Source organism: Leifsonia sp. GW821-FHT13C05, from assembly GCF_058806515.1.
On sequence record NZ_JBXAPT010000002.1, the window covers coordinates 1 to 112,969 of the forward strand.

General features: G+C 68.4%; 105 protein-coding genes and 1 tRNA gene (1 of these 106 cut by a window edge). 52 read left to right on the forward strand and 54 right to left on the reverse strand.

Annotation, left to right across the window (positions count from 1 at the left end):
• Window positions 1-114: 114 nt before the first annotated feature.
• Genes AC1ROC_RS06555 through AC1ROC_RS06575 form a run of 5 tightly spaced genes read left to right on the forward strand, consistent with a single transcriptional unit; the run spans window position 115 to window position 4,980 of the window.
• Window positions 115-966, forward strand: a complete 852-nt coding sequence (locus AC1ROC_RS06555) for a carbohydrate ABC transporter permease (RefSeq protein WP_492998962.1) — start codon at window positions 115-117, stop codon at window positions 964-966.
• The gene (locus AC1ROC_RS06560) at window positions 963-1,793 is read left to right on the forward strand and encodes a carbohydrate ABC transporter permease (RefSeq protein WP_434949459.1); all 831 of its coding nucleotides are present in this window, start codon (window positions 963-965) and stop codon (window positions 1,791-1,793) included. Before AC1ROC_RS06555 ends, AC1ROC_RS06560 begins: the two co-directional genes overlap by 4 nt.
• On the forward strand, window positions 1,790-2,542 hold the full coding sequence (locus AC1ROC_RS06565) for an SIS domain-containing protein (RefSeq protein WP_492998964.1): 753 nt from the start codon (window positions 1,790-1,792) through the stop codon (window positions 2,540-2,542). The genes AC1ROC_RS06560 and AC1ROC_RS06565 overlap by 4 nt, the downstream gene beginning before the upstream one ends.
• Before the next feature lie 55 nt (window positions 2,543-2,597).
• Window positions 2,598-3,545, forward strand: a complete 948-nt coding sequence (locus AC1ROC_RS06570; RefSeq protein WP_492998965.1) for a sugar phosphate isomerase/epimerase family protein — start codon at window positions 2,598-2,600, stop codon at window positions 3,543-3,545.
• Window positions 3,546-3,549: 4 nt separating this feature from the next.
• Window positions 3,550-4,980 (forward strand): xylulokinase, encoded by a 1,431-nt coding sequence (locus AC1ROC_RS06575; RefSeq protein WP_492998967.1) that lies wholly within the window; start codon window positions 3,550-3,552, stop codon window positions 4,978-4,980.
• Window positions 4,981-5,019: 39 nt separating this feature from the next.
• Here AC1ROC_RS06575 and AC1ROC_RS06580 read toward each other — a convergent pair whose 3' ends face one another.
• Window positions 5,020-6,606: a phospholipase D-like domain-containing protein gene (locus AC1ROC_RS06580; protein ID WP_492998969.1), complete on the reverse strand. Its 1,587-nt coding sequence runs from the start codon at window positions 6,604-6,606 to the stop codon at window positions 5,020-5,022.
• A 148-nt stretch (window positions 6,607-6,754) separates the two neighbouring features.
• Between AC1ROC_RS06580 and AC1ROC_RS06585 the strand changes: the two genes are divergently transcribed.
• The gene (locus AC1ROC_RS06585; protein ID WP_492998972.1) at window positions 6,755-9,130 is read left to right on the forward strand and encodes an ATP-binding cassette domain-containing protein; all 2,376 of its coding nucleotides are present in this window, start codon (window positions 6,755-6,757) and stop codon (window positions 9,128-9,130) included.
• A gap of 54 nt (window positions 9,131-9,184) precedes the next feature.
• On the opposite strand, the gene AC1ROC_RS06590 is transcribed toward AC1ROC_RS06585, so the two are convergent.
• The 6 genes from AC1ROC_RS06590 to AC1ROC_RS06615 form a co-directional block, all read right to left on the reverse strand.
• Window positions 9,185-11,302 carry an RICIN domain-containing protein gene (locus tag AC1ROC_RS06590; protein WP_492998974.1) on the reverse strand — a complete coding sequence of 706 codons (2,118 nt, stop codon included), beginning with the start codon at window positions 11,300-11,302 and terminating at the stop codon, window positions 9,185-9,187.
• A 141-nt stretch (window positions 11,303-11,443) separates the two neighbouring features.
• Window positions 11,444-12,979, reverse strand: coding sequence for an arabinosylfuranosidase ArfA (gene arfA, locus AC1ROC_RS06595; protein WP_492998976.1), 1,536 nt, complete (start codon window positions 12,977-12,979; stop codon window positions 11,444-11,446).
• A 12-nt stretch (window positions 12,980-12,991) separates the two neighbouring features.
• On the reverse strand, window positions 12,992-14,293 hold the full coding sequence (locus AC1ROC_RS06600) for a family 1 glycosylhydrolase (protein WP_085368942.1): 1,302 nt from the start codon (window positions 14,291-14,293) through the stop codon (window positions 12,992-12,994).
• Between the two features lie 5 nt (window positions 14,294-14,298).
• Window positions 14,299-15,177, reverse strand: coding sequence for a carbohydrate ABC transporter permease (locus AC1ROC_RS06605; protein WP_085368901.1), 879 nt, complete (start codon window positions 15,175-15,177; stop codon window positions 14,299-14,301).
• Entirely contained in the window at window positions 15,177-16,127 is a 951-nt protein-coding gene (locus tag AC1ROC_RS06610; RefSeq protein ID WP_085368902.1) for a carbohydrate ABC transporter permease, read from the reverse strand. Before AC1ROC_RS06610 ends, AC1ROC_RS06605 begins: the two co-directional genes overlap by 1 nt.
• A 93-nt stretch (window positions 16,128-16,220) precedes the next feature.
• Window positions 16,221-17,483 (reverse strand): ABC transporter substrate-binding protein, encoded by a 1,263-nt coding sequence (locus AC1ROC_RS06615; protein ID WP_492998979.1) that lies wholly within the window; start codon window positions 17,481-17,483, stop codon window positions 16,221-16,223.
• Between the two features lie 167 nt (window positions 17,484-17,650).
• Between AC1ROC_RS06615 and AC1ROC_RS06620 the strand changes: the two genes are divergently transcribed.
• Window positions 17,651-18,250, forward strand: coding sequence for a gamma carbonic anhydrase family protein (locus AC1ROC_RS06620; RefSeq protein ID WP_085368904.1), 600 nt, complete (start codon window positions 17,651-17,653; stop codon window positions 18,248-18,250).
• A 9-nt stretch (window positions 18,251-18,259) separates the two neighbouring features.
• On the opposite strand, the gene AC1ROC_RS06625 is transcribed toward AC1ROC_RS06620, so the two are convergent.
• On the reverse strand, window positions 18,260-19,303 hold the full coding sequence (locus AC1ROC_RS06625) for a LacI family DNA-binding transcriptional regulator (RefSeq protein ID WP_085368905.1): 1,044 nt from the start codon (window positions 19,301-19,303) through the stop codon (window positions 18,260-18,262).
• Window positions 19,304-19,672: 369 nt separating this feature from the next.
• Between AC1ROC_RS06625 and AC1ROC_RS06630 the strand changes: the two genes are divergently transcribed.
• From AC1ROC_RS06630 to AC1ROC_RS06640, 3 genes are read left to right on the forward strand one after another with little or no spacing between them, the layout of a single operon-like run.
• A complete protein-coding gene (locus AC1ROC_RS06630) occupies window positions 19,673-20,575 on the forward strand; it encodes a UbiA family prenyltransferase (protein WP_492998982.1) in 903 nt (300 codons plus the stop codon).
• Between the two features lie 13 nt (window positions 20,576-20,588).
• Complete coding sequence (locus AC1ROC_RS06635) at window positions 20,589-21,635, forward strand: sensor histidine kinase (RefSeq protein WP_492998984.1); 1,047 nt, start codon at window positions 20,589-20,591, stop codon at window positions 21,633-21,635.
• Window positions 21,632-22,264, forward strand: a complete 633-nt coding sequence (locus AC1ROC_RS06640; RefSeq protein ID WP_085368908.1) for a response regulator transcription factor — start codon at window positions 21,632-21,634, stop codon at window positions 22,262-22,264. Before AC1ROC_RS06635 ends, AC1ROC_RS06640 begins: the two co-directional genes overlap by 4 nt.
• Window positions 22,265-22,318: 54 nt before the next feature.
• On the opposite strand, the gene AC1ROC_RS06645 is transcribed toward AC1ROC_RS06640, so the two are convergent.
• Entirely contained in the window at window positions 22,319-22,666 is a 348-nt protein-coding gene (locus AC1ROC_RS06645) for a substrate-binding domain-containing protein (protein ID WP_492999992.1), read from the reverse strand.
• Between the two features lie 530 nt (window positions 22,667-23,196).
• Here AC1ROC_RS06645 and AC1ROC_RS06650 point away from each other — a divergent pair.
• From AC1ROC_RS06650 to AC1ROC_RS06665, 4 genes are read left to right on the forward strand one after another with little or no spacing between them, the layout of a single operon-like run.
• Window positions 23,197-23,445, forward strand: a complete 249-nt coding sequence (locus tag AC1ROC_RS06650; protein WP_492998986.1) for a hypothetical protein — start codon at window positions 23,197-23,199, stop codon at window positions 23,443-23,445.
• A 29-nt stretch (window positions 23,446-23,474) separates the two neighbouring features.
• The gene (locus AC1ROC_RS06655) at window positions 23,475-24,251 is read left to right on the forward strand and encodes an ABC transporter ATP-binding protein (protein ID WP_492998988.1); all 777 of its coding nucleotides are present in this window, start codon (window positions 23,475-23,477) and stop codon (window positions 24,249-24,251) included.
• Window positions 24,244-24,534: a hypothetical protein gene (locus AC1ROC_RS06660; RefSeq protein WP_492998990.1), complete on the forward strand. Its 291-nt coding sequence runs from the start codon at window positions 24,244-24,246 to the stop codon at window positions 24,532-24,534. Before AC1ROC_RS06655 ends, AC1ROC_RS06660 begins: the two co-directional genes overlap by 8 nt.
• The gene (locus tag AC1ROC_RS06665; protein ID WP_492998992.1) at window positions 24,534-26,024 is read left to right on the forward strand and encodes a hypothetical protein; all 1,491 of its coding nucleotides are present in this window, start codon (window positions 24,534-24,536) and stop codon (window positions 26,022-26,024) included. Before AC1ROC_RS06660 ends, AC1ROC_RS06665 begins: the two co-directional genes overlap by 1 nt.
• 190 nt (window positions 26,025-26,214) lie before the next feature.
• Here AC1ROC_RS06665 and AC1ROC_RS06670 read toward each other — a convergent pair whose 3' ends face one another.
• Window positions 26,215-26,622, reverse strand: a complete 408-nt coding sequence (locus AC1ROC_RS06670) for a hypothetical protein (protein ID WP_492998994.1) — start codon at window positions 26,620-26,622, stop codon at window positions 26,215-26,217.
• Window positions 26,623-26,848: 226 nt separating this feature from the next.
• Between AC1ROC_RS06670 and AC1ROC_RS06675 the strand changes: the two genes are divergently transcribed.
• Window positions 26,849-28,198 (forward strand): MFS transporter, encoded by a 1,350-nt coding sequence (locus AC1ROC_RS06675; RefSeq protein WP_492998996.1) that lies wholly within the window; start codon window positions 26,849-26,851, stop codon window positions 28,196-28,198.
• Between the two features lie 44 nt (window positions 28,199-28,242).
• Here the strand turns inward: AC1ROC_RS06675 and AC1ROC_RS06680 are convergent, their stop codons facing one another.
• Window positions 28,243-29,277: a LacI family DNA-binding transcriptional regulator gene (locus tag AC1ROC_RS06680; protein WP_085368910.1), complete on the reverse strand. Its 1,035-nt coding sequence runs from the start codon at window positions 29,275-29,277 to the stop codon at window positions 28,243-28,245.
• Window positions 29,278-29,483: 206 nt separating this feature from the next.
• On the opposite strand from AC1ROC_RS06680, the gene AC1ROC_RS06685 reads away from it, so the two are divergent.
• The 3 genes from AC1ROC_RS06685 to AC1ROC_RS06695 are packed head-to-tail and all read left to right on the forward strand — an operon-like array spanning window position 29,484 to window position 32,590.
• Complete coding sequence (locus AC1ROC_RS06685) at window positions 29,484-30,794, forward strand: ABC transporter substrate-binding protein (protein WP_492998998.1); 1,311 nt, start codon at window positions 29,484-29,486, stop codon at window positions 30,792-30,794.
• 6 nt (window positions 30,795-30,800) lie between these two features.
• Window positions 30,801-31,763, forward strand: a complete 963-nt coding sequence (locus AC1ROC_RS06690; protein WP_168690120.1) for a carbohydrate ABC transporter permease — start codon at window positions 30,801-30,803, stop codon at window positions 31,761-31,763.
• Window positions 31,760-32,590: a carbohydrate ABC transporter permease gene (locus tag AC1ROC_RS06695; protein WP_085368912.1), complete on the forward strand. Its 831-nt coding sequence runs from the start codon at window positions 31,760-31,762 to the stop codon at window positions 32,588-32,590. The genes AC1ROC_RS06690 and AC1ROC_RS06695 overlap by 4 nt, the downstream gene beginning before the upstream one ends.
• 9 nt (window positions 32,591-32,599) lie before the next feature.
• Here AC1ROC_RS06695 and AC1ROC_RS06700 read toward each other — a convergent pair whose 3' ends face one another.
• The 8 genes from AC1ROC_RS06700 to AC1ROC_RS06735 all read right to left on the reverse strand — a co-directional run bounded on the left by AC1ROC_RS06700 (window position 32,600) and on the right by AC1ROC_RS06735 (window position 40,351).
• The gene (locus tag AC1ROC_RS06700; protein WP_085368913.1) at window positions 32,600-33,565 is read right to left on the reverse strand and encodes a Gfo/Idh/MocA family protein; all 966 of its coding nucleotides are present in this window, start codon (window positions 33,563-33,565) and stop codon (window positions 32,600-32,602) included.
• 14 nt (window positions 33,566-33,579) lie between these two features.
• The gene (locus AC1ROC_RS06705) at window positions 33,580-34,527 is read right to left on the reverse strand and encodes an aldo/keto reductase (protein WP_306293888.1); all 948 of its coding nucleotides are present in this window, start codon (window positions 34,525-34,527) and stop codon (window positions 33,580-33,582) included.
• Window positions 34,524-35,603, reverse strand: coding sequence for an NAD-dependent epimerase/dehydratase family protein (locus AC1ROC_RS06710; RefSeq protein WP_085368914.1), 1,080 nt, complete (start codon window positions 35,601-35,603; stop codon window positions 34,524-34,526). Before AC1ROC_RS06710 ends, AC1ROC_RS06705 begins: the two co-directional genes overlap by 4 nt.
• A complete protein-coding gene (locus tag AC1ROC_RS06715) occupies window positions 35,600-35,956 on the reverse strand; it encodes a tautomerase family protein (RefSeq protein ID WP_085368915.1) in 357 nt (118 codons plus the stop codon). Before AC1ROC_RS06715 ends, AC1ROC_RS06710 begins: the two co-directional genes overlap by 4 nt.
• A gap of 19 nt (window positions 35,957-35,975) precedes the next feature.
• Window positions 35,976-36,764 (reverse strand): carbohydrate ABC transporter permease, encoded by a 789-nt coding sequence (locus AC1ROC_RS06720; RefSeq protein WP_085368916.1) that lies wholly within the window; start codon window positions 36,762-36,764, stop codon window positions 35,976-35,978.
• Window positions 36,764-37,699 (reverse strand): carbohydrate ABC transporter permease, encoded by a 936-nt coding sequence (locus AC1ROC_RS06725; RefSeq protein ID WP_085368917.1) that lies wholly within the window; start codon window positions 37,697-37,699, stop codon window positions 36,764-36,766. Before AC1ROC_RS06725 ends, AC1ROC_RS06720 begins: the two co-directional genes overlap by 1 nt.
• Window positions 37,696-39,072, reverse strand: coding sequence for an ABC transporter substrate-binding protein (locus AC1ROC_RS06730; RefSeq protein ID WP_085368918.1), 1,377 nt, complete (start codon window positions 39,070-39,072; stop codon window positions 37,696-37,698). Before AC1ROC_RS06730 ends, AC1ROC_RS06725 begins: the two co-directional genes overlap by 4 nt.
• Before the next feature lie 247 nt (window positions 39,073-39,319).
• Window positions 39,320-40,351 (reverse strand): LacI family DNA-binding transcriptional regulator, encoded by a 1,032-nt coding sequence (locus tag AC1ROC_RS06735; protein ID WP_143465696.1) that lies wholly within the window; start codon window positions 40,349-40,351, stop codon window positions 39,320-39,322.
• Window positions 40,352-40,489: 138 nt separating this feature from the next.
• On the opposite strand from AC1ROC_RS06735, the gene AC1ROC_RS06740 reads away from it, so the two are divergent.
• Window positions 40,490-41,269 (forward strand): SDR family NAD(P)-dependent oxidoreductase, encoded by a 780-nt coding sequence (locus tag AC1ROC_RS06740; RefSeq protein ID WP_085368920.1) that lies wholly within the window; start codon window positions 40,490-40,492, stop codon window positions 41,267-41,269.
• Window positions 41,266-42,129: an SMP-30/gluconolactonase/LRE family protein gene (locus AC1ROC_RS06745; protein WP_218775146.1), complete on the forward strand. Its 864-nt coding sequence runs from the start codon at window positions 41,266-41,268 to the stop codon at window positions 42,127-42,129. Before AC1ROC_RS06740 ends, AC1ROC_RS06745 begins: the two co-directional genes overlap by 4 nt.
• 1 nt (window position 42,130) lies before the next feature.
• On the opposite strand, the gene AC1ROC_RS06750 is transcribed toward AC1ROC_RS06745, so the two are convergent.
• Genes AC1ROC_RS06750 through AC1ROC_RS06770 form a run of 5 tightly spaced genes read right to left on the reverse strand, consistent with a single transcriptional unit; the run spans window position 42,131 to window position 48,769 of the window.
• Window positions 42,131-43,588, reverse strand: coding sequence for an aldehyde dehydrogenase (NADP(+)) (locus AC1ROC_RS06750; RefSeq protein ID WP_085368921.1), 1,458 nt, complete (start codon window positions 43,586-43,588; stop codon window positions 42,131-42,133).
• Window positions 43,585-44,469, reverse strand: coding sequence for a fumarylacetoacetate hydrolase family protein (locus AC1ROC_RS06755; RefSeq protein WP_085368922.1), 885 nt, complete (start codon window positions 44,467-44,469; stop codon window positions 43,585-43,587). The genes AC1ROC_RS06750 and AC1ROC_RS06755 overlap by 4 nt, the downstream gene beginning before the upstream one ends.
• The gene (locus AC1ROC_RS06760; protein WP_256921909.1) at window positions 44,466-46,235 is read right to left on the reverse strand and encodes an IlvD/Edd family dehydratase; all 1,770 of its coding nucleotides are present in this window, start codon (window positions 46,233-46,235) and stop codon (window positions 44,466-44,468) included. Before AC1ROC_RS06760 ends, AC1ROC_RS06755 begins: the two co-directional genes overlap by 4 nt.
• Window positions 46,204-47,307 (reverse strand): zinc-binding dehydrogenase, encoded by a 1,104-nt coding sequence (locus AC1ROC_RS06765; protein ID WP_218775147.1) that lies wholly within the window; start codon window positions 47,305-47,307, stop codon window positions 46,204-46,206. Before AC1ROC_RS06765 ends, AC1ROC_RS06760 begins: the two co-directional genes overlap by 32 nt.
• Before the next feature lie 4 nt (window positions 47,308-47,311).
• Window positions 47,312-48,769, reverse strand: a complete 1,458-nt coding sequence (locus AC1ROC_RS06770; protein WP_218775148.1) for a glycoside hydrolase family 5 protein — start codon at window positions 48,767-48,769, stop codon at window positions 47,312-47,314.
• A gap of 139 nt (window positions 48,770-48,908) precedes the next feature.
• Here AC1ROC_RS06770 and AC1ROC_RS06775 point away from each other — a divergent pair, with 139 nt between their 5' ends.
• The 6 genes from AC1ROC_RS06775 (at window position 48,909) to AC1ROC_RS06800 (ending at window position 54,832) form a co-directional block, all read left to right on the forward strand.
• Window positions 48,909-49,199: a DUF1330 domain-containing protein gene (locus tag AC1ROC_RS06775; RefSeq protein WP_085368948.1), complete on the forward strand. Its 291-nt coding sequence runs from the start codon at window positions 48,909-48,911 to the stop codon at window positions 49,197-49,199.
• A 71-nt stretch (window positions 49,200-49,270) separates the two neighbouring features.
• Window positions 49,271-49,828 carry a MarR family winged helix-turn-helix transcriptional regulator gene (locus AC1ROC_RS06780; protein WP_085368924.1) on the forward strand — a complete coding sequence of 186 codons (558 nt, stop codon included), beginning with the start codon at window positions 49,271-49,273 and terminating at the stop codon, window positions 49,826-49,828.
• On the forward strand, window positions 49,825-50,604 hold the full coding sequence (locus tag AC1ROC_RS06785) for an SDR family oxidoreductase (protein WP_085368925.1): 780 nt from the start codon (window positions 49,825-49,827) through the stop codon (window positions 50,602-50,604). The genes AC1ROC_RS06780 and AC1ROC_RS06785 overlap by 4 nt, the downstream gene beginning before the upstream one ends.
• A gap of 106 nt (window positions 50,605-50,710) precedes the next feature.
• Window positions 50,711-52,027: an MFS transporter gene (locus AC1ROC_RS06790; RefSeq protein WP_085368926.1), complete on the forward strand. Its 1,317-nt coding sequence runs from the start codon at window positions 50,711-50,713 to the stop codon at window positions 52,025-52,027.
• Window positions 52,024-53,847 carry a glycoside hydrolase family 2 protein gene (locus AC1ROC_RS06795; RefSeq protein WP_085368949.1) on the forward strand — a complete coding sequence of 608 codons (1,824 nt, stop codon included), beginning with the start codon at window positions 52,024-52,026 and terminating at the stop codon, window positions 53,845-53,847. The genes AC1ROC_RS06790 and AC1ROC_RS06795 overlap by 4 nt, the downstream gene beginning before the upstream one ends.
• Window positions 53,822-54,832 carry a DUF2804 domain-containing protein gene (locus AC1ROC_RS06800; protein WP_085368927.1) on the forward strand — a complete coding sequence of 337 codons (1,011 nt, stop codon included), beginning with the start codon at window positions 53,822-53,824 and terminating at the stop codon, window positions 54,830-54,832. Before AC1ROC_RS06795 ends, AC1ROC_RS06800 begins: the two co-directional genes overlap by 26 nt.
• A 3-nt stretch (window positions 54,833-54,835) precedes the next feature.
• Here the strand turns inward: AC1ROC_RS06800 and AC1ROC_RS06805 are convergent, their stop codons facing one another.
• From AC1ROC_RS06805 to AC1ROC_RS06825, 5 genes are all read right to left on the reverse strand, one after another.
• Window positions 54,836-55,162 carry a hypothetical protein gene (locus AC1ROC_RS06805; RefSeq protein WP_143465700.1) on the reverse strand — a complete coding sequence of 109 codons (327 nt, stop codon included), beginning with the start codon at window positions 55,160-55,162 and terminating at the stop codon, window positions 54,836-54,838.
• 175 nt (window positions 55,163-55,337) lie between these two features.
• Window positions 55,338-56,372 carry a DUF2804 domain-containing protein gene (locus AC1ROC_RS06810; protein WP_085368929.1) on the reverse strand — a complete coding sequence of 345 codons (1,035 nt, stop codon included), beginning with the start codon at window positions 56,370-56,372 and terminating at the stop codon, window positions 55,338-55,340.
• A 36-nt stretch (window positions 56,373-56,408) separates the two neighbouring features.
• Window positions 56,409-57,305, reverse strand: a complete 897-nt coding sequence (locus tag AC1ROC_RS06815; protein ID WP_210723965.1) for a carbohydrate ABC transporter permease — start codon at window positions 57,303-57,305, stop codon at window positions 56,409-56,411.
• Window positions 57,302-58,225: a carbohydrate ABC transporter permease gene (locus tag AC1ROC_RS06820; protein WP_210723966.1), complete on the reverse strand. Its 924-nt coding sequence runs from the start codon at window positions 58,223-58,225 to the stop codon at window positions 57,302-57,304. Before AC1ROC_RS06820 ends, AC1ROC_RS06815 begins: the two co-directional genes overlap by 4 nt.
• A gap of 4 nt (window positions 58,226-58,229) precedes the next feature.
• On the reverse strand, window positions 58,230-59,597 hold the full coding sequence (locus AC1ROC_RS06825) for an ABC transporter substrate-binding protein (protein ID WP_085368930.1): 1,368 nt from the start codon (window positions 59,595-59,597) through the stop codon (window positions 58,230-58,232).
• Between the two features lie 255 nt (window positions 59,598-59,852).
• On the opposite strand from AC1ROC_RS06825, the gene AC1ROC_RS06830 reads away from it, so the two are divergent.
• From AC1ROC_RS06830 to AC1ROC_RS06845, 4 genes are read left to right on the forward strand one after another with little or no spacing between them, the layout of a single operon-like run.
• Complete coding sequence (locus AC1ROC_RS06830; protein ID WP_256921913.1) at window positions 59,853-60,968, forward strand: LacI family DNA-binding transcriptional regulator; 1,116 nt, start codon at window positions 59,853-59,855, stop codon at window positions 60,966-60,968.
• Between the two features lie 58 nt (window positions 60,969-61,026).
• Window positions 61,027-62,271: a CaiB/BaiF CoA transferase family protein gene (locus tag AC1ROC_RS06835; RefSeq protein ID WP_492999010.1), complete on the forward strand. Its 1,245-nt coding sequence runs from the start codon at window positions 61,027-61,029 to the stop codon at window positions 62,269-62,271.
• The gene (locus tag AC1ROC_RS06840) at window positions 62,268-63,422 is read left to right on the forward strand and encodes an acyl-CoA dehydrogenase family protein (protein ID WP_085368953.1); all 1,155 of its coding nucleotides are present in this window, start codon (window positions 62,268-62,270) and stop codon (window positions 63,420-63,422) included. The genes AC1ROC_RS06835 and AC1ROC_RS06840 overlap by 4 nt, the downstream gene beginning before the upstream one ends.
• Entirely contained in the window at window positions 63,422-64,861 is a 1,440-nt protein-coding gene (locus AC1ROC_RS06845) for an aldehyde dehydrogenase family protein (protein ID WP_085368954.1), read from the forward strand. Before AC1ROC_RS06840 ends, AC1ROC_RS06845 begins: the two co-directional genes overlap by 1 nt.
• On the opposite strand, the gene AC1ROC_RS06850 is transcribed toward AC1ROC_RS06845, so the two are convergent.
• From AC1ROC_RS06850 to AC1ROC_RS06865, 4 genes are read right to left on the reverse strand one after another with little or no spacing between them, the layout of a single operon-like run.
• Window positions 64,848-65,978, reverse strand: coding sequence for a Gfo/Idh/MocA family protein (locus AC1ROC_RS06850; RefSeq protein WP_492999013.1), 1,131 nt, complete (start codon window positions 65,976-65,978; stop codon window positions 64,848-64,850). The two genes, AC1ROC_RS06845 and AC1ROC_RS06850, sit on opposite strands and share 14 nt — an antisense overlap.
• Window positions 65,975-66,811, reverse strand: coding sequence for a carbohydrate ABC transporter permease (locus AC1ROC_RS06855; protein ID WP_492999015.1), 837 nt, complete (start codon window positions 66,809-66,811; stop codon window positions 65,975-65,977). The genes AC1ROC_RS06850 and AC1ROC_RS06855 overlap by 4 nt, the downstream gene beginning before the upstream one ends.
• Window positions 66,808-67,695 (reverse strand): carbohydrate ABC transporter permease, encoded by an 888-nt coding sequence (locus tag AC1ROC_RS06860; RefSeq protein WP_492999017.1) that lies wholly within the window; start codon window positions 67,693-67,695, stop codon window positions 66,808-66,810. The genes AC1ROC_RS06855 and AC1ROC_RS06860 overlap by 4 nt, the downstream gene beginning before the upstream one ends.
• Before the next feature lie 58 nt (window positions 67,696-67,753).
• Window positions 67,754-69,121 (reverse strand): ABC transporter substrate-binding protein, encoded by a 1,368-nt coding sequence (locus AC1ROC_RS06865; RefSeq protein WP_492999019.1) that lies wholly within the window; start codon window positions 69,119-69,121, stop codon window positions 67,754-67,756.
• Window positions 69,122-69,346: 225 nt separating this feature from the next.
• On the opposite strand from AC1ROC_RS06865, the gene AC1ROC_RS06870 reads away from it, so the two are divergent.
• Window positions 69,347-71,704, forward strand: coding sequence for a sialidase family protein (locus AC1ROC_RS06870; protein WP_492999021.1), 2,358 nt, complete (start codon window positions 69,347-69,349; stop codon window positions 71,702-71,704).
• Complete coding sequence (locus tag AC1ROC_RS06875) at window positions 71,697-72,584, forward strand: helix-turn-helix transcriptional regulator (protein ID WP_492999023.1); 888 nt, start codon at window positions 71,697-71,699, stop codon at window positions 72,582-72,584. The genes AC1ROC_RS06870 and AC1ROC_RS06875 overlap by 8 nt, the downstream gene beginning before the upstream one ends.
• Window positions 72,585-72,595: 11 nt before the next feature.
• On the opposite strand, the gene AC1ROC_RS06880 is transcribed toward AC1ROC_RS06875, so the two are convergent.
• The 8 genes from AC1ROC_RS06880 to AC1ROC_RS06915 all read right to left on the reverse strand — a co-directional run bounded on the left by AC1ROC_RS06880 (window position 72,596) and on the right by AC1ROC_RS06915 (window position 82,606).
• Window positions 72,596-73,369, reverse strand: a complete 774-nt coding sequence (locus AC1ROC_RS06880; protein WP_492999025.1) for an isocitrate lyase/PEP mutase family protein — start codon at window positions 73,367-73,369, stop codon at window positions 72,596-72,598.
• Window positions 73,366-74,691: an alpha/beta hydrolase gene (locus AC1ROC_RS06885; RefSeq protein ID WP_492999027.1), complete on the reverse strand. Its 1,326-nt coding sequence runs from the start codon at window positions 74,689-74,691 to the stop codon at window positions 73,366-73,368. Before AC1ROC_RS06885 ends, AC1ROC_RS06880 begins: the two co-directional genes overlap by 4 nt.
• 76 nt (window positions 74,692-74,767) lie before the next feature.
• Window positions 74,768-77,038, reverse strand: a complete 2,271-nt coding sequence (locus AC1ROC_RS06890) for an exo-beta-d-1,3/1,6-glucosidase (RefSeq protein WP_492999029.1) — start codon at window positions 77,036-77,038, stop codon at window positions 74,768-74,770.
• On the reverse strand, window positions 77,035-78,123 hold the full coding sequence (locus AC1ROC_RS06895) for an ABC transporter permease (RefSeq protein WP_085368958.1): 1,089 nt from the start codon (window positions 78,121-78,123) through the stop codon (window positions 77,035-77,037). Before AC1ROC_RS06895 ends, AC1ROC_RS06890 begins: the two co-directional genes overlap by 4 nt.
• A gap of 2 nt (window positions 78,124-78,125) precedes the next feature.
• Window positions 78,126-79,211 carry an ABC transporter permease gene (locus AC1ROC_RS06900; RefSeq protein WP_085368959.1) on the reverse strand — a complete coding sequence of 362 codons (1,086 nt, stop codon included), beginning with the start codon at window positions 79,209-79,211 and terminating at the stop codon, window positions 78,126-78,128.
• Entirely contained in the window at window positions 79,208-80,020 is an 813-nt protein-coding gene (locus tag AC1ROC_RS06905; RefSeq protein WP_085368960.1) for an ABC transporter ATP-binding protein, read from the reverse strand. Before AC1ROC_RS06905 ends, AC1ROC_RS06900 begins: the two co-directional genes overlap by 4 nt.
• Window positions 80,017-80,841 (reverse strand): ABC transporter ATP-binding protein, encoded by an 825-nt coding sequence (locus AC1ROC_RS06910; protein WP_085368961.1) that lies wholly within the window; start codon window positions 80,839-80,841, stop codon window positions 80,017-80,019. Before AC1ROC_RS06910 ends, AC1ROC_RS06905 begins: the two co-directional genes overlap by 4 nt.
• An 85-nt stretch (window positions 80,842-80,926) precedes the next feature.
• Entirely contained in the window at window positions 80,927-82,606 is a 1,680-nt protein-coding gene (locus AC1ROC_RS06915; protein ID WP_085368962.1) for an ABC transporter substrate-binding protein, read from the reverse strand.
• 151 nt (window positions 82,607-82,757) lie between these two features.
• On the opposite strand from AC1ROC_RS06915, the gene AC1ROC_RS06920 reads away from it, so the two are divergent.
• Complete coding sequence (locus AC1ROC_RS06920; protein WP_168690137.1) at window positions 82,758-83,405, forward strand: TetR/AcrR family transcriptional regulator; 648 nt, start codon at window positions 82,758-82,760, stop codon at window positions 83,403-83,405.
• A gap of 19 nt (window positions 83,406-83,424) precedes the next feature.
• Here the strand turns inward: AC1ROC_RS06920 and AC1ROC_RS06925 are convergent, their stop codons facing one another.
• A complete protein-coding gene (locus AC1ROC_RS06925) occupies window positions 83,425-84,177 on the reverse strand; it encodes a DeoR/GlpR family DNA-binding transcription regulator (RefSeq protein WP_492999034.1) in 753 nt (250 codons plus the stop codon).
• A 206-nt stretch (window positions 84,178-84,383) separates the two neighbouring features.
• Here AC1ROC_RS06925 and AC1ROC_RS06930 point away from each other — a divergent pair, with 206 nt between their 5' ends.
• The 6 genes from AC1ROC_RS06930 to AC1ROC_RS06955 are packed head-to-tail and all read left to right on the forward strand — an operon-like array spanning window position 84,384 to window position 89,880.
• Window positions 84,384-85,535, forward strand: coding sequence for an extracellular solute-binding protein (locus AC1ROC_RS06930; protein WP_492999036.1), 1,152 nt, complete (start codon window positions 84,384-84,386; stop codon window positions 85,533-85,535).
• Entirely contained in the window at window positions 85,535-86,482 is a 948-nt protein-coding gene (locus AC1ROC_RS06935; RefSeq protein WP_492999038.1) for an ABC transporter permease, read from the forward strand. Before AC1ROC_RS06930 ends, AC1ROC_RS06935 begins: the two co-directional genes overlap by 1 nt.
• Window positions 86,482-87,303 carry an ABC transporter permease gene (locus tag AC1ROC_RS06940; protein ID WP_492999040.1) on the forward strand — a complete coding sequence of 274 codons (822 nt, stop codon included), beginning with the start codon at window positions 86,482-86,484 and terminating at the stop codon, window positions 87,301-87,303. The genes AC1ROC_RS06935 and AC1ROC_RS06940 overlap by 1 nt, the downstream gene beginning before the upstream one ends.
• Entirely contained in the window at window positions 87,300-88,385 is a 1,086-nt protein-coding gene (locus AC1ROC_RS06945; RefSeq protein WP_492999042.1) for an ABC transporter ATP-binding protein, read from the forward strand. Before AC1ROC_RS06940 ends, AC1ROC_RS06945 begins: the two co-directional genes overlap by 4 nt.
• Window positions 88,382-89,089, forward strand: a complete 708-nt coding sequence (locus AC1ROC_RS06950) for a glycerophosphodiester phosphodiesterase (protein WP_492999044.1) — start codon at window positions 88,382-88,384, stop codon at window positions 89,087-89,089. The genes AC1ROC_RS06945 and AC1ROC_RS06950 overlap by 4 nt, the downstream gene beginning before the upstream one ends.
• Window positions 89,086-89,880, forward strand: coding sequence for an inositol monophosphatase family protein (locus tag AC1ROC_RS06955; RefSeq protein ID WP_492999046.1), 795 nt, complete (start codon window positions 89,086-89,088; stop codon window positions 89,878-89,880). Before AC1ROC_RS06950 ends, AC1ROC_RS06955 begins: the two co-directional genes overlap by 4 nt.
• On the opposite strand, the gene AC1ROC_RS06960 is transcribed toward AC1ROC_RS06955, so the two are convergent.
• Complete coding sequence (locus AC1ROC_RS06960; RefSeq protein ID WP_085368971.1) at window positions 89,831-90,304, reverse strand: hypothetical protein; 474 nt, start codon at window positions 90,302-90,304, stop codon at window positions 89,831-89,833. The genes AC1ROC_RS06955 and AC1ROC_RS06960 overlap by 50 nt on opposite strands.
• Window positions 90,305-90,347: 43 nt before the next feature.
• On the reverse strand, window positions 90,348-91,670 hold the full coding sequence (locus tag AC1ROC_RS06965) for a replication-associated recombination protein A (protein ID WP_179150756.1): 1,323 nt from the start codon (window positions 91,668-91,670) through the stop codon (window positions 90,348-90,350).
• A 56-nt stretch (window positions 91,671-91,726) separates the two neighbouring features.
• Here AC1ROC_RS06965 and AC1ROC_RS06970 point away from each other — a divergent pair, with 56 nt between their 5' ends.
• Window positions 91,727-92,323: a dihydrofolate reductase family protein gene (locus AC1ROC_RS06970; RefSeq protein ID WP_085368973.1), complete on the forward strand. Its 597-nt coding sequence runs from the start codon at window positions 91,727-91,729 to the stop codon at window positions 92,321-92,323.
• Window positions 92,324-92,358: 35 nt separating this feature from the next.
• Here the strand turns inward: AC1ROC_RS06970 and AC1ROC_RS06975 are convergent, their stop codons facing one another.
• Window positions 92,359-92,823: a MarR family winged helix-turn-helix transcriptional regulator gene (locus AC1ROC_RS06975; RefSeq protein WP_168690146.1), complete on the reverse strand. Its 465-nt coding sequence runs from the start codon at window positions 92,821-92,823 to the stop codon at window positions 92,359-92,361.
• Between the two features lie 56 nt (window positions 92,824-92,879).
• Here AC1ROC_RS06975 and AC1ROC_RS06980 point away from each other — a divergent pair, with 56 nt between their 5' ends.
• The 8 genes from AC1ROC_RS06980 (at window position 92,880) to AC1ROC_RS07015 (ending at window position 99,543) form a co-directional block, all read left to right on the forward strand.
• Entirely contained in the window at window positions 92,880-93,773 is an 894-nt protein-coding gene (locus AC1ROC_RS06980; RefSeq protein ID WP_492999050.1) for an alpha/beta hydrolase, read from the forward strand.
• Window positions 93,774-93,815: 42 nt separating this feature from the next.
• Window positions 93,816-94,637 carry a hydroxypyruvate isomerase family protein gene (locus tag AC1ROC_RS06985; protein ID WP_492999052.1) on the forward strand — a complete coding sequence of 274 codons (822 nt, stop codon included), beginning with the start codon at window positions 93,816-93,818 and terminating at the stop codon, window positions 94,635-94,637.
• A 2-nt stretch (window positions 94,638-94,639) separates the two neighbouring features.
• Window positions 94,640-95,296, forward strand: a complete 657-nt coding sequence (locus AC1ROC_RS06990; protein WP_247597148.1) for an RNA polymerase sigma factor — start codon at window positions 94,640-94,642, stop codon at window positions 95,294-95,296.
• A complete protein-coding gene (locus AC1ROC_RS06995; protein ID WP_085368977.1) occupies window positions 95,293-96,102 on the forward strand; it encodes a hypothetical protein in 810 nt (269 codons plus the stop codon). Before AC1ROC_RS06990 ends, AC1ROC_RS06995 begins: the two co-directional genes overlap by 4 nt.
• A 128-nt stretch (window positions 96,103-96,230) precedes the next feature.
• Window positions 96,231-97,247, forward strand: a complete 1,017-nt coding sequence (locus tag AC1ROC_RS07000) for an NADP-dependent oxidoreductase (RefSeq protein WP_492999055.1) — start codon at window positions 96,231-96,233, stop codon at window positions 97,245-97,247.
• A gap of 28 nt (window positions 97,248-97,275) precedes the next feature.
• The gene (locus AC1ROC_RS07005) at window positions 97,276-98,127 is read left to right on the forward strand and encodes an alpha/beta fold hydrolase (RefSeq protein ID WP_492999057.1); all 852 of its coding nucleotides are present in this window, start codon (window positions 97,276-97,278) and stop codon (window positions 98,125-98,127) included.
• Window positions 98,128-98,179: 52 nt separating this feature from the next.
• Window positions 98,180-98,896, forward strand: a complete 717-nt coding sequence (locus AC1ROC_RS07010) for an SDR family oxidoreductase (protein ID WP_492999059.1) — start codon at window positions 98,180-98,182, stop codon at window positions 98,894-98,896.
• A 41-nt stretch (window positions 98,897-98,937) separates the two neighbouring features.
• Entirely contained in the window at window positions 98,938-99,543 is a 606-nt protein-coding gene (locus AC1ROC_RS07015; RefSeq protein WP_492999061.1) for a TetR/AcrR family transcriptional regulator, read from the forward strand.
• A 162-nt stretch (window positions 99,544-99,705) separates the two neighbouring features.
• Here AC1ROC_RS07015 and AC1ROC_RS07020 read toward each other — a convergent pair.
• Window positions 99,706-99,795 (reverse strand) — tRNA-Ser (locus AC1ROC_RS07020).
• A 101-nt stretch (window positions 99,796-99,896) separates the two neighbouring features.
• On the opposite strand from AC1ROC_RS07020, the gene AC1ROC_RS07025 reads away from it, so the two are divergent.
• A complete protein-coding gene (locus AC1ROC_RS07025; protein WP_085368982.1) occupies window positions 99,897-100,703 on the forward strand; it encodes an SGNH/GDSL hydrolase family protein in 807 nt (268 codons plus the stop codon).
• A 64-nt stretch (window positions 100,704-100,767) separates the two neighbouring features.
• On the opposite strand, the gene AC1ROC_RS07030 is transcribed toward AC1ROC_RS07025, so the two are convergent.
• Window positions 100,768-101,694, reverse strand: a complete 927-nt coding sequence (locus tag AC1ROC_RS07030; RefSeq protein ID WP_085368983.1) for an alpha/beta fold hydrolase — start codon at window positions 101,692-101,694, stop codon at window positions 100,768-100,770.
• Between the two features lie 115 nt (window positions 101,695-101,809).
• On the opposite strand from AC1ROC_RS07030, the gene radA reads away from it, so the two are divergent.
• Complete coding sequence (gene radA / locus AC1ROC_RS07035) at window positions 101,810-103,171, forward strand: DNA repair protein RadA (RefSeq protein WP_085368984.1); 1,362 nt, start codon at window positions 101,810-101,812, stop codon at window positions 103,169-103,171.
• Between the two features lie 148 nt (window positions 103,172-103,319).
• On the opposite strand, the gene AC1ROC_RS07040 is transcribed toward radA, so the two are convergent.
• The 4 genes from AC1ROC_RS07040 to AC1ROC_RS07055 all read right to left on the reverse strand — a co-directional run bounded on the left by AC1ROC_RS07040 (window position 103,320) and on the right by AC1ROC_RS07055 (window position 107,735).
• Entirely contained in the window at window positions 103,320-103,952 is a 633-nt protein-coding gene (locus AC1ROC_RS07040; RefSeq protein WP_492999065.1) for a hypothetical protein, read from the reverse strand.
• A gap of 44 nt (window positions 103,953-103,996) precedes the next feature.
• Window positions 103,997-104,515, reverse strand: coding sequence for an amino-acid N-acetyltransferase (locus AC1ROC_RS07045; protein ID WP_492999067.1), 519 nt, complete (start codon window positions 104,513-104,515; stop codon window positions 103,997-103,999).
• A 133-nt stretch (window positions 104,516-104,648) separates the two neighbouring features.
• Window positions 104,649-107,174 (reverse strand): ATP-dependent Clp protease ATP-binding subunit, encoded by a 2,526-nt coding sequence (locus AC1ROC_RS07050; protein ID WP_085368987.1) that lies wholly within the window; start codon window positions 107,172-107,174, stop codon window positions 104,649-104,651.
• Window positions 107,175-107,303: 129 nt separating this feature from the next.
• The gene (locus tag AC1ROC_RS07055; protein WP_247597154.1) at window positions 107,304-107,735 is read right to left on the reverse strand and encodes a hypothetical protein; all 432 of its coding nucleotides are present in this window, start codon (window positions 107,733-107,735) and stop codon (window positions 107,304-107,306) included.
• A 58-nt stretch (window positions 107,736-107,793) separates the two neighbouring features.
• Between AC1ROC_RS07055 and AC1ROC_RS07060 the strand changes: the two genes are divergently transcribed.
• Window positions 107,794-108,774 carry a pirin family protein gene (locus tag AC1ROC_RS07060; RefSeq protein ID WP_492999070.1) on the forward strand — a complete coding sequence of 327 codons (981 nt, stop codon included), beginning with the start codon at window positions 107,794-107,796 and terminating at the stop codon, window positions 108,772-108,774.
• A gap of 75 nt (window positions 108,775-108,849) precedes the next feature.
• Here AC1ROC_RS07060 and cls read toward each other — a convergent pair whose 3' ends face one another.
• Together cls and AC1ROC_RS07070 are read right to left on the reverse strand one after the other, a co-directional pair.
• Window positions 108,850-110,313, reverse strand: a complete 1,464-nt coding sequence (gene cls, locus AC1ROC_RS07065) for a cardiolipin synthase (RefSeq protein ID WP_085368990.1) — start codon at window positions 110,311-110,313, stop codon at window positions 108,850-108,852.
• A 104-nt stretch (window positions 110,314-110,417) separates the two neighbouring features.
• Entirely contained in the window at window positions 110,418-110,591 is a 174-nt protein-coding gene (locus AC1ROC_RS07070; protein ID WP_168690216.1) for a hypothetical protein, read from the reverse strand.
• Window positions 110,592-110,697: 106 nt separating this feature from the next.
• Between AC1ROC_RS07070 and AC1ROC_RS07075 the strand changes: the two genes are divergently transcribed.
• Window positions 110,698-111,516, forward strand: a complete 819-nt coding sequence (locus tag AC1ROC_RS07075; protein ID WP_492999073.1) for a cytochrome c oxidase assembly protein — start codon at window positions 110,698-110,700, stop codon at window positions 111,514-111,516.
• 18 nt (window positions 111,517-111,534) lie between these two features.
• Here the strand turns inward: AC1ROC_RS07075 and lysS are convergent, their stop codons facing one another.
• Window positions 111,535-112,969, reverse strand: the 3' portion of a protein-coding gene (gene lysS, locus AC1ROC_RS07080) for a lysine--tRNA ligase (RefSeq protein ID WP_492999075.1). The gene runs 80 nt beyond the window's last position; only the last 1,435 of its 1,515 coding nucleotides appear in the window; its start codon lies beyond the right edge, outside the window; it ends in the stop codon at window positions 111,535-111,537.

The window sequence follows — 112,969 nt, forward strand, 5'->3', positions numbered from 1 at the left end:
CCCCCCCCCCCCCCCCCCCCCCCCCCCCCCCCCCCCCCCCCCCCCCCCCCCCCCCCCCCCCCCCCCCCCCCCCCCCGGTCGGCGGGCGTCGGACGCACCACCACCTCGACCAAGGTGCTCGGCTACGTCCTCGTCGCCCCCATCGTCCTCATCATGGCCTTCGTCATCGCGTTCCCGCTGGTGAACGCGGTCGTCACGAGTCTCCAGGATCAGCGCGTCATCGGCAGCCCCGCGGACTTCGTCGGCTTCGACACGTACACGAAAGTGCTCGGCGACGACAAGTTCTGGGCGGCGCTCGGCCGCTCCGGGATCTGGTTGGTCGTCAACATGATCGTCCAGACGATCCTCGCGTTCGCCACGGCGCTGCTCCTGCAGCGCAGCGGCTGGTGGTCGAAGAGCGCCCGCACTTGGATCGTGCTGCCCTGGGTCGTCCCGACCGTCGCCGTCGCGGTGATCTGGCAGTGGCTTCTCAACAGCAACTACGGCATCATCCACAAGATCTTCGCGGCGGTCGGCATCGACATCGGCGCCCCGTTCGCGGACGGCCCGCTCACCCTGATCACGGTCATCCTCGTCAACAGCTGGCACTGGTTCCCGCTGAGCGCCGTGGTCATCTACGGGGCGCTCGCGACCGTGCCACACGAAGTCATCGAAGCGGCGAAGATGGACGGCGCCAATGCCTGGCGCACGTTCTGGTCCGTGACGTTCCCGCTGTTGCAGCCCGTCCTGTTCGCTCTCGGTCTCGTCGGATCGCTGTGGTCGTTCAACGTCCTCGACACGATCTACCTCACCACCAAGGGCGGTCCCGCCGGCGCGACCACGACGATGCCCGTCTACATCTACGACACGGCGTTCAGCGCCTTCCGTTCCAGCGAGGCCGCAGCGGCCTCGGTGCTGACGGTGATCGTGCTCGCGATCGCGGGCCTGCTGTTCGTGCGGTTCGCCAAACCGAAGGACTTCGCATGAGGCCGACACTGAGGCTGGGGCGCATCCCGGCCGCGCTCGCGATGATCGTGCTGACGATCGTCGTCATCGGACCGATCTACTGGGTCGTCAGCTCGGCCTTCAAGAGCCGTCAGGAGATCTTGCAGGCAACACCGACCTGGTGGCCGCAGACCTTCACGCTGTCGAACTTCGAGCAGTTGTTCGTCACCACCGACTACGCCGTGTACCTGCGCAACAGCGTGATCGTCGCGGTCGCGACCACCGTCGTCACGCTCATCGTCTCTCTCGCCGCCGCGTACGGCCTCTACCGTCTGCGCGTGCCGGGCAGCGGGAAGATCGCGGGCATCGTGCTGCTGTCGTACATGATCCCCGGCACTCTGCTCATCGTGCCCCTGTACCGGACGCTCGCCGGAGCCGGCCTGATCGACACCTACGCCGGGCTCGTTCTCGTGAACGTCGCGTTCACCGCACCGTTCTGCACCTGGCTGCTTCGCGGGTTCATCTTCTCGGTGCCGCCCGAACTGGACGAGGCGGCCTCGATCGACGGCGCCGGCCCGGTCCGCACGATGGTGCAGGTGGTGCTCCCGCTGATGGCGCCCGGCGTTGCGACGGTCGCGGTCTACTCGTTCGTGTATTCGTGGACCGAGTTCGTCTTCGCCTCCCAGTTCGTCGTCAGCGACACCCTCAAGACGCTGCCGATCGGGCTGAGCGCCCTGGTGGGGCAGTACACGGTCAACTGGGGTCTCGTGATGGCCGGAACCGTGTCCACGCTTCTGCCCACCGTCATCCTGTTCCTCTTCGTCGGCAAGTACTTCGTCGGCGGACTCATCTCGGGAGCGACGAAATGACCATCGCCGCCGACGAGACCAGGACCTCCGACCTGTACCTCCGCCGCGTGCAGGAAGTGCTGTCCGTCGCGGCTCGCGAGGAGTCCGACGCGATCTGCCGAGCGGCGGAGACGGTCGCGGACGTCTTCCAGCGCGACGGCATCCTGTACGTGTTCGGCAGCGGCCACTCGCACGTCTTCGCGGAGGAGGCGTTCTACCGGGCCGGAGGATCCGCGCGCATCTCGCCGATCCTGCAGGACGACTACATGCTCCATGTCAGCGCGCAGCGCAGCACCGAGCTGGAGCGCCAGGCTGGCCACGCGGACGACATCCTCGCGCACTATCCCATCCGTCCGGGAGTGGATGCGATGCTCGTGGTGTCGAACTCCGGATCGAACGCCCTCCCCATCGAGGTGGCGGGGGCGGCGAAACGGCTCGACCTGCCTGTCATCGCGATCACCTCGGTGGCATACGCGCGTTCGACAACCGGTGCCGGACCGCGCTTGCACGACGTCGCCGACATCGTGCTCGACAACCACTGCCCGCCCGGCGACGCCCTCGTGCCGATCGCCCCTGGCCTGCCGAAAGCGGGTCCGGGGTCGAGCGCGGTCGGAATCGCCCTGCTCAACGCCGTGATCGTCCAGGCGCTGTCGCTGCAGGCCGCGTCCGGCGTCGACCCGGACATCTACCTCAGCGCAGGCATGCCGGGGGCGCTCGACCACAACAGCGCACTGGCCGACCGGTTCCGGTCGCGCATCCCGCACATCTGACGTCGCTCGACGACCGAGACACGACCACGATCAGGAACAAGAGAAAGAGAACGAGATGAAGATCAGTTTCGAAGTCTGGCCGAACATGCCCTGGGGTCGCCTGGAGGCGGCAGGTCCCGCGTGGAACTCCTGGGGCGACCTGCCGTCGGCGGAGACGGTGACCAAGGTCGCCGACTACGGGTACGACGCGGTCGACTTCATGCTCGGCCACCTCATGAACGGCCCGAAGGCGGAGTACGACCAGCGCCTCGCCGACACCAAGGCCGCGGCGGACGCCGCCGGAATCGAGATCGGCTACGTCGCCAACCACACCACGTTCGTCAGTCCGCGCGAATACGACCGCGAGCGCGGCATCGAGAGCTTCAAGAAGGCGCTCGACGCCGCCAAAGTCCTCGGAGCGAAATCCGCTTGCACCCTTCTCGGCGACGGGTACTACGACCCGCCCCTCAACGTGCTCCTCAGCCGCAAGGACGCCTGGCGCCAGGCGAAGGAAGCCATCACCGAGGTGTGCGATTATGCGGCGAAGCTCGACCTCAACGTCAGCATCGAGCTCCTGCAGGGCACCATCCTGAACAAGGTGGAGTCGGTGGAGCGCATGTTCGAGGAGATCGGCGCATCCAATCTCCGGATGACGATGGACACGGGTGCGTTCTACGTCGCGGTCAAACCGTTCATGACCGTGCCGCAGGCGGTCAAGCGGCTCGCGCAATACATCGATATCGTGCAGATCAAGGACGAGGTCGGCCTGCCGACCATCGTGAACTGCAACCACATCTGGTTCGGCGGCGGCCTCGTCGACTTCCGGGAGACGTTCGAGACCCTCGGCGAAATCGGGTTCGACGGCTACGTGAGCGTGGAGTGGGAGGGCTGGCAGGTGGGTGGACAGATCGGCGTCGGCGAACCGGCGGGCATCGGCCTGTCCAACTTCGACCGCGTCGCGGAGGAGTCGCTCGATTTCCTGCGCGAGTACGGTTTCACGACGCAGCGCGAACGGGCAGCCTGACCCCGTGACCGCACACCAGGACGGCCTCGTCGTCGGCATCGACGCCGGCACCACCACGGTCAAGGTGCTGGCGCTGGATGTCGCGACGGGGCGTCCCGTCGCCGAGGCGTCGGCGGAGTACCCGACCGCCTCGCCGGAGCCAGGGGCGCACGAGCAGAACCCGGACGACTGGTGGGATGCGGCCGTCACCGCCCTGCACGCCGTGCTCGCACGCGTCGATGCCTCGTCCATCCTGGCGGTCGGGATGTCCGGCCACATGCACTCCCTGCTCCTGGTCGGCGCGGACGATCGGCCTGTCGCTCCGGCCCTCACCTGGGCGGACAGACGAGTGGCGGAGCAGACCAGGCGGCTGCAGGCGGACCCCGCGTTCGGGCGGCGGGCGGCGAACGGCGTCGTCGACGCGTTCACCGCGCCCAAACTCGCCTGGTTCGCCGAGCGGCACCCCGAGCGGATGCGCGCGGCGACGCGTCTGGTGCTGGCGAAGGACCTGCTCCGGTTCCGGCTCACGGGCGAGTGGGCGACGGACGAGACCGACGCTGCGGGCACGCTCCTCTACGACGTGCACGAACGCGAGTGGGCAGACGACCTGTGGACCGCATCCGGGGCCGACCCGCGACTCGCCCCGCGCGTGCTGGGATCGAGCGAGGTGGCCGGCGTCGTCACAGCGGAGGCCGCGGCAGCGACCGGCCTGCGCGCGGGAACGCCCGTCGTCACCGGAGCAGGCGACGTCCCGGCAGCGGTGCTCGGGTCGGGTGTGGTGTCCCCCGGAGTTCTCAGCGTGAACGTCGGCACGGCGGCCCAGATCATGGGACTGTCCGCGGAGCCGGTCGCGGGAGGTGGGTTCGTCTTCGGGGCGGCGACCGGCGACGGTTTCGTGGTGATGTCGTCGCTGTACGCGGCGGGGGCGAGCATCCGGTGGGCGGAGCGCGCCATCCTCGGCGGCGGTCCGATCGGGGAGGCGGCCAGGCTCGCCCCTCCCGGCAGCGATGGACTGACCTACCTGCCCTTCATGTTCGGAGCGACCGTGCCCGTGAAGAACGACGCCGCGAGGGCGGCGTTCGTCGGCCAGGATGCGCGGCACGGGCGCGAGCACCTCGCGCGCGCGGTGGTCGAGGGCGTCGCGTTCGGGTGCGCGGACGCCGTCGAGGCCGTCTCGGCTGTGGTGGGGCGTCCTCGGGAGATCCGCATCGTCGGCGGTGTCACGGGCTCCGAGGAGTGGTGCGAGACGTTCGCGGCGGCCGTGGGCGCCGACATCCGGGTGGTGCGGGGCGACGGCGGTTCCGCGCGCGGTGCTGCTGCCCTGGCGGCGATCGGTGCCGGTCTGTGGACCGTGGGCACGGCGGCCGCGACGCCGGGCCCCCCTGTCGTTCCCGGCGACGGGGCGGTGGCCGATGCGTACGCCCGGTACCGGGATGCGTGCGCCCGCCTGCTCTGAGCATCCTCGGGCGTCGGTTCGGCAGCTCTCCGCCGCGCGTCAATCCGGCGCGACGGAACGCGACGCCAGCACGGCCCAGTCGTGCTCGAACAGCTGGGTGAAGTATGCGGCGATCTCGGCGTTTTCGAGGATCACGCCCGCATCCCGGTTGGTCAGCGTCCCGGCCGGCGACCAGTTCTGACTGCTGACGAGCGCGGCCCGGCCGTCGACGACGATGCCCTTGTTGTGCACGTTGTTCTGCAGCTTCACGCTGCTCACGACGTCGAGGCCTTCGGCCTGCAGCTTCTCGAGGTAGCCGGCCGTCTCGAACTGGCTCATGATGATGCGCACGTCGACTCCGGCCTGCTGCCGGTCGATCACCGCGTGGATCAGCGCGAGGAACTCGGCGGGGGCGTCCGCGACCGTCTTCGGCAGCTCGATGTACTGGAACTGCATCAGCAGCGATGTCGTGGCGCTCCGGATGAGGTCCAGGATGTGCGGGGCGTAGCTGCCAGCATCCGGGGTGAGCAGCGGCGTCACCGTCAGTTGCCGCTCGGCGGTGTCTGCGGCGAAGAAGCGCTGGTACGGCGGCGTGGTCGCGAGCGGGGCGAGCAGGGCCGGGACAGGCCCGGCGGCCGGAGTGGTGGCCTGGTGCTGCGCGGCGACGGCGAGGTCGTTGAGCAGGAAGGCCTCGAACGTTCGCGCCAGCTGCTCGTTCTCGATGACGACGTGCCAGTCGCGGTCGCCGGAGCGGGCGGCCGAGGCGTCGGCCGGCGTGGTCACCGGGTCGATGTCCGGCTGGTTCGAGTTGTTCCAGTTGCCGCTGGACAGCCAGACGGCGGACGAATCCCGCACGGCGAGCTTGATGTGGTACGCGGACGGGAAGATCCAGGCGGCGGCGAGCGGGTCCATCCTGGAGAGCGCCCACGCCTGCGTGAGGTGGTCGCCGAAGGCGGTGGTGAGTGCCGCGACGGTCTGCTCGTCGGTCTGGTCGGCGGTGGGATTCTTGGCGGGATGATCGAGGACGAGCCGCACGGTTCGGCCCGCGAGGACGGTCTCGACGGTCTGCAGGATGTGCCGCGAGGTGAAGTCGTAGAGGCCGACGGTGAGGGTCTCGCGCACCCCGGAGAGGAACGCGCCGAGCGTCGGCCAGCCGGAGTCCGGACTCGCGCTCAGCGTCACGCGCATGGTGCCGGAGACCGGGGCGAGGGCGCCGCCGGGCGGAGGTGCGTACGGGAGCTGGGGTTTGGCGGCGGCGGCGAAGTCGACGCCGGGGACGATGGATGCGCCGGGCGCGGCGGCCGCGCCCGTCAGCTCGTACTCGTCGGCGAACTCCGGCACCGCGCCGCGATCGGGCGCTGGCCCCGCCGTGCGCGCGAAGGCGGCGGGCTCGGTCAGCATGCGCTCCTTGGCCGCCGACGCAACGCGCGCGTCCACGGGGAGGCCATCCACCTCGGCGGGCAGGGCGTCGCGCACGGTGGGGAGCGACGCATCCCGTGCGATCGTCACCACGATGGCCGGGGTGTCCGTGATCCACCCGTCGGCCAGCAGGTAGCCCGGTCGCACGCTGAGGGCACCGGGGACGGCGAACTCGGGGAGGTGCTCGCGGATGACGGAGCCGATGCGTTCGGCGTTCAGGTTCGGCATACCCCTGGCTTACCCCGCGAAATACCAGTTTCTGTCGCGAATCCCGGGCGTGTTGCGACAGTTTCTGGCATCTCGTAAACCCGCTGAATACGTGCAATTCTGTGGCATCTAAGATGAGGCGCACAGCCAGAAAGATGGAGATCGCACCATGAGCACCGACGCGCCGACCGCCGCACACCGCGCCGACAGTCACGACCTGATCCGCGTGCAAGGGGCGCGCGTCAACAACCTCAAAGACGTGAGCGTCGAGATTCCGAAACGGCGGCTGACGGTCTTCACCGGCGTCTCCGGCTCCGGCAAGAGCTCGTTGGTGTTCGGCACCATCGCGGCCGAGTCGCAGCGGATGATCAACGAGACGTACAGCGCGTTCGTGCAGGGCTTCATGCCGACGCTCGCCCGGCCCGACGTGGATGTGCTCGACGGGCTGACCACGGCGATCATCGTCGACCAGGAGCGGATGGGGGCGAACGCCCGGTCGACGGTCGGCACGGCCACCGACGTGAACGCGATGCTGCGCATCCTGTTCAGCAGGCTCGGCCAGCCGTACATCGGGTCGCCGCAGGCGTTCTCGTTCAACGTCGCGTCGGTGTCCGGGTCCGGCGCCATCACCATCGAGCGTGGAGAGGCCACCACGAAGGAGCGGCGCAGCTTCACCGTCACCGGCGGGATGTGCCCACGCTGCGAGGGCATGGGCAGCGTCAACGACATCGACCTCACCCAGCTGTTCGACGAGACGAAGTCGCTGGCGGAGGGTGCACTGACCATCCCGGGGTACACAGCGGACGGCTGGAGCGTGCGCATCTTCACGGGCTCCGGATTCCTCGACGCCGACAAGCCGATCAAGGACTACACGAAGAAAGAGCTGCACGACTTCCTCTACCGCGACCCGGTCAAGGTGAAGATCGGCGACATCAACCTCACCTACGAGGGTCTGGTGCCCAAGCTGCAGAAGTCGATGCTGTCGAAGGACCGCGAGGCGATGCAGCCGCACATCCGCGCGTTCGTCGACCGCGCCGTCACGTTCACCACCTGCCCGGACTGCGGCGGCACCCGGCTGAGCGAGGCCGCCCGCTCGTCGAAGATCGGCGGCATCAGCATCGCCGACGCGTGCGCCATGCAGATCAGCGACCTCGCCGACTGGGTGAACGGGCTGGACGAGCCGTCCGTCGCTCCCCTGCTGAGCGCGCTGCGGCAGACCCTCGAATCGTTCGTGGAGATCGGCCTCGGCTACCTGTCCCTCGACCGGCCTGCGGGCACGCTGTCCGGCGGAGAGGCGCAGCGCACGAAGATCATCCGGCACCTCGGCTCGTCGCTCACCGATGTGACCTACGTCTTCGACGAGCCGACGATCGGGCTGCACCCGCACGACATCCAGCGCATGAACGAGCTGCTGCTCCGCCTGCGCGACAAGGGAAACACCGTGCTCGTGGTCGAGCACAAGCCGGAGATGATCGCCATTGCCGACCACGTCGTCGACCTCGGGCCGCGCGCGGGCACCGCGGGCGGGACGATCACATACACCGGCAGCCTCGACGGCCTCCGCGCGAGCGACACCCTCACCGGCCACCACCTCGACGACCGCGCCACCCTCAAAGACACGGTGCGCACCCCCACCGGCACACTCGCCATCCGCGGCGCGAGTTCCCACAACCTGCGCGACGTGGATGTGGACATCCCGCTCGGGATGCTCGTGGTCGTCACCGGCGTCGCCGGCTCGGGCAAGAGCTCGCTCGTGCACGGGTCGATCCCGGCCAGCGAAGGCGTGATCTCCATCGACCAGGCGGCGATCCGCGGCTCCCGCCGCAGCAACCCCGCCACGTACACCGGCCTGCTCGACCCCATCCGCAAGGCCTTCGCGAAGGCCAACGGCGTGAAGCCCGCGCTGTTCAGCTCCAATTCCGAGGGCGCCTGCCCCAACTGCAACGGCGCTGGCGTGATCTACACCGATCTCGGCATCATGGCCGGGGTCTCCACGGTCTGCGAGGTCTGCGAAGGCAAGCGGTTCCAGGCCTCCGTGCTCGAATACCAGCTCGGCGGCAAGGACATCAGCGAGGTGCTGGCGATGTCCGTCACCACCGCCGACGAGTTCTTCGGCAACGGCGAGGCGCGCACGCCCGCCGCCCACAGCATCCTGAGCAGGCTCGTGGATGTGGGACTCGGCTACCTGAGCCTGGGCCAGCCACTCACGACCCTCTCCGGCGGGGAACGTCAGCGCCTCAAACTGGCGACCCACCTCTCCGAGCAGGGCGGCGTGTACGTGCTCGACGAACCGACTACTGGCCTCCACCTGGCCGATGTGGAGCAGCTGCTCGGACTCCTCGACCGCCTGGTCGACTCCGGCAAGTCGGTGATCGTGGTGGAGCACCACCAGGCCGTGATGGCGCACGCGGACTGGATCATCGACCTCGGCCCGGGCGCCGGCCACGACGGCGGGCTGGTGGTGTTCGAGGGCACGCCGGCGGAGCTGGTGGCAGCCAAGTCGACGCTCACCGGGCAGCACCTGGCGGCATACGTGGGGGCGTAGCGGAGCGGCCACCCGCGTACGAGCGGCCGCTCCCTACTCCCTACTCCACACTCTCTACTGAATGCCCTCGCGGACGAACTGCCACTGCTGGTTCGCGGCGCCCGTCGCCGCGTTCTGCTGGGCGGCGGCGCCGTTCGCCGTGGACGAGCCGGCGATCTCCAGGGGCTTGCCGCTGTTCGCGTTGGTCAGCGTCCAGTAGCCGCCGCTCGTCGTGAGGTTCCAGTTCTGGGTGGCGTTCCCCGTCGGACCCCACTGACCCGCCTGCACAGCGTTGCCCGTTTGCGCGCCCGGGATCTCCAGCAGCTTGCCGCTGTTGTCGTTGAACAGCTGCGTGCTTCCCGTCACCGGGTGGACGTTCCAGATCTGGGTGGGGTTCGCGGTGTCCGCCCACTGGCCGGCCAGCGCGCCGTCGGTGGTGAGCGCCGAAGCGATCTCCAGCAGCTTGCCGCTGTTGCGGTTCACGATCCGGAACTGCGAGTCGAGCTGCGCGCTCGGCTGATAGACCTGCAGCTGGTCGAGTTCCGCATACGACGTCCCCTTGCTGAACGCGATCGTGTTGGCGCCCGCATTCAGCGTCACCGTCTTCTGCGCCCAGCCGAAGCGGCCCCAGTCGACCGTCGCCGGATAGCTGATGCTCGACGCCGTCCCACCGTTCACCGAGACGTTGTGCGTGCTCGCAGCACCTGTTCCGTTGTCGTAGCGCACGTTGAGCGTGTACGAGCCCGCGCTCGGAACGCGCACCGTGAACGTGACGGCACTCGTGCTGTTGTTGATGTTGCCGACCTTGCTCCCGTTGGCGGCGTTCACATCGGTCACCAGCGAGGTGTCGGACGTGCGTGCCGCCTTCTCCGCCTCGTACTGCTGCGCATCCAGCGGGATCGAACCCACGCGGATGTCGTTGTACGTGGTCGCCGCGTTCTCCACGTTCGTCGCTTGGTAGAGCGTGCGCCCGTCGACGCTGGTGTCGAAGCTCTGCGCGAACCCGGAGAATGTGCCGCCCGCCGTGTCGGTCGAGTCGTAGGTGACCGCCATCGGCAGCCGCTCCCACGGTCCGGCACCCAGGTTGTAGTTGACGTAGAAGTCCTGGCCGCCGCTGATGTTCCCCGAGGCATCGAGACCCCACTTGGATGCGACGACCACCATCCCCTTCGGGCCGCCGGTCGGCACCCACTTCACGTACGGGGACGAGCCGATCCCGCGCCCGTTGGCGAGGGCGATCTGCGTGCCGATGCTCGTGCTGGGCGACCAGGTGACCCCATCCGGAGAGATTTTGAAGTACACCGGCGCCGTGTTGTTGGTCTGGCTCGGCCGGTTGACGACCTCGAACGTGGCGAGGTAGCGGCCGTCCGGCAGCTTCGTCACGGTGATCATGCCCGGCCGGTCGCTCTGGTTGGTCGGAGCGGACACGTTGCCGAGCGCACCCCAGGTGAGGCCGCCGTCGCTGGACTCACGGTACGAGACCGCCTGCAGCACGCCGTTCGCCTTCTGCCGCTCGTCCGAGAAGTACGCGGCGAGCTTTCCGTTGCCGTCGACGATCAGCGACGGCTCCCACACCGTCGTGGTGGTGGAGGTGGGAGACGGGTCGTACGTGGCCGGGCCGCCGGTGTCGATGGTGCTGAGATACGACCAGGTGGCTCCGTGGTCCGCGCTCTTGTAGACGACGAGCCTGCTGCTCGACCGGTCCGTGGGCATGATCATGCCGGAGAGCAGGATCGTGCCAGCGGGGAGGCTGCCGACCTGCTGGGGAAGCTCGTAGAGGAACGGCTGCGACGTGCGCGCGAGCGTCGGGAAGTCGTTGTTCGGGACGACGTCGGTGAGGTGCGTCCACGTCGTCCCGTTATCGGTGCTCCGGTAGATCGGGTACACCTGCTTGCCGCCGACGAGCACCAGCTGGTCGTAGGTGACGAGCTGGGTGCCGTTGGATGTTCCGCTGTTCTTCAGGACGATGTTCTTGGCGTAGGTGGTTCCCGCCGCGCGTCCGCCCTCCGGATTGAAGGACGTCCCGGCCGCGGGCGAGTACACCAGCGCGCCGTTGCCTGTCGTGACGGCCTCGGCGGGAGGGGCGATCGCCGCCTGGGCGAACACGGCGACTGCTGCCGCGGTGAGAGCTGCCGCCAGCATCCGGCGGCGGAAGGTTCGCGGCTGGGCCGCTCCCCCGGTGGATCCGATCATCGTGTGTCTCCGATCTGAGAGTTCGCGTCGCGGGAATCCGTGGCGCAGTGCCGACGCGGTCCGCGCCGTCACGCCTGAGGGGGTAAGCGTGCTGGGGGTGGGAGGTTCTACCGGTGGGGAGGTTCTACGGGTGGGAAGGGTCTAAGCGGTGACCGGGTTCTGTGGGGTGAGCAGGATCTCCGTCCAGGAGACGGCGGGCAGGTCGATCCGCAGGACGCCTCCGTCCGTGCTGACGGTGGTGTTGTCGGCGAGGACGACGCGTTCCGGGTTCTCGCGGTTGTTGGAGGCGGTGATGTCCGCGTCGCTCAGCGTGCGCGCGGTGACCGCGTATGTGCCGGGGTGCGCGCGGGACGGGAGGTCGATCTCGAGGGAGGTCCCGGCATCCACGGCCCGGTTGACGACGTAGACCGCGACGCTGCCCGTGCTCTCGTCGAGGCTCGCGACGGCGTCGACGAGCGGCACGTCTCCGAAACGCTCGGTCGGGTAGCTGTCGCTCACCGGGGTCACGTCGAGGGCGATGCCGGTGGCGTTGGCCGCCGTCGCCGCGAACGGGAAGAAGGTGGTCTGGCGCCAGGATGCGCCCCCCGGCTCCGTCATGATCGGCGCGATCACGTTGACCAGCTGGGCGAGGGAGGCGCTGGTCACCCGGTCGGCGTGCTTCAGCAGGGTGATGAGCAGGCTGCCGAACACCACAGCATCCGCCACCGTGTACTCGTCTTCGAGCAGGCGAGGGGCAACGGGCCAGTTGTCGACGCCGGTGATCTTGTCGACGTTCTCGTAGCGGCTGTTGTACCAGATGTTCCACTCGTCGAACGAGATGTTGATGGTCTTATCGCTGCCGCGCACCGCTTTGACGTGGTCGGCGGTGGCGGTGACGCTGCGGATGAAGTGGTCCATGTCGATCCCGGATGCGAGGAAGCTCGCCAGGTCGCCGGTGTTCTCGTAGTACGCGTGGCAGGAGATGTAGTCGACCGCGTCGTACGCGTGGGTGAGCACGACGCGCTCCCACTCGGCGAACGTCGGCATCGACGAACTCGACGAGCCGCAGATCACCAGCTCCAGGTCGGGGTCGAACGCCTTCATCGCGCGTGCCGTCTGGGCGGCGACCTTGCCGTAGTCGTCGGCAGAGCGATGTCCGAGCTGCCACGGGCCGTCCATCTCGTTGCCGAGGCACCAGATGCGCACGTCGAACGGCTCCGTGCGTCCGTTCGCCGCCCGCCGGTCCGCGCGCGCCGTGCCCTGCGCGAGGTTGGCGTACTCGAGCAGCTCCAGCGCCTCCGGCGTTCCGCGGGTGCCGAGGTTCACGGCGAGCATGAGCTCGCTGCCCACGGCGTCCAGCCAGCGCTGGAACTCGTGCAGGCCCACCTCGTTCGTCTCGGTGGTGTGCCAGGCCAGGTCGAGCCTGGTCGGCCGTTCCTCCCGCGGCCCGACGCTGTCCTCCCAGTTGAAGCCGGAGACGAAGTTGCCTCCCGGATACCGGATCGCGGTGACGCCGAGCTCCTTGACCAGCTCGATGACGTCGGTGCGGAAGCCGTCGCCGTCGGCCAGCGGGTGGCCCGGCTCGTAGATGCCGTCGTAGACCGAGCGGCCGAGGTGCTCGACGAACGAGCCGAACAGCCGAGGGTTGATGGCGCCGATCCTGGCCGACGTGTTGATGGTGAGGTGTGCGATGTGCATGGATGTGTTCCGTTACGGGTTCGGCGTGAGGCGGCTGGCGGACGGGGCGGGAAGGGCGGACAGGTCGGACGTGGCGTGGTGCCGATAGCGGTCGGCGACCGGGTTCCGGGAGCGGAGGAGACCGTCGCCGGTCTCGACGAGGTCGTAGAGGCCCATCGTGAGCAGGTGGTCGGCGCGCGGGTTCTCGCTGTGCCGCCAGGTCCACTCGTACATGTCGAAGAGAGGCCACCAGGTGTAGCCGACGATGTCTGTCCCCTCCGCGCGCATCCGGTGCACGAGCGCGACGGAGTCGTCGAGCCAGGCGATGCGTTCCTCGACGCTTCCGGTGACGCAGGTCTCGGTGACCATGACGGGCGCTCCGTACCGGTCGGCGTACGACTGCAGCGCATCCCGGAGCCCGGCGGCGCCCCTGTCGACCGATGGCCGGGGGTCGGCGAAGCCGCCCGCGTGGTGCACGCCCGCCTCGAACAGCTCGGTGGAGTGGCGCGGGTAGTAGTTGACGCCCATCACATCCGGCCGCACGATGTGCTCGGCGAACCAGGCGAGGTCGTCGTCGCTCAGCCCGTTGGCGCGGAGGCCGACGGCGAGCGGATGGCCGTCGTCCACCCGGCCCGTGACGAGGTCCTCCACCAGGTGCACCTGCTCGGAGAGCCGCTCCGCCTCCTCCGCGTGTTCGGGGGCCGTGTCCGCGCCGACGAACGTCATCGCCGCATCCACGTGGACGAAGGATGCGCCGGGCAGCACCTCTGCGATGCCGAGCTGCGTGTGCACGAAGCCGCGCGCGAGGTTGGCCGCGATGGTGGTGAAGCCGCGCGCACCGGAGAGGTACGGAGGCCAGTACGCGTACTCGCCGGCGAACAGCGCGTGGATCACCGGCTCGTTCACCGGCGTGTAGTCCTGTGCGACGTCGGCGTAGCGCTCGGCGAACCGGACGGCGTACTCGGCGACCTGCTGCGGATAGTCCGGATGCGCGAACTGGTCGTCCAGCCAGGTGGGCGTTCCGTAGTGCAGCAGGTCGACGATCGGCCGCAGCCCGGCGTCCGCCATGCTCGCCAGCGCGCGGTCGGTCCACGACCAGTCCCAGCGTCCTGGCTCCGGTGCGACGCGGTACCAGGGCACGCCCCAGCGCAGCAGCTCAGCACCGACCCCGGCCGCGAGCCGGAAGTCGTCGTCGAACCGTTCGTAGTGCTCTGTCAGCTCGTATTCGTCGATGGCACGCTCGCCCGGCCGCGTCTGCGGCACGAAGGTGTCCTCGATGCCGAGCGCGAAACGCAGGCGGCCGTCCTCGAACCAGCGAGGGGTCTGTCGGGTCATGCCGGTCACTTCAATCCGGTTGTCGCGACCGATTCGATGAACCGGCGCTGGACGATCAGGAACAGGATGGCGAGGGGCAGCACTGCGATCAGCGAGCCGGCCATCATCGTGCCGTACGGGATGATCCCGCTCGGCCCGGTCAGCAGCGTGAGCCCCGACGTGACGGTTCCCATCTCCGGCGTCGTCGTGAAGACCAGCGGCCAGAGCAGGTCGTTCCAGTTGTTCACGAAGGTGAAGATGCCGAGCGTGAGCAGGGCGGGAAGCGCGTTCGGCAGCACGACGCTGCGGAACACCCGGAACTCGCTCGCGCCGTCGATGCGCGCCGCGTTGTCGAGGTCGCGCGGGAGGGCGATGAAGAACTGGCGGAGGAAGAAGATCCCGAACGCGTCCGCGGCGCGCGGCAGGATGAGCCCGGCGAACGTGTTCACCAGCCCGAGGTTGCCGACCAGCTGGTAGATCGGGATGAGCGTCGCCTGGAACGGGATCATCAGGCTCGCGACGATCACGATCAGGAGCACCCTGTTCCCGCGGAAGTCCAGCCGCGCCAGGGCGTACGCCGCCAGCGAGTCGAAGACGAGGGCGAACAGCGTCACCCCTCCCGCGAACACGAAGCTGTTCAGGAATAGCCTCGCGAACGGCAGGTCGGCGAAGATGCGCGTGAAGTTGTCGAGCGTCCAGGCGCCCGGCGCGAGCGTCGGAGGGTACGCGTTGATCTCGGAGGACGGCTTGAACGCCGTGAAGACGATGACGATCACGGGCAGCAGCACGATCAGCGTCAGCGCGAGCACTGCCGCGAACAGCAGCCATTTGGATGCGCGCTTGCCGACGCGCAGGCCTGGCCGCGTGAGCGTTCCCCGTCGGTTCTGGATGGTCGAAGTGGTCATCAGCTGAGGTCCTTTTCACGACGGCCGAAGAAGCGGAACTGCACCAGGCTGAGGATCAGCGTCGCCAGCAGCAGCACGTACGACAGGGCGGACGCGAGGCCGAGGTCGAGCTTCTTGAAGCCCTCCTGGTAGATCTCCATGACGACGGTCTGGGTGCTGCGGTACGGGCCGCCTCCCGTCATCACGTAGATCTGGTCGAACGCCTGCAGCGCGGCGATCATGGCGAAGATCACGACGAAGGCGAGCGTGTTGCTCAGCTGCGGCAGCGTGATGTTGGTGAACCGCTTCCAGGCGCCCGCACCGTCGATGCGGGCCGCCTCGTACAGGCTCACCGGGATCTCCTGCAGTCCGGCGATGAAGATCACCATGTAGAAGCCGAAGCTCTTCCACACGGCCACCAGCACGACCGTCGGCATGGCGAGCACGGGGTCCTGCAGGACGTTGCCGAGCTGGATCCCGACCGACCGCAACCAGAAGTTGAGGAGCCCGACCTGCGGGTCGAGCAGGTACGACCACGCGAAGGCGGCGACCGCGAGCGAGACGATGAACGGCACGAACAACGCCGTGCGGAAGAACCCGCGCCCGGCCAGCCGGGGGTTGTTGAGCAGCAGCGCGAGGGCGAGCGCCCCGATCAGCGCGGTCGGCGTGAACAGCACGGCGTAGAGGGCGGTGGTCGACAGCGTGCCCAGGATGCTCGGGTTCGTGAAGATCTCGACGTAGTTGCCGAAGCCCACCCACTGCTCCGGCCCGAACCCGCTGCTGTCGGTGAACGACGTGCGGAGCGCCGAGAGCATCGGCCAGGCGACGAAGGCGGTGAGGATGATCAGCGCCGGCAGCAGGAAGATCAGCGCGATGCGGGCCGATCCCTTGCGCGTCCTGATCGGTCCGCGACCCCCGAGGGGCGCCGGAGGCCGGTAGGCCCGTTTGGGTGGTCTGACGGTCGTTGTCATGGTGTCTCCACAGCGGTAGCCGCCGCGCCGGACGGGCGGCGGCTACCGGGTTGTCGGAACTGCTCTGTTACGTGCTCAGCGCTTGCTCAGCGCCTATTTGCTCAGCGCTTGGGCGACCTTGGTGGACGCCGCGCTCAGCAGATCGCTGGGGTCTCCCCCCGCGAGCGACTTCTGCGTCGCCTCGTCGACCGCCGAGAGCACATCCACACTGTTGGCCACGCCGGGCAGCAGCGGACGGGCGGTTCCCGAGATGGCCGTCAGCGCCGCGACCACCGGGTTCGACGACACGTCGGAGGCGGGGATGTCGGTGCGCAGGGGCGGCCAGCCGGAGCCGAGGGACCACTTCGTCGCGACCTCTTTGGTGAAGAAGTAGTCGAAGAACTTCTTGGCCGCAGCCTGCTTGGTCGAGTCGGCCTGCGCGGTCACGGCCGCGCTGATGCCGATGGCCGACGCCGCCTGCTCCTTCGGGCCGGCGGGGATGCCCGCGATGCCCCAGTCGATCTTCGCGTCTGCCGCGACCCCTGCCATCCACGGGCCGCCGATCTCCATCGCGGCCTTGCCGGAGCTGAACAGCTTGTCGGACGCGACGCCGTCGAGTCCGGTGGGCGAGATGTGCCCGGTGGTGACCGCGTTCGACCAGAACTTCAGGGTCTCCACGTTGGCGGCGGAGTCGACGACGGACTTGCCGCTCTTCACGATGTCTCCGCCGTTGCCGTAGAACAGGCTGGCCCAGACGCCGTTGCCGACGGTGGCGTGGTCGGGCAGCGCGAGGCCGTACTGCTCCGGCGTGCCGTCGCCGTTCTCGTCGACGGTCAACTTCTTGGCGTCGGCGACCCACTCGTCCCAGGTGACCGGGAAGGTGGTGATGCCGGCTTTCTCGAACAGGCCCTTGTTGTAGATGACGGAGAGCGGGACGAAGCCGGTCGGCACGCCGAAGTACGAGCCGTCGACCTTCACCATCTCGACGGCGCGCGGGTTGAGGTTGGCGCTCTTGATGCTGTCGGACGCGTAGAAGTCGTCGAGCTTCGCGAACGCGCCCTTGCTGGCGTAGACGGGGAGGTTCTCTGCGGGGAGGGCGACGATGTCCGGGCCCTTCTTCGCGCTGAGCGCCGGGAGGAGGGTGTCGCCGATGACGGCCCAGGTCTTGGTGGTGGTCTTGATCGTGATGTTCTTCTGCGACTTGTTGAAGTCGTCGACGATCTGATCGAGGACCTTGCCGTCTGCCTCGGTGTATCCGTGCCAGAAGGTCAGATCGACGTGGGAGGAGGACGATGAGCCGGTGCCGGAGCCTGAGCAGCCCGCCAGCGCGACGGCCGCCCCCGCCGCGAGCGCGACGGCCGCGATGAGTTTCTTCATTGAATGCCTCTCAGAGTGACCGACGACGGCGTCGATCCACGGGTTTTTACAACGTTGAATTTTCAACGTTGTATCGGATTATAGAAAGAACCATTTCCGGATGTCAACGTTCGGTATCGTTAGCGTCTCACGCCCTCGATGGCGCGACCGACGAATGGAGTCGCCGAATGCTCGTCAGACACCGCGATGCCGAACCCTCGATCGACCCCGCCGCCTTCGTGGCGTCGACGGCCGTCATCGTGGGGAACGTCCGGATCGCGGCGGGCGCCCGCATCCTGCACGGCGCTGTGATCAGCGCAGAAGACGGCGAAGTCGTCATCGGCGAGGACACCGTCGTCATGGAGCACGCCGTCATCCGGGGCAGGGCCGAGCATCCCGCGCTGGTCGGCGCCGCCGTGATGATCGGTCCGCACGCGCACATCAACGGGAGCACGGTGGGCGACGAGGCGTTCATCGCGACCGGCGCAGCGCTCTTCCCCGGAAGCACCGTCGCTGCGGGAGCCGAGGTCCGCATCCACGGCGTCGTGCAGGTCAACACGACGCTGCAGCCCGGCGCCGTCGTCCCGATCGGCTGGGTCGCCGTCGGAGACCCGGCGGTCATCCTCCCGCCGGACCGTCACGACGAGATCTGGGCGATCCAGCGCGGACTGGACTTCACCGGCACCGTCTACGGTGTCGGGCCGGATGCGGGGATGCGGACGATCATGCGGAAGCAATCCGATTTCTACGGTGCGCATTCCGCCGACCAGGCCGTCGACCCGCACTGACCCCGTCCGTCAGCTGCTGTGCGCCGACGTGACCGCCGACATCGACAGGGTGGACTCCCTGGCGACCGTGGTGAACGGCACCTCGATCATCCTGGGCGCTCCGATGTGCCCGTCACGGTCGCCGATGCGCTCGATGAGCGCTGCGACGGCGCGCTCGGCGATGTCGGCGCGGCCGGGGTCGATGGTGCTCAAGCTCGGCATCGCGAACTGACCTTCGATGAGGTTGTCGAACCCGATCACCGCGACGTCGTCCGGCACCCGCACGTTGTCCTGGTGCAGCACGCGCAGGGCGCCGAGGGCGAGTTCGTCGTTGAGTGCGAAGATCGCGTCGAACGGTGTGCCGGAATCCAGCAGCTCGCGCGTCGCTGCCGCGCCGTCCGTGCGGTGCCAGCCCTCCCGGAACACGACCAGCTCGTCCCCGGTGTCGATGCCGGCATCCGCGAGCGCCCGACGGTACCCCTCCAGCCGCAGGGACGCGGAGCCGACCCGCTCGGCGACGTGCGCGCCGAGCACGGCGATGCGCCGCCGGCCGGAGTCGATGAGATGCGCGGTGGCCGCATACCCGCCGTTGACGTTCTGCATGACGACGTGGTCGGTCGGGCCGCCGAAGATGCGCTCGCCGAGCAGCACCAGCGGGTAGTCGACGTTCAGGGAGTCCGCGTCGTCGGTCGACATGCCGAGCGGGGAGAACAGCAGGCCGTCGAGCATGGACAGCCGCGACCCGCGCAGCAGCTCGAGTTCCGCATCCCGGTCGCCGCCCGTCTGCTCGATCAGGGTGACGAAGCCGAGCTTGCGTGACGCCTCGAGCACGGCGTCCGCCAGCTCGGCGAAGTAGCTGAAGCTGAGGGAGGGGACGGCGAGACCGATCACCCCGGTGCGGCCCGCGCGCAGATTCCGCGCGGCCAGATTCGGCTGGTAGCCGAGCTCCTCGATGGCGGAGAGGACGCGCTCCCTCGTCGACGCCTTGACGAACTCGTACCCGTTGACGACGTTGGACACGGTCTTCACGGAGACACCGGCCGCCCCGGCGACATCCTTCAGCGTCGCGACCACCTGGCGCCTCCCTCGGACGGATTTACAACGTTGCTAGCTTCGCACACGTTGCCGTCACGACGTCAAGGATCGCCCGATTCGGCCTCTCAGCGCGCCGCCCGGGGCCCCCGGTCAGACACCGGGTGTATTCACCCAGTGTCTGACCGCTCCCCCCAATACGGCGCGACGCGCATGCGCCACCCGAGACGTAGCGCCATCGGTGCCAGAGTGGCGAAGCCGAATAAGCCACTCCCCCTTAACGTACGAACTCTCCACGGCGAGCGAAATGCCACTTTGGTCGCATATCCGGAGGCGCGGGCGGCAAAGATGTGACTTTGGTCGTAGTCTCCGGCATCGTGCTGCGGGCTGCGGCGTACGCATGATGAGCGGGTGACCCGAACCATCGGGGTCCGCGCAGAGGCGAGCGGGCCCCTCTCCGTCCTGCGTACCCTCTGCTGGTCGTACACCGAAGCACGGCCCATCGTGCTGTGGGTGTTCAACCTGCGGTTCCTGGTGGGCGGGATGCTGGCGTTCGGCGGGGAGATCCCGGTCGTCAGAGCGGTGGTCGGGGGCGCGTCGTGGTTCCTGGCCGTGTGGGTGGTCTACCTCGTGAACGGCATCAGCGACATCGCCGGGGACCGGGCGAACGGGTCGCACCGACCGCTCGCATCCGGAGCGCTCACGACGAACGCGGCCGGCTCGTGGTGCGTGGTGCTCGCCGTCGCGTCGCTCAGCATCGCCGTGCACGTCACCCTGGTGTTCGTACTGCTCGTCGTCCTGATGCTGACCCTCGGCCTCGCGTACTCGCTCGGTACTCACGCCGCGAAGAAGTGGGCGGTTCCCGCCCTGGCGGTGGCCGCATCCGGTGGCTTGCTCACCTATCTGGCCGGCGCGGAGGCGTTCCACGGCACCATCCCGTCCGCCGTGCCCGTATTCGCGGTGGTGATGGCGCTGTGGATCGCGGTGGTCGGGCACGCGAAAGACTTCGGCGACGCCGTCGGGGACAGGATCGCCGGGCGGCGGACGCTGCCGATCGTACTGGGCGAACGGGCGGCGCGGGTGGCCGTCGCCACCGGGTCGGCGGCGATCGGCGGGCTGGGCGTGCTGGCCGCCGCGCTCAATCCCGCTCTGCTGTCGCTGGCAGCGCTCGGCCCGTGCGCCGTCGCCGTCAGCGGCCTGTCGATCGCCGGACGCGGACAGGACCGGCGTGCGCAGCGACGGCCGTATCGCGCATTCATGGTGTCGCAGTACACGGTCAACCTGCTCGCCGTGGGCCTGGCGGCCACGCCGTGATAGAAAGCACAGGATGACTACGAGACCGATCGACGCCGACCTCGCCGAGGCGCGCGCCGCCGTCGTGGAGCGCGTGACCAGCGCCCTGCGTTCGGCGGACAGCGTCCTCGTCTCCGACTCGTACATCGAGGCCGAGTTCCTGGCGCAGGTGCAGCGCATCCTCGCTCAGACCTTCGCGTCCCTCGGGCTGCTGCCGCCCTCCGAGCCGCGGCAGGCGTCGCGCGGAGCGGAGGTGGGCGAGCAGCGGGCCCGCCAGAACGTGCATCCAGTAGACAGCCTCAAGGCAGCGACGCTGCTGTTCGACGAGGCGCTCAGCGTGCTGGTGGATGCGGTGGGCCACCTCGTGGGGAACGACGAGATCGCCAGGGCGCTCAACGCATCCATCATGGGCAACGTCATCCCCGCCTCCGTCGCATACGTGAACGTGCTGCTGGAACGGCTCGCCGTAGCGCACAGCGAGGAGCGGCTCGGCATCTCCCGCGAGCTGCACGACAGGGTCGCGCACAGCATCGCGGCCGGGATGCAGCGCGTCGACCTCAGCGGCCTCTCCGACCCGGAGGGCAGCGCCGCCCAGGCCAGGCTGGCGGAGGGCATGGTCCTGTTCGACGGCGCGCTCGACGAGACAAGGGCCATCGCCAGGGATCTGCGGCACTTCGTGGGAGACAAGCGGCTCGACGAAGCGCTCGACGACTACGTCGCCGACCTCGACGAAGCTGGACCTCCGGTGATCGTCGAGCTGGACGGGCAGCCGTTCCGGCTGGGCACCGGAACGCAGGAGGAGGCGTTCATCATCGTGCGCGAGGCCATCCACAACGCCCGCCGCCACTCCGACGCCGACAGCATCGTCGTGCGCTCCACCTGGCGGCCGGAGAGCGTGCTGCTGTCGGTGCGCGACGACGGTCGCGGGTTCGAGCACGACAGGATCCGCTCCGGCGCTCTCGGGCTGGTCGCCGCGCAGGAGCGCGCGGAGCTCATCGGGGCCGACCTCACCATCGACCCCGGCCCCGGCGTCGGTACGAGGGTCGAGCTCACCATCCCCGTTCAGGAGGCCGGCCTATGACGGCGGAACGTCGCAGCATCGTGATCATCGACGACCACAGCCTGTTCCGGCAGGGCATCCGGGCGCTGCTGGAGAGCGCGTTCGACATCGTCGGAGAGGGCGGAACGAGCTACGACGCTCTCCGGCTCGTCGCGGACAGCGCGCCCGACGTGCTCCTGCTCGACGTCGAGCTGCCCGGCATCCCCGCCGAGCAGACCATCACGCGCATCCGGAGGGACCACCCCCAGGTGGCGGTGGTCGTGCTCACCATGCACAACGACGTCGCCCTGGAACGGCAGCTGCTGCGCGCGGGGGCGAGTCACTACGTCACCAAGAAGATCAGCGGGGAGGACCTCTCGATGATCGTCTCCGGCGCGCGACCCGCGCCAGCCACCCCGCATCCGGCGGGAGACGACGTGGATGCGGGCGGTAACGCCATCCTGACCAGCCGCGAACTCGAGGTGCTCCGGATGATCGCGCAGGCGTACACGAACCGCGACATCAGCCTGCAGCTGCACATCGCGGAGGGCACCGTGAAGCGCCACACCACCAACATGTACCTCAAGCTCGGCGCCACCTCCCGCATCGACGCCGTGCGCAAGGCGGCCCGACTCGGCCTGCTCGACGGCCCCGCCCCTTACGCGCCCTGAGGCGGCGCAGCGAGATACCGGCAACTGCGGCGCATCCCGGGCGTTTCGCGACAGTTAGTGGTGTCTCGCGGTGGAGTCGCGCGGGATGAGGGTGGTGGAGAGTTCGATGCGGGGTGGACGGGAGGGCTCGTCGTCTGGGTGGGTCTGGCGGGTTTGGAAGAGGAGGCCGACGGCGCCCGCTCCCATCTCGGCGACCGGCTGGTGCACCGTGGTGATCGCGGGCGTCGCCCACTCGGCCTCCGGGCCGTCGTCGAAGCCGACGACGCTGAGGTCGCCCGGGATGCTCAGGCCGAGCGAGCGCGCTGCGTCGTACACGCCGAGCGCCATCAGGTCGGAGCAGGCGAAGACGGCAGTGGGCCGGTCGTCGCCCGAGAGCAGCTCGACGGCGCGCTCGGCGGCCAGCGCCCTGCTCCAAGGTGTGGCTCAATAGTTGCTCGAAGCGGCTTCGAGAACACCCCAGCTCGCGAGCCGCGATGACCTTCATTCGCGAGTGCTGCTAGCGCACGCCGCGCTTTCAACAAGGTTGCTGCGTGATACGCGGACCGTTTCCATGAAGCAGGTACGACCATCGAGCTCGCGACTAAGCGAGGCCCCGGTCACGAAGCGCCACGGCAATGCCCGCGTAGGCGAGCGGCTCTCCGCGCTCATTGGCGGAAATGCTCATCAACAGCGCGAGCTTTCGGGAATACTCCGAACGAAGTTTCCCTCCATGGCCGTCCGGCTCAACTCGACGCATTCAACGCTACAAGTGTTATGAATTCTATATCTTAAACCAATAAACTCGTGATAGACATTGCAATCTGAGTTAGACATTTCTAATTTATAGCGATTCATCTGACGTTTCGTAATGAGTCCCGCTCGCGTGTTGCGAAGACGTGCGAGTACGAGGCCACAACCGGGGCTTCGAGCTACAAGTAAGAGAAGGAAAAAGTATGAGTGCACTGTCTATCCCTGGCGCCCGCACCACCCTTCGGCCAGCAAGCGGAACGGCGGCGATTCAGCTTGGACGCGTTCGCGTCGATAGGTGGGTATTCCTCGTCGTGATCGCCATCGCCATCGTCATCGTGGCAGGCCTCGCGGTGGCCTGGTGGGCTGCCTGCCAAGGTCAGGGTGCCTATCCCGCCGTGGATATGCCGAGCTTCAGCACCGGGGGAACGTGGAAGGTGTACTGCGCTAAGTAGCGCACTGTGACGATGTGGAGACTGGAACGATGACGGTAACGCTAGATGCATTCGATATTTCGAAGACATATCGTGGCAAGAGAGTTCTCAGCGATTTCTCGTTGTCCTTGAAGCGAGGAAAGATACACGGACTCCTTGGACCGAACGGTTCCGGCAAGACGACCAGTCTCCACATCATCACCGGCCTCCTCGATCCCACTTCCGGTGATGTCGTCGTTTGCGGGAAACCGATATCAGCCAAAGCCTCACGAAACCAGGTGGGTTTCGCCCCGGACGATCTCCCCCTGCCCGGCGCGCTCACGGGCAGGGAGTACCTCGAGTTTCACGACGCGATGCGAAAGCGCAAGGACGGGGAGCACGCGCGCGTGCTTGTTCGAGCCCTAGGCCTCGACAACGACCTCAACCGGCAACTCACGGAGTACTCGCACGGAATGAGACGGAAAATACAGATTGTGGCCGCGACCATGCATATGCCCCGAGCCCTTATCCTCGACGAGCCGTACAGAGGGTTGGACCCAGAGTCTTCTGCCGTGCTCCGCGACCTCATCGTCTCCTTTGCATCTGGCGGCCGCTCCGTGCTGATCGCGACTCATGACATGCTCCGAGCACAACGCGATTGCGACGAAGTCACGATCCTGAATGACGGCATCACGGTTGCTTTAGGCAGCCCGTCGGAACTCATCGACCGCCAGTCGGGATCACATAGCTTGGAGGATGTTTTCCTCCGGTTCACCGGGCGAGAGCAGGACAATGATGCTCGGCGCGAATCAATCGAAACCCTCTTTGGAAGTACAAAGCATGCCTAAATTCGTCAACGCCCTGTTCGCAGCTCTCGTCGGAACCATCGGGGGAGCATCCATCCTCGTGATCTGCATCGCCGCAAGTGTCGGCCTCGCGTGGATGTCGAAGGACACAGTCACCATCCCCGGCGTGTTCACGTCATGGTTCACAGTGGAAAACGACCTGCCCGCACTCAACTTCGAGCCGAACGGTATCGGGATGGTCGGAGTCATTCTGGCGATCGCAACCCTTTCAGTGCTCAGCTCGCTCCTTCGATCCCGAAAGACTTCACATAAGGAACTCGCCTAGTGCACTCAGTGATGTTGGCGTCGACTGTTGCACGCGCGACGGTAAAGCTTTGGACGCGTGAAGTCGCCAGCCTTTTCCGCGTCAGTCAGCGAAAGCTGACCCTCATCACTATTGGCGGAACCGTCCTCGCGTGCGTTTTCGGCCTTGTCCTTGGATTCGCTACAGCCAGCCAGCTTTCCTCCGCTATCCCTCTGGAACTGCGAAAGAATATCCTCTTCACGGCATTTGGGAATGCCGTACTAACCACAACGCTTGTATCGGCGATCCTCTGTGTCACGATGCCAGCACGGACAGCCCTGCAGACACTGCTTGAAATGCTTCCGATTAGTCGACGCCTGGCGATGGCTGGACAGTTGGCGCCCCTGCTGTGTCTGGGATTCGTGCTCAGTGGCGCGCTCTCGACCGTCGCACTAGTTCTCGTCGCCAAAATGTACGGTGACCCGGTCCGCGTGAGCGTGGCAGCCGTCGCGCTTGCGGTGCTCGTTCTGGTTGTACAGCTAACAGCGGTGTCATTGTTCACGATCGTGAGCGGACTTCTCCGAAGGTTCCTTGGACTGCCCCAGCAGTACAGCGCCACGCTCGCGGCAGGTGCGGTCATCGCGCTCGGAATCCTCTCGATGATCGGCGATGTCTTCGCGCTGGGACCAATTCGGGAAGAAGCAGTCTCATGGCGCATGATGCTGCCAAATCGCATCGCAGCCAACACGGTCGCAAACCCCGACGTGGCGGCAATCATCGGCGTTTCAGTCTGGGCGATTATTGCGGCCGTTCTGACTCTTGCATCGGCTGCGCTTCATGGACAAGGCGACGGCCCGTCGACAATTCGACTCTTCACGCGGACGCGACCTTTTCACGGTCCGTTCGGTGCATCAGTATGGGCGGACGTGCTGGTGGCCGTTCGGTCTCCGCAGGCAGTAACGACGGTACTAGCCCTCATCGCTGCGATTGCAGTCGTACAGTGCATGGTCGCTAATCCCTTGCTTCACGACATTGCACGACCTTTGGCGACGTCGGTTCCGGTCATGCCTTTTTATCTCAGCGTGTACGCGGTAGGTCGGACCCTCCGAACTCATTGGGTCGGTATCCATTTGCTAGCTAGGAGGTCGTGGTGGATATTTCCGAAGCTCGTCGGTTATCTCGCTCTTTCGAGTGCCATCAGCATCCCCGCCATTGGAGCCGAATTGGCTCTTCAACTGGTTGCGGTTGGCGATCTGCCAGCGATTCTGTCGAGGGCACTACTGGCCTTTAGTGCAGCGTTGCTCGCTGGAACGCTCGTGCCATACACGGATGAGCAACCGCTGTCCATCGCGATTGCCGGCTTCTCTGCGGCCATCATCTACATCGGCACGACCACGACGCTCTCGTTGGTCGCGCAATCCAATGAAGTGATGGCCATGAGCGCTGTCACAGTCATAGTCGCCATCGCGCTTCTTGGCACCTACCGGATGGTTGCAGCAAACCACACGGCAGACGATGTTCGTCGCGCATAGAAGGTACTGGTCCCGCACTGAGGGAGTGCGAGCGGAGGCGGGAGCCTGGGTGAGTGACGACTTGGGAGTTCGCATCCCGCTGGGCCAATATGCGCTTGCGTATCAGTATGGACTGATAAGCGAGCATCGGTATCTCATGGTCGGACAGCTCCGATTGCCGATCGCATTGCCCCAATACCGAAGCAGGCGGTTACCGGAGGGAGTAGCGAGAGGCGCGCTTCACTCCATTGGCCACAATATCGCCGGGATGAAGATGGGAGCCGCCAGCGAGATAGGGCTTATCGCTCTCGCTCTCGTCACTAAATCGGGCGCATTCGTCGCCCTCGCCTGCGTACTCGCGATGTTCTTGGTCTCCGTGGTTGTGCACGAAGCTGGTCACGTTGTCGCTTATCGGCTGTTCTCCACTGCTGGTCCAGGCTACCTCGTGCGCAGTGGCGTGCGTTGTTATCTCATTCGACCAGTGCTCCCGCGGATTGCCGATCGGTGGGTTATCGCCGCCGGTCCAATCGCGCCACTTGCAGTAGCCATCCTGTGCATACCCGTCATGTTGTACGCGCCGATTCCCTACCTTGCCTGGCTGGCGATCGCGCTCGGCCATGCACTGACGCTCGCACTCCCGGCCGGAGACGGCGCAAACTTTTGGGGGACATACCCTAACCTCGTGAGCGCATCAAGACAGATCGACGCCTAGGAGGGATCACCAGGTCTCGGCCCACGGCCCGATCCTGGATTCTGCCTGCATGGCGCGTCGTCTGGACCAGCCGCCGCTCAATACACGCCGCGACCCGGTGACAGGACCGGCCGCGTCCCGTAGCCTCGACAGCATGACGGAGCCGTCAGCAGCCGCGTCAGTCACGTCCGCCTCCCCACCGGCGGGCGGCACCCGCACGTTCATGCAGGTGCTCGTCAACACGATGATCGCCAACGTCACGACGAGCTTCCTCTGGTTCGCGCTCACGTTCTGGGTGTACCTGGAGACGCGCTCCGTGCTCGCGACCGGCATCGTCGGCGGTGCGTACATGCTGCTGGTCGCCGTGTTCTCCATCCTGTTCGGCTCGATCGTCGACCGCTACCGCAAGCACGCCGTGATGGTGGTGGCGAGCGCCGTCACCCTGGTGTCGTTCTGCATCGCCGGGGTCTTCTACCTGCTCTACCCCGAGTCGACGCTGCTCGACCTCGGCGGGCCGATGTTCTGGGTGTTCGCCGGCATCATCCTGTTCGGATCGGTGATCGAGAACATGCGCAACATCGCGCTGTCGACCACGGTGACCCTGCTCATCCCGGTGGAGCGCCACGCCAACGCCAACGGACTGGTCGGCACGGTGCAGGGGCTCGCCTTCATCGTCACCAGCGTGTTCAGCGGTCTGGCCATCGGGATGCTCGGGATGGGCTGGACGCTCGTCATCGCCATCGCGGTCACCGGGCTGGCGCTGCTGCACCTGCTGTTCCTGCGCATCCCGGAGGACGCACCGCACGCGGACGGGGAGAAGCCGCCCGGCATCGACCTCCGCGGCAGCATCGCGGCGATCCGCAGCGCGCCCGACCTGTTCGCGCTCATCGTGTTCTCCACGTTCAACAACCTGATCGGCGGCGTCTATCTGGCGCTGATGGACCCGTACGGGCTCGAACTGTTCCGGGTGGAGGCGTGGGGCATCGTCCTCGCCGTCACGGCGACGGGGTTCATCATCGGCGGCCTGCTGGTCGCGAAGTTCGGGCTGGGCGCGAACCCGATCCGCACGATGCTGCTCGTGGTGATCGCGATGGGGGTCCTGGGTGCGCTGTTCACCATCCGGGAGTGGTGGTGGCTGTACGCGCTCGGCATCTGGCTGTACATGACGCTGATCCCCGTGGTCGAGGCGGCGGAGCAGACGGTGATCCAGAAGGTGGTGACGTTCCGGCGCCAGGGGCGCGTGTTCGGGTTCGCTCAGGCGATGGAGTCCGCCGCCGCACCGATCACGGCGTTCCTGATCGCGCCGATCGCGCAGTTCGTCATCATCCCGTACATGGCCGGCGACGACGGGCAGGCGACGTGGGGCTGGCTGCTCGGGGAGGGCGACACCCGGGGCATCGCGTTCGTCTTCCTGGTCTCCGGTCTCGTGATGGTGCTGCTCGGGGCAGGGGCGTTCCTCACCCGCTCGTACCGGATGCTCTCCCGGGAATACGAGACGGCCTAGCGAGATGCCGGTAACTGCGGCGCATTCCGGGCGTTTCGCGACAGTTAGTGGTGTCTCGCGGTGGAGTCGCGCGGGATGAGGGTGGTGGAGAGTTCGATGCGGGGTGGACGGGAGGGCTCGTCGTCTGGGTGGGTCTGGCGGGTTTGGAAGAGGAGGCCGACGGCGCCTGCACCCATCTCGGCGACCGGCTGGTGCACCGTGGTGATCGCGGGCGTCGCCCACTCGGCCTCCGGGCCGTCGTCGAAGCCGACGACGCTGAGGTCGCCCGGGATGCTCAGGCCGAGCGAGCGCGCTGCGTCGTACACGCCGAGCGCCATCAAGTCGGAGCAGGCGAAGACGGCAGTGGGCCGGTCGTCGGCCGAGAGCAGCTCGACGGCACGCTCGGCGGCCAGTGGCCTGCTCCAGTCGGCGAACGCGACGGCCGGCTCTGCCACTCCCGCTTCGCGGAGGGCGGAGCGGAAGCCGTCGATCCTGGCCGTGTTGTAGAGGTGGTCTCGTCCGCCGCCGATGACGCCGAAGCTGGTGTGGCCGAGCTCCAGCAGGTGCTCTGCCGCGGTGCGACCGCCCTCCCAGTTGGTGACGCCGACGCTCGGCACCGGCGCGGCCGGCCTGCTCATCGGCGTGACGAGGACGACGGGGACGCCGCCGGCCGACAGGGCGGCGAGCTGCGCATCCGTCGGATCGACGAGCACGATGACGGCGCCCTGCGACGGCCGCCGGAGCAGGCGGGAGACCCAGTCGCCGTCCCCGCGGGCGATGGTGATGACCACGTCGACGTTGGCGGCGGCGGCCGCCCGTTCCACGCCGACCAGCACCCGGTTGGCCCAGCTGCCGTCGACGTGGTTGACGACCAGGTCGATGAGCGGTGGAGCCTCGGAGGAGACCGGCCTGGCCCGTGGGCGCGGGGCGCCTTTCGCGTATCCGACCTCCCGGATCGCGGACATCACCCTGTCTCGCGTGGCCGGAGAGATGTCCGTTCCGCCCCGCAGAACTTTCGAGACCGTCGGCACGCTCGTGCCGGCAACGGTGGCGACGTCCGACAGGGTCGGCTGCCGCTCCCGTTTCTTCTCTGGGGACATGATCAGAGCATATACATACAATCAACTTGCGCAAGTTTTCGCGATCTGAATCGGTTGCATCCGTTGTATTGACTGTGCGAGGATCGCACCGTCGCTTCGCCCTGAATGCTTCTTTTGCGCAATTTCTTGCACTCCAGGGGCCGGCGGGTCGGCACTCCATCACTCAACGATGACCACCGGCAAAGCTGCCGGGAATGGAGAAGACGATGCCCGGGTTCGACAACCCCCTGACGGTCTCCCGCCGCGGACTGCTCGCCGGCGCCGGAGGAGTCGCCGTTCTCGCCGCGCTCGCGGCGTGCGCACCGGCCGGTGGAGGAGGTGGTTCGGGAGCGATCAAGTTCTGGAACATGCCGTGGGGGAACACCCAGTTCACTCCGCTCGACAAGAAGATCACCCTCGGATACAAGCCGAAGAGCGGGCTCCCCTCCGCAAGCTACCAGGCCGTGCAGTGGGCGAACTTCACCACCACGTTCGCCTCGGCGGTCGCATCCAACACGGGCCCGGCGGTCAGCAGCGGAAGCGGAACGCAGGCGTTCCAGTTCTCGCAGCAGAACCGGATCGCGTACGCGGACCACCTGCTCGAGTCGTGGAAGTCGAACGGCCTGTACGACGACTTCCTCCCCGGCCTCCTCGACACGATGAAGACGTCGCGCGGGTACGTCGCCCTCCCGTACAACCTCGACATGCGCGTCCTCTGGTACCGCAAGTCGCTGCTCGAGAAGGCCGGCGTCGAGCCGCCCACCGACTGGCAGTCGTACCTGGACGTCTGCGAGGCGCTCAAGAAGATCGGCATCTTCGGCTACGGGATCGCGGCCGGCGCACAGGGCAACGGCGCGCAGGGCATCGTCGGGCTGATGATCAACAACGGCGGAGGGCTCTTCGACCACGACCAGAAGCCGAACTGCGTGACGCCGCAGAACATCCAGGCGCTCGAGTTCATCGTCGAAATGGTGAAGAAGGGCTACATGGACCCCGGCAGCGTGAGCTACTCCAGCAGCAACGCGCAGGCGCAGTGGAAGAACGACAAGTTCGCGATGGGGTTCGAGGCGCCGTCCCTCGCCCAGATCCTCGGCGGGACGGTCCAGGACGACATGAGAGTCGGCGACCCGCTGGTCAGCGCGAACGGCACCAAGGGCGCGCTCTACTTCCCGAACAACATCATGATGTACAAGAACACCCCCAGCCAGAAGGGCTCCGAGGCGTTCCTGACCTACTACTACCAGAACATGAAGCAGCTCTGGACAACGAGCACGGGAGCAGGCCTCCCCGTGCTGCGCTCGATCGCCGAGACCCCGGAGTTCCGCGCGGATGCGAACGCGGCCAAGATGGTCGACGTCTGGCAGCCCGTCTGCAAGACGTGGGCCGCCCCGGGGAACGACGCGCTCTTCCCCAACGTCGCCCTCGTGGACAGCACCCCGGCCATGTCGACGTTCGCGCAGAGCATCCTCTCGCTCAAGGTCACTCCGAAGGATGCGCTCAGCACCCTGCAGAAGGCCATCACCGCCGGGATGAAGTGAGTGGCGATGTCCACCGAAACTCTGCGGCGATCCGTCGACAGGGCGCGCAGCGGGGTCGGCTCGTCCGGCCGTGGCCGCCCACCCGGCGCCGGACGTCCCCGCCGCCGCTTCAGCGTCTCGTGGACGCTGCTGCTGTTCGCGCTCCCCTCGCTCATCCTGCTCGTCCTGCTGAACGCCTATCCCGTTGTCTACGCCGCCCTGCAGTCTCTGCGGAACGGCGACCTCATCGACGCGGGCGAGTTCGTCGGCCTGGCCAACTACGTCACGGTGCTGCAGTCGCCCGAGTTCTGGCGGGCGGCGCAGTTCACGGTGGTCTTCACGATCGTCGGCGTCTTCGGCAGCTGGGCGATCGGACTCGCGCTCGCCCTGCTGCTCCGGCCGCGCACCCCGGGCGGCGGCATCTTCAAGGTGCTGCTCCTGCTCCCCTGGGTCGTGCCGATCGTCGTCTCCGCGATGTCCTGGAACTGGCTCGTCGCGACGCCGCAGAGCCCCCTGCCGATGCTGACCAAAGCGCTCGGTCTCGGCGACACCCTGTTCCTCGCCGACCCGACGCTCGCGCAGATCACCGTGTGCATCTTCAAGGTGTGGATCAGCTTCCCGTTCATGATGATGATGATGAGCTCGGCGCTCGCGTCGGTGGACGCCAACGTCTATGAGGCGTCCCGGGTGGATGGCGCAGGACCCTGGCAGACGTTCCGCCACATCACGCTGCCGATGATCTCGCGCTCCACCTTCATCAGCTGGATCCTGATGACCATCTTCTGCGTCAACGACTTCCCCACGGTCTTCCTCCTCACCGGGGGCGGCCCGCTGCAGTCGACGCAGACGCTCGTCGTGCTCGCGTACTCGACGGTCTTCCAGAACTTCCAGACCGGGCCCGGGGTGGCGATCGCCTTCCTGATGACGCTCGTGCTCGTCGTGATCTCCGTGTTCCTCTACCGACGGATTCGAAAGGTCGACATCTCGTGACCACCACCACCGCCGAGACGACAGGAGGGCGCATCCAGTGGCTGCGGTTCTCCGCCCTGCTCCTGATCGCCGCTCTCGTGCTCGTTCCGCTCGCCGCCGTGATCTTCCTCTCCCTGCAGCCGGCCTTCGGCAGCAGCACGCAGGGACTCACCCTCGACAACTACGCGACGGTGTTCTCGGAGACCGGGGTCGCCGCCTGGCTGGGCAACAGCGTCCTGGTCGCTCTCATCACCGTCGTCGTCGCGATCGTGGTCGCCGCCCCTGCCGGATACGTCCTGTCTCGCGGACGCGGGCGCCTGGTCTCCGGATACTCGCTCGGCCTGTTCGTGATCCAGTCGCTGCCGGTGATCACCTCGATCATCCCGCTGTTCATCCTGTTCGCGAACCTGGGGCTGGTGGACAGCCTCGGCGGCATCATCATCCTGTACGTGGGCGGCACCCTGGCGGTGGCGACCTGGATGATGGCGGCGTACTTCGACTCCATCCCGATGGCGCTCGAGGAGGCGGCCTGGATGGACGGCTGTTCGGTTTTCACCGGGTTCCTCCGGATCGTGCTCCGCAACTCGCTCCCCGGCATCCTGTCGACGGCGATCTTCTCGTTCCTGCTCTCCTGGAACGACTACCTCGTCGCGGTGATCTTCCTCCGCTCCGAACAGAACTACACACTGCCGATCGGCCTGCAGACCTTCTTCCAGCAGAACGCCACGGACTGGGGACCGGTGATGACGGTGGCGGTCGTGATGATGGTGCCGCCCATCCTGATCTTCGCCTTCCTGAACCGCTACTTCAGCGTCGGAGGCATCGGCGGGTCGCTGGCGGGTCGCTGAGCCCGTCGCTCAGCGGACACCCGCGGCGGCATAGACGGCATCGATGGCCGCCATGTTCCCGACGTAGTCCGCCCCCTCGGTGGCGAGGGGGCGGCCGGTCCTGAGCCCGTCGAGCACCGCGGCCAGCTGGTGATCGTACGTGTCGAGACCGGCGACGGTCTGGATGCGCGTGACGCCGTTCTGTTCGACAACGATGGAGTGGCCGGCCGCCGGGAAGACGAGATTGTCGATGTGCAGCGTTCCGCGCTCGGCGACCACGGTGAGCGTGGACGCGAGCGTCACCTCCGGCTTCATGCTGGCAACCACCGTGGCGCGCACCTCTCCCGCGAACGACAGGGCCGCCTCGATGCTGAGATCGGCTCCGAGCGGGTTCAGCTCTGCCGACGCCGCCACCACCCGGGGTTCGCCGAACAGGCTGCGCAACCAGTGGATGGGGTAGCAGCCGAGATCCATCAGCGCCCCTCCTCCGAGTTCCGGCGCGTGCCGGAGCGACCGGGGGTCGAACGGGTTCGCGCCGGTGAACGTCGCCGTCGCCTCGACGGGAGCCCCGAGAGCTCCGGAGCCGACGAACGTGCGCAACCAGTCCTGCAGCGGGTGGTAGTGATCGTGGAACGCCTCGATCGCCCGGCGTCCCGTGCGCTCGGCCGTCGCCAGCACGGCGCGCGCCTCGGCGGCGTCCATCGTCATCGGCTTCTCGCAGAGCACGTCCTTGCCCGCTTCGAGCGCCGCGATCGTCCAGCGCGCGTGCTCCGACGGCGGCAAAGCGATGTAGACGAGGTCGATCGTCTGGTCTGCGATCACATCGTCGTAGCTGTCGTACGCGGCCGCGATCCCGTGACGGGCCGCGTATCCGGATGCATCGTGCCGGGAGGCGACGGCGACCAGGTCGACGTCGTGCCTCCGCCGCACGGGGGCGATGATCGAGCGGGGCGCGATCCCCGCCGCCCCGAGCAGGCCGATGCGGAGCGCGTTCACGTTGGTCCCTCCACTCAGCCGAGCCAGTATTCCGGCGAAGGGACCAGCGCATCGAGCTCCGCCCAGAGCGCATCCGGGATCGGCAGGCCGGCGTACTCGATGGTCTGGGCGACCCGCTCCGGGGACGAGACCCCCACCACGGTCGCATCGACGAACGACGCGCGCAGCGAGAATTGCAGGGCGGCGGCCGCGAGCGGGACGCCGTGACTCGCGCACACGTCTGCCATCGCCCTGGCCGCCTCCGCGACGTGGTCGTCGCGCTCACCGTAGCCGTACTTCGCCTGCACGTCCGGACCCTTCGCGAGCATCCCTCCCCCGTACGGCGCCGCGTTGACGACGCCGATGCCGCGCTCCCGCGCAGCGACGAACATGGCCTCCGCCGAGCGGTCGAGCAGGGTGTACCTGTTGTGGCTCAGCACCACCTCGAAGGCGCCGGTGGCGAGATACCGCTCCAGCAGACCGACGGGGCCGCCCGCGACGCCGATGTGGTCGACGCGGCCCTCCTCCCTCAGCCGCACCAGGGCTTCGACGGGACCGCCAGGCGCGACGCCGTCCTCGAACGGGATGCGCTCCGGATCGTGCAGGTAGAGCAGCGGCACCCTGTCGAGGCCGAGCCGCTGCAGGCTCTCCTCGTATGAGGCGAGCACCCGGTCACCGGAGAAATCTCCGGTGACCGGGTCGGGGTCGACCTTCGTGGCGAGGACAAAGTCTCCAGGAAGGCCGACGTGTGCGGCGAGCGCGAGGCCGATGCGCTTCTCGGCCTCTCCGTGCTCGCCATAGCCGTTGGATGTGTCGATGAACCGGATGTCGCTGTCGAGCACGGCGTCGATGGTGGCGACGGCCCGCTCGTCGCTCACGTCGTAGCCGTACAGCTGCGGCATGCTCGCGAGCGGGCTCGTCCCCATGCACAGCGCGGTGACCTCGAGCCCTGTCGAGCCGAGTGGATGCACGGGCAGACTCACCGGGCGGCCTCCGCGAGCGCTGGTGCACGGTCGGCGAACGCACCCCTGGCCGCGTGGTACGCATCCACCACCCTGTCGAGCACGGCCTCCGTCTCCGCATCCCCGCCCGTCGACGCCGGATGCGCTGCGCGCCAGTCGAGCATCCGGCGCACGGCCCGCTCGAACGTCAGGTGCGGAGCGAAGCCGGGGACGAAGCGACGGATCTTGGTGGTGTCGAACACGGCGGAGTGCCCGAGGTCGCCGACGAACTCGCCGGACCAGAACCACTCGGGAGCAACGACGGGGAACAGCTCGCTCGCCACGTGCACCAGGCGGGGCTCGACGCCGAGCGCTGTCGCGAAGAGCGTGTAGATCTGGTCCCAGGTGAGCACGTCGTCCCCGGTGATGTGGAACGTCTCGCCGATCGCCCTGTCGCTGCCGAGCAGCCCGACGAGTCCCTGCGCGAAGTCCTCCGCGTGCGTGAGCGTCCACAGCGATGTGCCGTCGCCGTGCACCGGGATCTCCGCCCCGCGCGCGATGCGGTCGATCACGGTCCAGCCGCCCGGCAGCGGCGGGTTGGCGTCGTCGTACGTGTGGGACGGGCGGATCACCGTGACGGGGAAGCCGTGCTCGCGGTGCGCAGCGGCGAGCGCCAGTTCCGCCCGCCACTTGGCGGTCGCGTACGGCAGCGGCGGGTTCGGTCCGGTGGGCGTCGACTCGGTGATGGGCGTCACGAGCACCGGCTTGGCGTAGATCGATGCCGAGCTGATGTGCACGTACTGCCGCGTGCGCCCGGAGAACAGAGCGACCATCCTGGCCACGTCGTCCTCGGTGAAGGAGAGGAAGTTGACGACGGCGTCGAAGCTGCGGTCGCCGATGGCCGCGTGGACGGAGGCGTCGTCCGCGATGTCTCCTGTCAGCCGCTCCACACCGTCCGGCAGCGTCCGCCCCGCCGCGTTCGCCCCGCGAGTGAGCACGGTGACGGCCATGCCGCTCTCCGCCGCCAGCCGCACGCTGGATGCGCTGATCGTTCCCGTGCCGCCGATGAACAGCACCGTGATGGGCGCGCTGTCGTAGCGCAACGCCTGCGCGCTCATTTGCCCGCGAACCAGTCTTCGAAGCCGTTCTCGACGAGCGAGATGAGCACGTCCTCCTGGCGGATGCCGAGCGGGGCGAGCTTGGCGACGACGGCCTCGAAGAACCGGCGCTTCACCGCAACGGGGTACATGTGCACGGCGGTCACCTGGATCAGCAGGAGGCTCTGCCTGTCCACGCCGTTGTAGCCGGCGTCGAACTTCAGCTCGCCGTCGCCGTGCGGCCGGAAGACCTGGAAGCGGTCGTCGGCCGGGATGCCGAGCGCCTCGATCTGCGCCTCGTGGATCGCGTCGCCGATGGCGGCGTGCGCCGTGTCGAAGATGGTGCGGTCGAGGTCGACCTGGATCAGTGGCATTTCACTCCTAGGGTTTGGTTCACTTGATGGCACCGGCCGAGAGGCCGCGCTCGAACATGCCTTGCAGGCACAGGTAGGCCACGATCTCCGGGATGGCCGTGAGCACGGCGGAGGCCAGGATCTTGGTCTGGTCGTTGCTGAACTCGCCGACGAAGAACTGCGGCACGAGGGTGATGGTCTGCATCTCCTGCGACTGCAGGAAGACCAGCGGCATCAGGTAGTCGTTCCATGCTCCGATCAGCGTGAAGATCAGCACGGCCGCCGCGATAGGCCTGGTCAGCGGGATGATCAGGTGCAGGAATCCGCGCATCGATGTCGCACCGTCCACCCTGGCCGCCTCGAACATCTCGTCCGGGAGCCCGTTGATGAAGTTGCGTGTCAGCAGCACGGCGAACGGCACCTGCAGCGCTGCGAGGGGCAGGATCACCGCCCAGTAGGTGTTCGACAGCCCGATGGCCTGGGTCGTCGTGAACAGCGGGGTGAGGAGCACGACCTCCGGCAGGGTGAGGCAGGCGAGTAGCATCCAGAAGTAGACCTCGCGGAACCGGATGTGCAGCTTGGCGAACCCGTACGCGGCGAGCATCGTCACGGCGTAGACGAGCACGATGACGCCGGCCGAGATGATCGCGCTGTTCAGGAAGAACCGGAAGAATCCAGGCACCTGCAGCACATCGCGGTAGTTGCCCCACCCGTCTCCGGCGAAGGAGCCCTGCACCATCGCGATGAGCGGGAAGAGGTACGGCAGGACGAGGGCGGTCGCCAGCAGTTGCAGCAGGCCCTTGCTCCACCAGCGGCGAACCTCGAACATCAGCGTCCTCCGGTCTTCTCGCGCCCCGCGACCTGCAGGACGATCGCCATGACGAGGGCGATCACCAGCAGGACGATCGAGAGCGCTGCTCCGTAGCCGACGTGCGCCAGCTGGATGGTCATCTGGTAGATGTACGTGCCGAGGAACTGGGTCGAGTTGTTCGGCCCGGCGACGGTGACCAGCCAGGGCACGTCGAAGGTCTTCAGCGCTCCGATGGCGCTGAGGATGCCGAGCGCCAGCGTCGTTCCGCGCAGGCTGGGCCAGATGATCGCCGTCAGGGTGCGGATGTTGCCTGCACCGTCGATGCGCGCGGCCTCGAGCAGCGACGGGTCGATCTGGCTCATCGCCGCGTAGTAGAGCACGAAGGTCAGCCCGGTCCACTGCCAGATGGTGATCGCCATGATCACCGGGAGCGCCGTCGAGTCCTGGCCGATCCAGGGCTGCGCGAGGAAACCGAGCCCGATGTGGCTGAGCACCCAGTTGAGCTGTCCGTCCGCGGCGAAGATCTGCCGGAAGACCGGCGCCATGATGGCCGGCGCCAGCACGACCGGCACGAAGATGATCACCTTGTAGACCACCGCCAGCCGGATGCGCGAGTGCATGATGACGGCGAAGAGCACGCCGATCGCCGTCTGCACCACGAAGGTGACGACGAAGAACGAGACGGTGTGCCAGATGGCTTTCCAGAACACCGGGTCGTTGACGAGGTTCGTGTAGTTCTTCAGCCCGATGGACTGCGGGTCGGGGCTCGCGCCGTCCCAGTTGAGGGTGGAGAGGAACCCGGTGTATCCGATGCAGTAGTAGATGAGCCCGGCGCTCAGCACCAAGGCCGGGAGGATCCACGGCAGTCCCGGCGCCTGGATGCGCCCGCGGTGGCGGCGCGGCCGGCTCGGTGAGCCGACCGCGCTGTCCACCCGTTGGGTGGTGACCGTCATCCGTTCGCTGCCTTCGCGGCGTCCGCTGCCTGTTGCAGGGTCTTCGCAGCAGCCTGCGGGGTGGCGCTTCCGCTGCCGACCGATTGCGCCGCCGCGAGGAAGGCGTTCTCGATGTCGGCGTTCAGCAGGGCGAACCGCGGCTCGTTGATCGACGCCATGCTCTTGAGGTAGTCGTTGACCGGCCCGGACTGGGTGGCGTCGTTCACGAACTTGATGGTGGTGAAGTCCGGTGCGATACCGTTCAGCACGGGCGTGGTGTCGAGACGGTCGGCGACGACCTGCTGGCCCTCCTTGCTCGTCGCCATCCACTGCACGAACGTCTCCGCGGCCGCGCTGTGCTTCGACTTCGCCGCGACGGCCAGGCCGTAGTCCGCGTCACCGAACATCTCGCTCGTGTTCCCCTTGCCCGCCACATCCGGGAACTGCAGCGGCAGGATGGCGAACGGCTTCGCACCGGCGACACCCGCCGCCGAGATTGCCTGGGTCATCGCATCCTGAGTCGCGTACTGGGTGTACCAGCTGCCCATCATCACCATCGCGTACTTGCCGGTGAGGAAGGCGTTGTTGATGTCGGGGTACTGCTGAGCGCCCAGCGCGCCCTTCTGCATGATGCCGCTGTCGAACAGGTCCTTCCAGATCTTCAGCGTCTGCACGATCTGGGGGGAGTCCCACTTGGCGTCGCCCTTGGATGCCTTGGTCCAGTACCCGGGCTCGACCGAGTTCGAGATGGCCTGCAGGGTGTCCTGGTCGAAGCCCTCCTGGGATGCGCCCTGGGCGAAGCAGCCCTGGCCGGCGGCCTCGAGCGTCTGGCAGACCTTCTTCCACTCGTCGAGGGTCTTCGGCGGCTGCAGGTTGTTCGCGGCGAACACCTCGGCGTTGTACCAGAGCGACCCGGCGTACGACGAGCCGATCGGCAGAGCGGTGAGCTTGCCCTTGGCGGTGAGGCCGTCGACCGCGATCTTGGCGATCTTGGACTTCCAATCGCTGCCGAGCGCCTTCTCGGCGACGGGGGTGAGGTCTTTGGCGTATGTGCCGAACTGCTGCACGTATGCTCCCGGCTGCAGGTCGAAGACATCCGGCCCGCTGTTGGAGGAGAGCGCAGGCCGCATCGCGGCCTGGTAGTCGGAAATGCCGATCAGCTTGAAGTTGACCTTGATGTCCGGGTACTTCTTGTTGAACGCGGCGATGAAGTCCTTCGCCTCGTCGGTGTTCGTCGGGGTCCAGCCCCACCAGTTGATCGTCCCGCTGGTCGCGGAGCCTGCTTCGCCTTGGCTCGACCCCGAGCAGGCGGCGAGTCCGAGGCTCGCCAGCCCTGCAACGGTCAGGGCGGCGATCGACCGAAGCGCTGTCTTCGATGTGAATCTGAATCGCATGTCAGTCCTCTTGCGTCGCGGACACAGCAGCGTGTCCGGGTGAGCGCCGGGCCAGGGGACCCGGCGGGGATCGAAGGTCGCCGAGGTCGGGGAGACCTCGTCGTCTTTCGCGAGACGCGTCCTGCGGGGCGCGCCCTACCACTGGGGATGAATGTAATGACGAGGGTAAACGGAAGTCAAGTTTTACGTCGATCTTGGAAACGTTTCGCGATCAGGGCGCGCGAAAGCGCGCCTCACCCGGGGTGGGTCAGACGCGCGGGGGCGCAGTGCTCTCGCGCACGACCAGGGAGGTCGCCAGCTCGATCCTGCTGAACGCGAGCTCCGGCTCGTCACGCAGCCTGGTCACCAGGTGCGTCGCCTGCTCGGCCATCTCGGCGAGCGGGACGCGCACCGTGGTGAGCGGCGGGCCGGCCCACTGCGCGATGGAGAGGTCGTCGTAACCGACGACGGAGAGGTCGTCCGGCACCCGGAGACCGAGAGTGCGCGCCGCCTCGTAGACGCCGAGCGCCTGCAGGTCGCTCGACGCGAAGATCGCGGTGGGCGGCTCGGAGGACGACAGCAGATCGCGCGCTTCCGTGAGGCCGTCGTCCCGGTGGAACTTGCCGGGCCGGATGTACTCCCGCCTGACCGGGATGCCGGCCGCATCCAGTGCTGCACGATAGCCGGAGAGCCGGGCGGTCGACGCCATCATGCTGTCGGGACCCGTGACGATGGCGATGCGCTCGTGCCCCAGCCCGATCAGGTGCTGGGTGGCGAGGAACGCACCGTTCCAGTCGGCGGAGCCGATCGAGGGTGCGTCCGTCGCCGGGGCGCCGTACGGATCGATCATGACGATCGGGATGGCGCGACTGCGCAGCCGCGCCTTGTCCTTCTCCGGCAAGAGCGCCGCGACCAGGATGATGCCGAGCGGCTGCCTGCGCAGCACGCCGTCGACCCAGTCCGGCCCGGGGAGGTGCGACTCCTCCGAGCCGGTGACGACCATCCCGATGCCGTGCTCGCGGGCGACACGCTCGATGCCGACGATGGCGGCGCCACCGAACGGGCTGTCGATCTCGAAGCAGAGGACCTCGATCAGGGGCGCCGTGCTCTGGGCGCTCAGCCGTCGGTTGTAGTTGCGCTCGTCGAGCAGCGCCTCGATGCGGCCCCTGGTGTCGTCCGAGACGCCGGTCCGGCCGTTGAGCACCTTCGAGACGGTGGCCACGGACACCTTCGCGAGCGCCGCGACCTCCGAGAGGGTTGCCCGCGTCGGCGGCGCTTCACCGGTGGCGTCGTTTCCCATGAGCCTCATCGTATCCGCGGCCGCTGCCGCGCCGCGTCCGCCGCCCTGAGCGGTTGACGACGTGCGCGCGACCTCCTAGTGTGGCGGTTCAGATAGTTTTCTCTCTGATCTGGAAACATTACATCGCAAAGGGCATCAATGACGATCACCGACGCTCGGTTCGCCCGCTACCCGTCCCTGGCGGGCCGCACCGCGTTCGTCAGCGGAGGAGCGACGGGACTCGGCGCCGAATTCGTCTCCCAGCTCGCCGCACAGGGCGCCAGGGTCGCGTTCATCGACATCGACGAGGCTGCGGCGGCGGAGCTCGCCGCGACCATCGCAGAGCGCGGAGACCCGGAGCCGTACTTTCAGCGCGTCGATGTGCGGGACGTGCCGGCTCTGCAGCGGGCGGTCGACGCCGCATCCACTCGGGTGGGGCCGCCGACCGTGCTCGTCAACAACGCCGCCAACGACACCAGGCGCGCGGTCGCCGACATCGACCTCGACGGGTGGGACGACGGGATCGCCGTGAACGTGCGCCACCACTTCTTCGCCGCGCAGGCCGTCTGGCCGCTGATGAAGGCCGCGGGCGGCGGCTCGATCATCAACCTCGGCTCGATCAGCGCGCACATCGACCTGGTCGACCTTCCCGTCTACATCACGGCGAAGGCGGGCATCGAGGGGCTGACCCGCACGCTGGCCAGGGAGCTGGGGCCGGACGGCATCCGGGTGAACTGCATCATCCCCGGCTGGATCATGACACCCAGACAACTGGAGAGCTGGGTCGGCGAGGCCGAGCACGAGAAGATCCTCGCCGCTCAGTGCGTGCCGGAGCTCCTGTATCCCGCCGATATCGCCAGACTGATGCTGTGGCTGGCGGCCGACGACTCCCGGCTGGCCACCGGGCAGACGTGGGTCATGGACGGAGGCTGGCAGTGAGGGCTGAACAGGTCACGGCGCCGGTCACCTGGCACGGAGAGGGGCCGTCGTGGGACCGGGTGGGTCAGCGACTGCTCGTGGTCGACATGCTCGCCGGCGCTGTCGTCGACCTCGCGTCGTTCGAGCGCCCGCGGCGCTACGACGTCGGCAGCCCTGTCGCCGCGGTGATCCGGCGCAGGGCCTCCGGCGGTTTCATCGTGGCGACAGAGCACGGCTTCTCGCTGTTCGATGAGGAGTTCTCCCTCGACCGGCGCCTGCCCGACGTGCTGACCGACCCCGGCATCCGGCTCAACGAGGGAGGCTGCGATCCGTTCGGCCGGTTCTTCTGCGGCTCGATGGCCTACGACGCCACGCCCGGCGCCGCCGCGATCTACCGGCTCGAACCGGACACCACCACCTCCGTTGCCCTGACCGGCGCCACCATCTCGAACGGCCTGCAGTGGAGCGCCGACGGGTCGGTCGCCTACTACGTCGACACGGACACCAGGCGGGTGGATGTGTTCGACTACGACGGCACCGACGGCTCGTTCCACGATCGCCGCCCGCTCGTGACGATCGGCGACGACGTCGCCGGATCGCCGGACGGCATGACCATCGACGCGGACGGCGGACTCTGGGTGGCCTTCTGGGGAGGAGGCGCCGTGCGACGCTACGACCAGACGGGAGCTCTGACGGCAGTGCTCGACGTGCCAGGCGTCACGAACACCAGCGCCGCCGCCTTCGGTGGGCACGACCTGGACACCCTCTACATCACGTCGTCCAGGCAGCACCTTCCGGACGACGCCGAGCCGCAGGCGGGGGCCGTGTTCGCCGCGCAGCCGGGGGTGCGCGGCGTCGCACTCCCCGACTACGCCGGCTGAATCAGGGCAGCTGGATCGTGCCGTCCACCAGGCGCGGGATGCCCAGCGGGTTCGCCTCCTTCAGGGCGGGCGGCAGCGCAGCATCCGGAGTGTCCTGGTAGGCGACCGGCCGCAGGAACCGCCCGATGGATGCGGTGCCCACCGAGGTGAAGTGCGGCGCCGTCGTCGCCGGGTACGGCCCGCCGTGCTGCTGCGCGTACGTCACGGACACGCCGGTCGGCCAGCCGTTCCAGAGCACGCGGCCCGCCTTCGCGGCGAGCAGCTCGATCAGGTCGCCGACGCTGTCGTCGTCCTCGCCGTGCACCGTCGCGGTGAGCTGGCCGTTCAGGCTGCGAGCCGCGGCGAGCAGCTCGTCGTCCGAGCCGTAGCGGACGAGCAGGGCGGCAGGCCCGAAGTGCTCCTCCAGCAGCTCCTCCGGATGCGCGAGGAAGGTCGCGACGTCTGTGCCGTACACCGTCGGCGTCGGCTGGTCTCCGCGCTCGGCCGACCCGGCGAGGAGGTCGACGCCGTCGCGACCGGCGAGCGGGTCGAGGCTGCCGTAGAAGCCGTCGCGGATCGTGTCGGAGAGCATCGGGCCTCCGTTGCTCGCGCGCACCGCATCCACCACCAGTTGCTGGAGCGCAGACGACTCCGGCACGAACAGGACGCCCGGCTTCGTGCAGAACTGGCCGACGCCGAGCGTCATCGACGCCGCGAAGCCGTCGGCGATCCGCTCCGCCCGGGCCGCAGCGGCCGCCCGCGTCACGAAGACGGGGTTGACGCTGCCGAGCTCGCCGTAGAACGGGATCGGCTCCGGCCGGGATGCTGCCAGGTCGAACAGCGCGCGCCCGCCGGACAGCGACCCGGTGAAGGTCGCGACCGCGAGCCGCGGGTCGAGGACGAGTGTGCGCCCCTCCTCTCTGCCCTCGACGATCGCGAACGTGCCGCCGGGTGCCCCCGCCTCGTCCAGTGCAGCCAGAATGTGCCCCGCGACCGCCCGGCTGAGCTCCGGATGCGCGGGGTGCGCCTTCAGGACCACCGGCGCTCCCGCCGCGATGGCCGCCGCGGTGTCTCCACCGGCAACGGAGAAGGCGAATGGGAAGTTGCTCGCCGCGTAGACGGCAGCCGGCCCGATCGGGCGGAGCACCCTGCGCAGGTCGGGGCGGGCGCCCATCGGCCAGTCCGGATCGGCGTGGTCGATGGTCGCGTCGAGGTAGCGGCCGTCCTCGACCGTCTGCGCGAACAGGCGCAGCTGGAAGGTGGTGCGCACCAGTTCGCCGGTGAGGCGCTGCGTGGTCAGGTGGCTCTCGCGCGCGGCGAGGTCGACCAGGGCGTCCGCGTCGGCATCCAGCCGGTCGGCGATGGCGCGCAGCCAGGCGGCGCGCGCGGCGGGGGTCGAGAGGGCCAGCTGCGGGGCGGCGGCTGCCGCGTCCGTCATGGCGGTCTCGACGTCCACGGTGATCGTGTCCGATGCTGTCATCGCGTTCCCTCCTTCTGGGTGCCGACGAGCGATACCCCGTTGACCAGGCGCCCGACCCCGGCGATGTCGACGGCGACCTCGTCGCCGGGCAGCAGCGTGAAGTCCGCATCCGGCACCACGCCGGTGCCGGTCAGCAGGATCACGCCGTCGGGGAAGTCCAGCCCCCGGAACAACCAGTCGGCGAGGTCGTCGAGCGTGCGCGCCATCTGATCGGTCGACGCAGAGCCGCTGAAGACCGTCTCGCCACCCCGGCTGATCTCGAGACCGATCGCGAACGGCGCCGCCACCTCCCAGGCCGGGACGATCTCCGGACCCAGCCCGCAGGCGGCGGTGTACACCTTGGCCTGCGGAAGGTAGAGCAGGTTCTCCCCCTCGATCGACCGGCTCGACGCGTCGTCACCCGGCACGTAGCCGAACAGCCCGCCGTGGGCGTCGAGCACGAGGCCGAGCTCCGGCTCCGGCACGTTCCAGGGCGAATCCGCGCGGACGCCGACGTTCCCTCCTGGCCCGATCACCCGCGCGCCCGTCGCCTTGAAGAACAGTTCGGGGCGCTCGGCGGCGTAGACCTTGTCGTACGGTGTCCCGTCGCTCGCCTCCTCGATGCGGCCGTCCCTGCTGCGCAGGTAGGTCACACCGGCGGCCCAGACCTCCTGCTGCGGATCGACAGGCGCGAGCACCCTGGCGGGCACGATGCCGCCGCCGGATGCGCGCTCGACGGCGCTGCGCGCATCCGGAGCAGGCAGCCGGAGCAGCTCGGTCAGGGTGAGGCCGAGCGGCGAGTACTCCTCACCGCGGCGGACCGCCCAGACGATCTCGCCGCCGGCCTCCACCCTGGCGATGGCCGTGTGCGGCCGGGCTGTGGCGGTGTTCTCGGTGCTCAATGGGACTCCCTCGTGACCACCGAGCCGCTCGACCCGACGAGGAAGTCGAGGTCGGCGCCGGTGTCTGCTCCTTGGACGTGTTCGATGTACAGCTTCTGCCAGCCGCGGTCTGCCGTCGCGAAGCCGTCGACCTCGCGCTGGGCAGCGGTCCTGCCCGCCAGCTCCGCCCCGTCGACCAGGAGTTCCAGTCGCCGGTTCGGCACGTCGAGCGAGATCAGGTCGCCGTCCTGCACGAGCGAGAGCGGTCCGCCGGCGGCCGCCTCGGGGGCGACGTGCAGCACGACGGTGCCGTATGCCGTTCCGGACATACGTCCGTCGCTGATCCTCACCATGTCGCGAACGCCCTGCTTCAGCAGCTTCTGCGGGATGGGCATGTTGCCCACCTCCGGCATTCCGGGGTATCCCTTCGGCCCGCAGCCGCGGAGGACGAGCACGGAGTCCGCGTCGACGTCGAGGTCCGGGTCGTCCAGGCGCGCGTGGGCGTCTTCGATGGAGTCGAAGACGACGGCCCGCCCGGTGTGCACCAGCAGCTCGGGGGTCGCGGCGGCCGGCTTGATGATCGCGCCGCGCGGGGCGAGATTGCCGTGCAGGACCGCGATACCCGCGTCGTCCTGCAGCGGGTCGTCGCGGAGCGTGATCACGCCGCTGTCCCACACCTGGTTGCCGCCGAGGTAGTCGGTGAGCGGACGCCCGGTGACGGTCTGCGCCGCCGGGTCGAGCAGATCGGTGAGCTGGTCGAGCACCGCGAGGAAGCCGCCTGCGCGGAACAGATCCTCCATCAGGTATGCGCCCGCCGGCTGCAGGTTGACGAGCAGCGGCACCTGGCCGCCGATCCTGTCGAAGTCCTCCAGGGTGAGGTCGATGCCCAGCCGCCCGGCGATCGCCAGCAGGTGCACGACGGCGTTGGTGGATCCGCCGATCCCGGCGAGCGCGACGATCGCGTTGTGGAAGGACTCCTTCGTGATGACCTGCGAGATGCGGCGGTCCTCCAGCGCGAGCTCGACCGCGAGCCTGCCGGACGCGTGGGCGGCTTCGAGCAGGCGGCTGTCCGCGGCAGGCGTGCCCGCGACACCGGGGATCGTCATGCCGAGGGCTTCGGCCATCAACCCCATCGTGGATGCGGTGCCCATCGTGTTGCAGTGCCCCTTGCTGCGGATCATCTTCTTGTCCGTCGCCTCGAACTCCGCCTCGCTGAGCGTGCCGGCCCTGACCTCCTCCGAGAGCTGCCAGACACCGGTGCCGCAGCCCATCCGCTCCCCGCGGAAGTAGCCGTTCAGCATCGGGCCGCCCGGCAGCACGACGGCGGGGATGTCGACGGACGCCGCTCCCATCAGCAGGGCGGGGATCGTCTTGTCGCAGCCGCCGAGCAGCACGGCGGCGTCGATCGGATTGGCGCGCAGCATCTCCTCGGTGGCCATCGCGGCCAGGTTGCGCCAGAGCATCGCCGTCGGCTTGACCAGGGTCTCCCCCAGCGACACCATCGGCACGTTAACCGGGACGCCGCCCGCCTCCCACACTCCCTGCTTGACGTATTCGGCCACCTCGTTGAGGTGCATGTTGCACGGCGTCAGGTCGCTCGCCGTGTTCGCGATGGCGATCTGCGGCCTCCCGTCGAACGCGTGATCCGGCACGCCTCTGCGCATCCACGCCCGGTGGATGTACGGGTCGCGGCCGTCGCCGCCGTACCAGCCCTGTGATCGGACCATCGAGTGAATCTCCTTCGATTGATGTGCCCTACGGCACGAGTATGCCCCGCCCGACAGCACCGGCGGTGAGCCGCCGGTACGCCTCGGCGAAGTCGGTGATGGGGAGGCGGTCGCCGATCAGCCTGTCGATCGGCAGCTTCCCCGCGAGATAGAGGGCGAAGATCCTCGGCAGGTCGAGCTGCGGGTTGCTCGACCCGTAGAGCGAGCCGACGACGCGCTTCTGCCGCTGCACGAGCTGGTTGAGCGGCACCTGGAATCCGGCGCCCGCCGCTCCCAGGCCGACGGCGACCAGGGTGCCGCCCGGCGCGACGCACTCCACGGCCTGCTCCAGGGTCTGCGCTCGGCCGACGGCCTCGATCGCCCACGGCACGCCCGCGCCTCCGGTGATCTCGAGCACGCGAGCGACCACATCCTCGTCGCGACCGTTGATGGTGTGCGTCGCGCCGAGGTCGCGGGCGAGTGCGAGTTTGGCATCGTCGACGTCGATGACGATCAGTGGATGCGCGCCGACGAGGGCAGCGCCCATCACGCTGGACAGCCCCACCCCTCCGGCGCCGAGCACGAGCAGCGGCCGCCCTGCCGCCTCCCGCACCTCGTGGAACACCGCCCCGACACCGGTGATCACCGCGCAGGCCGAGATCGCCGCTACCTCGGGCGGCACCCCATCCGGCACGGGAACGGCCGCGTTCTCGTTGACCACGACACGGTCGGCGAAGCAGGAGACCCCCATCAGGTGGTGCAGCGTTCCGCCGTCCGGCAGCGACAGCCTGCTCGTGCCGTCCGGCAGCCCGCCCGACCCGGCCTGAACGGGGCCACGCTCGCAGAGCACCGGATTTCCGGAGATGCACGCCGCGCAGGTGCCGCAGCGCGGACGCCACAGCAGGGCCACCCTGTCGCCGACGGCGAACCTGCCGGACGAGCCTGCACCGACCTCCTCGACGATGCCCGCCCCTTCGTGCCCGAGCACGAGGGGCAGCGGCGCCGTGAGGTCGCCGGTCATGTAGTGGTAGTCGCTGTGGCAGACACCGGCGGCCTCGATGCGGACCAGCAGCTCCCCGGCACGCGGCGCCGACAGCTCCACCTCTTCGAGCAGCGGATCGGCGTCCGGAGACCGGAGCACGATGGCGCGCACGGCGTCAGGCCTGACCGGCGGAGGCTGTGGGGACGGTCGGCTGGTCCTGACCGCCCACCAGCTGATCCAGCAGGCTCTCGCGCACAACGCACTGCTCGAACGAGAACGAGTCGGCGAGCGCATCCAGTTCGTCGTCGGTCAGGCCGCGGAACAGCTCGGCGTACTCGTCGGCGAGCGGCTGGGCGAAGAGGATGTTGTTGAGCACGGTCGCGACGGTGTCGAACCGGCCCCACGGGTACGGCGTCCAGGCCGGGAATTCGCGCGCGGCGAGGTCCTGCACGGCCTGGCTGACCTCGCGGACGCCGTCGCCGCCGAGTCGGTCGCTGCCCCACTGGTCGGCGGCGAGGCGGTTCTTCTTGGCGACGAAGGCGTCGAAGCGGCGGCGGTACGGCGAGTCCTCCGTCACGGCGACGAGACCTTGCCTGCCGAGATCTTTGTACATCCAGCTGGTCCAGCTGACCTCGAACTCACGGTAGAGGTCGAGCTGGTCGGCGAGGAGCTGCCTGCGCATCGCGTCCGTGCGCTCGTCGCCGGTGTAAATGGGAGCGAACTCTCCGACGAAGATCGGCGTGCCCGTCCGCCTGGCGTATTCGGAGCGCTGCAGGAACTTCTGCCTGGCGTAGTCGGCGTCGATGTACGTGCCGTCCGTGTATCCGGGGTAGTCGCCTCCGCGGCCGAGCCCCGCCGCGACGTAGTCGTGCAGCGAGTACACGGTGTTCGGCCACGGTTCCGCGTCGAACATGTCGAACTCCGTGGAGTAGGTGTTCCCGTCGAGGTAGATGGTGTGGTCGGGGTCGATGGCGCGCACGGCCTCGAACAGGCGGCGGTAGAGCGGGCCGACGACGACACGGGACTCGTCCGCCGGTTCGTTCATCAGGTTGTATCCGGCGACCCAGGTGTTGTCATTGTAGTGCTCGGCGATGGCCTTCCAGATGTTCTCAACCCGGTCCTGGAAGTGCGGGTGCTGCCACAGGTGCGGCTCGTGGGTGGAGTTGTCGGAGTGCCAGTGGTGGTTCTGGCTGCCGGGGAGGGCGTGCAGGTCGATGACCGAGTAGATGCCGTGGCGGCCGGATGCCTCGATCGCGCGGTCGAGGTGGTCGAACGCGGTGGGGAGGATCGTGAACGGGTCGGCGTCCGACTCGAAATGGCGGTAGTTGACCGGGATCCGGACGATCGTCATGCCGAGCGAGCCCAGGAACTCCGCGTCGGCCTCTCCGTAGAACGCGCTGAGCAGCCGCTCGAAGAACCGGCCGGCTCGGTCGGCCCCGATCACGCCGGCGACCTTGTCGCGCATCAGCGACTCGTTGGCCGCATAGCCGGTGATGAAGTTCTCCATGTTCAGCCATCCGCCGATGCAGACGCCCGTGAACCGGATGGGACGCCCCCATCCGTCCAGGAATCCGCTACCGTCGATGGAGACGAAACCGGGTGGACGTCCGGAGCTCTCGTTGCCTGATCCCACTGTTCTGACCTCACTGTTCTGACCACGTCGTCACGAAAAGTTTCGTTAAATTTACGACTTATTTCGTCGCGCTCTCAGGCTAGGGATGCGGCCGGAAGGTGTCAAGCGCGCCGATGCGGAGCGCGGCTATCCTGTGCCGATGAGCCTTGAACTGTGCGTCCTGCTCTGGGCGTCCGACGGCAATGACGACGCCCTCTCCCGCTACGAGGACACGGTCCTCGCACTCGTGCCCGAGCATGGAGGCCGGGTGGTCAGCCGGGTGCGCCGCATCGGAGACGGCGACGCCCCGCTCGAGGTGCAGGTCATCCATCTGCCAAACGACGCAGCACTGCAGGCGTACCTGACCGACCCGAGACGAGTGGCACTGGCCGACGTGCACCGCGAGGTCGTGGCCCGCACGGAGCTGATCCGGGTGGAAACGCTGGTCTAGCCATCGCCGCCCCCATCCGCCCGGACGGAGGATATACTGTCCTCAAGACAGCATTTCGAGAGGCGGCAGCGATGGCAGTGGATGAGGTTCCCGGCACGACCCCCGGGCTGCCCTATCGCTCCGGCCAGCTGGCCGCACTGCTCGAGGTCTTCGCGCTCTGGTCGTCCGGCGCGTTCATCCGGGGTCTCGCCGGCCGGGTCGGCGTCGAGCTGGATACCACGGCGATCGTCGCCATCACCCTGCTGGCCAGGGACGGCGAGCAGCGCGCATCCACCCTCGCCTCCCGGCTGCACGTCGGAGCGTCAGCGATCTCGAAGCTGAGCGCCAGGCTCGGCGCGCACGGGCTCGTCGAGAAGCGCGACGATCCGGAGGACTCCCGCGCGACACTGCTCCGGCTGACGGAGGACGGCACCGCTGCGGCGAACGCCCTGGTCGACGCGGGCGACGCCATGATGGCCGACCTCCTGCAGACCTGGCCGGACCGCGACCGCGACGACTTCCGCCGCCTCCTGCAGCGCTTCAGGGACGAGGCCGTCGCATACGCTGCGGGCGTCTCCGACCCCGCAGCCACCACAGCACGACCGCCTCAGACCGACACACCCGCATCACCCGAGAAAGAAGAGAAATGACCCGCACCTACCTCGTCACCGGAGCCGCGAGCGGCATCGGCAAGGCCACAGCCGAACTCCTGCGCTCCGGCGGACACCGCGTGATCGGCGCCGACCTCGCCGGCACCGACATCTCCGCCGACCTCTCCACCGCGGAGGGACGGGCGACGCTCGTCGAGAAGGCGACAGAGCTCTCCGGCGGAGTGCTCGACGGCGTGCTCGCCGTCGCCGGGCTGAGCGCCGGCATCCCCGTCACCGCAGCCGTCAACTACTACGGCGCCATCGCGACGCTCGACGGGCTGCGCCCGCTGCTCGCCGCCTCCAGCGCTCCCCGCGCCGTGGCCGTGGCGTCGATGGCCTCGCTGCAGAGCCACGACGAAACGCTGGTCGACCTGCTGCTCGACGGCACCGAGGAGGATGCGCTCGCCCGCGCCACCGTGCTCGCCGAGTCCCCGGCCACCGCGCACCAGATCTACTCGTCGAGCAAGCGCGCGCTCGCCCGCTGGCTGCGCCGGAACGCCGCGACACCGGAGTGGGCGGGCGCGAGCATCCCGCTCAACGCCATCGCCCCCGGCGTCGTCCTCACCCCGATGACCGCGGAGCTGGTCGCCACCCCGGAGGGCCGCGCCCGTCTGAACGAGCAGGTGCCGATGCCCCTCAACGGGCCGTTCGGCCCCGAGGTCGCCGCCGAGCTGCTGGTCTGGCTCGCCGGCGAGCAGAACTCGCACCTGTGCGGACAGGTGATCTTCGTCGACGGCGGCTACGAAGTCACCGTGCGCGGCGACAGCACCTGGTGAGCTGATCCGGACGGCCGCGAGCGGAGGGATGTCCGCTCGCGGCCGCTTTTGTTGCTATGGTCTGGATAGTTATTTCCACGTTGCAACTCTCGATGATGAGGATGTGATGGGTCCACGAACCGAACCCGCAGCCCCCGCAGCAACCCGCGCGACCCGTCCCGTCCTCGGCGGCAGGACCTGGCTGGCGCTCGTCGTCGTCGGTCTGGTCGGCCAGCTGGCCTGGACCGTCGAGAACATGTACCTCAACGTGTACGTGTACGACACCATCTCCCCCGACCCCAACGTCATCGCCATCCTGGTCGGGTCGAGCGCGGTCGCCGCGACCGTCGCCACACTGCTTGTCGGAGCCTGGTCCGACCGGATGGGTCGCCGCCGCGCGCTCATCGCCGTCGGCTACGTCGCCTGGGGCATCTGCACGGCCGCGTTCGGATTCGTCGGAGCCCCGTCCGGTGCTGAAGCTCCCACCGGGGCCGCCCTCATCGGCGCCATCGTCGCGATCGTGCTGCTCGACTGCGTGATGAGCGCGTTCGGCTCCGGCGCCAACGACGCCGCATTCAGCGCGTGGGTGACAGACTCCACCGCTCCGGCCAACCGGGGCAGGGTCGACGGCGTGCTCGCCGTGCTCCCGCTGATCGCCATGCTGCTGGTGTTCGGGCTGCTCGACGGCCTCACCCGCGCCGGAGACTGGAAGCTGTTCTTCGGCGTGGTCGGCATCATCACCATCGCGACGGGCGCGCTGTCGTGGTTCCTCATCCGGGATCGCGGCGTTCCGGCCAGGCGGGAGCGCATCCTGAGCGCAGTGGTGCACGGTCTGCGCCCGAGCACGGTCAGGCGACAGCCCGCCCTCTATCTCACGCTGGCGATCTGGGCCGTCATCGGCACGAGCACCCAGGTGTTCCTGCCCTTCGTGATCATCTATCTGCAGCGCTACCTCCGCATCGAGTCGTACGCGCTCGCCCTCGGAATTGTCCTGATCCTGGCGTCCGCGCTGAGCATCGTCGCCGGCCGCGTGATGGACAGGGTCGGCAAGGCCAGGTTCCTGCTCCCCGCCGTCGGCGTCTTCGCTGTCGGCCTGATCGCCATGACCTTCGCGCGCGACCTGCCGCTGGTCATCGCGGCGGCCACGGTGATGATGGCGGGCATGATGGCGTCACTGGCGACGGTCTCCGCGATGACCCGCGACCACACCCCGGCCGACCGTGCGGGTGCCGTGCAGGGCATCCGGATGATCCTCGCGGTGATGATCCCGATGATCGCCGGTCCGTTCCTCGGTGCCGCTGTCATCTCCGGTGCGGCGAACACGTACACCTCGCTCGGCGTCGTGCAGCCGGTGCCCGGTCCGGAGATCTTCGCGACGGCGGCCGTGGTGCTCGTGCTCGTTCCCGTGCTCGTCGCCGTGCGCGCGAAGTGGGGCCGCTCGTGAGCCTGAGGACGCCGTGGGCCGACTCCCTCGACCGGGATGCCGTGCTGCAGGAGTACCCGCGACCGCAGCTCGTGCGCGACAGCTACCTCAACCTCAACGGCCGGTGGGAGTACGCGATCACCGACAGCGCAGAGCATCCGGTGGACTGGGACGGAGACATCCTCGTGCCGTTCTCCCCGGAGGCGGAGCTCTCCGGCGTCGGGCGGCAGCTGCTTCCTGGACGGCACCTCTGGTACCGGCGCACGGTGCGCATCCCGAGCGGGTTCGCGGAGGACAGGGTGCTGCTGCACTTCGGGGCCGTCGACCAGGACTGCGTCGTGTACCTCGACGGCGTTCGGGTGGGCGGGCACTCCGGCGGGTTCCTGCCGTTCTGCATCGACCTCGGTTCCGCTCTGTCCGACGAGGCCGAGCACGTACTGACCGTCGACGTGGTCGACGTCAGCGACACGAGCCACCGTTCCCGCGGCAAGCAGGCGTTGCGCCGCGGGGGCATCTGGTACACCGCGCAGTCCGGGATCTGGCAGACGGTCTGGCTGGAGTCCGTGCCGGCGGTGCACGTGCAGCGGCTCGACATCCGGCCGCTGCTCGCGGACGCCACGGTCGAGGTGACCGTGATCGGCAGCGCCGCCTCGACGACCACCGAGGCCACGGTCGTCCTGACCGCCGACGGCGCGGTGGTGTCGAGCGGCAGCGGCAGGCCGGGCGAGCCGATCACCCTCCCCGTCGACGACGTGCGTGCGTGGAGCCCGGAGGATCCGTACCTCTACGACCTCGAGGTGCGACTCGGCACCGACAGCGTCACCAGCTACGTCGGGATGCGCTCCGTCGGCGTCGAGCGCGACGGGAACGGCATGCCCCGGCTGCTCCTCAACGGCCGCCCGTACTTCCACGCCGGCGTCCTCGACCAGGGCTACTGGCCGGACGGCCTGCTCACCGCACCCTCCGACGACGCGCTCATCCACGACATCCAGAGCATGAAGGAGCTCGGCTTCACGATGCTGCGCAAGCACATCAAAGTCGAGTCGCTGCGCTGGTACCACCACTGCGACAGGCTCGGGATGCTCGTGTGGCAGGACATGGTGAACGGCGGCCGCCGGTACAACCCGGCGGTCATCACCGCACCGGTTCTGCTGCCCGTGCGCATCGACGACCGGCGGCATCTTGTCTTCGGCAGGCAGGATGCCGCGGGGCGCGAGGAGTTCCAGCGCGAGCTCGCCGAGACCGTCACGCTGCTGACGAGCGTGCCGAGCGTGGTGGCCTGGGTGCCGTTCAACGAGGGCTGGGGGCAGTTCGACGCCCTCGACGCCGTGGAGCGCATCCGGTCGCTCGACCAGGACAGGGTCATCGACCACGCGAGCGGCTGGCACGACCAGGGCGGCGGCGACCTGCGCAGCCTGCACGTCTACTTCCGCCGCATCCGGCCGTCCAGGAGCTGGGGCCGCGACGGGCGCGCCGTCGTCGTGTCCGAGTACGGCGGGTACAGCCTCCGCCTCGCGGGGCACGCGTTCAGCGACCGCGAGTTCGGCTATCGCAGACTCCCGTCCGTCTCCGCGTTCACGGATGCGTTCGCCGCACTGCACAGGAACGAGGTGCTTCCCGCCATCGCGGAGGGGCTGTCCGGGATCGTGTACACGCAGCTCGCCGACGTGGAGGACGAGCTGAACGGCCTCCTCACCGCCGACCGGACCGTGCTGAAGGCCGACGCGGACACCGTCCGCACGATCACCCGGGAGCTGGCCGCGCGGTTCGCGCTCGTCGCCCCACCGAACCTGCCGGCACACGAAGGAGTCCAGGATGGGTCACAGAATCGTCGAGCGTGAACTGACGGAGCCCGTGTCGCTCTGCCTCGCGGATGGGCGGCTCGACCGCCGCTCGGTCGGCTGGTCGCGCACACCGCTGCACGACACGTCCGGCATCGACGGCCGCACCGTCTGGGGCCGCAACAAGCGCTGGGAGTACTGGGCCGTCACGACGCCGACGCACATCGTGTCTCTCACCGTCTCGTCGCTCGACTACGCGGCGGTGCACGGGATCATGGCCCACGACATCCGGTCGGGCGCGACCGTCGAACGCGGAGCCGTCTCCCCCCTCGCTGGGAGCGCGACCCTCCCTGCCCGGCTGGGCGCGTCGTCCGCCAGGGCGCGCACCCGCTCGCTGTCCATCGACATCGACGAGCTGCCGGGCGGCACGCGCCTGCGGGGAACAGCACCCGGCGTCGCCTTCGACATCACCGCCGAGCGTCCGGACGGACACGAGGTGCTCGCCGTCGTCGTCCCCTGGTCGCACAAGCGCTTCCAGTACACGGTCAAGGACGTCGCGCGCCCCGCCACCGGCTGGCTGGACATCGACGGCACGCGCGTGGAGCTGCCGTCCGGCGAGAGCTGGGCCGTGCTCGACCACGGCAGAGGGCGCTGGCCGTACCGGATGCGGTGGAACTGGGGCGCGGCATCCGGTGTGGTCGACGGGAGGACGATCGGCCTGCAGCTCGGCGGGAGGTGGACGGACGGGACGGGCTCCACGGAGAACGGCGTGCTCGTCGACGGCGTGCTGCACAAGATCAGCGAAGAACTCGACTGGGAGTACGACGAACGGGACTGGCTGGCGCCGTGGCGCATCCGCGGCAGCAGTGTTGACGTGACCTTCGTGCCGTTCTGGGACCACACGAGCTCGACGGAACTGGTCGTGTTCGGCAGTCGCGGCCACCAGTGCTTCGGCCACTACTCGGGATGGGTCGACATCGCGCAGGGGCGCATCCGGATCGACGGGCTGCTCGGCTGGGCGGAAGACGTGCGCAACCGCTGGTGATGCTCAGCCGATGAGCGCGTGCGCCCTGGCCGGGAACGATGTCGGAGACTCGGCGAGCAGCGTGAAGACGCCGAGCTCGCCGATCACGCTGTGCAGCACCCAGGTCCTGCTGTGCAGGCCGCCGGACGACGCGTAGTCGACCACGATCATGTCCGGATGCGGGGCGTCGCCCTCCAGGCGCAGGATGCGGGCGGTGCCGGAACCGGCGGGCCCGCTCAGCCAGGCCGAGCATCCACCCTGGTCGTCGCCGGAGCGGGGAGAGGCGATGGCGAGTGCTGCGTCGCTGACGCGGAGCACGGCGGGAGTCTGGCGCGTGGTCTTCACTGACATGGTGCGGTCTCCGATCGGTGCGGGTGGTGGTGCTGTGAAGGTGGTGCTGTGGTGCTGTGGTGAGCGGGGCGCCGCATATCGGTACAGCGCCCCGCTCGGCTCCGGCTGCGGAAGTGGACCTACGCAGTGGCGTCCGGAGCGGTCGGTGCGGGCCCGAAGGCCCGGGTGAGGTGCGTCACCAGCGGCGTTCGACCTCCTCGACGTGGCCGAAGACATCCGCGAACTCGACGACCTCGCCGGTCTCGAGCGTGATCCGCCCGGAGTAGTGGCCGAAACAGCTGTCCGCCCTGCTCATCACGATCCAGCGGTCGAACACGTGCCGGGAGTGGTGTTCCGGGGTGAAGGTGACCTCCACGCCGGGACCGGTGAGGGTCCAGGGCCGCAGCCACGCCGTCGGGTCGTAGCGCCAGTCGAGGTGCGAGCTGATCTTGTGCAGGCGGCCGTCGACGCGGATCCAGTTCTCGGTCGACGGGGTTCCGTCCGTCCACTTGCCGCCGAACTGCAGCCCGAGCTCCCGCCCGTCCGCGCTCAGGCCGTTGCCTGCTCCCCAGTTCCAGAAGGTGAAGTAGGGCCAGCGGCCACGACCGCGGTCGTGCACGGCGTACGACTCGTCCGGCTCGATGTGGTGGGTGACGCCGTCCACGACGATCACGCCCTGCGCGCGCAGGCAGTTGTCCTTCTTCGTGTATTGGAAGACGCGGTCGCTCCACGGGACGACGACGCCCATCGACTCGTGATCCGGTTCGCCGATGATGCGCAGGTCGACCGAGATGCGCGCAGACTCGGCGTGCAGCACGGTGTTCACCCCGCGCGGCGTCATCCTGACCAGCACGTCGTTGCGGCTGCCCTCCATCGGCTCGCGATTGGTCTCGTCGCGCATCCCGCCCGCTCCGGGGAACCAGGTGTTCCCACCCTGCCGGATCTCGGTGTACGTGGCGCGGTCGAGGTGGGTGACGGAGACGTTCGCGCGGTAGTCGTGGTGCGAGATGTTCATCGTGACGATCGACGTCGGCGTGACGATGGCCCAGTACTCGAAGCGCTTGTTGCGCCCCCAGCCCGGCAACCCCGTCCTGTGCAGCGCCCTGCGCGTCCAGCCGACCGCCGCCGGGTTCAGCTTGCCCGATGGGAGGCACAGCTCCGTCGTCTCGGTGATCTCGCGCTCGATGACGCTCTCGCCACCGGGCTCCACCTGTTTGAGAGGTAGCCTCACTCGTTCCGGCCTTTCTGTCTGTCGTCGTTCATGGGATCAGCCCTTCGTGGCGCCGTCGGCGAGGCCGCGGATCAGCCACTTCTGGACGAGGAGGGCGAGGATCACGACGGGCACGACCGTGAGCATGCCGGCTGCGGACAGCGCTCCCCAGTTGGCGCCGTGCTCCGTGTCGCCCGCCATCCCGGCGATGGCGACGGGGAGCGTCGTGGCCTTGCGATTGGTCAGCACCAGGGCGAAGAGGAGCTCCTCCCAGGCCAGGATGATGCTGAAGATGAAGGTGGAGATGAGTCCGGGCGCGGAGATCGGCACGATGATCCGGAAGAAGGCGCCCATCCGGGAGCAGCCGTCGATCATCGCCGACTCCTCCAGCTCCTTGGGCAGCGCGAGGAAGAACCCGCGCATCAGCCACATCACGTACGGGATGACGAACGAGCAGTACGCGAGGATCAGCGTGATGTGCGTGTCCGTGATCCCGAGCGTGCGGGCCACGAGGAACATCGGCACGGCCAGGGCGATCGGCGGAACACCGCGTGACGCAAGGATCAGCACGCCGATCGTGGCCGCGCCCTTGATCTTCAGGCGGGAGAGCGCGTAGCCGGCCATCGCTCCGGCGACCAGCGACAGGATGCCCGCCCCGCCCGCCACGATGATCGTGTTGATCATCTTCGGGCCGAGGCCGCCCTGCACGAACGCCTGCACGTACTGGTTGAGCGTCGGATCGAAGAAGATCGTCGGCGGGGTGGTGAAGATGTCCCTCTGCTGCTTGAACGAGGTGAGGAGCATCCAGAGCAGCGGAAGCAGGAAGAGCGCGCAGATGATGACGCCCGACCAGATGCGGGCTCGCTCGCTGCGGCGTCGCCGGACGATGGCGGAGGTCTTGGGCTGCTTCGTCTGCTCCCTGAGACTCTCCCTGTCCCTGGTGATCGTGGTCACAGTCTGTCCTCCAGTTTCTTGCTGCCCAGCAGGAACACGAACGTGAGGATCATCGTGATGACGAGCACGATCACCGCCATCGCCGACGACTCGCTGAACTTGAGCAATCGGAACGCCTGTTGATAGATGAAGAGGTTGACGACGTTCGTCGCCTCCCCCGGGCCGCCGTTCGTGGTCGCGAGGATGATGTCGAACATCTTCACCGCCCCCAGCCAGCGCACCACGAAGGTCGCGGCGATGATCGGGCCCAGCATGGGGAGGCTGACCGATTTGAGCGTCTGCCACCAGTTGGCCCCGTCCACCTTGGCCGCCTCGAACACGTCCTTCGGCAGCGCGAGCAGCGCGGCGGCGGCGATCAGGGCGACGAACGGCACGGAGCGCCAGGTGTCGATGAGAACCACGCTGATCATCGACATGGTCGCGTTGCCGAACCAGTCGATCGGCGGGATCCCGAACAGGCCGAGGAACCACCCGACCACACCCCAGAGCGGGTCGAGGATCATCTTCCAGATCCCGCCGGAGACGACGGGGGCCACGACCATCGGGATGAGGAAGAGGGCGCGGACGATGCCACGCCCTCTCCACTCGGCGTTCATCAGATAGGCGATCCCGAAACCGAGCACGATCTGCAGCGGAAGAGCGAGCACCAGGTAGATGCCGGTGACGACCAGGGAGTTCTGGAACGTCTCGTTCTGCAGTGCAGCCGTGTAGTTCTCGAGACCGACCCATTCGGTCGGTGAGAACGTTGCGAGGTCGAACTTCGAGAAGCTGATCTGCAGCGTGTAGAGCAATGGATATGCGAGGACAGCGGCGAGGAGCACCGTTGCCGGCAGCATGAACGTCCATCTGCTGAAGATGTCCCGCATCCGCGAGACGCGACGAGCGCGGTCCACACGCTGTCTCGTGAGTTCGACCGTCATGTTCCTACTTCTTCAGGAGTTTGTTGATCTGATCCGTGGCCTTCTTCAGCGCGTCCTCCGACGACGCCTGGCCTTGGACGGCTGCACTCGTCTGGTCGGCGAGGACCTCCTGGATCGCGTTCGACTCCGGGCTGCGGGGCCGCCACATCTGGCCCTTCTCCGCCACGTCGTACGCGCTCTGGATGGTCGTGAAGACCGGGGAGAGCCACGCCTGCTCGGGGGTGGTCGCGAGCGTCGACTTGCGGGCGGGGAACGATCCGAGGGTGTTGGTCGTCCAGACCTCGCCCTTCTTCGACGTCATCCACTGCAGGAACGTCCAGGCCGCCTCCGGGTGCGTGGAGTTCTTGAAGACCGAACCGCTCCAGATGCCGCGGTGCGTGCTCGGCCCGTCCGAACCGGCCGGCATCGTCTGGATGCCCACCTGGTCCGGCGTCAGCTTCGTGACGGCCGGGTCGACGGCGGCGCTCTTGTACGCGCTGCCCCAGGTGAAGATGGAGGCGACCTTGCCCTGGCGGAACGCATCCAGGGGCTCGGTGTAGTTGTAGTTCGTCGCTCCGGGAGGCGCGTACTTGAGCAGGTCGACCTGCGTCTGCAACGCGGCAGCGCCTTCCTTGGTGTCGAACGTCGGCTTCATGTTCTTGTCGAACAGAGCGCCTCCGTTGGAGTTGAGGACGGCCTGCCAGACCGGCGGGGAGAGCACTCCACGCATCCAGGTGAGCCCGACCGCCCACGAGTCGACCTTGCCGTCTCCGTCGGTGTCCTGCACCAGCGACGGAGCCTCCTTCAGGTACTGGTCCCAGGTGAGCTCGGGGGTGGGCTCTGCGAGACCGGCCTTCGCGTACAGCGCCTTGTTGTAGAACATCAGCAGCATGTTGGAGCGCAGCGGGACGCCGTACTGCTTGCCGTCCCACTCACTGGATGCGAGGGGCGCCGCGTTGAAGTCGGCCCAGTCGTACGCCTTGTCCGTCCACTGCTTCGCGTCGTTCTTGAGGTCGAGCAGCACCCCGGCGTTCGCCAGCTGCGGCGTCCACGGGTCGTCGAGCGTGATGAGGTCGTACTGGGGCTCGGGGTCCGTGCCGTTGAGCAGGCCCTTCGCGAGCAGTTCGGTGTACGGCACGGCGTCGATGGTGACGTCGATGTACGGGAACTCTTTGTTGAACTCGGGGACCAGCTGGTCCTGCCACTGCTGTGCGAACGCGTCGTTCGACATCATCGTGATCTTGACGTGCTTCTTGGCCGTTCCGATGCCTCCGCCGTCCGCGGCGGGCGCTTCGCTGGTCCCGGTGCACGCGGTGAGTGCGATCAGGCTGAGTGCCGCAGCTCCTGCGACTGCCAGCAGCCGTTTCGGCCGCCGTTGGGTGCCTGCTGTCATACAGATCATCTCCTCGTCGTTGAATGGATGTTCGTGGTCGGTGGCCGCTGGGCGCTTCGAGGAGGGGGTGCCTCGATGTGGTGTGCGAAACGGTGCTCCGGCCGGAATGTGAATGCCGGAGAGCTGGCGCCGGGGGTGTGGCGAGCTGCTCTGCAGAGACACTCAAGCAGACATTCCAAAATATTGCAACGTGGAAACATGCAAATGTGTCAACGTTGCAACAATCTGCTCCCCTACGATGTGACCGTGACCAGTATGGACGAGCAGACACCGGGCCGACGATCGGGAGCACCCACGATCAAAGACGTGGCCGCGCTCGCCGGCGTCTCGTACCGCACGGTCTCGAACGTCGTCAACGGGCACAAGTACATCAGCGAGGCGACCCGCACGAAGGTCGAAGCGGCGATCGCCGAGATCGGCTACCGCCCGCAGCTGGCGGCCAGGCAACTGCGCAGCGGACGGAGCAACCTGCTCACCCTGTCCGTGCCGTTCGTCTCCCACCCGTACTTCGCCCAGCTCGCCCACGCCGTCGTCACCGAGGCGGAACGGTTCGGCTACGACGTGGTGATCGACGAGACCAGGGGCCTGCTCGAGCGGGAGCTGCGCGTGGCGGCCGGATTCCGCACGATCCTCACCGACGGGATCCTGTTCAGCCCCCTCTCGATCGACCTCGAACGCTTCGAGGCGGAGCGCGGCTCGACCCCGCTGGTCCTCCTCGGCGAGCGCTTCCGCAGCGAGCGGATCGACAGCGTCGTCGTCGACAACGTCCGCTCCAGCTACGACGCGACGATGTGCCTCATCGAAAGCGGCAGGCGCACCCTCGGCTTCCTCGGAAACGTGAAAGTCGGAACGATCGGCGCGGCCCCGGCCGACCTCCGCATCCGGGGCTTCCAGAAAGCCCTCGACGAAGCAGGACTCACTGCGGACCCGGCGCACATCGTCACGGTGTCGCGCTGGGACCAGTCGAGCCCGGACGGCGACTACTCGCGCGAGGAAGGCTACGAGCGCACGAAGGAGTTGATCGAGCGGCTGGGTGCTGGTGGCGCGGGCGGCGCATCCGGCGCATCCAACCCCCTCGGCGGCCTGGACGGGCTGGTGTGCGCCAACGACCTTCTCGCCATCGGCGCGTTGCGGGCGTTCCGCGAGGCGGGCATCTCCGTGCCGGGCGACATCGCGGTGGTCGGCTGGGACAACACCGCGGAGGCCGCGTTCTCCGCCCCGTCGCTGACCACCATCTCCCCCGACCTGCACGAGATCGCCCGGCTGGCGATCGTCGCCATGTTGCGGCGCCTCGACGAGCCGGAGGCCGAGCCGCGCACCGACCACGCGCCGTACAGCCTCGTGCGCAGGGAGTCCACCGCGGTCGGCTGAGTGTCCCATAAATATTTCCACGTTGCAATAAGACAAGGATGTCTGATTGGATGCACGCATGACGCACCACGAGCCGCCGATGCCACTCGCCGGGGTGCCACTCCCCGGGGCACCGCTCGCGGGCATCCGGGTCGCCGACTTCACGCGCATCCTGGCCGGCCCGTACGCGACCATGATGCTGGCCGACTTCGGCGCGGACGTCGTCAAGATCGAGAGCCCGCTCGGCGACGACACCCGCCGCTGGCTTCCGCCCACCGACGAGCACGGCGACTCCACGTACTTCTCCGGCGTGAACCGCTCCAAGCGCTCCGCCGTCTGCGACCTGCGCACCCCGCAGGGCCTCGCCACCGCCCGCCGCCTCGCGCACACCGCCGATGTGGTGATCGAGAACTTCCTCCCGGGGACGATGGAGCGGTTCGGCCTCGGCGACGCCGCCGTCCGCGCGGCTAACCCCGGTGTCGTCTACTGCTCGATCACCGGGTTCGGACCGGGAAGCGACCTCCCCGGCTACGACCTGCTCGTGCAGGCGGTCGGCGGTCTGATGAGCGTGACCGGCGCGGCAGACGGACCTCCGACCAAAGCGGGCGTGGCCCTCGTCGACGTGCTCACCGGGCTCAACGCCTTCTCGGGCATCCTGCTCGCCCTCCGCACCCGCGAGACGACCGGACTCGGCGACCATCTCGACGTCGACCTCCTCAGCACCCTGCTCGCCGCCCTCACCAACCAGGCGTCGGGCGCGCTCGCCACCGGCATCGACCCAGGGCGTCTCGGCAACGCGCACCCGAGCATCGCCCCGTACGAGCTGTTCGCCTGCCAGGACCGCGAGCTCGTCATCGCGGTCGGCAACGACCGCCAGTTTGCCGCCCTCGCCGACGAGCTGGGCCGCCCCGACCTCGCCGCCGACGAGCGTTTCCGCAGCAACGCGCAGCGCGTCGGCCACCGGGATGCACTCCGCCGCGAACTCGAGTCCGTCCTCCGCACCGCTCCGGCCGCGCACTGGAAACAGCGCCTCGACGCCAGGGACGTGCCGGCCGGGCTGGTCAACACGATCACCGAGGCCGTGGCGCTCGCGGAGAGCCTCGGCGCGCATCCGGTGCAGCAGCTGGTCGACGACCGGGGCGAGGTCGGCGGCCGCCAGCCGGCCAACCCCATCCACCTGGCCGGTTCGCCTCCTCGGCCCGGCCGCACCGCGCCCGGCCTCGGCCAGCACGCCGACGCCGACTGGCTCCCCGCCGCCGCCCCGACCCCCCGCCACTCCACACCCGACGACGACCCCCGCACCCACCGACAGGAACCCCGATGACAGCCCTCTCCGACACCTTCGACCTCGCACCCCTCCTCACCGCCGAGGAGCTGGGCTGGCAGGAGCGCGCGCGCACGTTCGCCCGCGAGCGCCTGCTCCCGGTGGTCGACGAGGACTTCGAGAACCGGCACTTCCGCCGCGAACTCATCGCCGAGTTCGGCGCCGCCGGGTTCCTCGGCATGCACCTCCCCGACGATGGCTGCGCCGGGGCCGGAGCCGTCAGCTACGGCCTGGTCTGCCACGAGCTGGAGGCCGTCGACAGCGGGTGGCGCACGTTCGTGTCCGTGCAGGGTTCGCTCGCCATGACCGCCATCTCGCGGTTCGGCTCGTCCGATCAGAAGGCCCTCCTTCCCGCGATGGCCCGCGGCGAGCTGATCGGCTGCTTCGCGCTCACAGAGCCGCAGGGCGGAAGCGACCCCGCCGCGATGACCACCACAGCCACCAGGGACGGCGACGACTGGCTGATCAGCGGGCGCAAACGCTGGATCGGCCTGGCGGGCGTCGCGGACGTCGCCGTGGTGTGGGCGCGCACCGACGACGGCATCCGGGGCTTCGTCGTCGACACCGCCTCCCCCGGCTTCACCGCCACGATCATCGACGACAAGCTCTCCATGCGCACCTCCGTGCAGTACGAGATCGACCTCGACGCGTGCCGTGTCCCCGCCTCGGCGCAGCTGCCGGATGCGGTCGGACTGTCCGCACCGTTCACGTGCCTCAACGAGGCGCGGTTCGGCATCGTCTGGGGCGCGATGGGCGCCGCCCGCAGCTGCATCGAGGTCGCTGTCGAGCGCGCGACGTCTCGCGAGGTGTTCGGCTCACCGATCGGCTCGAAGCAGCTCATCCAGCAGCGCCTCGCCGACATGCTGGTCGAGTACGAGAAGGGCATGCTGCTCGCCCTGCACCTGGGTCGCCTGGAGGAGCGGGGAGCCATCACACCCGTGCAGATCAGCGTCGGCAAACTGAACAACGTGCGCGAGGCGCTGACCATCGCGCACAGCGCCCGGACGATCCTGGGCGGTGACGGTGTCACGAGCGCGTTCCCGGTGATGCGGCACATGGCCAACCTGGAGTCGGTGAGGACCTACGAGGGCACGGACGACATCCACACGCTCGTCATCGGCCGCTCGCTCACCGGGCTCTCGGCGTTCTGATGCCAGGACCGACCCCCGTGGAGGAGGCGGTCGCCGCCGCGGCCGCGTCCGGCTTCACCGCCACCACCCGCTCGGAGCGCGCCGCCGCCCTCGTCGCCTTGGCCGCCGCGCTGGAGCGAGCGAGCGCCGAACTCGTCGCCATCGCCGCGGCCGAGACGCACCTGACGCCCGGCCGCCTCTCCGGCGAGGTCACGCGCACCGCGAACCAGCTGCGCTTCTTCGCCGAGGTGATCGAGGAGGGCGGCTATCTCGAAGCGGCGGTCGACCGCGCCGACCGGTCCACGGTTCCTCCGCGCCCCGACCTGCGGCGCATGCTGCGCCCGCTCGGCGTCGTGGCCGTGTTCACCGCCTCCAACTTCCCGTTCGCGTTCTCGGTGCTCGGCAACGACACCGCGTCCACCATCGCGGCGGGGTGTCCCGTGGTGGTCAAAGCGCATCCGGGGCACCCGGTGCTCTCCCGCCGCACCGCGGAGCTGGCAAGGGAGGCGCTGGCCGCCGCGGGCATCCACCCCGATGCCATCACCCTCGTGGAGGGCATGGAGGCCGGAGTCGAACTCGTCCGTCACCCGCTCGTCACCGCGGTGGCGTTCACGGGTTCCGAGCGCGGGGGCAGAGCCCTCTTCGAGGTGGCGGCGTCGCGTCAGCAGCCCATCCCGTTCTACGGCGAACTGGGCAGCATCAACCCGGTCGTCATCACCGCCGCCGCGGCGAGCGCCGACGCCGCCTCCCTCGCCGCCGGGCTGGTGGAGGTGGTGACCAGGGACGCCGGGCAGTTCTGCACCAAGCCTGGCCTGGTGTTCGTCCCGGCCGGGCACGGCTTCGCCGCAGCGGTGGCGAGCGAACTCGCGTCGGCTCCCGCGCATCCGCTGCTCACCGACGGCATGACGAGCGCGTTGGAGCAGCGGGTGTCCGCGCTCTCCCGGCGCGACGACCTCGCGGTCTCCCGCGGGCCAGGAGACGCGGACGCGCGCCCCGCCGTGGTGACGGCGGACATCGCGGCGTTCCTCGCCGACCCGGATGCGCTGCTCGCCGAGTGCTTCGGCCCCCTGACCGTCGTGGTCGAGTACACCGCCGGCGACGACCTGCTCCCCGCGCTCGGCCACCTGCCCGCCTCGCTGACGGCGACCATCCGCTCGGCGCCGGACGAGGACGTGACCTGGCTCGCCGCGATCCTGTCGCCCCGGTGCGGAAGGCTGGTCTTCGACGGCTGGCCAACCGGTGTCGCGACGGGATGGGCCCAGCACCACGGCGGAGCGTGGCCGGCCACGACGGGCTCGCTGCACAGCTCGGTCGGCGCCAGTTCGCTCCGCCGCTTCCTCACCCCGGTCGCCTACCAGAACGCCCCGGAGAGCGTGCTGCCGGCCGAACTCCACGACGCGAACCCACTGCACCTCCCGCGCCGGGAGAACGGCCGGCTGGTGCCGGCTACACGCGGGTAGTCAGCACCTCTTCCACAGCGACCTTGCGCCCCTCTGTCAGGGAGAGGCTCAAGGCGTCCGCGGTGGCGATGGCCGCCCTGGCGGCGGTGCCGTCCGTGAGGGCGGCGAACTCGGGTTCCGGCACGTTGCCGCGCAGCAGTCCGTGGAAGTACGTGGTCTCCTCCTCCACGACGCCGCTCAACCAGAGCGGCGGGACGGTGGTCGGGTTTCCGTACATGATCGCGCCGTCCGACTCGCTCCCCGCGTAGATCTCGGCGCGCTGCGCGTCCTCCTCCGCGGTGCGGTGAAGCAGGTGCTTCGTCTCGGTGTCCTCGATGCGCACGGTCACCCCCGGATGCTGCATGTCGATCATGACCGCCCCGAGCGTGCCCTGGATGAGCAGGTGGTGCTCCGGCCACCGGAACGCGGAACCGTACTCCAGGGTCGCGAACGTGTCGTTTCCGAACTCGAGGGTGATGAGGAGCATGTCGTCCTCGTCGCCGAACTGCTCGCCACGATGCGCGACGTTCCCTCCGGCCATCGTCACCGTCCTGGCCGGGCCCATGATGAACTGCACGACGTCCAGCTCGTGGATGTGGTGGTACAGATGACCGCCGGACAGCTCGCGCTTCTTCTTCCACGAGATCGACGGCTGCGGCTCCTCCCAGCCGTTGCGCACGGCGCGGCAGAACAGCACCCTTCCGAGGGCGCCGTCGGCGATCAGCCTCTTCGCCAGCCGCACGCCGGTCATGAAGTTCATGACGTGTCCTGCCATGAACAGCACGCCCGCGTCTGCCGCCGCATCCACCATCTCGGTGCAGTCGCGGTAGGAGAGAGCGATCGGCTTCTCGCAGAAGATCGCCTTCCCCGCCTGCGCCGCCGCGACGACGGCCTCCTTGTGTGCCCAGTTCGGCGACGCGACGATGACTGCGTCCACCTCGTCGCTCTGGCAGAGCTCAGCCACCGATTCGGCGACGTCGGCGCCGAACTCGGCCGCGGCAGGCTCGGCATGGCGCGGGTCGAACACGCGGGTGATGCGCGCGCCGGGCAGTCGGGTGAACGCGCGGCCGAGCGCGAGGCCGAAGTATCCGGCGCCGACGAGTCCGTAGCGGATGGTTCGTGATTCGATGTCGTTCATTTGACGGACCCCTCCGAGAGCCCAGCTGCGATGTGTTTTTGGATGAGGAGGAAGAAGATCACGGACGGCAGCACGACGACCACGGAGGCGGCGAGCATCGCTCCCCAGTCGAGCACTTCCGAACCGCTCAGCGAGTAGAGCGCCACCGTGATGGGCATTCGAGCGGACTCGTTGATGAAGAGCAGCGCGAACAGGAACTCGTTGAACGAATTGATGAAGGTGTAGATCGCCGTCGCGACGATGCCGGGGGCGACGATCGGCGACGCGATGGTGGCGAACACCCTCCATCGGCCGGCGCCGTCGACCTGCGCAGCCTCCTCGATCTCCAACGGGACCGTCTGGTAGAAGGCGGTGAGCATCCACACGGCGTACGGAATGGAGAACGAGAGGTAGGCGAGCACGAGCCCGGCGTACGTGTTGATGAGGCCGAGGGAGATCATGATCGCCGTATAGGGAACGGCCAGCAGAATCGGCGGGAACATGTACGTGCTGATCAGCACCTGGGTGAGCCGCTGCCCCACCTTCGGGAAGAACCGGACGATCCCGTAAGCGCCGGTCGCGCTGACCACGATCGTGATGAGCGTCGTCGAGACCGAGATGATCAGGCTGTTTCCGAGGTTGTTCAGGATGCCGAGGTCGGCGACCACCTTCACGTAGTGGTCGACGGTGAACGCCTGCGGCCAGAAGCCGGTCGTGTTGCTCGCCAGCTCGGAGGAGCTCTTGAAGCTGGAGGTGATGATCCAGAGCAGCGGGAACACCGAGACGATGGCGAGCACGCTCAGGAAGACGTACGCGGGCGCGGCGGAGAAGCGGCGGATGATTCGACGGTTCATGAGGCGTCCTCCCTGTCCCAGCGGTTGAGCGATCGGAAGGCCAGCGCAGCGAGGACCAGCAGGAAGACCAGCAGCAGCACGGTCACCGCGGAGGCGACGCCGAGCTGCTGCAGCCCCCATCCGGTGCGGTAGGCGAAGATCGGCAGCGTCGTCGTCATCCCCGCCGGGCCTCCGCCGGTGAGCAGGAACAGCAGTTCGAAGTTGTTGAACACCCAGATCGTCCTCAGGATGATGAGCAGTCCGATCACCTTCTTGAGGTGCGGCATCGTGATGAAGCGGAAGCGCTGCACGATGCCGGCCCCGTCCACGGTCGCGGCCTCGAACTGTTCCCGCGGAACCGTCTTCAGCGCCGCGAGGATGTTGACCATGAACAGCGGGGCGCCGAACCACACATTGATGGCGACCACCGCCCAGAACACGGTGTCCGGGTTGGAGAGGAAGCTCACGTTCGACGACGTGATGCCGAGATCGGTGAGCAGGTTCGGGAGGAAGCCGTAGACATCGTTGAGGATCCAGCGCCAGCTGAAGCCGATCACGATGGCAGGGAACGCCCACGGGATGATCAGCAGCGTGCGGAACAGCCCGGTCAGGTGCCGGATGCGGTTGAGCGCGAGAGCTGCGAGGAACCCGATGACGAGCTGGCCGACGATGGATGCGACGGTCCAGCGGATGGAGGTGCCGAACGCCGCCCAGAACTCGGCGTCCTTGAGCACGGCGGTGAAGTTGTCGATGCCGATGAACTCGGCGTCCGGCCGGAGCAGGTTCTTGTTCGTGAAGCTGTAGACGATGCTCGAGAGCACGGGATAGAGGAGGAGGGAGACGACGACCAGCAGGGACGGCAGGACGAAGAGCAGCCTGGTGGCGCGGAAAGTTGCGGTTCGCATGGATGACCTCGGGACGGTCCGGGGGCCGCCGCCGTGTGCGGCGGCCTCCGGAGGACGATCAGAACTTCACGCCTGCTGACACGAACAGCGCGTTCAGCTTGTCTTCGGCGCCCTGGGCGGCCTTCTTCACGTCAGCGCCGTTGAGCACGATGTCCTGGAACATCTTCTCGATCACGCCCTGGCTGGTGAGGATGCCCGCCTGCACGCGCGGGCCCTTCTCCATCCCGATCGCGGTTCCCATCGGGACCGCCTTGGTGATGACCGCGATGCTGTCGGCGTGCGCCTTCATCGTGGCGTTGTCGAGGTACGCGGGGTTCTTCTCGATGTCGGAGAGCGCCGGCAGCATCCCACCGGGAACCGAGTGCAGGAAATCGATGTAGTCCTTGTCCTGGTAGAGGAACTCGAGGAACGCCTTCGCCGCCGGCTTGTTGTCGCTCTTCTTCCACACGACGGTGGCGATGTTGCTCGTCTCGCCGCCGTAGACCGGGTCGCTGGCCTTCAGCCGGGGCAGCGGCGCCGCTTCGATGGAGCTCTCCAGCTGCGGCGATGCCGTGGCGACGCCGCCGATCTGGAATCCGGAGTTGAAGTCGAAAGCGGTCTTGCCCTGATAGAACAGCGTCGCCTGGTCGAGCACGTTGTAGTTGACGCTGCCTTCGGGAGAGGTCTTCTTGTACATGTCGACCCAGTACCGGATGCCGTCGAGTGCTGCCTTCGACGTCAGGTTGGCCTTCCCCTTGCCGTCGAGCAGGGATTCCCCTGCCGACTGCAGGTAGAAGTTGAGGAAGCGCGTCCCCATCATGTCGTTGGTGCCCATCGGCACCGACAGCCCGTACTGGGACGGAGCGTCGGTCAGTGCGACCGCTGCCTTCTTGAGGTCGTCCCAGGTCTTCGGCACCTCGAGACCCGCGGCCTTGAGGAGGTCGGTGCGGTACCACATGACCTGCGCGTGGGAGTAGATCGGGAGAGAGTACGACTTCCCGCCCTGCTGGCCCTCCCCGAGCGCTGACTTCGCGAAGCGCTCGCGGCCGACCTTGTCGATCACGTCGTCGACCGGCTCCAGTGCTCCCACGTTGAGCATTTGCACGACCTGGTTCGGCTGGGCGGTCGACAGGTCGGGGACCTGACCGGATGCGAGTCCCGTCGTCCACTTGGTCTGGAATTCCGACCAGCTGAAGGTCTCGATGGTGATGTGGACGGCCGGGTGCTCCTTCTCGAACTCCTTCGCCATCCGTTGCATGTACTCCGCGCGAGGGCCCTGGGTGAAGCTGTGCCAGAACACGACGTCTCCGGAGAGCGGTCCTTCTGTCGTCGGCGCCGTCTGGGGCGCAGACGACCCGCACGCGGTGAGGGCGGTGATCGAGGCGATCGCGGCCAGGGTGAGCGCGGAACGGCGCATCGCAACGATGCGGCTACTGCGTGATGCCATGTGGTTCCTTTCGTCGTTGAGAGGTGGAGCAATTAAGACTGACGTTAGACGTCAGATGTCCAACGGGTCAAACGCGGAACCGATAAAAGCACCTCTGGCACGCCCGACGCCGGAAAGTCGCCCGAATCGTGCTAATCATCGGCGCCCAGTACATGGTGCGAGACCGCGCATCCCGCTTACCGTGTATGCCACGCACTCGCTGAACACCGATGTCAGGAGGACCAATTGATCGACAGAAAACGCACCCCGAAACCGGGAGCGCGATGGACCGGGATACTCGCGGCCGTCGGCGTCGCCGCCGCCGCCGTGCTCATCCCCAGTCCCGCGGCGGGTGCCCCCGTCGACGACGCCGCCCTCGCGAGCGCGCTCGCGTCGGCGGGGACGAACGGCTTCCTGAACGAGTTCCGCGGAGACGACCAGGTCTTCGACGGCACGAGGACGGTCGAGGTCGGAAGCACGGGCGTGACGCGCCTGCGCAACAGCCAGGGCGGCACCCTGCTCGTCCGCTTCCAGACCTCGTCCGCGACGAACCAGGTCGTGGTGGCCGGCGGGTCCGGCACTGCGGCAGGGTCATACGGCGCCATTCTCGCCAACGGAGTGAGCGGCACCAACAAGGTCCGCGTCGACTTCCCGTCCGGGATGAACGCCAACCTCAACGGCCCGGCCCTCCTCGGCGGATGGCACACCTTCGCGTACAGCGTGAACGCCACGGCAGGAGGCACCACCGGCCGCACCACTACGAGCATCGACGGTTCGACGACCACCCAGTTCCCGAACTTCGCGTCCTGGTTCAACACCACGACCCAGATCAACGCCCTCACCTACCTGACGATCGGAGGGGCACCCTCCGGCCTCGCGAACTCGTCCAACAACGCGAAGTTCTCTGGGCGGATCGCGTACGTCGCCTTCATTCCGCAGACGTACACGCAGTCGCAACTGGCCTCGATCACGTCGGGGGTGTGGGACGGCACGAAGGCGTTCTCCCGCGGCGATGCGACAGGATCGGACTTCTTCCGCATCCCGTTCCTGCTGAACACGGCGGCCGGTTCGCTGATCGCGGGCACCGACGCCAACTACGGCTCCACCGGGGACTCGGCCGAGAACATCGACGCAGCGGTCCGCCGCAAGGCCAACGCGGCGAGCCAGGGTGCGGCGTCCGGGTGGAGCACGCCCGTCGTGCCCTCCGCATTGCACATGCGCGATTACGCGGACGAGTCCGGTTACAAGCAGTCGAGTGCATCCGTCATCGACGGCGCGATCGTGCAGGACACGAAGAACACCGGCAAGATCGTGCTGCTGATCGACATGTTCGCCTGGAACGGAGGCGTCTTCGAATTCCTCAACGTCAACTCGGCCGGCCAGGCGGCGGGAGGCCGCAACAGGACGGTCGCATACGGCGACGGATTCGCAACCATCGGAGCGAGGAAGTACCTCCTCCTGTCCAGTCAGAACGTCAAGGGCAACGCGGACGGCAAGACCGGCAACATCAACCTGAACACCGATCGCAGCCGGTTCGACTACGTCGCCGACGTGAATGGGACTCCGGATACATCCGGACGGTTCCCGATCTACCACCTCTCGGGAACTCCCCGCGCATACACCGCCAGCGGCACGGCCGTCGACGACAGCAACCTGTCGCTCGGCGCCGTCACGACCTACACCATCGACCGTGAACTCGTGCTCTACCAGAACGGCACAGCGCTCACGGTGCAGCAGAAGTCGACGGCGGGCGGCGGTCCCCAGGTTCCCATGAAGGCACCGTACGAGGACTCCGTGTTCCAGCTCTACAACACCAGCTACCTTCTCCAGGTGGTGTCGACCGACGACGGCCTCACCTGGCAGGCCGACCAGATCGTCTCCGACATGGTCAAGCGGGAGAACTCGCACTATTACACGACCGGTCCTGGCAACGCGACGCAGTTGCAGACCGGTGCGCACGCCGGACGGCTCATCGTGCCCGTGTACTACCAGGGCACGGGAGCGACGACGACCGAGGTGATCTACAGCGACGACGCCGGACAGACCTGGACGCACGGTGCGCCCATCCCGACCTCCCTCGGGCTGCACGAGGCGACCACGATCGAGCTGCCGGACGGCAGCGTCCAGGCGTTCGTGCGCAACACCTCGGGCAGCGGCGGCCTCGTCGTCACGGCGACGAGCACGGACGGAGGGGCGACCTGGCGCGACGTGAAGTCGGCACTCGGCGACAACAGCCAGGGCGTCAACTCGCAGGTGTCGTCGCTCCGGCTGGCCGGCACCATCGTCTCGCCCACGACCGGCACGGCGCAGCCGGCGTTCGTGATGGTCACCGCCACCTCCCGCTCACGGGTGCACGGGGTCGCGAACGTCGGGCTCATCCATGCGGACGGGACATATCCGGACGGCGCGGCCAAGTACCGCATCGAGTGGATCAATCAGCACGAGCTGACGGGGGCGAGCGAACTGTTCGCATACTCGTCGCTCGCCCAGCTCGGCAACGGCAGGATCGGTCTGCTCTACGAGACGTCGCCGACCTCGTCCTGGGCGGACGGGCTGCAGGCGATGTACTATCGCGAACTGACCCAGGAAGAACTGCTTGACTGAGAGCCGGAACACCGTGCCGGGGACCGCGGCGAGCGCATCCACTGCGCCGCCCGGTCCCCGGCTCACCGTCGTGCACGCGATGCGCTACCACTTCCCCATGGGGTGGCACTTCCCGCCGGACATCGTGCCGTACTCGATGGTCAGGCTCATCACCTCCGGCCACGGCGTCTTCACCGTGGACGGGGACGACCGCGCGGTCGCCCCGGGCGATGTCTGCCTCATCCCGGAGGGCACAGACCTCGAGTGCCGGTCGTCGTCGCCCGACCTCTCGTTCATCTCCGTGCGCTTCGCCACCACTCTCACCGTCGGCGGCGACGACCTGCTCGCCGAGGCCTTCTCCGTGCCGATGGTCAGTCACCCGGCCGACGACGCCACGATGCTCGCGCACTTCGAGGCAGCCGAGGAGGTCTGGCGGCACGCCACTCCGGCCCGCAGCTTCCTCGCCACCGGACATCTGCACCTCATCCTCGGCACTCTGCTCGCCGAAGCGCACACCGGCTCTGCCCCGGTGACCCCTCAGACGACGAAGCGCCGGCGGATCGCCCCGCGCGCGCACGACCCCCGCATCGAGCGGGTCATGGACCACATCGACCGCACGGGCAGGGCGACCGCCGACCTCCCTGAGCTGTGCGCGCTCGCCCACATGAGCGAGTCGACCCTGCGCAGGCAGTTCAAGGAGTACACGGGGAAGACGCTCGGCGACTACCTCCGCGATCAGCGTATGGTGTCTGCGGCGAGGGCACTCCTCCTCACCGACGCGAGCATCGGAGAGATCTCCGCCGAAATGGGCTTCCACGACGCGAACTATTTCACCAGGACGTTCCGGAAGGTGTACGGCACCTCACCGGTCGCGTACCGGAGGGCCGCCCGCCAGGGTTGAACGGCTCCCGCTCACGCTCTCCGCAGCGCCGCGAAGTCCAGCAGCCGCTGCTGCGACTCTGCGTACGACGTCGCCGACGGCACCGCACGCCCGTCCCTGACGGCCGCAGCGACCTCCACCGCCGCGTCGATCGCCACGCGGTACGGCAGCGACCCTGTGCTCACCCTCCGCACGCCGAGCTCCCCGAGTCTGGCCAGCGACAGGCCCGGCGTGACGAGCACGTTGAGCGGGAGCGGGATGGCGGCGGCCAGCTGTTCGATGGTCGCCGGGTCGGAGGCGCCCGGCACGAAGATCCCGTTGGCACCCGCGTCAGCGTACGTCTTCGCCCGCTCGACGACGGCGGCGACCGTGTCGTCCTCGTGGAACCAGTACGAGTCGATCCTGGCGTTGACGAACACGTCAGGGGCCGCGCGCCGGATCGCCGCGATCTTCGCCGCGGGGATGCCGGGGTCGACGAGCCGCCCGTCCGCCGAGTCCTCGAGGTTCACCCCGGCGACGCCGAGCCCCGCCACGAAGTCGGCCACCTCGGCCAGGTCGTCGCTGTAGCCGTCCTCGATGTCCGCGGAGATGTGCACGGGCAGGATGGTGAGCATCCCGACCAGCGCGACGGTCGCATCCCTGCTCGCGCCCCCGGCGTCCGGCCGGCCGGTGGATGCGTTGACCCCGAAGCTCGTCGTACCCACCGCGGGGAAGCCCGCAGCGACGAAGGCGAGCGCCGAGCCGACGTCCCACGCGTTCGGCAGCAGCAGCGGAATGTCCTGGTCGTGCAGTGCGGTGAACGTCATGGCGGTCCTTCCCACCCTGCGAGAGTACCGCCGGGGACAGGGACCGGCGCACGGGCGACCGCGGTGACCAGGCCGACCTCGCGGAGGGACTGCGTCCCCACGTCGAGGTAGCCGTGCTCGGCCAGGTGCGCCAGGAAGGCCTTCTGCCTGTCCTGCGGGGCGGGGATCGCCGTCCACACGGCGGACCGGATGTCGTCGTTGTACGCCGAGTGCAGGATCGGCGCGTGGCCGGTGACGGCTGCCAGTCCGGCCGCCCGGTCGCCGTCGACGGGGAGCACGTGGGCGCCGAACGCCGGCGAGCGAGGGTCGGAGCGGCTCGCCCTGCCGAGCCCGGCCTCCGCGTCTGCTGCCGCCTCTCCGGCGAACACCGCTCCCGCGTGCAGGGCGGCTGCGGTGGGGATGCGCTCCTCGACCCCGGCGGATCCGAGCATCACGAAGGTGCTCAATCCGAGCGGTGTGTCTGCCAGGGCGTCCGCTGCCATCGTCGTGCCGTAGGAGTGCGCCACCACGTTCAGGGTGGGCGCATCGTGGGAACGGGAGGCGGCCAGACCCTGGATCGCCTCGGTGAGCTCCGGAGCCCCTCGCGTCGCGTACTCGCCCAGTGCTGCGTCGATGCCGACCGGCGGCACGACGTACCCCATCCAGGCGATGACCGCGTGATCGGCCGGAGCAGCAGCATCCCGTTGCGAACCCCACAGGTTCTGCGCGGCCAGCGCCCACAGCTGCATGTCTGTGGCGTACGTGCCCATGCCGGGAACGGCCCAGGTGACCATCGACGCCGTCTCCGGGTTCCCCACCGCGATGGCCGCGGTCGGGCGCACGCCGGGAACGAATTCGATCAGATGTCGCGACGGGTGGGTCTTCGCGTGCAGCGCGGCGGAGATCGCCGTGTACGCCGCCAGGCTCAGCAGCCCAGCCTGCCCGGACGGGTGCGTCTGGACGGCAGCCCTGGCCGCGGCCAGCTGCTCGGTCAGCGCACGCCGGTTGGCCCGGTCGCGGACCGTGTACGAGACGCCGTCCAGGTTTCCGACCAGGCTGGGCAGGTCGCGCTCCAGCCGGCTGCGCGCTGCCGCCGGCAACGCAGGCCACTCCCGTGCCGCCTGCCGGGGCAAGGAGTTCAGCAGCTCGAGGATCTGGTCGGGATGCTCGGAGATGACCGCGTCCACCGCGCTGCCCTCGAGCGAGGCCAGCTGGTGCAGGACCAGCGAACTCGACTGCTGGCCGCCCGCCGGGGCGACGACCACCGCGGCGACGGCGAGCACCGACGCGCCGCACGCGACCAGGATGCGCCGCACACCGTGAGCCCGAGTCGCACCCCTCATCTCCCCGAGGGTACGCCAAGCGGGTCCCCCGGACGCGGGCGGAAACGAATGCCGCCGACGTCCGATGACCTCGTGATCAGCGCACCTCGAACCCCGCGGCCAGCAGGTCGGAGTTCCGCGACGACGGGCCGACGAGCACCTCGAACGCGCCGGGCTCCACGCGGCGCAGCCCCGCAGCATCCACGATCGTGCACTCGGCGACGGGCAGCCGGATGCCCAACCGCGCGGACTCGCCCGGCGCGAGGTCGACGTGCCGGTATGCCTTCAGCTCCTTGTCCGCCCAGCTGACGCTCGTGACGAGGTCGCGCACGTACAGCTGCACGGTCTCGCGGACGGGGCGTTGCCCGGTGTTGCTCACCGTCACCTCCGCGACGATGTCGTCCTGGAGGCCGACCTCCGTGCGCGCGACGGTGAGGTCCGCGTACTCGACCGTCGTGTACGAGCGGCCTTCGCCGAACACCCAGGCCGGCGCCTGCGTGAGGTCGGCGTAGCGGTCGCCGTGCTGGCCGCGGAGCTGGTTGTAGTACGTCGGCTGCTGGCCGACGTGCCTCGCGAAGGAGATCGGGAGGCGGCCCGACGGCTCCACCTGTCCCGCGATGATCTCGGCGATGGCTTGGCCGCCCAGCATGCCCGGGTTGGCCGCCCACAGCACGGCCGCGGCCTGCGCAACCGACGGAGGAAGCACGAGCGGCTTGGAGGCGAGGAGCACCACGACCACCGGCTTCCCCGTCGCGATCATGGCGTCGAGCAGGGCATTCTGGCCGCCGATCAGCTCGAGCGTCGCCGTCGAGCGGCCCTCGCCGACGAGTTCGATGCGGTCGCCGACGACCGCGACGACCACGTCGGATGCCTCGGCGGCGGCGACCGCTTCGTCGAGCATCCGCTGGTCCGGCTGCGACGGCACGACCAGCGGCGGCCTGGGCTGCCCGTCCGGGAACGTCGCGCCGAGCGGGTCGGGCGCGAGGGTCAGGATGTCCGCCCCGCGAGCATGTTCGACGGTCCAGCCGTCGATCGCGCTCAGCCCGTCGAGCACGGTGGTGATCATCTCGCGCGGCTGACCGTCGAGCCACCCGGCCTGGCCGGAGCCTCCCGCCCAGTCGCCGAGCTGCGTCTGGGCGTCGTCGGCGAGCGGTCCGACGAGAGCGACGCGGAGCGGAGACGACGCAGACGACGCCAGCGGAAGGGTGCCGTCGTTCTCCAGCAGCACGATGGAGCGGCGAGCGATCTCGAGGTTGAGGTCGGCGTGCTCTGCGCTGCCGACCACCGCGTCGAGCTCGGCCTGCGGCAGGCGCGGGTTCTCGAAGAGTCCGAGATCGAACTTGATGGTCAGGATGCGCGCGACGGCATCGTCGAAGTCGTCTTCGGCGAGCAGCCCCGCCGCGACGGCTTCGAGGGCCCCCTCATAGAACAGCGGCGTCGTCATGATCATGTCGTTGCCGGCCTTCACCGCGGCGGCCGCCGCGTGCGCGTAGTCGGGCTGCACCTTCTGCTCCCAGACCATGCGGCCGACGTTGTCCCAGTCGGTGATGAGCGTTCCGGTGTAGCCCCACTCGCCGCGGAGCACCTCGCTGAGCAGCCAGTCGTTCACCGTGATCGGCACGCCGTCGGTGCTCTGGTAGCCGAGCATGAAGGTGCGGCAGCCCTCGCGGGCCACGCGCTCGAACGGGGGAAGGAACCAGCTGCGCAGCTTGCGCCGCGAGATGTCCGCCTCGCTCGCGTCGCGGCCGCCCTGCGTCTCGGAGTATCCGGCGAAGTGCTTCGCCGTCGCGAGGATCGCCGTCGGGTCGTCGAGGCCGTCGCCCTGGTAGCCGCGGACCATCGCGCTCGCCAGCTCGCCGATCAGGTACGGGTCCTCGCCGAACGTCTCGCTGATGCGCCCCCAGCGGAGGTCGCGGGCGATGCAGAGCACGGGAGAGAAGGTCCAGTGCACACCGGTCGCCGCCACCTCTTCGGCCGTGGCCCTGGCCACGCGTTCGATCAGGTCGGCGTCCCACGACGCTGCCATGCCGAGCTGGGTCGGGTAGATCGTCGCGCCCGGCCAGAACGAGTGGCCGTGGATGCAGTCCTCCCCGACCAGGAGCGGGATCTGCAGCCGCGTCTCCGCCGTCAGCCTGTTCGCCTCCAGGATGCGCTCCGGCGACGTGTGCAGGATGGAGCCGGCGCGGCGGCGCAGGATGTGGTCCTGCAGGTCGTCGCGCGCATCCAGTTGCAGCATCTGCCCGATCTTCTCCTCCACCGTCATCCGGCTGAGCAGGTCGTCGACCCGCTCCGCCGTCGTGAACGACGGATCCCGGTACGGGACGAAACCGGAGGGCCGTGCCTCTGTTGCCGGCAGGGTCGATGTCATTCGGCAGTGCCTTCCGAGGTGGTTCCTGGCGAGGTGGTTCCCCGCGAGGTGCGGACCTCCGTGACGGTGGCGTTGATGTTCAGACCTTTCCGCTTCATGGCGCGAGCGCGCTCACCGGCCGAGCGCAGCCGGGGGTTGACGTACTCGTCGATGCCGAAGTTGACGAGAGAGAGTGCCACCCCGAGGATGGCGATGCACAGACCGGCGGGGACGTACCACCACCAGTAGTCGGGGAAGGCGTTGTTCTGCTGCGCCCAGAACAGGATGGTGCCCCAGTTGAGGTTCGACACGGGGATGACGCCGATGAACGCGAGCGTCGTCAGGCCGAGCACCGCCGCGGTCATCGTGCCGACGAAGCTGGACGCGATGAGCGCCAGCAGGTTCGGCAGCATCTCCACGAGGATGATGCGGTGCAGCGGTTCGCCGTTCGCCCTGGCCGCCTGGATGAAGTCGCGGTTCCTCAGCGACATGGTCTGCGCGCGGAGCACGCGCGCTCCCCACGCCCATCCGGTGAGACCGAGCACCGCGGCGATGACGACGAGCGGCGGATCCTGGAACTGCGACGCGATGATGATCATCAGCGGGAGCCCGGGGATGACCAAGAACACGTTCGACAGCGCCGACAGCGCCTCGCTCTTCCAGCCGCGCAGGTATCCGGCGGTCACGCCGACCGCGATCGCGACGATCGTGGCCATGATCGTGGCCAGGAACCCGACGACGAGCACGCCGCGGGTGCCGTAGACGAGCTGGCTGAACACATCCTGGCCGATGTGGGTCGTGCCGAGGAGGTGCTGGAACGACGGCGGCTGAAGTGTCGCGCTCAGGTTCTGCGCCTGGGGGTCGTACGGGGCGATCAACGGGGCGAAGATCGCGACCAGCACGAACACACCGAGGATGATGAGCCCGGTGGCGGACTTCGGGTTGCTGAACATCGCCAGCGACAGCTTGAGCTGCGACCAGAAGGTCTTCTTCTCCGGACTCTCGCTGCCCTGCTGCGGACGACCGGCCAGGACGGCCGCCGTCTCCGGGGCTCCGACGCCGACCGGCTGCGCGAGCGTGGATGTTCTCTCTGCGGGGGTGGTCATGATCAGGCCTCCGTCTGACGTGTGCGCGGGTCGAGGATGGCGTATGCGATGTCCGCGATGATGTTCGCAACCAGCACCGCCAGCACCAGGACGAGGAAGATGCCCTGCATCAGCGCATAGTCCTTGGCGTTCGTCGCGTTGAGCAGCAGCAGGCCGATGCCGGGATACGAGAACACCATCTCCATCACGAGCGTGCCGCCCACGATGAAGCCGAGCGCGAGGGCGAAGCTCTGGATCTGCGGCAGCACGGCGTTCCGGGCGGCGTAGCGCCAGAGCACGCGGCGGTTCGGCATGCCCTTGGCCTGCGCGACCGTGATGTAGTCCTCGTCGAGCACGGTGAGCATCATGTTGCGCATCCCGAGCACCCAGCCGCCGAGCGAGACGACCACGATGGTCGCCACCGGCAGCACGGCGTGCGAGACCACCTCCGAGATGAACTCGGCGTTCCAGCCGGGTTCGACACCGACCTCGTACGCGTGCCCGGCGGGGAACCAGCCGAGCGTCGTCGAGAAGATCGCGATGAAGATCAGGCCGAGCCAGAAGTACGGGATGGTGCCGAGGAACGTCGTGACAGGCACGAACGCGTCCAGGCCGCTGCCGCGCTTCCAGCCGATGACCGCGCCGAGGCTGGTGCCGATCACGAACGAGATGATCGTGGCGACGCCCACCAGTCCGAGGGTCCACGGCAGGGCGGACGCGATCGCATCCCCCACCGGCGCCATGCCCGTGGAGATCGAGACGCCCAGGTTGCCGTGCAGCAGCATGTTCCAGTAGTCGAGGTACTGCTGCCAGAGCGGCACGGAGGTGTCCAGGCCGAACATCGCACGCAGCGCCTTCTCCGCCTCCGGGGTCAGCTGCCCCTGGCTGCGCGCCATGAACGACGACACCGCGTCGCCCTTCATCATGCGCGGAAGGAAGAAGTTGACGGTGATGGCTGCCCACAGCGTGAACAGGTAGAACGCCACCCGGCCGCCGATGAACCGCCACGGGATGCGCGGACCGCTGCGCTCCGTGCGGGCGGCGGTCGTGCCGACGAGGGTCGGGTCGACCGGGGTCTTGTCGACGGGGGTCTGGGTCTCTGCGCTCATCGCGCACCTCCCGAGTTCTGGGCGGACAGTTCCCGGAAGAACTTCTCCGGGTCCGGCGAAGCGGCGCGCAGTTCGCGCGTGTACGGGTCGCTCGGACGGAGGATGACGTCGTCCGCCGTCCCGCGTTCGACGACCCTGCCCTGGTTGAGCACCATGATCTCGTCGCTGAAATGGCGAGCGGTGGCCAGGTCGTGGGTGATGTAGAGGACGCCGAGCCCTTCCTCCCTCTGCAGGTCGGAGAGGAGGTTGAGCACGCCGAGGCGGATCGACACGTCGAGCATCGACACCGGCTCGTCCGCCACCAGGAGGGCGGGGCGGGATGCCAGCGCCCTGGCGATGGCGACGCGCTGCCGCTGACCGCCGGAGAGCTCGTGCGGGCGGCGGTCGATCACGGCGTCAGCATCCAGGCGCACGCGGAGCAGCAACCGCCGCACCTCCGCGTCCACCTCGGAGCGCGGGACGACGTTGTCGAGTCGCAGCGGGCGCTCGATGTGGTGGCGGATCGAGTGGGACGGGTTCAGCGAGGCGAACGGGTCCTGGAACACCATCCGCAGCTGCTGGCGGTAGCTCCGCAGCCGCCGTCCGCTCCGCGGGATCGGGACGCCGTCGAGCAGTACATCGCCGCTCGTCGGGGTCTCCAGCTGGGTCAGGATCTTGGCGATCGTGGACTTGCCGCTGCCGGACTGGCCGACCAGGCCGATGGTCTGGTGCGACGACAGCGTGAAGCTCACGTCGTCGAGCGCTCTGAGCTGTCCGGAACCGCGGACGTTGTAGACCTTGGTGACGTTCCTGAATTCGAGGGTCGTCATCGCGCGACCACTCCTCTCTCGCCGGTCAGGCGCGGGAACGACGCCAGGAGGTTCTTCGTGTACTCGTGCTGCGGGTCGTTCCAGATCCGCTCCGCGGTCGCGAGCTCGACGATCTCGCCCTCGCGCATGATCGCGATCCTGTCGCTGATCTCCAGCAGGAGGGGGAGGTCGTGGGTGATGAAGACGACGGAGAAACCGAACTCGTGCCTGAGCTGGGAGATCTGGCGCAGGATCTCGCGCTGGACGAGCACATCCAGAGCGGTCGTCGGCTCGTCCATCACCATCAGCTGCGGCCGGAGGGCGAGCGCCATCGCGATCATCACGCGCTGGCGCATACCGCCGGACAGCTCGTGCGGGTACGAGCGCATCCGCTGACCGCCCACCTTGACGATCTCCAGCAGTTCGACGACGGCCTTCTTGCGTTCGGCGCGGCTCAGTTCCGGCCGGTGCACGATGAACACGTCCTCGAGCTGGGCGCCGATGGTCGCCACCGGGTTGAGGGCGTTCATCGCCCCCTGGAAGACCATCGAGATCTTGTCCCAGCGGAACCGGCGCATCTCCTCGACCTCGAGGGCGTTGATGTCGATGTCGTCGCCGCTCTTGTCGTGGAACACGACGCTTCCGTCGGTGATGACCGCCGGCGGACGGAGGAGTCGCTGCACGCCGTATGCGAGCGTGGTCTTCCCGCACCCGCTCTCCCCGGCGAGGCCGACGATCTCGCCCCGTTTGATGTCGATGGTGACGTTCTTGACCGCCCGCACAGGGGGATCGACGTCGTACACGACCGAAAAGTCGCGCACGGAAAGAAGGCTGTCTGTCATGTGCTTGTCGCTTTCTTGCTGGCCGCGAAGCATCCGGGGCGGACTCGGGAGGTGAGTCCGTCGTCCGCCCCGGATGCGCTGGGGACTACTTGGCAGCCGGCTTCAGCTTCATGACCACCTGCACAGCCCAGGGCTGCGTGGGGTCTGCCGTCGCGTACTGGTCGGACTCGCTCGGCCACCCGGTGAACTTGCGGGTGTTGTACTCGCCGAGCTGCGGGTGCGTTCCGATGGCGATGGCCGGCACGTCCTCGACGAAGATCTTCTGGATCTTGTTGAGGGCCGCGGTGCGCGATGCGTCGTCCGAGGCCTGCGCGTACTCCTTGAGCAGCGCGGTCGCCTCCGGGTTGTTGTAACGGCCGAAGTTGTCAGCGACCTTGCCGCCCGCTGCCTGCTCCAGGTATGCGCCGTTCATCACGTCGTCGTAGATGTGCCACGGGTTCGATCCCGATCCCGTCCAGTGCAGCACGGCGTCGAAGTTGCCCGTCGCCACGTTGGTGGTCCAGGTGTCCGCGTCCGGGGTGGCCACCTTGGCGTCAGCACCGAGCGTGTTCTTCACCTGCGTCGCCACCAGCTGGATGCCCGTGACGTAGTCGTTCCAGCCCTGCGGGTCCTGCAGGGTGAAGGAGACCGGGTTTCCGGACGGGTCGATCAGCGCGCCGCTCTTCCAGGTGTAACCGGCGTCGGTGAGGACCTTCTTGGCGCCGTCGACGTCGATCTTGAAGTTCTGGTCCTTGTACTCGGGGGCGATGTACTGGTCACCCGTCGGCTGCGGGATGCCGGTCACGCTCTTCAGCTCGGGACCCGCGTTGCTGCGCGCCTTCTCGGCGTGCGCGGTGCGGTCGACGACCATGTTGACCGCCTTGCGGAACGCCACGTTGTCGAACGGAGCTTTCGTCGTGTTGACCACGATCATGTCCGGGCTCAGGATGTTCGCACCCCAGAACACGTTGTGCTTCTTGTCCTTGTCGACGTAGTTCTTCTGGTAGTCGGTGATGAAGATCTGCGCCCAGTCGGTCTCGCCGTTCTGCAGTGCGCGGAGGAGGCCGGTGTTGTCGTTGTACTCGAGGTACTTCAGCTCGGCGACGGGGACCTTGCCGCCCCAGTAGTCGGTGCGGGCCTTCAGCACGACGCCCTGCGACGAGAAGGTCTTGATCGTGTACGGGCCGGTGCCGACGGCGTCCTTGACCGCATCCTTGGTCGGGTCTGCGATGCCCTTCCAGATGTGCTCGGGAACGATGGCGGTCTGCAGCACGTCGCCCTGCTTGACGAACTTCGACTCGGTGAAGCTGAGCACGACGTTGCCGCCGTCCTTCTTGACGTCAGCGAGCTTCAGGCCGGCCAGGTCGAGGGCCGGCGTGCTCTTGATGAGGTTGAAGGTGTAGACGATGTCGTCCGCGGTGAACGGCTTGCCGTCGCTCCACTTCACGTCCGCGCGGGGCGTGACGGTCAGCTGCGTGTAGTCCGCGTTCCACTCGACCTTCGAGGCGAGCCACGGGGTGGTCTCGTTCTTGCCGACCGGGTTGACCATCGCCAGGGGCTCGAAGATCATCCGGTTGTATCCGAGGGACTGGCCGGAGCCTGTGCTGATGAACGGGTTGTTGATCTGCGTGGCGAGCACTGCGGAACCGTCCGGCTTCGCGATCGTGAGGGAGCCGCCGCTCCCGCCGTTCGCCGTGGACGAGCCGCTGGACGAGCAGCCGGTGAGCGCGATCGCGCTGAACGCGGCGATCGCGGTTGCCGTGATCAAGTACTTCTTAAGCCTCATTGCTTCTCCTTCGTGGCGGACACATCCGTTGTGTCCTGTGGTGCGTGGAATGTCGCTGACGATAACTTGCTTACTGGACAGAAAGCAAGTTGGGGCAAGGTTACTGAGTGGTAAGCTCGCTCGCAACCAGCACGAGAAGGAAGCGATAGGAATGGCAACAAGCGGCGGCAGTGCCAGTCCACGCCCGGAAACGGAACGCAAGCGCAAGGAGATCCTGCGCGCGGCGATCGAGACCTTCGGAACCAAGGGTTCGACGAACGGCACCCTCGCCGACATCGCCGAGCAGGTCGGCATCACCCACGCGGGCGTGCTGCACCACTTCGGCTCCAAGCAGAACCTGCTCCTCGAAGTGCTCGAGTTCCGCGACAAGGACGACGTCGCCCAGCTGCCGGACCGCCACGTCCCCCGGGGTCCCGCCCTGTTCGCGCACCTCGTCGCGACCGCGCAGCGCAACGCTCTCCGGCCCGGCATCGTGCAGGTGTACACCGTGCTCTCCGCCGAGTCCGTCACCGACGACCACCCCGCGAAGGCGTTCTTCCAGGACCGCTACCGCGTGCTCCGAGAGGAAGTCGACGCTGCCTTCCGCGCCCTCTGCGCCCAGGAGAACCTGACGGAACCCGAGACGATCGACAAGGCGGCCGCCTCGATCCTGGCCGTCATGGACGGTCTCCAGCTGCAGTGGCTCCTCGACCCCACCGCCGTCGACCTCGCCGGGGCGAGCGAGTTCGCCATCCAGGGGATCGTCAACAGCGCGCTCAACCCCGGACCGGAGCTCGGCACCTACCTGCGCGAGGGCTGAGCCCGTTCGCGGGCGCCGCCTACTCGGCCAGCACGATCCGCGTGCCGTGCTCGGCGGCCGCCTCGAGCGTGGCCGTGCCTGACCCTGGCGTCGTGACGACCGACTCGAAGTCCCGAATGGACGCGATGCGGTAGACACCCTCCCCGGGGAACTTGAGCGACGTGGCGACCAGGATGCTGCGGTCGGCTGCCCGGCGCATCCTGTCTTTGATGCCCGCCTCCTGATTCAGGTCGGTGACGACCGAGCCGTCCGGGCGGATGCCCCCGCTGCTGATGACGGCGACGTCGGCGTGGATCAACGCCAGCATCTGCTCGGTGAGCGGGCCGGAGACGGTGCCGGGCTTCGAGCCGACCGCGCCGCCGAGCAGGATGAGCGTGCACGTCGGATCGTCACCGAGCGCTCGCAGGATCCACAGGTTGTTCGTGACGACGGTGACGGGACGGTCCTTCAGCTGCCGCGCGATGGCGAGCGTGGTGTGGCCGATGTCGAGGAGCACCACCTGGCCGTCGCCGATCAGGTCGGCCGTCGCAGCGGCGACGACCAGTTTCTCTCCGGCGTCCGGGTCGAGATCCGGATACTCGTCGTCCGGCGTCTCCGCCGGCTTGGCTCCCCCGTGCACCCTGCGCAGGCTGCCGGCGATCTCGAGTCGTTCGAGGTCGCGGCGGATCGTGGTGCCACTGACGGCGAGGAGCTGCGACAGTTCGTCCACCGTCGCGCTCCCTGCTCTGCGGACGCGGTCGACGATGGCAGCTTCGCGCTGGTGGGTGAGCATGTTCTCTTCTCTCGTGGCGGGCGAACCTCAGTCTCGCCGTGCTCATTTTCGCTCATATGAACGCCGAATGAACAGTATCTGGCGCTCATTTGAAAGGTGCTGCGCAACTATCGCCAAGAACGCGCATCCCCGATTAGCGTGACGAGTGTTCGCCCCGACGACCAGGACGAACACCCCTCCACCCCCTTCCCTCTCAGGAGTGCTCCGTGAAAACCCCTCGCCTGATCGCCTCCGTGGCAGCCGTCGCTGCCATCGGGCTCGCCCTCGCCGGCTGCGCGCAGAGCAGCTCGGCCGCGTCGTCCACCGACGGCGCAGACAAGAAGCTCACCGTCTTCCTCAGCGCAGACACCAACATCCAGGATCTCTGGCAGAAGACACTCATCCCCGCGTTCGTGAAGGCCAACCCCGGATACAGCGTGTCCGTCGACTTCGACCTGCACGGGCTGCACGACCAGCAGACCGTCGCCAAGCTCACCGCGGCGACCATCCAGAAGAAGGACCCGGGCTACGACCTCGTCGACGCCGGTTTCGTCTCGCAGGTCGCCGCATCCGGGCTGCTCGAGAAGGTCTCCGGCACCGAGGTCCCCGGTCTGAAGGACGTTCCGAAGGACCTCGTCACGGCCGGCGGCAACGGCGGCATCCCCTACCGCGGCTCCAGTGTCGTGCTCGCGTACGACACCAAGACCGTCGCCACCCCGCCGAAGACGCTCGACGACCTGCTCGCCTGGATCAAGGCCCACCCCGGCAAGTTCACGTACAACTCCCCGGACACGGGAGGCAGCGGCCAGTCGTTCGTCACGACCGTGCTCGACCAGAACGTCTCCGCCGCCGACCGCACCAAGCTGGTCACCGGCTCGGCGCCCGAGGTCGAGGGCGACTGGGACAAGGGATTCGCGACGCTCGCGAGCCTCAACCCGTACGTGTACCAGAAGGGCGTGTACCCGAACGGGAACAACCAGGTGCTCGACCTCCTCTCCAGCGGCCAGATCTCGATCGCCCCGGTGTGGAGCGACCAGTTCGTCACCGGCCACAAGAACGGCCAGATCCCCGCGAACATCGCGTACACCCAGATCTCCGACCCGTCGCTGACCGGCGGCGCCAGCTATCTCGGCATCCCCTCCGCCACCCCGCGCAAGGCGGGAGCAGAGAAGCTGGTGTCCTGGCTGCTCACCCCGGATGCTCAGGCCCTCGTCGCAGACAGCATCTCCGGATACCCGGTGATCGCGCTCGACAAGCTGCCGTCCTCGGTGCAGGACCAGTTCAAGGACGCCGACATCGCCAACCTCCGCCCGGCATACTTCGCCACCACCGCCGCCGACATGAACAAGGCGTGGGCGCAGAAGGTCCCCGGCAAGTAATGGCCACCGTCACCGCCGCCCCGGCGGCGACCACCGCGGTCCGCAGCGCCAGCACGGCGCGGCGGTCCGCGGTGACCGGCTTCCTGCTCGCGCTGCCTCCCGTGGTGGTGATCGCCCTGTTCGTCGGGGTGCCCGTCGTGCTCGCCCTCGCGTTCAGCGTCGGCTTCACGGGCGGGCTGAACTCCGTCATCGCTGCGGTCGGTCAGAACGTGCACCACGCGGACGGCGCCCTGCCGACCTTCGCCGCATACGGCGACGTGTTCGCCACCGAGGCGTTCTGGCAGGACCTCGGGCTGACGCTCGGGGTGACCGTCGCGAGCACCGCGATCGTCGTCGTCCTCGCCGGCGGCATCGGCCTGTACCTGCGGCTGCGCGGCGGCTGGCTCGCCCGGTTCCTGTCCGCCATCGCCATCGTGCCGCTGTTCATCCCCGTCGTCATCGCCTCCTGGGCCATTCTCACCTTCTACTCCGCCGATGGCTTCCTCCGGAGCCTGCTCGCGCAGGTCGGCGTCGACGGCCCGGTGTGGGCGTACACGGCGACCGCCATCGTCATCGGCTCGGCGTGGACGTCCCTTCCGTTCGCCGTGCTGATGATCGTGTCCGGGCTGCAGTCCGTTCCCGACGCGCTGATCGAGGCGGCCAGGGATGCGGGAGCAGGCACCGTGCGGATCGTGCGCACCATCCTGCTGCCGATGAGTGCCGTCCCGATCGTGATCGCCGTCACCTTCACCGCCATCGGCGTGATCGGCTCGTACACGGTCCCGTACTTCACCGGCCCGAACGCTCCGACCATGCTCAGCGTCGCCCTGGCCAGCTACTTCACCTCGTACAACCAGCCGCAGCAGTCGCTCGTGATGGCCTTCGTGGTGTTCCTCGCCGCGGCGGGCATCGGCGCGCTGTACGTCTGGGCGAACTTCCGCAGCGCCCGCCGCGAGGGGAGGATCTGATGCCGCGCGCCGTCTCCGCCGTGCTCCGCGCATCCGGTGCCACGCTGTTCGCGATCGTGCTGCTGGTGTTCGTGCTCGGTCCGCTGCTCTGGCTGGGCGCCCACGCATTCGCGGACACCTGGACGTACCCGCACCTGCTTCCAGACTCGTGGACGCTGCGCTGGTGGTCGACGGTGTTCAGCGATCCGGCGCTCGGCTCGTCCATGCAGAACTCGCTGCTCATCACGCCGGTGGTCGTGCTCGTCTCCGCCGTGGTCTGCCTGCCCGCCGCGTACGCCTTCGCGCGGTTCGAGTTCCCCGGTCGCCGGCTCTTCCTGATCGGCCTGTTCGCCACGAACGCGTTCCCGCGGATGGGGCTGTTCGCGACCCTCGCCTCCCTCTACTACGCGCTCGGCCTGATGAACACGATCGCCGGCGTCGTGGTGGTGCAGCTGCTCGGGACGATCGTGTTCATGACGTGGATCCCGGCCGCCGCGTTCTCCGCCGTCCCCCGCTCGCTGGAGGAGGCTGCGCGCGACGCGGGAGCATCCCGGGCGCGCGTGTTCTTCACCGTCACGCTGCGACTGGCGCTGCCAGGCATCCTGGTCGGCGCCGTGATGGCGTTCCTCGCGGCGTTCGACGAGGCGCAGGGCACCTACCTGGTCGGCGCACCGGACATCCTCACCATGCCGACCGAGATGTACAGCCTCGTCCTCAACTTCCCCAAGCAGGTCGCCGCCGTCTTCTCGATCCTCCTCGCCATCCCCTCCGTCGTGCTGCTGCTCACCGTGCGCAAGCACGTGATGGGCGGCCAGCTCGCCGAAGGCTTCCAACTCAAATGACCGTCCGACTCACGAACAAGGAGCACTCCGTGACCTCCCTCTCCGCCGCGACCGGCGGCTCCGGTGCAGGCGGCCTGCGTCTCTCCGGGCTCAGCAAGACGCTGGGTGGCCGCACCATCATCGACGACCTCGACCTCACCGTGCAGAGCGGCGAACTGGTCTCCCTGCTCGGGCCGTCCGGCTGCGGCAAGACCACCACGCTGCGGATGATCGCCGGGTTCCTCACCCCGGACGCCGGCAGCATCACGATGGCAGGCCGCGACGTCACGCGGCTCGGGCCGGACAAGCGGCCGAGCGCGATGGTGTTTCAGAACTACGCGCTCTGGCCGCACCTGACCGTGGCGAAGAACGTGGCGTACCCGCTGAAGCTGCGCAAGCTGTCGCGCGCGCAGATCGCGGAACGGGTGGATGCGATCCTGACCCTGGTCAACCTGCTGCACCACCGGGACTCGCGCCCTCCGCGCATCTCCGGCGGCGAGCAGCAGCGCGTCGCCCTCGCGCGCGCTCTCGTGCAGGAGCCGGACGTGCTGCTGCTCGACGAGCCGCTCAGCAACCTGGACGCGAAGCTGCGCGTGAAGGTGCGCGAGGACATCCGGGACCTGCAGCAGCGGCTCGGGATCACCACGGTCATCGTCACGCACGACCAGGAGGAGGCGCTCTCCATCTCGGACAGGGTCGCGGTGATGAACGCGGGCAGGATCGAGCAGTTCTCGACGCCGACGGAACTCTACGCCCGCCCGGCGACCGAGTTCGTCGCGACCTTCATCGGCTCGCTCAACCGCTTCGACGGCTCGTTCGACGGCTCGCGCGTCGTGGAGGGCCCCGGCGTCGTCGGCATCCGGCCGGAGGACGTGGTGTTCACGCAGGCGCCCGTGCCCGGCGGGGTGCGCGCCGTGGTCGAGCGGGTGGTGCCGCACGGTCACTTCCACGAGCTGCGGCTGCGCCGCGACGACATCACGCTGAACGCGTACGTCACCGGCCAGCCGCCGCAGCTGGGGAGTGTCGGCTTCGCCACCGTCGAGTCCGCCCTCCTGTACAGGGACGGCCGTCTGGTCGAGCGCGCAGAGGCGGTGGTCGCATGACCCCGCGCGCCTGCGCCCACCGCGGCGACTCGTCGGTCTTCCGCGAGAACACCATCCGGGCCGTGCGGTCGGCTCTCGACAAACGTGCAGAGGTGGTCGAGATCGACGTGCGGCTCACCGCCGACGGCGACGTGGTCGTGCTGCACGATCCGACGCTCGAACGGCTCTGGAACGATCACCGCGCGATCGACGACGTGCCGACCGCCGACCTCGCGTCCTTCGGAGCGGCCGACGACCGGCCTCCCCTGCTCGCCGAGCTGCTGCCGCTCTTCGCCGACGCGGAGAGCAGGCTGGTGATCGACATGGAGGAGGCGCGTTTCGCCGCCCCCGCGCACGCCGTCGTCGCGGCATCCGGGATCACCGTCGACTGGTGCGGCGACCTCGACGGGATGCGCACCATCCGCTCCCTCGACCGGGATGCGCGCATCTGGTACCCCTGGGCCGCGCCCATCGCACCGACCGCCGACGACATCGCGAGCCTCGCTCCCGTGACGATCAACATCCCCTTCGCCATCGCCGGCGACGCCTTCGTCCGAGCGGTCCACGACCTCGGCCTCACCGTCACCGCGTGGACTATCGACGACCCGGCCGACCTCGCGGCGGCCTTCGCCCTCGGCGTCGACACCGTCACCACCAACCGGCTCGACCGGCTCCAGGCGATGCGGTCGCAGCCCGTCTCCTCCCGTGCGGAGGTGGCGCGATGACCCCGGCCGAACTCGTCGACGCCCGCGACCGCGCCCGCGAGCTCGGGGCCTGGGCCGCCGAGCAGATCCGCACGAGCAGGATCACCGAGGTCTCCACCAAGGCGAACCCGGCCGACCTCGTCACCGAGCTCGACCAGTCGATCGAGCGGCACGTGCGCGAGCGGATCTCCGCCTGGTACCCGGATCACGCGTTCGTCGGCGAGGAGTACGGCGGCGAGCCTGCGCCCGGCCGCCCGACCTGGTACCTCGATCCGGTCGACGGCACCACCAACCTCGCCAACGGCGTGCCGTGGACGGCGTTCTCCCTCGCGCTCGCCCTGGACGACGTGCCCCTCGTCGGCGTGGTCGCCGACCCGTGGCAGAACGCGCTGTTCGACGCCATCGCCGGTGACGGCGCTCGTCGCGACGGCAAAGCGATCGCCATCGCCCCCGGCGGTTCCCTCTCGGGAGGCGTGGTCGGCAGCGAGCTGGCCGGGCATCAGGCCTGGACGGGAATGCGCGAGCTCGCGCAGGCGCTCACCGATCGGTTCTGCACCCTCCGAGTGATGGGTTCGGGCACGCTCACCCTGCTCGGGCCGGCGGCGGCGCGCGGGGTCGGCGCGGTCATCCACCGGTTCAGCCCGATCGACCACCTGGCCGCCTGCCTCATCGCGGCGGAGGCCGGGGCGGTCGTGCTCGGCGAGGACGGGCAACCAGCCGTGTTCCCCGCGACCGGCGGCGTGCTGGTCGCCGCACCGGAGGTCAGCGAGGAACTGTACGACCTGTGGCGGGCTGCACTCGCCGGGCGATGATCAACGACGCCGGGATGTGCCCGGCCGCGAGGACCAGCGCCGCCGCGGCGATCCAGAGGTTGCCGAGCCAGGCCGCCGTGCTCAGGAACACCACGACGGGCAGCACGGCCATCGGGACCGGGATCACCCACCAGCGCCGGTAGAGCGTCTCCCCCGCTCGCCCCGTTGCGAGGTACCGCGCCCACAGGGCGTAGTAGCCCGACAGCGCGGCGAGCGCGGGAACCGCCCACCAGCCGACCAGCTCGCCGGGCTCGGTGATCGGCGGGACGACCAGGCAGAGCGCCTGCCCCGCGCGTTCCAGCCACCCGAGCAGCCGGGGCACGCGCGCCTCCGGCATCGGGGAGAGCGGCGGGAACCACACCAGCAGCAGGTTGGGAGCGAGCACGGCGAGCGCCATGATCAGACCCAGCAGAGAGAAGCCCACGCATGAAGGCTAGCGGTGCGCGATCTCGCTCTCCCGCATCCGGTCAGTCGTCGGCGGCGGCCTTCCCGCCCCCTGCACCCTGATCGCGGAGCTTCGCCCACTGCCGGAGGCGTTCCGCGACGTTGCGTTCGTACCCGTTCTCGGTCGGTTCGTAGAACGTCTCGCGGGCCATGTCGTCCGGGAAGTAGTTCGCGCCGGAGAAGCCGGTCTCGGTGTCCGGGTCGTACTGATATCCCTTGCCGTAGCCGAGGTCTTTCATCATCCGGGTGGGGGCGTTCAGGATGTGCGCGGGCGGCATCAGCGATCCCGTGCGCTTCGCCGCGGCGTTCGCCCTGCTGAACCCGCGGTACACGCCGATCGACTTCGGCGCCGTCGCCAGGTAGAGCACGGCCTGGGCGATCGCGAGTTCGCCTTCCGGCGAGCCGAGGCGTTCGTAGACGTCCCACGCGGCGAGCGCCTGCTGCACCGCGTTCGGGTCGGCCATCCCGATGTCTTCCGTGGCGAACCGGGTGATCCGGCGGGCGATGAACAGCGGGTCCTCTCCGCCGGCGAGCATCCGGGCCAGCCAGTACAGAGCGGCGTCCGGATCGGAGCCGCGCATCGACTTGTGGAGGGCGGAGATGAGGTTGTAGTGCCCTTCCTGCGACTTGTCGTACAGCGGGGCGCGCTTCTGCACGGCCGCCGCGAGCGCCGCCGAATCCACGGGTGCTGGTAGCGACTGCACCTGCTCGATCATGTTCAGCAGGTAGCGGCCGTCGCCGTCCGCCATCGCGATGAGGGCCTGCCGGGCGTCGTCGTCGAGCGGCAGCGGTGCGCCGAGCAGTTCCTCCGCACGCGTGATGAGGATGCCGAGGGCCGCGTCGTCGAGGCGTTTGAGCACGAACACCTGGCAGCGGGACAGGAGGGCGCCGTTGAGTTCGAAGCTGGGATTCTCGGTGGTCGCTCCGACGAGCACGATCGTGCCGTCTTCGACGTACGGCAGGAAGGAGTCCTGCTGCGCCCGGTTGAACCGGTGGATCTCGTCGACGAACAGCAGCGTGCCCTGCCCGATCTCGCGCCGCCGCTGCGCGGCCTGGAACACCTTGCGGAGGTCGGCGACGCCGGAGAACGTGGCGGAGAGCGGTTCGAACGCCAGGTTCGTCTGCTCGGCGAGGAGGCGCGCGATGGTGGTCTTCCCGCAGCCGGGCGGTCCCCACAGGATCATCGACACGAGTCGCTGCGCAGCGACCATCCGCCCGATCGGCGCATCCTGGGCGAGCAGGTGGTCCTGGCCGACCACGTCTGCCAGGGTGTGCGGGCGCAGCCGATCGGCGAGCGGACGGGACGCGTCGTCCACGTCGAACAGAGAAGGCGGTAGCTCGCTCACGATCGCAGACTACCGTGGGGACCACCGCATCCCCAGCTGAGAGAAGGGAACACGACATGAGACTCACGATCAGCCTGCAGGTCACTCTGGACGGCGTCGCCCAGGCGAACGGCGGCAACAACGAGGAGATGGACCCCGGTTTCACCCGCGGCGGCTGGGCGCTGCCGCTGGGCGACGACGAGGCGGTGCAGTACATCCTCGACACCTGGCGACGCCCGGATGCGTTCCTCCTCGGCCGCAAGACCTACGGCCTGTTCGAGACGTACTGGGGCGCCCGCAGCGACGACGACGGCTTCGGTGCCGCGATCAGCTCGAAGCCGAAGTACTTGGTCTCCAGCACGGTGTCGGACCCCACTTGGCAGAAGACCACCGTGATCTCCGGCGATGTCGCCGAGCGCGTGCGCGAGCTGAAAGCGCAGCCGGGCGGCGAGCTGCTCGTGGTCGGGAGCGCCGCGCTCGCCCGCTGGCTCCTCGAGAACGAGCTGGTGGACGAGCTGAACCTCATCCAGTTCCCGGTGATCGTCGGCGAGGGCGAGCGCCTGTTCCCGGAACGCGGACTCGACTTCGCCCTCGACCTGCTCGACTCCCGGGTGTTCGGCACCGGGATCGTCGCCCTCACGTACGGAGTGGGAGGGCGGCCGGAGTACGCCTGAGCGACGACGACGACGGCTGCGGCCGGCGCCGAACCTCACCCCACCGGGATGCCCGCCTTCGCTGCCTCCAGCGAAGCGCGCAGCTCGGACAGGACCGCCGCGACGGCCTCCCGCCGCTCCCGCGGGATCGGGATGAGGGCATCCAGCTGCGCAAGGAACACCGCCTCCGCCTCGTCGACCAGGCGCTCCCCCTCCTCGGTGAGGCTGACCAGGGACGACCTCCCGTCCGACGGGTTCGGGTGGCGCCGGGCCAGGCCGCGCTGCACCAGGCGGTCCACCCCCTTGCTGATGGCCCCGACCCCGGCGACGAAGTTCTCCGCGATGTCGATCACCCGCGCGCCCGGCTTGGCCGCGAGGTAGCGGAGCATCTCGAACTGGGATGCAGCGATCCCGTGCTCGGCGCGCAGTGCGTCGTCGACCGCGTTGTACAACCGCGTCTCGGAGCGGACGAGGTCGTCGAAGAAGGCGGCCAGGTCGTCGCTCGCGCTTTTGTATGCCATGGCATATAGTCTAATAACTGCATGCCTCGGCATATATCCACGCGATCGGAGAGACCATGACCACGGAACAACGGAGAACCCTCGCCGAGCAGCTGCGGCTCGCCCCAGCACAGCATCCGACGACGATCGACGAGATGCGGGCCGGGTTCGCCGCCCTCATGGGCTCCTTCCCCGTGCCGGGCGGCATCCGCACCACCCCCACCCGCCTCGCTGACCGAGACGCCGTGCTGGTCGAACCGGCGGGGGACCAGCGCCCGGGCACCGTGCTCTACTTCCACGGCGGCTCCTTCATCCTCGGTTCGCCGACGACCGCCCTGAGCATCACGGCGCAGCTGGTCCTCCGATCCGGGATGCGGGCGCTCTCGCTGGACTACCGCCTGGCGCCCGAGCATCCCTTCCCCTCCGCCATCGACGACGGTGTCGCCGCATACCGGGAACTCCTCTCCCAGGGCACGCCGCCGTCGTCCATCGCCTTCGTGGGCGACTCGGCGGGCGGCGGGCTGTCGGTCACCACCTGCCTGGCCGCCCGGGACTTGGGCCTGCCGCTCCCGGCGGCGATCGTCGCCTTCTCCCCCGGCCTGGACCACACCCGGTCAGGGAGCAGCATGGTCACCAAGGACGGCGTGGACCCCTTCTTCACCGCCGAGGCGATGCGACGCACCGGCGAGCTCTACCTCGCCGGCCAGGACCCGGCCCAGCCACTGCTCGCCCCCGCGGTGCACGCCGACCTTCACGGCCTGCCGCCGATGCTGCTGCAGGTGGGGACGAACGAGCTCCTGCTGGACGACTCCGTCCGCCTGGCCGAGCGCGCTCGCGACGCCGGCGTCGACGTCATCCTGGATGTCACCGCCGACGTGCCCCACGTGTTCCAGGCATACGTCGGCGTGCTGGACGAGGCGGCGGAAGCGCTCGACCGGGCAGCGCTGTTCCTCCGCCAGCGGGTGGAATGATGAAGCGACCGCGCTGAGTCGCACCACCGACAGGAGACCGCCGTGACCACCATCGCCGCCAATCTGGAGTGGCTGTTCACCGAAACGGCCGACTGGACCGCCGACCGCATCCGGGCAGCAGCGGCCCACGGTCTCGACGCCGTCGAGATCTGGGGATGGCGCGACAAGGATGTGGAGGCCATTCGGGCGGCACTCGACGAGACCGGCGTCACGCTCCTGTCGCTCATCGTGGACCCACAGCTGCAGCTCACCGACCCGTCCACGCACGAGCCGTATCTCGACGGGGTGCGCGATTCGCTGGAGGTCGCGATCGCGCTCGGCGCCCCCAACCTCGTGGTGGTGGCCGGCCAGGAGCGGGATGGGGTGCCCCGGCAGGACCAGCACGATGCGGTCGTCTCCGTGCCCTCGCGCGCGGCGGCGATCGTCGCGGGCAGCGGGGTCACGCTGCTCCTCGAGCCGTTGAACTCGCGTGTCGACCACATCGGGACGTACCTCTGGTCGACGAGGGAGGGACTCGACATCGTGCGCGAGATCGGCTCCCCGCAGCTGCGCCTCCTGCTCGACGCCTACCACGCGCTCGTCATGGGCGAGGATCTCGCGGCCGAGGTCGGCGACGACATCGGCCTGGTCGGTCACGTGCAGGTGGCCGATACCCCCGGCCGACACGAACCGGGCACAGGGACGATCGACTGGGAGTCGCAGTTCCGCCTTCTCCGCGACCTCGGTTACACGGGCCGCTGGGGGATGGAGTACACCCCGAGCCGCGAGACGGTCGCCTCGCTCCGGCACGTCGAAGACCTGGCAGCGCTGGTCGACGAGCCGCGCGCGCCGGGAACCACGACGTTCGTCGCGGACACTACTTAGATATGAGGGGTATTCGACTGGACGAGCCGACTGTGCTCGAACGCGTGCGGGGCGGTGACGCCGACGCGTTCGGGGAGCTGTTCGACCTGCACCACGATCGTGTCTTCCGCCAGGCCATGCGACTGACGGCGTCTATCCACGACGCTGAGGACGTGACGGCCGTGGTGTTCCTGGAGGCCTGGCGCCGCAGGGATGCGATGCGCGAGGTGAACGATTCGGTCATCGGCTGGCTGCTGGTGATGACGAACTTCGTGTTCCGCAACTATGCGCGCGCATCCCGCCGCTACCGCACCGGGCTGGAGCAGCTGCCACCGCCCGAGCACGCGCCGGATCACGCGGACGCCGTGGACGAGCGCATCGACCGCGACTCCCGCCGTGCGGCACTGCGCCGTGCGCTGGCCACGCTGCCGCGACGCGACCAGGACATCCTGACGCTGTGCGTGCTGGAGGAGCTGAGCACGGCCGACGCCGCCGCGGCACTCGGCATCGCGCCGGGCACGGTCAAATCGCGCCTCTCCCGGGCGAAGACCCGGCTCACCGAACTGCTGCAGCAGGACCCCACCGCGGCGGAACCTGCCACGAGTCCCGCCGCGACGGAACCCACCACGACGAACCCCACTACGACGAACCCCACTACGACGAACGGAGGAGAGCGATGAGCACCGAGCCCACCTTCGACCCGCGCCGCAAGGCCGCGATCCGCGACCTGGTCGTCACGCACGCGGCCGCAACGCAACCAGGCACCGCCCACAAACGCACAGCGCTGATCGTGGCCCTGGTGCTGCTCGCCGTCAGCATCTCCGGCGGCACGGTGGCATACGCCCTCGGCACCGGACTTCTCGACCCGGCCCCGGTGGCGACCGCGACGCCGACACCGACACCCACTCCGACGCCGACGCCAACCGAGACACCGACCCCGACGTCGACGCCCACCACGGTGGCGCCCGTCGACGATCCGGCAGATCCGTCCACCTGGACCATCCGTTTCGATGGTGTCGGTCCGGTCAGTCTCGGGACGCCTTTCGCGGCGCAGCACCAGATCATCCCCGCGTTCTCCGACGCCACCGACCCGATCTGTGTCCCAGAACTGGCGTTCTTGCTCGCCCCCAACGGCCTCCGCTTCAGGTTCGTGGGCGCAGCCGACGGCTCCGACCAGACCGCGGCCATCGAGTTCGGCAATTTCGGAACCGGCGCCGACGACCACGCGAATACCCCGAAGACGCCTGAGGGCATCGGTATCAGTTCCACGGCCGAGGAACTGCTCGCCGCGTATCCGAACATCCAGCAGACGGGCACGTACAACGACCTCGTCACCTACTACGGCCTGACGGACAACCAGGGCGGCTGGATCGTCTTCGCCGTGATGAACGGCGCGGTCACCGACATCCAGATCGCCAACGAAGCTGTCCTGCCGATCGGTCAGAAAAGAGTCAATTCCATCCCTTCCGAGCGCTGCCCCGCCTGACGGGTGGGCCAGGACGCCCACATCACCTGCGGCATCCCGAGCCCTCTCCACCCGGCCCCACTTGACACAATTTCCGACTGCACTCATAATTGAGTGCAATCACTAATCCTGTCAAGAAGGGCACACTCGTGCACGCACTCTCCCTGACCGCATATAAGGAGCCGCTCCAGCGCTCGGAGGTTCCCGAGCCGACCGTCGGCCCGGACGACGTGCTCGTCGCGGTGCAGGCGGCCGGGCTCAACCGGCTGGACGAAGGGATCCGGCAGGGGCAGTTCACGCAGATCGTGCCCCTGCAGCTTCCGCACACGCTCGGGCTCGACCTTGCGGGCACGGTCATCGAAGTCGGTTCCGCCGTCCGGAGATTCACCCCGGGCGACGAGGTCTTCGCCCGCCCGCGCGATGGTCGCATCGGCACCTTCGCCGAACGCATCGCCGTCTCCGAGGACGATGTCGCGCACAAGCCCGCCTCCGTCGACATGATCGAAGCGGCATCCCTACCGCTCGTCGCCTTGACCACCTGGCAGGCGTTCGTCGAGCGAGGTCACCTGCATGCGGGTCAGAAGGTCCTCATCCACGCGGGTGCGGGAGGGGTTGGCACGATCGCCATCCAGCTGGCGAAGCACCTCGGCGCGACAGTCGCCACCACCGTCAGCGCGGCCGACCGCGACTTCGTTCGCGGGCTCGGGGCGGATGTGGTGATCGACTTCCGCACAGAAGACTTCGAAACCCTACTCAGCGGTTACGACCTCGTGCTCGACAGCCTCGGGGGTGAGAACCTCGAGAAGTCGCTGCGCATCCTCAAGCCCGGCGGCACAGCGATCGGCATCGCCGGTCCGCCTGACCCCGCGTTCGCTCGACGGATCGGGATGAATCCCGTGCTCCGGGCGGCCGTCACCGGGCTGAGCCGGAAGATTCGCACGCAGGCGAAGCGCCTGGGCGTGACGTACGAGTTCCTCTTCATGCGCGCGGACGGCGCGCAGCTCGAGCAGATCGCGGCGCTGGTCGACGAGCAGGTACTCCGGCCGGTCGTTGGCCGCGTCGTCCCGTTCGACCAGATCCCCGCCGAACTCGGTTCGCTCGCTCGCGGCATTCGCGCCAAGTCCGTCGCCGCCATCTCCGGCCCGTCGCCGCGCGCCGACCGCTGATCGTCACCCACCACCGAAGGAGCCCACCATGAGCACGGAACCCGTCGTCACCGCATACCGTGACGCCCCCACACGCACCATCCGCGTCGGCGACACGACCGTCGCCTACCGGGAGCTGGGACCGGCAGGCGGCATCCCGGTCGTCTTCTTCGTGCACCTGGCCGGAACGCTCGACAACTGGGATCCACGGATCGTCGACCCGATCGCGAAGCACCGGCACGTCATCGCCTTCGATCAGCGCGGGGTCGGCGGTTCCTCCGGGAAGGTTCCCACGACCCTCGAGGCCGCAGCGGACGACGCATACGCGTTCATCACGGCGCTGGGATACGACCTGATCGACGTCTTCTCCTTCTCCATGGGCGGGATGATCGCGCAAGACCTCATCCTGAAGCACCCCGGCCTGGTCCGCAGGCTCGTCCTCACGGGAACCGGCCCGCGCGGCGGCAAGGACATGGACAAAGTGCTCTGGACCACGTACTGGGACATCCTCCGCGCCGCGCTCACCCGGTCCGACCCCAAGGAGTTCCTCTTCTTCAACCGCAACGCGACGGGCAAAAAGGCGGGAAAGGCCTTCATCGGGCGACTCGAGGAACGCGTGACCGACCGCGACAAGGACATCTCGCTCTCCTCGTTCCACACCCAGCTGAAAGCCATCCAGAGGTTCGGCAGATCGGCCCCGTCCGACCTGTCACGGATCACGCAGCCCACGCTCATCGCCAACGGCGACAACGACCGGATGGTGCCCTCCGTCCTCTCGGAGGACCTCCACCGGCGCATCGCCGGCTCCGAGCTCCTCATCTACCCGGACTCCGGCCACGGTGCGATCTTCCAGTACCACGAGCAATTCGCGCCGGTCGCCGTCGACTTCCTCGGCGCCTAGCCGCCGCAGCACCCCTCACCCGCACCGCTACCCCGACAGTCAAGGAACACTCATGCCATCGCTCACCAATGCCGTCGTCCTCGTCACAGGCGCGAACGGAGGCATCGGCACCGAATTCGTCCGTGCCGCCCTCGACCGCGGTGCATCCAAGGTCTATGCGACCGCGCGCAACCCCCAGACGTGGACGGACGATCGCATCGTCCCGCTCCCCCTCGACGTGACGGACGCCGACTCCATCGAAGCGGTCGTCAGCGCGGCGAGCGATGTCACCGTGGTGATCAACAACGCAGGAGGGGTCCCGCCGACGGCGAGCATGCTCGACATCTCCGAAGCCGACCTCCGCGCGAACCTGGAGCTCAACTTCTTCGCCCCGGTGCGCGTGTCACGCGCGTTCGCCCCCACCTTGATCGCGGCCGACGACGCTGCCCTGGTGAACATCCACTCTGTCGCCAGCTGGTACGCCTTCGGCGGGACGTACAGCGCGTCGAAGGCCGCACTCTGGTCCGCGACCAACTCGCTGCGGCTGGAACTCGACCCGCTCGGCGTGCTCGTCACGGGAGTGCACGTCGGATACGTCGACACCCGGATGGCCGCGCAGGCGGACGGCCCGAAGATGCTGCCCGGCGACCTTGTCGCCGCGGTGTACGACGCCGTCGAGGCCGGCGCGTACGAGGTCGTGGCCGACGACATCAGCGCCCGCATCAAGTCCGGCCTCGCCGCGCCCATCGAGGTCCTCTACCCGGAGTTGAGGACTGCCGGCGGCAACTAAACTCGTCTCCGAGCCGACCGACCACGTCGAAGGAACCCGAAATGAGCGACGTCACCGCCGAACTGGGGCGGCGCGAACGGAACAAGCGCGCCAAACTGGACCGCATCACCGCGGCAGCCTCCGAGCTGTTCGCCGTGCACGGGGTCGACGACGTCACCACCCAGCAGATCGCAGAGCTCGCCGATGTCGGCACCGGCACCGTGTTCCTCTATGCGAAATCCAAGGGCGAACTCCTCCTGCTCGTCCAGAACGCCCACTACGCCGAGGCGCTCGAGGAAGGGCGGGCCGCGGCCGCAACAGCACCGGATGCGCTCGAAGCGCTGCTCGCCGTCGCCCGCCCGATCGTCGCCTGCAACCGGGTCCAGATCGACAACGGACGCACCTACCTGAAAGAGATGGCCTTCGGCGATGCCGACGAGCCCCACCACCGCGCCGCGCTCGACATCGTCACGCGGACCGAAGAGCTCCTGAGCGAGACACTGCTGAGACACGAAGCGAGCACCCCGGCGGACGCGCCCGTCCTCGCCCACGTCATCTCCGCGATCATGCTCCTCTCCATGGCGTCGGCCCCGGATCCGGAGACCTCCGTCGACGACGTCGTGCGCGAGATCGCAACACAGCTCGCCGCGGTGCTCGCGCAGCGGTGAGCGTCAGAGCCGGGCGATCATCGACAACGAATCGGCACAGCGAGGGGCTCTCCGAACGAGCTGACGGCCTGTGACCACGTGCCCGCCGACTGGCGTCTCCGCTCTTCGCGCGGGAGCAACGGCCCAGAAAGCAGAAAACCCCTGGCTAACCAGGGGTTTTCGTGGCGGTACCGGTGGGATTTGAACCCACGGTGGGCTTTCACCCACACAACTTTTCGAGAGTTGCACCTTCGGCCGCTCGGACACGGTACCGCGGACTATCGTACGCGAACGCCCCGCCGACCGCCAATCGACAGCGAACGGTCAGCGCACCACCAGCGCGCGTCAGGATGCGCGCGAGTACAGTGCTGGGAATGGGAACGAAGAGTCGTGTCGCTGTCGGTGCCGGTGTTTCCACGGTCGCGGTCGGGCTTCTCGCGTGGGCGCGGGTCAGGAAGGCTCAGGACACGCTGGAGGCGAGCCGGGTCCGGCTGAACGAGACGCTGCCCGTGCACTCCAAGTGGTGGCGGGATGCGGCCAAGGTGGAGGGCGAGCTGCTCTATGTGGCCATCGGCGACAGTGCAGCGCAGGGCATCGGCGCCTCCGCCCCGCGCAACAGTTACGTCGGCGTGATCGCCGACCACATCAAGGCCGCGACCGGGCGCTCGGTCCGGATGGTCAACCTCAGCGTGTCCGGCGCCACCGTCGCTCTCGCCGTGGCCGATCAGCTGCCGCGGTTCGCCGAGTTGAAACCGGATATCGTCACCGTCGCCATCGGAGCCAACGACATCGCCGCGTTCGATCCCGACCTGTTCGAGGAGGGCATCCGGAAGGTGTTCAACGCCGTCCCCCAGGATGCGATCGTCGCCGACCTGCCCTGCTTCTACCTGCCGTGGAACGAGAAGAAGGTCGCCGTCGGCAACGCCATCCTGCGCCGCGTCGCCGCCGAGCGCGGGCTTACGGTCGTCCCGCTGCACGACACCATGAAGCGTCAGGGGTTGCGCGGCATCGTGACCCAGTTCGCCGAAGACCTGTTCCACCCGAACGACCGCGGCTACCGGGTGTGGGCGTCCGCTTTCCTGCCGGCCGTCACCGCCCACGTGGTGCGCCGGTTCCCGCGCCGTCCGGTCACCGCGGCGACGCAGCAACCGCAGCAGCTACCGGATGCGCAGGCCAGCTGACCGCAGCTGACCGGCAGTGGATGCCCGGGGCGGCGCAGCACAACGCCTTCCCGCCCCGCTGCCATCACCCCTTCGACGTGCCCGGCGCCAGGTGCGACAGCACCCGCTCCCACGCGGGGATCACCACGAGGTGACCGGCGCCCGGCATCATCTCGACCCGCGCATCCGGGATCGCCTTCTGGTACCAGCTGGCGTGGGCGTTGCCCGCGAGCGGGTCGGCCTGGCCGTTGACGATGAGCGTCTTCGCCGCGATGTCGGCGAGGTCGAAGCCCCACGGGCGGGCGGTGTAGCTGAGGATGTCGGCCGCGACACCGCCAGGACCCTGCCGGAAGGCGTCCTTGAGCATCCGGCCGAGGCGGTCACGGGCGCCCGGCCTGGCGAGCGCTGCGTCGTCGACCGGGGATGCGCCGAGCAGGTCGAGAGGCACGTCGGCTTCCTGGTCCGCGGCGTTCACGGCGTCGGCCTGCGGCTGCAGCATTCCGCTCAGCTGGGCGAGCGCCGCATCCGGTTCGAGCGTCGCCAGGTGGTCGGACATGGCCTGCAACTGCGGGTCGATCCACTCGACCGCGTCGTTCGGGGCAGGCGTGCCGATGATGGCGACGCGGTCGGCGATGTCGGGGTGCCTGGCCGCGAAGGCGAGGGCGATGCGGCCGCCGGCCGACCAGCCCGCGATGCCGATGGTCTTCGGGCGGTTGACGCCCATGCTCGACTCGTCCCTGTTCATCGACCGCAGGTATTCGGCGATGTCGTCCGCCGCCTGCGTGATGCTCGGCCAGGTGCCGGCGGGCAGCGGGTCGCTCGAGCCGTAGCCGGGGCGGTCGAACGCCAGGATGTGCACGTTCCTGGTGCTCGACGCATCCGGATCAGGGTCGAAGACGGACGACCCGGGGGCCGGGTGGCAGAACACCACGATGCGCTCCGCCATCGAATCGCCGAGCCCGGTCACGCCGAGCTTGCGGCCGGACGCCAGTGTGAAGGTCAGATTCGCCATGCCGCCTATTGAACCCCTCACAACCGACACTGGCCAGCAGTTGCCCACAGTCCGCGCGATCCTCCGCCCGATGACGGTGGTCCCCCGTAGTGTGAAACCGGATCGAGGAGGTTGCGTGGCGAAGGCTCAGCTCAACTATCGCTGCACGGAGTGCGGCTGGACGACGGCCAAGTGGGCCGGCCGCTGCGGCGAGTGCCAGGAGTGGGGCACCGTCACGGAGGCCACGGCGCCGACGGGCGTCCTGCGCGCGCTCAAGCCCGTCTCGATCGGGGCGGACCGCGCCGCCCGCTCCATCACCGACATCGACACGGCCACGGTCAGCCACTGGCCGAGCGGCATCGCCGAGTTCGACCGCGTGCTGGGCGGCGGCATCGTGCCCGGCGCCGCCATCCTGCTGAGCGGAGAGCCCGGCGTCGGCAAGTCCACCCTCCTGCTCGAGGTCGCCTCCCGCGCCGCCCGCGCCCGGTCGCGCGTGCTCTACGTGAGCGCGGAGGAGTCGGTGAGCCAGGTCAGGATGCGCGCGGAGCGCACCGGGGCGATGCACGACCACCTCTTCCTCGCCTCGGAGACCGACCTCGCCACCATCGTCGGCCAGATCGACGCCGTCGACCCGCGACTCGTCATCGTCGACTCGGTGCAAACGGTGTCCAGCAGCAACGGCGAGGGTCTCGCGGGCGGACCGAGCCAGGTCAGGGAGGTCGCGAGCACGCTCATCCGGGTGGCGAAAGACCGCAACCTGCCCGTGCTGCTCGTCGGCCACGTCACCAAAGACGGTTCCATCGCCGGGCCGCGCCTGCTCGAACACCTGGTGGATGTGGTCTGCCAGTTCGAGGGAGACCGCCAGACCGCGCTCCGCTTCGTCCGGGCGCTCAAGAACCGCTTCGGCCCCACCGACGAGGTCGGCTGCTTCGAGATGTCGGGCGACGGCATCGTGGAGGTCGCCGACCCGAGCGGGCTGTTCCTCAGCCGCACCACCACGCCGGTCTCCGGCACCTGCGTCACCGTCGCGATGGAGGGGCGCCGTCCGCTCCCGGTCGAGGTGCAGGCCCTCGTCGTGGCCACCACAGCGCCCAATCCGCGCCGCGTCACGAACGGCGTCGACTCCTCCAGGGTCGCCATGCTGCTCGCCGTCCTCGAACGCCGCGCCGGCATCCGCCTCGGCGACAAAGACGTCTACGTCTCCACGGTCGGCGGCGTGCGCCTCACCGAGCCGGGCGCCGACCTCGCCATCGCACTCGCCATCGCGTCCGCCGCCAACGAGAAGGCCATCCCGCACACGCTCGCGGCGTTCGGCGAGATCAGCCTGGCCGGCGAGATCCGCCCCGTCGCCAGCGGCAAGCAACGGGCGGCGGAGGCCACGCGCCTCGGCTTCACCACCCGGGTGGATGCGCGCAGCGAGAGCATCCGCGAAGCCCTCCGCGTAGCGTTCACCGCCGCAATCTCCGACCGCGAGCGGGAGCTCGACGCCGCGTTCTGACCCGCGGGGGCCGCCATTCTGGCGAGATGCCACTAACTGTCGCGAAACGCCCGGGATCCGCCACAGTTACTGGCATCTCGCAGCCGCAACCGCGACCCCAGCCGCAACCGCCGCCCCAACCGCAACCGCCACCGCAACCGGCGCGGCCTCAGTTCAGGATGAACTGCTTCGACTCCGCCGACTCGATGCCGGACACCGACGTGGTCAAGTGGTACGACGCCCCGCCGGCGGGAACCTGCTCGCGCGTCTGCTGGCACGTGGCCGGGTCGGAGCGCGTCCTGTCCCACTCGATCGGCGTCTGCGACGACACCGTCTTGCCGGGTTGCAGCAGCACTTCCGCATCCACCTTGTCCGACTGGCAGTCTGTCGACTTCCAGTACGTCTCCGTGCCGCTGGTGATCGTGAACACCTGCTGCGCCGTGCCTGCGTCGATCTTGCAGGACACCGTGCCCGTGTTCGTGATCGACACCGTCAGTTTCGGCAGCTCGCCGGCGGCGTAGGTGTTCGCGTCGGTGTTCGCCGTCACCTTCACGTTCGCCGGTTTGCAGGGCTGGCCGCTCGCCGTCGTGTTCTCGGTCGGGATGCTCGTGCCGTCCGCGCCAGGGGTCGCCGGCTTCGAGTTCGTCGCTGCCGGCGTCGGCGTGCCCTGGGACGAGCCGGGCCGCACGACGATCAGCACGACGACGACGATCACGGCGATCACGCCGAGGGCGAGGATGAGCCGGCGTCGCCAATAGACGGTGCTCGGCTGCGGGCCGACAGGATGCTTGAACGTCGACATGCCTGCAGGATAGCGGCGGCCACGGCGAATGCCGCGGCAACGCGCTAGAGCCGCTTTAACATACGAGTATTTCCCAAGGTATTGGGCTTCACCCGAGCCAGGTCGAGGAACTCCGCGACACCTTCGTCGTGCGAGCGGACCAGCTCCGCGTACACCTCGGGGTCGACCGTCTCACCGCCCATGTCCTCGAACCCGTTGCGCTCGAAGAACGCGACCTCGAAGGTCAGGCAGAACAGGCGGCTGAGGCCCAGCTCCCTGGCGTCGTCCTCCAGCCGCCGCAGCAGCGCGTGGCCGATGCCCCTGCCCAACCAGTCCTCGGAGACGGCCAGGGTGCGCACTTCGGCGAGGTCGCGCCACATCACGTGCAGCGCCCCGCAGCCGATCAGCTCACCATCCGGCGTCTCCGCGACCCGGAACTCCTGCAGCGACTCGTAGAACACCACCGCATCCTTGCCGAGCAGGATTCGTCGCTGTACCAGCGGCTCCACGAGCTCCTGGATGCGCATCACGTCACTGGCACGCGCCCGGCGGATGACGAACCCGGCGCTGTCTGAACCACTCACCCGCCCAAGCCTAGCGACCCGCCGCATCCGGATGCGCACACGCGAACACACGCGCACACGAACACACGCACACGCGAAAGCGGGGCCGCCATTCAGGCGACCCCGCTCCCGGGATACAACAGGTTCGGCTACCTCACTCGGAGGATGCGGCCAGGTCCGGCGTCGCCGGCCCCGTGCCGATGGCGGCCGCGGCGTTGACGCCGGCGCCGATCGGCTCCTTGCGGGCCTCCGTCGTGAACACGAACTCGCCGTCCTTGAAGTCGACGTGAACGTGGTCGCCGGCGTTGAGCTCTCCGTGCAGGATGCGCTCGCTGAGACGGTCCTCGATCTCGTGCTGCACAGCGCGGCGCAGCGGACGGGCTCCGAGGGTGGGGTCGAAGCCGACCTCGATCAGGCGCTCCTTGGCGGCCTGCTCCAGCGTGATCGTCATGTCACGGTCGAGCAGCCTGTCGGAGAGGCGCTTGATGAACAGGTCCACGATCTGCAGCAGTTCCGGCTTGGACAGTTGCGGGAACACGATGATCTCGTCGACACGGTTCAGGAACTCGGGCTTGAAGTTCTTCTTCAGCTCCTCGTAGACCTTGCCGCGCATCCGGTCGTATCCGGTGGTCGGGTCGCCCTCGATCTGGAAACCGACGGGGCCGCCGGAGATGTCCTTCGTGCCGAGGTTGGTCGTCATGATGATGACCGTGTTCTTGAAGTCGACCACGCGGCCCTGACCGTCTGTCAGACGTCCCTCCTCCAGGATCTGGAGCAGCGAGTTGAAGATGTCGGGGTGCGCCTTCTCGATCTCGTCGAACAGCACCACGCTGAACGGCTTGCGGCGGACCTTCTCGGTGAGCTGGCCGCCCTCTTCGAAGCCGACGAATCCGGGAGGAGCACCGAACAGTCGCGAGACCGTGTGCTTCTCGCCGTACTCCGACATGTCGAGGGAGATCATGGCCGACTCGTCGTCGAACAGGAACTCGGCGAGCGCCTTGGCCAGCTCGGTCTTACCGACACCGGTGGGGCCGGCGAAGATGAACGAACCGGACGGACGCTTCGGGTCCTTCAGACCGGCGCGCGTACGGCGGATGGTCTTGGAGAGTGCCGCGATGGCCTCCTCCTGACCGATGACCCGCTGGTGCAGCGCCTTCTCCATGAAGACGAGGCGTGCGGACTCCTCCTCGGTGAGCTTGAACACCGGGATGCCCGTGGCCTGGGCCAGAACCTCGGCGATGAGTCCCTCATCCACCTCTGCCGTGGTCTTCACGTCGCCGGAGCGCCACTGCTTCTCGAGGCGCAGACGCTCGCCGAGGAGGTTCTTCTCCTCGTCGCGCAGCGATGCGGCCTTCTCGAAGTCCTGGTCTTCGATGGCGGCTTCCTTCTGGGAGCGCACCGCGGCGATCTTGTCGTCGAACTCGCGCAGCTCCGGCGGGGCCGACAGGATCGACAGCCGTAGACGTGCTCCGGCCTCGTCGATCAGGTCGATGGCCTTGTCCGGCAGGAAGCGGTCCTGGATGTAGCGGTCGGCGAGGTTCGCCGCCGCGACGATCGCGCCGTCGGTGATGGACACCTTGTGGTGCGCCTCGTAGCGGTCGCGCAGCCCCTTGAGGATGTTGATCGCGTGGGGCAGCGACGGCTCGGCCACCTGGATGGGCTGGAAGCGGCGCTCGAGGGCCGCGTCCTTCTCGAAGTGCTTGCGGTACTCGTCGAGCGTGGTGGCGCCGATCGTCTGCAGCTCACCGCGGGCGAGCAGCGGCTTCAGGATGGAGGCCGCGTCGATCGCGCCCTCGGCAGCGCCTGCGCCCACGAGGGTGTGGATCTCGTCGATGAAGGTGATGATGTCGCCGCGGGTGCGGATCTCCTTGGTGACCTTCTTCAGGCGCTCCTCGAAGTCACCGCGGTAGCGGGAGCCTGCGATGAGCGAGCCGAGGTCGAGCGTGTACAGCTGCTTGTCCTTCAGCGTCTCCGGCACGTCGCCGCGGACGATCGCCTGGGCGAGCCCTTCGACGACTGCGGTCTTTCCGACGCCGGGCTCACCGATCAGCACGGGGTTGTTCTTGGAGCGGCGCGACAGGATCTGCATGACCCGCTCGATCTCCTTCTCGCGTCCGATCACCGGGTCGAGCTTGTTGTCGCGCGCAGCCTGGGTGAGGTTGCGGCCGAACTGGTCGAGGATCTGGCTGCCTGCCTGCGCGGTGGCCTGATCGTTGCCTCCGACCTGGACCTGCTCCTTGCCCTGGTATCCGCTGAGCAGCTGGATGACCTGCTGGCGCACGCGGTTGAGGTCGGCGCCCAGCTTCACGAGCACCTGGGCGGCGACGCCCTCTCCCTCACGGATGAGGCCGAGCAGGATGTGCTCGGTGCCGATGTAGTTGTGGCCGAGCTGCAGCGCCTCGCGCAGGGACAGCTCCAGCACCTTCTTGGCACGCGGGGTGAACGGGATGTGCCCTGTCGGCTGCTGCTGGCCCTGGCCGATGATGTCCTGGACCTGCTCGCGAACGGCATCCAGCGAGATGCCGAGCGACTCGAGCGCCTTGGCGGCGACACCCTCACCCTCGTGGATCAGGCCGAGCAGGATGTGCTCCGTCCCGATGTAGTTGTGGTTGAGCATCTTGGCTTCTTCTTGGGCCAAGACGACGACGCGGCGGGCTCTGTCGGTAAATCTCTCGAACATGTCTACTCCTCAGACGCCGTTGCAGGGTTGGCGTCGATACAAAGAGAGTAACCACCGGAGGGCGCCGTTATAGCCCCTGTTCGCCGTGGGCGTGACAGTGTTTCCCGCGACTGTCCGGGATGCGCAGCCTCAGCCCCGCAGGCCGGGCAGGGTGAGCGTCGTGTCCGGCAGAGTGATGGTCACGTCGGAGGTGGTGGTCACCCCGGACGGCGTCTCGAAGATCGTGGTGTGCGGCACGTAGTCGCGCGTGCAGACGCCGCCGGGGGCCGGCTCGAGCATCGCCTTCAGCTGATTGCTGGCGGTGACGGACACCGATGCGACGGTCGGCGGGCAGGTCGAGCTGCCGTAGAGCACGATCGCGAACCGGTCGCCGTCCTTCATCCAGACGGCCCACGCGGCACCGCCCGCGCTGCTCGCGGGGGCCTCGACACCCTTCGGTTCGCCCGCGTAGTCCTCCACGGGTTTCGAGGACGCTGCCGTGCATCCGGTCAGTGCCAGGCCGGCCAGGAGCACGCCGACGACGGCCACGGTTGCGCGGCTCGCCGCGAGAGTTCGATGCACGCTCTCATTCTAGGAAGCCGGAGGTGGTTCGTGGCTGTGCGCGTTCTAGGATGCACGTGTGAGCAACCTGGAACGCGACCCGGCGGAGGTGCTCGTCGACGACGAGCCGCGCATCGGAGACGATGCCGTCGAGATCCTCGAACCGCGGGATGTGCCGCTCGGCGGCCCGCGCGCGATGAACGTGCGCCGCACGCTCCCCCAGCGCCGCCGCTCGCTGATCGGCGGCTGGTGCTTCATCGACCACTACGGTCCGGACGACGTCTCGGCGACCGGCGGGATGCGCGTCCCTCCGCATCCGCACACCGGCCTGCAGACTGTCAGCTGGCTGTTCGAGGGCGAGATCGAGCACAGGGACAGCGTCGGCAGCCACGCGATGGTGCGACCGGGCGAGCTCAACCTGATGACCGCGGGACGCGGGATCAGCCACTCCGAGGTCTCGACGCCGCAGACGACCCGCCTGCACGGCGTGCAGCTGTGGGTCGCGCTGCCGGACCGGTCGCGCGCGACGGAGCCGTTCTTCGAGCACCACGTGCCGGTCGCCGGGCAGCTCGGCGCCGCGGAGGTGCGCACGTTCGTCGGACAGCTCGCGGGGAGCGGGACGGACGCCACCGTGTTCAGCCCGCTGCTCGGCGCGGAGCTGCTCGTGCACGGCGCCGGGGAGATCGTGGTGCCGCTCGACGCGTCGTTCGAGCACGGCATCCTGGTGGACGCCGGGGACGTCTCCGTGGCGGGCGTGCCTGTGCCGCGTGCACACCTCGCCTACCTCGCGCCCGGACGCGACGCAGTGACCGTGACCGTCGGCGACGGCGGGGCACGGCTGGTGCTGCTCGGCGGTGAGCCGCTCAACGAGCAGATCGTGATGTGGTGGAACTTCATCGGGCGCGGGCACGACGAGGTCGTGCAGTTCCGCTCCGAGTGGATGCGCGACGTGATCGACGACGAGGACGCCCACGGCCGGTTCGGCACCGTCGCGGGCTACGACGGCCGGGCGCTCCCCGCTCCCGACCTCCCCACCGTGCGCCTCAAGCCGCGCGGCTAACGCGAGATACCAGCAACTGTCGCGAAACGCCCGGGATGCGGCGCAGATAGTGGCATCTCGCCAGCCCGGATGCGGCTACTGCAGCGCCGAGGTCAGCCGCGCGAGGTTGTCCAGCACCGTGGACCGCAGCGGCTGTTTCATCCACTCGTCGAGCGTGAGCTCGCGGCTGTCCCGGCGGTAGCCGTCCTCGACGGCCCGCATCTCGTCCACGAACGAGCGGCCGCGCACCATCAGCGACACCTCCATGTTCAGCTGGAACGAGCGCATGTCCATGTTGCTCGACCCGATCACGGCCACGTCGTCGTCGATCGTGAAGTGCTTGGCGTGCAGGATGTACGGCTTCTTGTACATCCAGATCCGCACGCCGGCGCGCAGCAGCGCCTCGTAGTACGACCGCTGCGCGTGGTAGACCAACGCCTGGTCGCCGACCTCCGACACGAACAGGTCCACCGCGATCCCGCGCTGCGTCGCGGTCGTGATCGCCATCAGCATGGCGTCGTCCGGCACGAAGTACGGCGACGTGATCACGATGCGTTCCTGCGCGTAGTAGAGCAGCGCGAGGAACAGGCGCAGGTTGTTCTCGCCGGGGAACCCAGGCCCGGACGGCACCACCTGGGCATCCAGCGCGTTCGCGGTGAGGTCGTCGGTGATCGGCTCCGTCTCGCGGCGGAGCAGTTCGTCGGTTTCGCTGTACCAGTCGGTGATGAAGATCGCGTTGAGACCGGCGACGATCGGCCCCTCCAAGCGCACGATCAGCTCTTTCCACTTCAGTCCGCGCCGGATGTTCGACTTCTTGTTGTAGCTGCGGTCGATCACATTCTGAGAACCCATGAAGCCGACCCGGCCATCCACGATCAGCAGCTTGCGGTGGTTGCGCAGGTCGGGCCGCTGGTACTTGCCGCGGAACGGCTGCACCGGCAGCATCAGGTGCCAGGATGCGCCCATGTCGGTGAGGCGCTTGGTGGTTTGCTTGTAGTCCCTGGTGCGGTACGACGCGATGTGGTCGAGCAGCACGCGCACCGAGACGCCGCGCTTCACGGCATCCTCCAGCGCGTCGAAGAACGGCTTGGTGGTCTGGTCGCAGCTCAGGATGTAGAACTCGACGTGCACATAGCGGCGCGCTGCCCGGATCTCCTCCGTCATCGCATCCAGTGACGCCTGATAGTCGCCGTTCAGGCTGGCCGTGTTGCCGCCGACGAGCGGCATCGCCCCGAGATTGCGGTTGAGGGCGACGACGGACTCCAGCCACGGCGGCCACGGATGGTCGCGGCTGACCCGCTCGATGCCCTCCGTGCTCTCGATGATGAACTGGTTGATCTCCGCCTGCTTGTCGCGACGGCTCTTCGGCAGCTTGTACGAGCCGATCAGCAGGAAGAACAGCACGCCGATGTACGGGATGAAGAAGATGGCGAGCAGCCAGGCGGTCGCCGACGTCGGCTTGCGGTTGCGCGGCACGACGATCACGGCGATCACACGGATGATGAAGTCGACGAGCAGCAGCAGCACGACGATCGCGGTGGTGAGGAACCCTGCGTCCATCGGCGCGCATCCCCTCTACCGATTGTGTGGGCACGCTGAGGTGCAGGCCCTATCGCTTACCGTATCGAAGGGAAGGCCGCGAGGGTACTCGCGACGCGGCGCAGCTACGCCTTGGGCGCGAGGCCGCGGCGTGCGCGCTCTTCGGCCTCCATGCGCGAGTACGCCTTGCGCTCCGTGCGGTCGGCGCGAACGATGGCGCGCATGATCAGCCAGAAGAGCAGACCGACGAGGACGGTCGGTGCGAGTGACCACACGATCCCAGCTACGACATCATTCATAACTTGATAATGGTAGCTCCTGCACCTGAGAACGGAGACCATCACGCCACCCGTCACCGTCTTCCTCACCACCTGGCGCTTCGACCCGGTCGCCGCCGTCGCTCTCGTGACCGCTGCCGGACTGTACATCGCCGGCATCCTGGCCCTCCGCCGCCGCGGTCATCGCTGGCCGATGGCGCCCACCGTGTGGTTCTTCGCGCTCGGCCTCGGCTCGTACGCGTGGGTGTCGTTCGGGTTCCTTGGCGCGTACAGCTCCGAGCTGCGCTGGGCGTTCACGACCCGCATCGCCCTGCTGCTGTTCGCCGTGCCCGCACTGATGAGCCTGGGCCGCCCCGTCGCCCTGGCCCGCCTGGCCCTCAGCGGACGCCGGGCGAGCAGGCTGGAGGCGACCCTGCGCTCGCGCGCGATCCGCCTGTTCGGGAACGCGATGTTCGCGCCGCTGTTCGCCTGTGCTGTGTTCCTCGTCTTCCTGACGCCGCTCGCCGCCGTGCTGCGCGACAACCCCTGGTCGGAGTGGTCGATCACGGTCGTCGTGCCGCTGGCCGGGATGCTCATGGTGCTGCCGATCGCCGCCCACTCGATCATCCGCACCAGCTTCTTCGTGACGGTGGAGTTCCTGCTCGCGTTCGTCGAGATGCTGCTGGATGCGGTGCCCGGGCTGCTCCTGCGGCTCAACGACGGGATCCTGGATCACGCGCCCGCTGTGCTGGGTCCGCTGCCGTTCTGGTTCCCGAACGCGCTCCACGACCAGCATCTGTCCGGCGACTTCCTGTGGTTCATCGCAGAAATCGCGGACGTGCCCGTGCTCATCATCCTGTTCGTGCGCTGGATGCGCCTCGACCGCCGAGAGGCCAACCGGATCGACGCACTCAGCGACGACGAGCTGGATGCGCTCACGCGCGACCACCTGCGCCAGCGGCCGTGAGGGGCGGGGCGGAAGCCGCTACTTGACGAGCGGGAAGAGGATCGTCTCGCGGATGCCGAGGCCGGTGAGCGCCATCAGCAGGCGGTCGATGCCCATCCCCATTCCACCCGACGGCGGCATGCCGAACTCGAGAGCGCGCAGGAACTCCTCGTCGAGACGCATCGCCTCGACATCGCCCTGCGCGGCCAGCTTCGCCTGCTCGACGAACCGCTCGCGCTGCACGACGGGGTCGACCAGCTCCGAGTATCCGGTCGCCAGCTCGAAGCCGCGGGTGTAGAGGTCCCACTTCTCGACGACGCCCTCGCGCGAACGGTGCGCGCGCACCAGCGGGCTGGTGTCGACGGGGAAGTCCATCACGAACGTCGGCCGCACCAGGGTGTCCTTGACGAAGTGCTCCCACAGCTCCTCGACGTACTTGCCCGGCAGGGGATGCTGGATCTCGATCCCCTCCACAGCCGCGATCTCGCGCAGTCTCTCCACAGATGTCGCGGGAGTGATCTCTTCGCCGACCGCCTCGGACAGGCTGTCGTACATGCGAATTCGATCCCACTCCCCGCCGAGGTCGTACTCGGTGCCATCGGCCCAGGTCACGACGTGCGAACCGGAGATCGCCTGCGCGGCGTTCTGGATGAGGGTCTGAGTGAGGTCGGCGATCGAGTTGTAGTCGCCGTACGCCTCGTACGCTTCGAGCATGGCGAACTCGGGCGAGTGCGTGGAGTCTGCGCCCTCGTTGCGGAAGTTGCGGTTGATCTCGAACACGTGGTCGATGCCGCCGACCACGGCGCGCTTCAGGTACAGCTCGGGTGCGATGCGCAGGTAGAGCTCGGTGTCGAACGCGTTCGAGTGGGTGACGAACGGGCGCGCGGACGCCCCTCCGTGCATCACCTGCAGCATCGGGGTCTCCACCTCGATGAAGTCGCGCTCCGAGAACGTCTTGCGGAGGCTGGCGACGGTCTTGGCGCGATCGATGACGTTCTTGCGGGCCTGGTCGCGCGCGATCAGGTCGAGGTAACGGCTGCGGACGCGCGTCTCCTCGTTGAGCTCGTTGTGCAGGTTCGGCAGCGGAAGCAGGGCCTTGGATGCGATGGTCCAGCTCTCCACCATGATCGACAGCTCGCCACGGCGACTCGAGATCACTTCGCCGGAGACGAAGAGGTGGTCGCCGAGGTCGACGAGTTCCTTCCACTCGGACAGCGACTCCTCGCCGACGGCCGCGAGCGAAACCATCACCTGGATGCGCGTTCCGTCGCCGGACTGCAGCACCGCGAAGCACAGCTTGCCGGTGTTCCGGAGGTGCACGACGCGTCCTGCGACGCCGACGGTCTCTCCGGAGACCTCGTCGGCCTGCAGGTGACCCCACTTCGCGCGCACGGCGGGAATCGTCGTGGTGATGGGCACAGCGACCGGGTACGCGCCGCCCGCGGGAGTCTTCGCCTCGGCGATCAGGCGCTCG

Coding starts and splice junctions, on each gene's coding strand:
- AC1ROC_RS06920 (WP_168690137.1), top strand. CDS start 82,758: ATGGCAACAAGCGGCGGCAGTGCCAGTCCACGCCCGGAAACGGAACGC.
- AC1ROC_RS06590 (WP_492998974.1), bottom strand. CDS start 11,302: ATGATCGGATCCACCGGGGGAGCGGCCCAGCCGCGAACCTTCCGCCGC.
- AC1ROC_RS06690 (WP_168690120.1), top strand. CDS start 30,801: ATGTCCACCGAAACTCTGCGGCGATCCGTCGACAGGGCGCGCAGCGGG.
- AC1ROC_RS06605 (WP_085368901.1), bottom strand. CDS start 15,177: ATGACCACTTCGACCATCCAGAACCGACGGGGAACGCTCACGCGGCCA.
- AC1ROC_RS06835 (WP_492999010.1), top strand. CDS start 61,027: ATGACGCACCACGAGCCGCCGATGCCACTCGCCGGGGTGCCACTCCCC.
- AC1ROC_RS07040 (WP_492999065.1), bottom strand. CDS start 103,952: ATGTCGACGTTCAAGCATCCTGTCGGCCCGCAGCCGAGCACCGTCTAT.
- AC1ROC_RS06850 (WP_492999013.1), bottom strand. CDS start 65,978: ATGAACGACATCGAATCACGAACCATCCGCTACGGACTCGTCGGCGCC.
- AC1ROC_RS06900 (WP_085368959.1), bottom strand. CDS start 79,211: ATGAGCGCAGAGACCCAGACCCCCGTCGACAAGACCCCGGTCGACCCG.
- arfA (WP_492998976.1), bottom strand. CDS start 12,979: ATGCACATCGCACACCTCACCATCAACACGTCGGCCAGGATCGGCGCC.
- AC1ROC_RS06970 (WP_085368973.1), top strand. CDS start 91,727: ATGAGACTCACGATCAGCCTGCAGGTCACTCTGGACGGCGTCGCCCAG.
- AC1ROC_RS06925 (WP_492999034.1), bottom strand. CDS start 84,177: ATGCTCACCCACCAGCGCGAAGCTGCCATCGTCGACCGCGTCCGCAGA.
- AC1ROC_RS06845 (WP_085368954.1), top strand. CDS start 63,422: ATGCCAGGACCGACCCCCGTGGAGGAGGCGGTCGCCGCCGCGGCCGCG.
- AC1ROC_RS06885 (WP_492999027.1), bottom strand. CDS start 74,691: ATGAGGGGTGCGACTCGGGCTCACGGTGTGCGGCGCATCCTGGTCGCG.
- AC1ROC_RS06750 (WP_085368921.1), bottom strand. CDS start 43,588: ATGACAGCATCGGACACGATCACCGTGGACGTCGAGACCGCCATGACG.
- AC1ROC_RS06860 (WP_492999017.1), bottom strand. CDS start 67,695: ATGCGAACCGCAACTTTCCGCGCCACCAGGCTGCTCTTCGTCCTGCCG.
- AC1ROC_RS06935 (WP_492999038.1), top strand. CDS start 85,535: ATGGCCACCGTCACCGCCGCCCCGGCGGCGACCACCGCGGTCCGCAGC.
- AC1ROC_RS06990 (WP_247597148.1), top strand. CDS start 94,640: ATGAGGGGTATTCGACTGGACGAGCCGACTGTGCTCGAACGCGTGCGG.
- AC1ROC_RS06740 (WP_085368920.1), top strand. CDS start 40,490: ATGACGATCACCGACGCTCGGTTCGCCCGCTACCCGTCCCTGGCGGGC.
- AC1ROC_RS06910 (WP_085368961.1), bottom strand. CDS start 80,841: ATGACAGACAGCCTTCTTTCCGTGCGCGACTTTTCGGTCGTGTACGAC.
- AC1ROC_RS06825 (WP_085368930.1), bottom strand. CDS start 59,597: ATGACAGCAGGCACCCAACGGCGGCCGAAACGGCTGCTGGCAGTCGCA.
- AC1ROC_RS06610 (WP_085368902.1), bottom strand. CDS start 16,127: ATGACAACGACCGTCAGACCACCCAAACGGGCCTACCGGCCTCCGGCG.
- AC1ROC_RS06800 (WP_085368927.1), top strand. CDS start 53,822: ATGGGTCACAGAATCGTCGAGCGTGAACTGACGGAGCCCGTGTCGCTC.
- AC1ROC_RS06600 (WP_085368942.1), bottom strand. CDS start 14,293: ATGACCCGACAGACCCCTCGCTGGTTCGAGGACGGCCGCCTGCGTTTC.
- AC1ROC_RS06805 (WP_143465700.1), bottom strand. CDS start 55,162: ATGTCAGTGAAGACCACGCGCCAGACTCCCGCCGTGCTCCGCGTCAGC.
- AC1ROC_RS06955 (WP_492999046.1), top strand. CDS start 89,086: ATGACCCCGGCCGAACTCGTCGACGCCCGCGACCGCGCCCGCGAGCTC.
- AC1ROC_RS07010 (WP_492999059.1), top strand. CDS start 98,180: ATGCCATCGCTCACCAATGCCGTCGTCCTCGTCACAGGCGCGAACGGA.
- AC1ROC_RS06945 (WP_492999042.1), top strand. CDS start 87,300: ATGACCGTCCGACTCACGAACAAGGAGCACTCCGTGACCTCCCTCTCC.
- AC1ROC_RS06680 (WP_085368910.1), bottom strand. CDS start 29,277: ATGTCCCCAGAGAAGAAACGGGAGCGGCAGCCGACCCTGTCGGACGTC.
- AC1ROC_RS07030 (WP_085368983.1), bottom strand. CDS start 101,694: ATGGCGAATCTGACCTTCACACTGGCGTCCGGCCGCAAGCTCGGCGTG.
- AC1ROC_RS06615 (WP_492998979.1), bottom strand. CDS start 17,483: ATGAAGAAACTCATCGCGGCCGTCGCGCTCGCGGCGGGGGCGGCCGTC.
- AC1ROC_RS06580 (WP_492998969.1), bottom strand. CDS start 6,606: ATGCCGAACCTGAACGCCGAACGCATCGGCTCCGTCATCCGCGAGCAC.
- AC1ROC_RS06780 (WP_085368924.1), top strand. CDS start 49,271: ATGGCAGTGGATGAGGTTCCCGGCACGACCCCCGGGCTGCCCTATCGC.
- AC1ROC_RS06565 (WP_492998964.1), top strand. CDS start 1,790: ATGACCATCGCCGCCGACGAGACCAGGACCTCCGACCTGTACCTCCGC.
- AC1ROC_RS06980 (WP_492999050.1), top strand. CDS start 92,880: ATGACCACGGAACAACGGAGAACCCTCGCCGAGCAGCTGCGGCTCGCC.
- AC1ROC_RS06995 (WP_085368977.1), top strand. CDS start 95,293: ATGAGCACCGAGCCCACCTTCGACCCGCGCCGCAAGGCCGCGATCCGC.
- AC1ROC_RS06880 (WP_492999025.1), bottom strand. CDS start 73,369: ATGACGTTCACCGCACTGCACGACCAGGACATTCCGCTGCTGCTGCCG.
- AC1ROC_RS07015 (WP_492999061.1), top strand. CDS start 98,938: ATGAGCGACGTCACCGCCGAACTGGGGCGGCGCGAACGGAACAAGCGC.
- AC1ROC_RS06905 (WP_085368960.1), bottom strand. CDS start 80,020: ATGACGACCCTCGAATTCAGGAACGTCACCAAGGTCTACAACGTCCGC.
- AC1ROC_RS07025 (WP_085368982.1), top strand. CDS start 99,897: ATGGGAACGAAGAGTCGTGTCGCTGTCGGTGCCGGTGTTTCCACGGTC.
- AC1ROC_RS06715 (WP_085368915.1), bottom strand. CDS start 35,956: ATGCCACTGATCCAGGTCGACCTCGACCGCACCATCTTCGACACGGCG.
- AC1ROC_RS06620 (WP_085368904.1), top strand. CDS start 17,651: ATGCTCGTCAGACACCGCGATGCCGAACCCTCGATCGACCCCGCCGCC.
- AC1ROC_RS06650 (WP_492998986.1), top strand. CDS start 23,197: ATGAGTGCACTGTCTATCCCTGGCGCCCGCACCACCCTTCGGCCAGCA.
- AC1ROC_RS06950 (WP_492999044.1), top strand. CDS start 88,382: ATGACCCCGCGCGCCTGCGCCCACCGCGGCGACTCGTCGGTCTTCCGC.
- AC1ROC_RS06640 (WP_085368908.1), top strand. CDS start 21,632: ATGACGGCGGAACGTCGCAGCATCGTGATCATCGACGACCACAGCCTG.
- AC1ROC_RS06940 (WP_492999040.1), top strand. CDS start 86,482: ATGCCGCGCGCCGTCTCCGCCGTGCTCCGCGCATCCGGTGCCACGCTG.
- AC1ROC_RS06570 (WP_492998965.1), top strand. CDS start 2,598: ATGAAGATCAGTTTCGAAGTCTGGCCGAACATGCCCTGGGGTCGCCTG.
- AC1ROC_RS06790 (WP_085368926.1), top strand. CDS start 50,711: ATGGGTCCACGAACCGAACCCGCAGCCCCCGCAGCAACCCGCGCGACC.
- AC1ROC_RS06585 (WP_492998972.1), top strand. CDS start 6,755: ATGAGCACCGACGCGCCGACCGCCGCACACCGCGCCGACAGTCACGAC.
- AC1ROC_RS07070 (WP_168690216.1), bottom strand. CDS start 110,591: ATGAATGATGTCGTAGCTGGGATCGTGTGGTCACTCGCACCGACCGTC.
- AC1ROC_RS06710 (WP_085368914.1), bottom strand. CDS start 35,603: ATGAGCGCGCAGGCGTTGCGCTACGACAGCGCGCCCATCACGGTGCTG.
- AC1ROC_RS06890 (WP_492999029.1), bottom strand. CDS start 77,038: ATGACATCGACCCTGCCGGCAACAGAGGCACGGCCCTCCGGTTTCGTC.
- AC1ROC_RS06820 (WP_210723966.1), bottom strand. CDS start 58,225: ATGACGGTCGAACTCACGAGACAGCGTGTGGACCGCGCTCGTCGCGTC.
- AC1ROC_RS06855 (WP_492999015.1), bottom strand. CDS start 66,811: ATGAACCGTCGAATCATCCGCCGCTTCTCCGCCGCGCCCGCGTACGTC.
- AC1ROC_RS06785 (WP_085368925.1), top strand. CDS start 49,825: ATGACCCGCACCTACCTCGTCACCGGAGCCGCGAGCGGCATCGGCAAG.
- AC1ROC_RS06675 (WP_492998996.1), top strand. CDS start 26,849: ATGACGGAGCCGTCAGCAGCCGCGTCAGTCACGTCCGCCTCCCCACCG.
- AC1ROC_RS06670 (WP_492998994.1), bottom strand. CDS start 26,622: ATGGCCGAGCGCGATCGCCAGCCAGGCAAGGTAGGGAATCGGCGCGTA.
- AC1ROC_RS06975 (WP_168690146.1), bottom strand. CDS start 92,823: ATGGCATACAAAAGCGCGAGCGACGACCTGGCCGCCTTCTTCGACGAC.
- AC1ROC_RS06735 (WP_143465696.1), bottom strand. CDS start 40,351: ATGGGAAACGACGCCACCGGTGAAGCGCCGCCGACGCGGGCAACCCTC.
- AC1ROC_RS06775 (WP_085368948.1), top strand. CDS start 48,909: ATGAGCCTTGAACTGTGCGTCCTGCTCTGGGCGTCCGACGGCAATGAC.
- cls (WP_085368990.1), bottom strand. CDS start 110,313: ATGGACGCAGGGTTCCTCACCACCGCGATCGTCGTGCTGCTGCTGCTC.
- AC1ROC_RS06635 (WP_492998984.1), top strand. CDS start 20,589: ATGACTACGAGACCGATCGACGCCGACCTCGCCGAGGCGCGCGCCGCC.
- AC1ROC_RS06840 (WP_085368953.1), top strand. CDS start 62,268: ATGACAGCCCTCTCCGACACCTTCGACCTCGCACCCCTCCTCACCGCC.
- AC1ROC_RS06830 (WP_256921913.1), top strand. CDS start 59,853: ATGGACGAGCAGACACCGGGCCGACGATCGGGAGCACCCACGATCAAA.
- AC1ROC_RS06865 (WP_492999019.1), bottom strand. CDS start 69,121: ATGGCATCACGCAGTAGCCGCATCGTTGCGATGCGCCGTTCCGCGCTC.
- AC1ROC_RS07005 (WP_492999057.1), top strand. CDS start 97,276: ATGAGCACGGAACCCGTCGTCACCGCATACCGTGACGCCCCCACACGC.
- AC1ROC_RS06685 (WP_492998998.1), top strand. CDS start 29,484: ATGCCCGGGTTCGACAACCCCCTGACGGTCTCCCGCCGCGGACTGCTC.
- AC1ROC_RS06660 (WP_492998990.1), top strand. CDS start 24,244: ATGCCTAAATTCGTCAACGCCCTGTTCGCAGCTCTCGTCGGAACCATC.
- AC1ROC_RS06560 (WP_434949459.1), top strand. CDS start 963: ATGAGGCCGACACTGAGGCTGGGGCGCATCCCGGCCGCGCTCGCGATG.
- AC1ROC_RS06915 (WP_085368962.1), bottom strand. CDS start 82,606: ATGAGGCTTAAGAAGTACTTGATCACGGCAACCGCGATCGCCGCGTTC.
- AC1ROC_RS06730 (WP_085368918.1), bottom strand. CDS start 39,072: ATGCGATTCAGATTCACATCGAAGACAGCGCTTCGGTCGATCGCCGCC.
- AC1ROC_RS06895 (WP_085368958.1), bottom strand. CDS start 78,123: ATGACCACCCCCGCAGAGAGAACATCCACGCTCGCGCAGCCGGTCGGC.
- AC1ROC_RS06655 (WP_492998988.1), top strand. CDS start 23,475: ATGACGGTAACGCTAGATGCATTCGATATTTCGAAGACATATCGTGGC.
- AC1ROC_RS06720 (WP_085368916.1), bottom strand. CDS start 36,764: ATGTTCGAGGTTCGCCGCTGGTGGAGCAAGGGCCTGCTGCAACTGCTG.
- AC1ROC_RS06725 (WP_085368917.1), bottom strand. CDS start 37,699: ATGACGGTCACCACCCAACGGGTGGACAGCGCGGTCGGCTCACCGAGC.
- AC1ROC_RS07050 (WP_085368987.1), bottom strand. CDS start 107,174: ATGTTCGAGAGATTTACCGACAGAGCCCGCCGCGTCGTCGTCTTGGCC.